Here is an 82050-nt window from a genome sequence, read left to right as displayed (position 1 = left end):
AGGGACTGCAAATAATGACCGGGAGCGCTCCCTCAACTAACCGGCCGCGCATGGGGTCGTATCTTGCCGCACCGGACCCATTTTGAGAGACGAATCGCCGTTACGAGAATACACTTGCGCGTCACTCACTATGATGACCGCCCCGAGGGTGTATTCTCTAAATAAAGCGAACGACTGGCAAACAGGAAATATGGTCGATATAGTCCGAGAATGTCGTTCTCGCGGCCGCGTTTGAACACACCCATCCAAAGTACTATATTACACCCCAAATGGGGGCGTAGACATTTTCTTCGTTAGAGATGCGACACGCATTCCTTCGGCGCATCTGTCACGTACGGAGTGATCCATCAACCGCCAGATGGTGCAGCTGTATGAATGGAACAACGGCGGCACCTGATCCGGAATGGTACTCGTTTCCCGATCCACCGGCCGCGATCGATGTCAGTTCCTGACGCGCTGATCGATCGGCCTCCCCGTTAGGAACGCCAGGAGTCATTCACATCGAACCGCGGCGCGCGTGCCTCAGCGGCTGCCGCGCTGGGCCAGCACCGCCGGGACGGTGCGCAGCATGATCGCCAGGTCCCGGCGCAGGCTCCAGCGGCTGGCGTAGTCCAGGTCGAGCGCAACGCGCTCGGCGTAGCTCGTGTCCGAACGCCCCGACACCTGCCACAGCCCGGTCACCCCGGGCGGGACGGCAAAGCAGGTCGGAAACGCCCGGCCGTAGCGGGCGACCTCGGCCGGCACGATCGGGCGCGGACCGACAAGGCTCATCTCGCCGCGGAGCACGTTCCACAGCTGCGGCAGCTCGTCCAGAGAGGTCTTGCGCAGCACCTGGCCGATCGGCGTGATCCGCGGATCGTTGGTGAGCTTGTGGGTCTCGGCCCACTCGGCTCGCGCCTGCGGGTCGGTCGCCAGATGCGCGGCCAGCACCGCCTCGCCGTCGGTAACCATCGAGCGGAACTTCAGGCAGCCGAAGCCGCGCCCGTCCCGGCCCAGGCGCATGTGGCGGAAGATCGGCGCGCGCCCGTCCCCGGCCCAGACAAGGCCGGCGATGAGCAGGAGAAGCGGCAGCAGCAGGAACAGCGCGGTGGCGGCCACGCCCACGTCCAGCGCGCGCTTGGCCGCCCAGTTCAGGCGCAGGCCACGGGCCACGAACGGCGTCGCCGGAAGCACCGTGACGCCCACGGCCTCGGCAGCCCCGCTCACCTGCCCGACCAGATGGCCGGTCACGTGCTCGGCGACCTCCGTCATCTCAACCAGACCGTGCGCCGCAACAAAGTCGGCGGACGCGGCAGGCTCGGCACGAGTCAGCATGGTCTCAGCTCCTTTGGCGAGCCCAATGGCGAACGTTAATGATTGGTTATTGCGCCGCTCATAATCTGATATTTCCGGGTCGGCAACCCCGATTTTGGGAAAAATCATAGATTAGAGCAGGTTTCGCTAGGGCGGCGGGCATCCATTAGGCTTGATTCGGACACGCTGATGCCACCGATACGGAAACCCGCCCGGTAGTTTCTACTGATACGTATTAGTTATCCGGCTGTCTGATCAGCGCAGCCGGGATTTGACGACTCGGCGAAGCCTCGCGTCGCGCAGGGTCCTGAACGCATCACATGGGTGGCCAAAGCCGGCCGGGTGCGTACGATGCGATCGCTATTGCACCGCGACAAACCCCAAACGGTCGAAGGGCCAAAACCGTTGCAACGCCGCGCGACCGTGCAACACGGTCTGCGAAACGGCACGCCATCGGCGCGCGCGGCGTGAAAACCGGTCGGCACGGGGCGAGACGTCAGATCCCCCGGCTCAGCTTGCCTGGACATACGACGGGAAGGGCGCGGAGAACGCCGTTGGTGCGACCTTCGGGATGCTCGACCCGCTTCGGCAAGCCGACACCCTCGTTATCGGCTGGGATCGCGAGCCGGTCCGTTTTCTCAGGCATTCTGCGTCGTATCGGGCCGGACGACTGCCAAAACGGCCACTTCAGAAATCGCTGTTGCGAAGGGTGCACCTGGACGATCCCGGGTCCTTGTCGGACCACAGCATCGTGCCGGATACCGGAACCGGCACGATGCTGTAGGTTTTTAATTGTGCATCGTTTTTTCCGAAAGCCGGGGACCGCCTTTCGGGACGAAGCTCCAGTTCGGGGCCCGCGCTCCGAAACCCGGGTCTGCCTTCGGTCATGCGAACGCCGCTTCGTCGGCTGGGATGCAGGGAGGTCGGAGACGCGCTCGCGCTGGATTGGAGCCTGCGTCAGTCGCAGGCCTGATCCACGTTTTAACCCAGCCTGATACCGAACCTGGAAGAGCCCGACTGATCCGGGGGAGTGCGCCCGACGGCAGGACGACGGCCGTCCTCCAAACCTCCGAGATCTAGGAGACATGGCATGACGCCGTGGAAGGTAACGTCGAACGTCCCGGGAGCGAGGGTCAGGATGAATGCATCTCGCTCTCCGCGTCGGTGCGGTCACGATGATCTATGGCAATGCCGGCGCCCATCTGCTCGCATCGGCGGAGCCAGGCCGATCCCGTGCGCGCGTCCGGATTTGAAATGTGGCTGTCTGCGACATCCTAGAGAGCGCTCGGAATGCGCCCTCAGCGGCCTTTGGCCGACCTTCCTATAATTCGGGCCGTAGGTATCGGCACCGGCTCTGAACGGCGCCCGTAACACCGCAGGACGAATGCGACGCGCCGCCTCTGGAGCCGTTTTCGAGCGCGTTGCAATCGCAAACCGCTCTAAACCTTTGTTGTGACGCGCGCTCTTGCGCCGAAACGGTGCCCACGTCCGTGGAGAGCGCTCTAGCCGGTGAGCCGTTGGAACAGCAACACCAGGATCCAACCTAGGAAGCCTGTCCAGGTCACGACCACGAGCAGCACGGTGATCAAGATCGCGACGGTGCCGTAGCGCGCGAACAATCGCTGGCCCAGACTGCGTCGACGACCCGACAGCTTCAAACTGTCCTTACCGTTTTGAGACGAATCCATGGCCCCAACCCTCGCACACAGGTTGAGACGCAATGACCTGTCCTGACAGCTCGCGAAAGCCGGACCGCCTTCGAGATCGGTGAATGTGATGAGCGAGCCCGGTGGGATTCATGTTTCGCCGCGCATGGGTCTCATGAGGGCGCCGAGCAGGAAGCCGAGCTGACCGCAAACGAGCAGGGTTAGGCCGCGGCGCATGCCACCACCGGCGCTGACCGATGATGGACGTACACACCGTAGGCCAGTTCGGTGGCCACCCAAGAAGCATCTATCCCGACCCCAGAGCTCTTGGGGCATGGGGATTTGATTATTTTTTAGAAAATACAGTCCGATTTTAATTCACGATCGATGGCTAGCTGGATGAACGTCATCTTACACCAGCATCGAGAACGACGCCGACGCTATGATGTCGTTGCGCCGTGGGATCGTGTGAGCAGATGCGAGATAGCCCGTCTACAGGAGCTGCTGCGGCTGTGGCGGGTTGATAAGTATCTGCGCAGACGCCACAAAGTCCGGAGGCGAGAGATGCACGTATATGAATGCTAGAAGCGCGAAAAGAATGGCGCTTCCGCCAATAACGCGCGCCCATTTCAGCAGAAAATCAAATAAATCCTCCAGGCCAGTATGCCGTCGATCGCGGCTTCTGCTCTCCTGTAGTGGATCGGATTTGAAGATTTGTGTCTTGTCTAGCATCCGACTCGGTCCAGTGAGCGATTAAAGCAAATTGTGCGAGCACTCATATCTCTAGTATCGGATCTTCGCGATTTATCGGCCACAGATCATCCTGAAGGCACATGTTTCCGGAACAGCAAGGTCACCAGCGGATCGGATTTTTGGATTAATATTGACACATTACTATAAAGATTGTGTTGTAAAAGCCAGTATAGCCAATTTTATGGTGCATAGCAACCAGGGCGGTCTTTGGGGGCGGTTCGCGCTGTCGGTCACAGATATCGGCGGTTGCGGAGGTGGCGTGGTCCGCCCGGTTCGCGATGCTATTGAATAAGCCGACGCTGTATCGGTCCCCGCGCCGCAGTGCCTGACCAGGTGCGTCCGCTTTTGGGGTTGTGCTCGGCCGTGAGTCATCGGTGGCGATTGGTATGCGATGCATCGAGTCCATGGGTCTCGGAGGCGACGCGGTGGCGTCAACTCGGCAAATCGCGCCGCCTTGTGACGGGCTATCTCGCATCTGCTCACACGTCCACGGCGCAACGACATCATAGCGTCGGCGTCGTTCTCGATGCTGGTGTAAGATGACGTTCATCCAGCTAGCCATCGATCGTGAATTAAAATCGGACTGTATTTTCTAAAAAATAATCAAATCCCCATGCCCCAAGAGCTCTGGGGTCGGGATAGATGCTTCTTGCGATAGTAATTTTTCCAATGTGTCCGACGTATGCGAATAAAACCGATCCATCTACGTAGTTTCTGCCGCGCCGTGTATTTGACTTGCCGGTCCTGTGTCCGCGATTGTCTTGGGCCGATGGCCTCACTTTTGGCCCTTCTTGACCTCAATTCTAAGGTCAAAAGCTTTGACGACCTGCTTGTCAAAACAAGTTTTGGTCGCTACAAACCGCCTTAATAACCAATCATTAACGTTCGCCATTGGGCTCGCCAAAGGAGCTGAGACCATGCTGACTCGTGCCGAGCCTGCCGCGTCCGCCGACTTTGTTGCGGCGCACGGACTGGTTGAGATGACGGAGGTCGCCGAGCACGTGACCGGCCATCTGGTCGGGCAGGTGAGCGGGGCCGCCGAGGCCGTGGGCGTCACGGTGCTTCCGGCGACGCCGTTCGTGGCCCGTGGCCTGCGCCTGAACTGGGCGGCCAAGCGCGCGCTGGACGTGGGCGTGGCCGCCACCGCCCTGTTCCTGCTGCTGCCGCTTCTCCTGCTCATCGCCGGCCTTGTCTGGGCCGGGGACGGGCGCGCGCCGATCTTCCGTCACATGCGCCTGGGCCGGGACGGGCGCGGCTTCGGCTGCCTGAAGTTCCGCTCGATGGTCACCGACGGCGAGGCGGTGCTGGCCGCCCATCTGGCGACCGACCCGCAGGCGCGGGCCGAGTGGGCCGAGACCCACAAGCTCACCAACGATCCGCGGATCACGCCGATCGGCCAGGTGCTGCGCAAGACCTCTCTGGACGAGCTGCCGCAGCTGTGGAACGTGCTCCGCGGCGAGATGAGCCTTGTCGGTCCGCGCCCGATCGTGCCGGCCGAGGTCGCCCGCTACGGCCGGGCGTTTCCGACCTGCTTTGCCGTCCCGCCCGGGGTGACCGGGCTGTGGCAGGTGTCGGGGCGCTCGGACACGAGCTACGCTGAGCGCGTTGCGCTCGACCTGGACTACGCCAGCCGTTGGAGCCTGCGCCGGGATCTGGCGATCATGCTGCGCACCGTCCCGGCGGTGCTGGCCCAGCGCGGCAGCCGCTGAGACACGCGCGTCGCGGAATCAGCCGCAATGGCGCGGGGGGCGGGATCGGTTTACCACCTGACCCGGGCTTGGACGGGGACGGGCTGCGATGAAGGGTCTGCTGCTGAACGCGCTGCTCGGGCTGGGTCTGGGGCGGTTCGGCTCGGTGTGGTGGCTCCTTGCGTTTCTGCCGGTGGTGGCCACCGAACTGGCCTACGGTGTGTACGTCCATCATCTCAGCGCCGGTGGTGGCATGCGCCGCGGCCTAACCCTGCTCGTTTGCGGTCAGCTCGGCTTCCTGCTCGGCGCCCTCATGAGACCCATGCGCGGCGAAACATGAATCCCACCGGGCTCGCTCATCACATTCACCGATCTCGAAGGCGGTCCGGCTTTCGCGAGCTGTCAGGACAGGTCATTGCGTCTCAACCTGTGTGCGAGGGTTGGGGCCATGGATTCGTCTCAAAACGGTAAGGACAGTTTGAAGCTGTCGGGTCGTCGACGCAGTCTGGGCCAGCGATTGTTCGCGCGCTACGGCACCGTCGCGATCTTGATCACCGTGCTGCTCGTGGTCGTGACCTGGACAGGCTTCCTAGGTTGGATCCTGGTGTTGCTGTTCCAACGGCTCACCGGCTAGAGCGCTCTCCACGGACGTGGGCACCGTTTCGGCGCAAGAGCGCGCGTCACAACAAAGGTTTAGAGCGGTTTGCGATTGCAACGCGCTCGAAAACGGCTCCAGAGGCGGCGCGTCGCATTCGTCCTGCGGTGTTACGGGCGCCGTTCAGAGCCGGTGCCGATACCTACGGCCCGAATTATAGGAAGGTCGGCCAAAGGCCGCTGAGGGCGCATTCCGAGCGCTCTCTAGGATGTCGCAGACAGCCACATTTCAAATCCGGACGCGCGCACGGGATCGGCCTGGCTCCGCCGATGCGAGCAGATGGGCGCCGGCATTGCCATAGATCATCGTGACCGCACCGACGCGGAGAGCGAGATGCATTCATCCTGACCCTCGCTCCCGGGACGTTCGACGTTACCTTCCACGGCGTCATGCCATGTCTCCTAGATCTCGGAGGTTTGGAGGACGGCCGTCGTCCTGCCGTCGGGCGCACTCCCCCGGATCAGTCGGGCTCTTCCAGGTTCGGTATCAGGCTGGGTTAAAACGTGGATCAGGCCTGCGACTGACGCAGGCTCCAATCCAGCGCGAGCGCGTCTCCGACCTCCCTGCATCCCAGCCGACGAAGCGGCGTTCGCATGACCGAAGGCAGACCCGGGTTTCGGAGCGCGGGCCCCGAACTGGAGCTTCGTCCCGAAAGGCGGTCCCCGGCTTTCGGAAAAAACGATGCACAATTAAAAACCTACAGCATCGTGCCGGTTCCGGTATCCGGCACGATGCTGTGGTCCGACAAGGACCCGGGATCGTCCAGGTGCACCCTTCGCAACAGCGATTTCTGAAGTGGCCGTTTTGGCAGTCGTCCGGCCCGATACGACGCAGAATGCCTGAGAAAACGGACCGGCTCGCGATCCCAGCCGATAACGAGGGTGTCGGCTTGCCGAAGCGGGTCGAGCATCCCGAAGGTCGCACCAACGGCGTTCTCCGCGCCCTTCCCGTCGTATGTCCAGGCAAGCTGAGCCGGGGGATCTGACGTCTCGCCCCGTGCCGACCGGTTTTCACGCCGCGCGCGCCGATGGCGTGCCGTTTCGCAGACCGTGTTGCACGGTCGCGCGGCGTTGCAACGGTTTTGGCCCTTCGACCGTTTGGGGTTTGTCGCGGTGCAATAGCGATCGCATCGTACGCACCCGGCCGGCTTTGGCCACCCATGTGATGCGTTCAGGACCCTGCGCGACGCGAGGCTTCGCCGAGTCGTCAAATCCCGGCTGCGCTGATCAGACAGCCGGATAACTAATACGTATCAGTAGAAACTACCGGGCGGGTTTCCGTATCGGTGGCATCAGCGTGTCCGAATCAAGCCTAATGGATGCCCGCCGCCCTAGCGAAACCTGCTCTAATCTATGATTTTTCCCAAAATCGGGGTTGCCGACCCGGAAATATCAGATTATGAGCGGCGCAATAACCAATCATTAACGTTCGCCATTGGGCTCGCCAAAGGAGCTGAGACCATGCTGACTCGTGCCGAGCCTGCCGCGTCCGCCGACTTTGTTGCGGCGCACGGTCTGGTTGAGATGACGGAGGTCGCCGAGCACGTGACCGGCCATCTGGTCGGGCAGGTGAGCGGGGCTGCCGAGGCCGTGGGCGTCACGGTGCTTCCGGCGACGCCGTTCGTGGCCCGTGGCCTGCGCCTGAACTGGGCGGCCAAGCGCGCGCTGGACGTGGGCGTGGCCGCCACCGCGCTGTTCCTGCTGCTGCCGCTTCTCCTGCTCATCGCCGGCCTTGTCTGGGCCGGGGACGGGCGCGCGCCGATCTTCCGCCACATGCGCCTGGGCCGGGACGGGCGCGGCTTCGGCTGCCTGAAGTTCCGCTCGATGGTTACCGACGGCGAGGCGGTGCTGGCCGCGCATCTGGCGACCGACCCGCAGGCGCGAGCCGAGTGGGCCGAGACCCACAAGCTCACCAACGATCCGCGGATCACGCCGATCGGCCAGGTGCTGCGCAAGACCTCTCTGGACGAGCTGCCGCAGCTGTGGAACGTGCTCCGCGGCGAGATGAGCCTTGTCGGTCCGCGCCCGATCGTGCCGGCCGAGGTCGCCCGCTACGGCCGGGCGTTTCCGACCTGCTTTGCCGTCCCGCCCGGGGTGACCGGGCTGTGGCAGGTGTCGGGGCGTTCGGACACGAGCTACGCCGAGCGCGTTGCGCTCGACCTGGACTACGCCAGCCGCTGGAGCCTGCGCCGGGACCTGGCGATCATGCTGCGCACCGTCCCGGCGGTGCTGGCCCAGCGCGGCAGCCGCTGAGGCACGCGCGCCGCGGTTCGATGTGAATGACTCCTGGCGTTCCTAACGGGGAGGCCGATCGATCAGCGCGTCAGGAACTGACATCGATCGCGGCCGGTGGATCGGGAAACGAGTACCATTCCGGATCAGGTGCCGCCGTTGTTCCATTCATACAGCTGCACCATCTGGCGGTTGATGGATCACTCCGTACGTGACAGATGCGCCGAAGGAATGCGTGTCGCATCTCTAACGAAGAAAATGTCTACGCCCCCATTTGGGGTGTAATATAGTACTTTGGATGGGTGTGTTCAAACGCGGCCGCGAGAACGACATTCTCGGACTATATCGACCATATTTCCTGTTTGCCAGTCGTTCGCTTTATTTAGAGAATACACCCTCGGGGCGGTCATCATAGTGAGTGACGCGCAAGTGTATTCTCGTAACGGCGATTCGTCTCTCAAAATGGGTCCGGTGCGGCAAGATACGACCCCATGCGCGGCCGGTTAGTTGAGGGAGCGCTCCCGGTCATTATTTGCAGTCCCTGGCAGCACACAGCTCCTGCATCGTCGAGAAGCACCTTCTTCCGAACAGTGTAGATAAATCGGCCGGGCCCTTAGCGCCGACTGATCGAGCGCGTCGAAATCTTAACCTTTCCTTTGCTTATGATCGAAGCATTGGCCGACTTTTATCTTGCTCCTGCTGATTCGGAGGGATCTTCCCTTGAGCCATCGACGTCCGAAGCAGAACTGATTATTGTAGAGCGGCAAATGGTACGAACCTTGCTAAAAGCCGTAGTGTAAAACCGTCCCCAACATAACCTCAAGTGATCGGCATTGAGTGTTCACATCAAGGGCTTCGCGCTCATCAACCGAAGCGCCCACATGTGAACGCAGGCAGAAGGATCAGAGACTTGCCAGCCCGGAAGATCCATAAATGACGATTAAACGATTGGCCATGAGGCCATCGAATTTACAGATCTGGCTGCAAGATGACAGCCAAGAGCGGCCTGTTCGGCTTATCACTGTACAGAATGGCTTAATATTCTTCCTTATTGTAAGTCTGACGATATGGGCCGCTTGGCAGCGCGGCCCATGGCTGGATGAATTCTGGACGCTATGGCTTTCAAAACACGATCTACCCTTGGCGGAAACGGTGAGAGATCGCTGGCTGATTGACGTTCACCCACCCCTTTTTGTCGCCTTGAATTGGCTCGCCCAGCCGCTGATTGGTGACTCGGTATTAACCCGTCGCCTCGTGAATTTAATTCCATTATTTATAACCGTTCTGTTCGTCATTGCAATTTGCAGAAAATACCCTCGGAGCAAAAATTTTACGACCGTTTTCACGGTTATGGCGATTACATCACCGGTCGTTGCATACAACATAACTGAGATCAGATCGTATTTTGCCCAAATATGCTGTGTAATAAGTTTGATCGCCTGTTTGCATTCTATTTTGATGATGGAGAAAGCGGGGCGGATACGGGATCACAGTGTTCTTGCTGTTTCGGTATGCATTCTAATACTCCTCTGCCTAAATATACATTATGTTACGACGGTCGTGGTAACGAGCATTGTGGCGACGGCTGGCGTCGGTATGTTGGTCCGGCGGCAAAAGAATTGGTTTCAACTCCTATTGACGGCAGGTGTTTTCGCGTCTGCGCCACTCCTCGCTTGGTTTATCGCCCAGAATTCTTTTCTCGAACGGATATCAGGAACATTCTGGCTGATCGTTAGTCTTCCTACCGCTGTTAAAATATTGATTGGGTTAATCGGCAAAAGTTTTTGCTTCAATCTTGTCGTGGTCGTAATTTTAATCATGTCTACATCGAAGTATTTTGGTATTAGCGGACATAAGAGATCCTTATCTAACCAAAATGAAATCGAATTTGATCATCCCAGCGCGCACGCTGATCGTAAAATATTTATTATTACGATGACATCCGGTCTTGCCCTCGCTTCACTGATCTTGTTGCTCATAAATGTCTATCGCCCTCAGATATTTGTTGCGCGTTATCTATCGTCCATTGCCGTTACGACTGTCGCGATCGTCGCCGCCGTTATTGCGGATACCGTTTGCCGCCACCGCCGAATATTTAATATTTTTTTGCTGAACGGAGCGCTGGTTTATAGTGTCACTGTAATTTCACACGGTCTCGACCAAGGTTGGGATGGTGCCGCATCCTTCATTCGATCGCAGTTCAATGAATGTGGCTCGTCCGAGATCTTAGCCGTCGAATACAAGGCTTCTTATTTTGTACCGAACTTAGACCGAGTCATTGACTGGGCCTACCATAAAGAAGCTCAACGCTTCGGTTTCCCGCTAAAAGTATTGACGAGCGGATCGAAACTGGATCTATCAGGCAGCGGACGCTGCGAATCTATGTTGTGGATTGATCACGTCATTTGGAGTGAATTGCCGGAGCCTGTGACTGCGGGGGATATTGCCAAAAAAATCGATATTACAATTCCGCCGAGCTTCCTACGTCAGGCACGTCTCGTTTTCTCGGGTTCGGGTGTTGTTATTGTTATGGGCCCGTCCCCCGCCGATATGTAGATCGCTCTTGTGCGTGCTGATCAGACGCCGTTAGCAGCACAGACGCGACGGTCACACCCTACTCCAGTCGAACCGGCTGCAATAGTAGCTCGCCCCCGATGTTTCGAACCATTTAACGCCGATCGCGTCCGCAGCGAGCATCGCTCGCTCAGTCCCTCAGGGTCTTGATCCGATGGGATATCCGGGGCGCACGAACAGAACGATCAAGGATGCGCCCATCGAGAACGTCAGCCTCCCCAGATCTGATGATCCGAAGTCGCATATCCTCATCGCCGTCATGGTCTACAGCCCCGCCGCACATCTCAAGGCCACGTGTGGCAAAACTCCGAATTGACGCCTGGACCGGGGGCCTAGCCCAAAGACCTGCGCCGAGGATCTGGACCAGTCCGGGATCGATCCCACCGTTCACCCCGAGGCATGCACCGGATGCCCTCTGCCGGCGGAACACTGGGCGTAAGAATGTCTTGATGCAAGAACACACAGCTTCGATCGCGCTTCTTCTCAAAGCCGTCTAAGCAGTGCGCGATCCGGTTATCATCCGCGATGTTTTCTTGCATGGTTGCGAAGCGTCGCCAAATCAACTAATCGATCTGGAAATCTTTAGCAGCTCTTCGGTTTAATTTGATGAACCACGTTAATTGTAGCGCCGACCTCCCGCTTGTATCGATCGTCATACCAACTTGGAAGCGCGTGCCGTTCCTTAAATTAACAGTCGAGGCGATCCGGGCACAAACGTACCAAAATTTTGAACTCATTGTCGTTGCTGACGGCCATCAACAAGATGCCCAAGATTGCATCCAGGCGCTGCAAGATCCTCGCGTCACATATGTGCCTTGCGAGTTTGCCGGGCGACCATCGGTCGTGCGAAACTTTGGCATGCGGCGTGCGAGAGGTGAATTTATAGCGTTATGCGACGATGATGATCTATGGCTGCCGGAAAAATTGATGACCCAGGTCGAGTTTATGGAACGACGCGGGATAGACTTTTGCTTCACGGCGGCGGGGGTGATCGACGCGGAGGGCAACAAGATTGAACAACCGTCGATTGGGTATCGCAAAAAGATATCGCTGTTTTGGTTTTTGATGTCGTTGGGCAACAATATCTACCCGTCGACAATTATGATCAGGCGCAAGCGGCTGGATGATATGAAATTATTTAACGAGTCGCCCAAACTGCGCGAAGGCGAAGATTACGAATTTTTTGCGCGCTTTTTAAAAGTCGTTCCTGGCTATGGCATCGAAAAGGAGTTGGTGCTGTATCGCGGGCATAGCGGCAGCATCCAAGAGCGAAGTGTAATCCGTTGGTTCAGGAATCAATGCAATCTTCAGAAGGCTCTGTATCAAACGAAAAGCTTTCCGCGTTCCGTGCTGCTGATCCGATTTCTGCGGGTTTATTATTGGACACTGCGTATCGGTAGCATAGCTTTGTTTTCAAAGATCAAGAACAAGGTCCGGGCGGTATAAAATAAATTCCGTCGCAAAGATTTTTAATTCATCTTACTGGGGCATCTACAAATTTCTCTTCTGATATAATTACGTGCATGTCTGCCCTGACTTGGATGCAAGAGCGGAAGTAAGGCAGGTATTGAATAGAAGTTGCTTGGTTATCCCTGAAGGACGTTAAATGTTCTGCCGTCCTACGTAATATTTTCGGTCTTAAATATCGGCGTCAACACAATTATGTAATACAAAACGACTTTCAATTATGCTGAAGATCGTGCAAATGATCCCTTGATCTGTCAAGCGGGCGACTACAAGAGTGACGACAAGGCATGTCAAAAAGAAATACTTTTGAATTCAGCTTTCGGCGGCCCCTCATCTTGGTGCGGACCTGCGACGCTGCCGGTGAACGGTCTCCGGTGCGCCTCTAATGGCGGTGGTCGACAACCTGTTCGCCCATGATCGACCGTGGGTACCAGCACTGATATTCGCCTCAAATAAAACATTTATCTAACGATAAGATGTCGAGCCAAATTTGAGCTGGGATATGGGAAGTGGTCCTCGTATTGCGTGTCGTCATGGAATCGGTTTCGATTTGAGCACGAGATGAATGATGTTTATGGTTTTCGACAGGGCGATACGAATGGGGACGGGTAATGCGCGAGCGTAAGCTTTTTACTGACGGTGCGCTTCTCTATTTTGCTCATATATCTCGGTATGTGTTTCCGCTAATCATTATTCCCCTGCTCGCGCGGCAGCTCGGGGCGGAACGCTACGGCATCGTGCTCGTGGGACTGTCAATGGCGACGCTCGTCAGTTTGATTGTCGAATTCGGTTTTAACGTGTCCGGGACCCGCGATCTTGCCGCGCACGATGTGTCTAAGATTGACGAAGTCGTATCGTCAATCTTGACGGCCAAGCTGATCCTCATGGTTCCGGCGATCGCCTTTGGTTTATTTACGATATTCAGCTCGCCGGTGCTGCGCAATGCACCAATGGTCGGTGGATTATCGATCGTCTATGGCCTCCTCCAGGGAACGAACCTGCTGTGGTATTTTCGGGCCCTTGGGCGAATGGCGCTGGTGGTCAAAATCGAGTTGGTGGCGCAAATATTGAATATTATACTCATAGTAAGTTTCGTTAATAGTGAGGACGCTTATATCTATGTCATTCTGTTCTACGTCTTAGCGTCGCTGTTAACTCTGTGTATCACGGGTGTTATGTTGGCTCGTGATGTTAAGGTAAGAATCGCGTCCTGGGCGTCTGCGATAGGCGCACTTCGCGGCGGCGGCGCCATCTTCGTTCTCACCGGTGCGGTCGCAGCCTATACGGCCGCGTCAGGTCTGGTGCTCGGGTGGCTGTCGACCCCCGATCAGGTCGGCTTCTTCGGGCCGGCCGACAAGCTGATCAATGCGGGTTTGCAACTCCTGAATCCCCTCTCGACCTTGCTGTTGCCGCATATGACGCGAGAACTCCGGAGCAACCCGGACCAAGCTTACGCTTTGCTCAAGCGCACGACATTTCTGCTCACGGTCGGTTCGTTTCTGGCATCCATCGTGGTCCTGTTTCTAGGACCATTCATCATGAATATTTTTTTGGGACATAGCTATGGCGAAGCGGGGCGCATATTTTCCGTGCTCGGATTGACGCTTCCGCTCGGGACCATCAGTTATTGCTTGAGCATGCTCCTGCTTCTGCCGGCGAGGAAGGATTTCTCCGTAACGTCGATCGCGATCATTGGCGGTGCCGTCAATCTGGTCTGTGCGTTGGTTTTGACGCCGGGCAATGGTGCGATGGGTATGGCCATAAGCCGCGTGATCGCCGAATTCGCGATCGCTGTGATGACGGTGATTGTGACCATAAGGAGTGGATTGTGGCGTGATATCTGGAGCGCTCGCCCCTCCGGCGCGACCGAAATTTGGCGCTTTGGGCGCTTTCAGGATCTAAAGAGAAAGCTTTTACAGTTCCCGATAACATTCCGATCGGGGCTATAAGTCCGCTCGTTCAAAAGCGTGGATGCGACGGCGGCTGATCGTGCGGTGAACCAGATCAACTGTTATTTCGGGTCAGATGGTGGGTGAGGTCGGCTGGCCGCCTGACGAGGCGGCCGGCGAAATCTTCAGGTGACGTCTTCCGAAGTGTTGGCTGAGCCATCTCCTCCTCCATGTGTCTTATGACGGCTGGACGCGCGGCAGCGGAACGACTCGCCTATCCGGGACCGGTCCGCATCGATGCCCGGCGGTCGATCGGGTGAGGCCGGTATTTATCCGCGCCGTCGACGACTGGCGGCGCCGCCGGCGATCGCCAGCGCGGTGACCGCGCTGAGGCCCAGGAGCCCCGCCGCCGCGGCCATCGGGTGCAGGCTTGCCCGCGTGTACGCGCTGGTCCGCATGACGGGGACCGGCGGGTCGCCGCGTGTGATCCCGGCCGGCACCGGCGCATGCAGGGCGCCGTCCGAATTGCGCGGTGGGATGCCGCGCTTCTGCAGGGCGACGATCGCGGCGGAGATGTGATCGTATGCGCCGGGGGCGAGCGCCTTGCCCGCCGTGAAGGCCTTGCCGGCGCCCCCCACGACGATGTCGCGCTTCGGGCGCACGGCCGCATGCAGGATGGCGTTCGCGACCTCCTCGGGCGGGTAGATCGGCGGCGGCAGGCTCGGCTCCCGATCCATGTAGTTGCGCGCCCGCTGGGGCAGGGGCGTATCGATCGAGGCCGGCTTGATCAGCGTGACCGAGACCGGCGCGTTCTCGTAGATCAGCTCCATGCGCAGGGCGTCGGTGAAGCCCTTCACGGCGTGCTTCGAGGCCGCGTACATGCCTTGGTACGGGAAGGCCAAATCCGATGCGATGCTGCCGACGTTGATGAGCGCGCCGCCATGCTGACGCAGATGCTCCGTCGCCACCAGGGATCCGAACACCGTTCCCCAGAAGTTGGTCCGGATCAGGCGCTCGTGGTCCGCATCGCTGATCTCGCGCAGCCGGCCGTAGATCGAGGCGCCGGCCACGTTCACCCAGGTGTCGAAACCGCCGAAGGTCGCCTCGGCCCGGTCGGCGACCGCCTGCACGTCCGCGCGGGTGCCGACATCGGCAACGACGTGGATCGCCTTGCCGCCGACGCCTTCGATCTCGACCTGGATGCGCGCCAGGGCGTCGCCGCTGCGCGCCGCTAGGACGACCCGGGCCCCGCGTTCGGCGGCCATGCGGGCGGTGGCTAGGCCGATGCCCGACGACGCGCCGGTGATTACGACGACCTGCTCGCGGAGCGGCTTGTGCTTCATGGGTCTTCCCCGATGCCTCGATGCGCGTCCGCCGCCGGCGGCGGTCATGCATTCGGCTATCGATCGGGGGCGCGGCATGTTCCGGGCACGCCCGGGGGGATCGCGTCGCAGGGGCGGCCCCGCCCCGGCGCTGAGCGCCGGTGTCCACTCCGGCGGAGGGCGCCCTAGCGCCCGTAGATATCCTCGACGCGGATGATGTCGTCCTCGCCGGTGTAGGAGCCGACCTGGACCTCGATCAGCTCCAGGGGGATCTTGCCCGGGTTGGCCAGCCGGTGCATCGAGCCGATCGGCAGGTAGATCGCCTCGTTCTCGTGGACCAGAACCACCCGATCGTCGATCGTCACCTCGGCGGTGCCGCGCACCACCACCCAGTGCTCGGCCCGGTGGAAGTGCTTCTGCAGCGACAGACGCCCCCCCGGCACCACCTGGATCCGCTTCACTTGGAAGCGCTCGCCGATGTCGATCCGCTGGTACCAGCCCCAGGGCCGGTACATCCGCAGATGCGCGTCCGCCTCCGGTTCGCCGGCCGCCCGCAGCGCGTTGACCAGCTCCTTGACCTGGCCCGAATGCGCCTTGGACGCCACCAGCACCGCGTCGGGGGTGGACACCACCACCACGTCCTCCAGGCCGACCACCGCGGTCAGCCCGCCGCCCTCGCTGTGCACGAGGCTGTTCCGCGTCCCGATCAGCGAGACCCGGCCGCGCACGGCGTTGCCGGCATCGTCATGCTCCAGCACCTGCCAGACCGCGTCCCAGGTGCCGACATCCGACCACGGGAACGACACCGGCAGCACCCCGGCCCGGGCGGTCCGCTCCATCACCGCGTAGTCGATCGAGATCTTGGGCGCCTTCGCGAAGGCCTCGTCATCGAGCCGCACGAAGTCGAGGTCGGTCACCGCCGCCTCCAGGGCCGCGCGCGCGGCCGCCAGCACCTCGGGGGCGAACGCCTCGAGCTCGGCCAGCATCAGGTCGGCGCGGAACAGGAAGTAGCCGGAGTTCCACAGGGCGCCCTCCGTGATCAGCGCCTCGGCACCGGACCGGTCGGGCTTCTCGACGAAGCGGGCGACCCGGGCGGCGCCCGGGGCCTCGGGGATCGGCTCGCCGCGGCGGATGTAGCCGTAATCGGTGGCCGGCCGGTCGGGCTCGATGCCGAGCGTCATGGTGTAGCCGGCCCGGGCCCCGGCGGCGGCACGGGCGACCGCCTCGACGAAGGCGGCGGTGTCGGGCACGACGTGGTCGGCGGCCATGATCAGGACCACGGCCTGCGGGTCGCGCGCCCCGGCGTGGAGCGCGGCCACCGCCACGGCGGCGGCGCTGTCGCGCCCCTGCGGCTCGAGCAGGATGTCGGCGGAAAGCCCGAGCTGGTCGCGCTGCTCGGCGACGATGAACCGGGCCTCGGCCGAGGCGATCACCGTCGGCCGGGCGAACACCGCCGCGTCCGACACCCGCGCCAGGGTCGCCTGGAAGGTCGAGGCTTGCGCATCCACCAGCCGGGCGAACTGCTTGGGCATGCTCTCCCGCGAGGCCGGCCACAGCCGCGTCCCCGTCCCGCCGCACAGGATCATCGGGTGGATCGGGGCAGAAGATCGGGACATGGCGGCGTCTCCCGCTGGAGGTGTGCAAGACGGCGTGATTGCCCGGTCCGGGCCACCCCGCAAGCGTGCTGAATGCGGTCGCCCGCCGTTTTCTGGATCTGCCCTTAACGTCGGCCCGGGAATGGAACAACCTGCGCGTATTATCCGCGGCGTATCGGGCTGGCCTGAAGCAGGCGGATCGTTATCTCTGGTCGCACGATGCCGTCATCCGCCAAAAGCTCCCCCCCCAGATCCGTCCGGCCACCGCCGACGCGACGCAGAACCCGCGCCGGATCCCGGCGGTCGAACGTCTCCTCGGGGGCGCCGCGCCGGAGGATCTCGCGGTCTACGGGCGCACAGCCCTCACCGAGGCGATCCGCGCCGTGCTCGCCCGCATCCGGACCGAAGGTGGCCCCGTGCCGGACGAGGCGGCGATCCGGGCGGAAGCGACCGGGCGGCTCGCCGCCGAGCGCCGCCCCTCCCTGCGGCCGGTCTTCAACCTGACCGGCACGGTTTTGCACACCAACCTGGGGCGCGCGCTGCTGCCGCGCTCGGCCGCAGAGGCGGTGGCCGCCGTGATGGTGCAGGCGAGCAACCTCGAATTCGATCTCGGGACCGGCGCCCGGGGCGAGCGGGACGACCATGTCGAGGGTCTGATCTGCCGCCTGACCGGCGCCGAGGCCGCGGTTGTCGTCAACAACAACGCGGCGGCGGTTTTGCTGGTGCTGAACGCCCTCGCCATGCGCAAGGAAGTCGTGGTCTCCCGCGGCGAGCTCGTGGAGATCGGCGGCTCGTTCCGGGTCCCGGATGTGATGGTGCGGGCCGGCTGCCGCCTGCGCGAGGTCGGGACCACCAACCGCACCCATCTACGCGATTACGCCGAGGCGATCGGCCCGCGCACCGGCCTCGTGATGAAGGTGCATCCGAGCAACTACGCCATCGCGGGCTTCACCGCTGCCGCCGACCCGGCCGACCTGCACGGCCTCTGCCGCGCGCGCGGCGTGCCGCTGGCCGAAGATCTGGGCAGCGGCAGCCTCGTCGATCTCGCCGCCTATGGCCTGCCGCCTGAGCCCACCGTCCGGGGAGCCCTCGAGCGGGCCGACCTCGTGACCTTCAGCGGCGACAAGCTCCTGGGCGCGGTCCAGTGCGGCATCGTGGCTGGCCGGAAGGACCTGATCGCCCGCGTGCGCAAGAATCCGCTGAAGCGGGCATTGCGGGTCGACAAGATGACCTACGCGGCCCTCGAAGCCGTGCTGCGCCTCTATCTCCACCCCGAGCGGCTGGCCGAGGAATTGCCGACCCTGCGGCTGCTCACCCGGGATCGCGCGGGGATCACCGCGCAGGCCGAGCGCCTCGCCCCCGCGGTGGCCGAGCGCGTTGCCGGCTGGGCGCGTGTCTCGGTCACGGACTGCATCAGCCAGATCGGGTCCGGGGCGCTGCCGGTGGAGACCCTGCCCAGCGCCGCCCTGGTCCTGACCCCGGCTGATGGGGCCGCGCGCCGGGGCGCCGGGGGGCGGTGCAAGCGCCTCGCGGAGCGCCTGCGCGCCTTGCCCGTACCGGTGATCGGCCGCATCAGCGACGACGCGATCCTCCTCGACCTGCGCACGCTGGAGGACGAGGCCGGTCTCCTCGCCAGCTTGGCGTCGGTCGTGCCGCCCACGGCGGGGTCACGAACCGCAGAGGATTAGTCGGGAAATGAATTGCGCGATTGAAGCTCGTGCGCCGGCTTCATGGGTTGTGGTATAACGGGATGCCCGCGGTCGCGGTCGAGAATGGCGGTGCCTGGACCGCGATAGGCGAACGACATGGTGTACACTGCCGACACGGCGGAGGTTGAGCGCGAGACGGACCCGCTCCTCCTCGACAATCAGCTATGCTACGCGCTCTACGCGGCCGCGCACCGAATGACAAAATCCTACCGGCCGCTCCTGGAGCGGCTCGGTCTCACCTATCCACAATATCTCGTGCTGCTGGTGCTCTGGGAGCAGGACGGCGTCACCGTCTCGGAGATCGGCCGGCGGTTGCGCCTCGATTCCGGCACGCTCACGCCCGTGCTGAAGCGCCTGGAGAGCGCGGGCTTCCTGCTGCGCACCCGCCGCCAGTCGGACGAGCGCGAGGTCGAGATCGCGCTGACGCCGACGGGCGCCGCGCTGCGCGCCGAGGCCGTCTCGGTCCGCCAGAGCGTCATGTGCCAGCTCGAACTCAGCGAGCCCGAGATCCGGGCCCTGCGCAAGGATCTCAGCCTCGTGATCGAGCGGCTCAGCGACAACGAGTGAGGGCCGGCCCTCACCGGCGCAGGCGGTTGCCCAGGACGAACCCGTAGAGCCCCATCAGGATGATGCCGACCGCGCCTTCGAGGCCGACCAGCAGGTTGGTGACGCGGCCGGTGGGCTTGAGGCCGATCTCCGGCGGGTTCGCGGTCATCATGTTGAGGGCGCTGTAGCTCAGGAGATCGAGGGGATTGTAGGTCGGCCCCGCCTCCGGCCCCTCCAGGATGATCAGGCCGCCGGTCAGCCCGTAGAGGCCGCCGAACACCACGATCAGCAGCGCGAAGGCCCGGGCGATGCGCGAGAGGCTCTCACCGTAATCGCACAGCCACTCGACGAACCGGTCGGCGCTCCAGCGGTAGCCGTGCCGCAGGACCGCGGCCCAGTCGCGCCCGTTCCAGGCGTCGCGGGCCTGCCGGCCGGCGTGGAACCGGCCCATCCGGCGGCCGCGCTTGTAGGCCCAGCTCGCCGCGTCGTGGCTGCCGATGCTCTTCCAGTTCTGCTCAAGGGCGAGGTAGCTCGTCTGCGCGGCCTCGTAGGCGCCCACGACCTCCTCGCCCACGGCACCGCCGAGCTGCTCGACGCTCATCCGCGTTCCATTGAGCCACGCGCCGGAGAAGCGGGCATGCCGCAGGCTGCATGTGGCGAGGTTCAGCCGCACGAGGTCGGTGTCCGACAGGTCGGCGCCGGAGAGATCCGCCCCATCGAGCTTCGCCCCGGTGAAGTTCGCCCCGCGCAGGCGCGAGCCCGCCAGCGTCGCCTTCGCGAGGCTGGCGCCGGCGAAATCCGCGTGGGTCAGGTTCGCGTCGGCGAGCTTGGCCTCGTCGAGGCGCGCGTCCCGGAACACGGTGTCGTCGGCATCTGCCCCGGTGAAATCCGCCCCCCAGAGGTCGGCTTCCGCGAAGTCCGTCCCGTCGAGGAGCGCCCCGGACAGGTTGGCGAAGCGCATCGCGGCCTTCCCGAAGCGGGCATCCTCCAGCATGGCGCCGGCGAACTTCACCTGTCCGGCGACGATGCCGGTGAAATCCGCCCCCGACAGATCGGCGTCCGACAGGTCCGCCGCCTCCAGGATCGCCCCCGCGAACCGAGTCGAGCGGCCCACGACGCCCGTGAGGTTGGCCCCGCGCAGGTTCGCCCCCGAGAGATCCGCCTCCTCCATGCGGGCCTTGGACAGATCCGCATCAGCGAGGGGGAGACCGCCGGATTCCGGATCCCCCGCGTGTGGCGCGAGGGTCCCGGCGCGCAGATGCGAGAGGTCGAGGCCCGGCTCACGGACGGGCGCGCCCGCCGCGATCCGGTCCATAAGGTTGCACAGCCGCTTGTCTGCCTGCGCGTCCGGTGGTGTCGGCTGATCCATCGCCGTTCCTTGCCGGAGCGCAGGGCATCACGCCAGAGCATTAGCCCAGCTATCGCAGGTGTCGCCCCGGTGTCTGCCCCGGGACGACGCTTCGGATGGCCCGTTCAGGCCGTTCGGGCCGCGGCGTTCACCCGAACGGTGATCGCCTTGGCGGCCGGCGTCTTGGACTGCTCGTCGTAGTGCCAGAGCGGCAGCAGGACGTTCAACTCCGGATAGTAGCCGCCGCAATTCCCCTCGGGGATGTCGTAGGCGATCACCCGCAGCCCGCCCACGCGGCGCGTCACCTGATCGCCGGCCTCCGTCTCGACATCGACGCCGCCGCCATCGGTGAGGCCGAGCCGGGCGATGTCCCGGCGGTTCATGAACAGCACCGAACGGGTGCCCTTCACTCCGCGGAAACGGTCGTCGTAGCCGTAGACCGTGGTGTTGAACTGGTCGTTGGACCGGAGGGTGATGAGGTCGAGCACGTTCGGCCCCCGGGCCGGCAGGTCCGGATCGGCCTCGAGGCCGGCGGGCACCGCGAAATTCGCCTTGCCCGTTTCGGTCTCCCATTTGCGGTCGCGGGCGCCGAGGGGCTTGGTCAGGCCGCCGGGCCGGAACATCTGCCCGTTCAGGTCGTGGAACACCTTCGGGTAGGTCGCCTCGATGGCCTCGCGCACGCGGCCGTAATCGGCGACCCAGGACGTCCAGTCGATCCGCGGGTTCGCGGGCAGGGTCGCCTTGGCGATCTCCGCCACGATCCAGGGCTCGGAGCGCACCTCCGGGCCGACCGGTTCGGCCACGCCCCGGGATCCGTGGAAGCGCGCGGTGGAATCCTCCATCGAGACCGCCTGGGGGCCGCTGGCCTGCTGATCGATCTCGATCCGGCCGAGGCAGGGCAGGATGTAGGCCACGGCGCCGTTCACGAGATGCGAGCGGTTGAGCTTGGTCGAGATCTGCACGGTCAGGCGCTGCCGCCGCCAGGCCGGCTCCATCCGTCCGGTATCGGGGATCGCGCGCAGGAAATTGCCGCCGAGGCTGACGAAGGCCTTCACGCTGCCGTCGAGCACGCCCTCGCAGGTCTCGACCGTATTGAGCCCCTTCTCCCGCGGCGGCTCGAAATCGTAGAGTTCCTTCAGCTTGTCGAGGGGAGCCAGTTCCGGCTTCTCGGTGATGCCGACGGTGCGCTGGCCCTGGACGTTCGAATGGCCCCGCACCGGGCAGATCCCGGCGCCGGGCTTGCCGATATTGCCGCGCAGCAGCAGCAGGTTGACCAGCATCCGCACGGTCTCGGTGCCCTTGCGGTGCTGGGTCAGCCCCATCCCGTAGATGCCGATCACGGCCTTGGCACGGGCATAGGCCGCCGCCGCGGCTTCGAGGGCGGTGCGGGTGAGGCCGGAGCGCCGCTCGATCGCCGTCCAGTCCTGCCCGTCGCAGAAGGCCACGAAATCGTCGAAGCCGTGGGTGTGCTCAGTGATGAAGGCGTGGTCGAGGATGGCCGGGCGGCCGGCCGCGGCGGCCTCCCGGTCCAGGGTCAGCAGGGTCTTGCACAGGCCGGTGAGCGCCGCGAGATCGCCGCCCGCCTTCACCTGGTGATACTGCGTGGAGATCTTGGTGGCGGAGCGCGTCACCATCTCAACCGGCGATTGCGGGTTGGTGAAGCGTTCCAGCCCGCGTTCGCGCAGCGGGTTGAAGGTGATGACCTGCGCGCCCCGGCGCCGGGCCTCCTGCAGCGGATGGAGCATCCGCGGCGCATTGGAGCCGACATTCTGACCGAAGAAGAAGATCAGGTCGGTGGTCTCGAAATCCTCCAGCAGGACCGTGCCCACCGGCGCGCCGATCGATTGCGGCAGCGCCACCGAGGTCGGCTCGTGGCACATGTTCGAGGAATCCGGCAGGTTGTTGTTGCCGTAGAGGCGCGCCATCAGCGCCCACATGTAGCTAGTCTCCAGGGAGGCCCGGCCGGAGGCGTAGAACACCACCGACTTCGGATCCTCCTGGCGCAGGGCCTTCAGCTCCCGGCCGATCTCGCCGAGGGCCTCCGACCACGGGACGGGCCGGTAGCGATCGGTCTCCGGATCGTAGCGCATGGGATGGGTCAGGCGGCCCTGCTCCTCCAGGGCGTAGTCGCTCCAGCCGAGCAGTTCGGTGACGGTATGTTCGGCGAAGAAGTCCGGGGTGGCCCGCCGCCGGGTCTGCTCCCAGGCGGTCGCCTTGGCGCCGTTCTCGCAATACTCGAAGGCGAGCGGCTTGGCGGGCTTCGCCCAGGCGCAGGACGTGCACATGAACCCGTCCGGCTTGTTCTGCTTCAGCAGCATCGCCGAGCCGGTGACCGGCACGCCCTCGCGGGTGAGGATCTCGACCAGGGAACGGGCGGAACCCCAGCCGCCGGCCGGGCCGTCATAGGGTTCGATCCGCACGTCGCCGGTTTCCTGATCGCTCATGCCGTTCTCCTGCCGGCACGTCTATGACCGGATAAGGGGAACGCGCGAGGCGCGGATCAGATCGGGGGTGCGTCGCCGCGGCGGCCGGTGCCCCGTCCGGCCGGGCCTCGCGTCGATGCCGGCCGGGTGAAACGCGGCGGCCGCGTCAGGAGACGGCCGCGAGCTTGTCGGCCATGGATTGGTCCTTGTCCCGGCGGGACGAGAAGATCAGCGTGAAGAAGGTGCGCTGGACGCCCATCGCGGCGAGTTTCGCCTCGCAGCGCTCCGCCAGCGCGCAGATCTCGGCAAGCTCGCCCTCGATGTTGGTGCCGTTGGGGTGCATCGTGGCGACGAGGCCGCTCGCCTCGATGATCGCCTTGATCTCACGCACGTAGGGCGAGACCGACGGGCCCACGCCCATCGGCACGATGCACAGGTCGGCGGATACCTTCATGGCGGTGCGTCCCGAGAGGATGCCGGGCGGTTCGGCCGTCAGGGAAAGGGGATGGAGCGGGTACCGGGAATCGAACCCGGGTATTCAGCTTGGAAGGCTGCTGCTCTACCATTGAGCTACACCCGCGCGGGCGGTTCGTTAGCACGCCGGCCGGCCCGTGAGAAGGTGGCCTCAGGCGAGTCCGAGGGCGGCCCGGGCCTCGGCGGGCGTCGCCACCCGGCGGCCATGGCGGGCGACGGCCTCGGACGCCAGGCCCACCAGCTCGGCGTTGCTCGCCGCCAGCCGGTCCTTCGTCACCCGGATGTTGTCCTCCAGCCCGGTGCGCACCGCGTCCGCGCCGCGGGCCAGAGCCCAGTCCATCACCACGGCCTGGTTGCGGCCGATCCCGGCGGCCGTCCAGGTCGCCTCCGGCAGGATCCGGCGCGTTTCGGCGAGCAGGATGTCGAGGAGATGCGCCTCGGCCGGCATCGCGTTCTGGACGCCCAGGACGAACTGCACGTGCGGGCGCGCATCGATCAGGCCGGCCTCGACCAGCCGCTTTGCCCCGTGCAGGTGCGAGAGGTCGAAGATCTCGATCTCGGGGCGGACGCCGTACCGCTTCATCTGCCCGGCGAGGTCGGCGACGAGGCTCGCGGAATTCTCGTACACGATGGTCGGGAAGTTCACCGAGCCGGTCGACAGGGAGGCCATGTCGGGCCGATGCGCGAGCGAGAGGCCGCGCGAAGCCGGATCGCGCCCGCGCCCGCCGGTGGAGAACTGGACGATCATGTCCGGGCAGTGCCTGCGCAGCCCCTCCTGCACGGCGGCGAATTTCTCCGGGTCGGAGGAGGGGGATTCGTCGTCGTTGCGCACGTGGATGTGGCAGAGCGTGGCGCCGGCCTCGAACGCCTGATGGGTCGATTCGATCTGTTCCGCGACGGTGACCGGCACGGCCGGGTTGTCCGTCTTGCGCGGCACCGAGCCGGTGATCGCCACCGCGATCACCACGGGCGCCTCGCTCCGGGATCCTGTCATCCGCGTGTCCTCCCTGGTCTCTCGTCTCGTTCGGGCTTGGGATAGCGCCGGGCGCCGCGGATCTGAACCGCCCGGAGCGGGCGTCGGGGCCGGGCGCGGGACAACTTCGGCCGGATGACAGGCCGGACTTGTGTCTTGCCGGCGCTTGCCGCACCTCTCGGAACGCGAGGCCCCCGATGAACGACACGATCCTGGTCCTGAACGGGCCGAACCTGAACCTGCTCGGCCAGCGTCAGCCGGAGATCTACGGGCGCGCGACGCTGGCCGACGTCGAGACCCTGTGCCGCGAGGCCGCCGCCGCCCACGGCCTCAGCGCGGAATGCCGGCAGAGCAACGCCGAGCACGTGCTGATCGACGCGATCCACGAATTCCGCACCGGGTCGGCCGGGATCGTCATCAACGCGGGCGCCTACACCCACACCTCCGTGGCGATCCTCGACGCGCTCAATGCCTGCGAGGTGCCGGTGATCGAGTGCCACATCTCCAACGTCCACCGGCGCGAGGCCTTCCGCCACCACTCCTATGTCTCGCTCGCCGCGACAGCCGTGCTGGCCGGCTTCGGGACGCATGGCTACGCGCTCGCCATCCGGCACCTCGCGCATCTGCGGGCCGACAGGACCGCGTGAAGCGCGGATAGCGCGCCGCGCAGGGTTGACGCTGGCGGAGACAGGGCGGAGGAGGGCGGTCAGGCCCTTATCGAACGCGTTCTCCCCGGCCGGACTGGTCTTCCAGCCCCGGGGAGCGCCCAAGCGGAGCGCGCACGCCGCATGACCAGCCCCTTCCTGCCCCTCGACCGGGCCGTCATCGCCCGCGAGGCGGCCAAGATGTTCCTCGAGATCGGTGCGGTGCTCTTCTACAAGGACGAGCCGTTCAAGTTCACCTCCGGCTGGGCGAGCCCGGTCTACACCGACAGCCGGAAGATCATCTCGTATCCGCGGCTGCGCGCGACGCTGATGGATTTCGCCACCGCCACGATCGTGCGCGAGATCGGCTACGAGCAGCTCACCCACATCGCGGGCGGCGAGACCGCCGGCATCCCCTTCGCCGCCTGGATCGCCGACCGGATGATGCTGCCGATGCAGTACATCCGCAAGAAGCCCAAGGGCTTCGGCCGCAACGCCCAGATCGAGGGCGCGGTCGTCGAGGGCGCGCGGACGCTGCTGGTCGAGGACCTCGCCACGGACGGCCGCAGCAAGGTCAATTTCGTCAAGGCCCTGCGCGATGCGGGCGCCCAGGTCGATCACTGCTTCGTGCTGTTCTACTACGACATCTTCCCCGACAGCGCGGCGCTGATGCAGGAGATCGGCATCAAGCTCCACGCCCTCACCACGTGGCGGGACGTGCTGGCGGTCGCCAAGGAGATGGGCACCTTCGACCCGAAGACGCTCGCCGAGGTCGAAAGTTTTCTCAATGCGCCGGCGGAATGGTCGGCGGCCCACGGCGGCATTTCTTCGTTCGGCCAGGCCTGAGGGGTTTTCGCGATGGGCGTCGCCGACCTGTTCCCCGCCGAGCGCCAGGAGTCGAAGCCGGTCGACCGGATCACGATCCGCCGGCCGGACGATTGGCACATCCACCTGCGCGACGGCGCGATGCTGAGGGCGGTGCTGCCCTACACGGCGGCACAGTTCGCCCGGGGCATCATCATGCCGAACCTCGTGCCGCCGGTGACCACGGTGGCGGCGGCGCGGGCCTATCGCGAGCGCATCTTGGCGGCGCTGCCCGCGGGCATGGATTTCACCCCGCTGATGACCTGCTACCTCCGGGACGACACCGACCCGGACGAGATCGAGCGCGGCTTCACGGACAAGGTCTGGGTCGCCGCCAAGCTGTACCCGGCCGGCGCGACCACCAACTCGCATGCGGGCGTCACCGACCTGATCGGGATCGCCCCCGTGCTCGAGCGGATGGAGCGGATCGGCATGCCGCTGCTGATCCACGGCGAGGCCACTGACCCGGAGATCGACATCTTTGACCGAGAGGCCGCCTTCATGGAGGGCAGCCTGATCCCGCTGCTCGCCCGCCATCAGGGTCTCAAGGTGACGGTGGAGCACGCCACCACGGCGGAGATCCTCGACGTGGTCCGGGAGAACCGGAGCCGGTGCGCCGCCACGATCACGCCGCACCACCTCGTGATCAACCGGACGCACATCTTCCAGGGGGGGCTGCGCCCGCACCTGTATTGCCTGCCGGTGGCCAAGCGCGAGCGGCACCGCGTGGCCCTGCGCAGGGCCGCGACCTCGGGCGAGGCCTGCTTCTTCCTGGGCACCGACACCGCCCCGCATGTCCGCGGCGCCAAGGAGGCGGCCTGCGGCTGCGCCGGCGTGTTCTGCGGGCCGTCTGCGCTCCAGACCTACGTGCAGGTGTTCGACGAGGAGGGGGCGCTCGATCGGTTCGAGGCCTTCGCGTCGCTCAACGGCGCGCGCTTCCACGGGCTGGAGCCGAATGCCGGAACCGTGACTCTCGAACGGCGGCTGGGCCGCGTCGCCGAGGCGGTCACGGTGGAGGATACGGCGGTGGTGGTGTTCCGGGGGGAGGAGACGCTGCCCTGGTCGGTGGCGTAGCGGGAGCGACCGACTTCGGCAGATCCGCTCCGTCGTAAAGGGCCGTCTGCGCTCGCAATGACGATGGTGCTGCCTCAGGCGGTATTCCAAACGGACACGGCATCGATGAAAGCCTGATCCTCCGTTGCGCCCCCGCACTCAGCGACGGCGCGGGATTGGCGATGCGCCTCGGCCTCGAATGCGGGTGCCTGCACGGCAGGCATCAAGAGCTGAACGGGTTGCAATCCCTGAGCGCGGAGCCGCGCACGGTCATTGCGTAACTTCGCGCGTGCAGATCGGGCGTTGGACACGGGCGGCATGTCGTGCGCGCTCCTCAGCGGCGATCCGTAACCTAAGTGGCGGCAGGGGGCTTGCGAACGCCTTTGACGCGGCCACCGCTCGCACTGATTTGGAGACGGCGTACGATGCAGGATAGGCGACCGGACGGCATCACCGCTATGGGTGCCGTGGACCTCTCCGCCGCCATCCGCGGCCGGGTCGTCTCCTGCGCCGAGGTGATGCGCGCCTATCTGGAGCGGTTCCACCGGCTCAACCCGCAGGTGAACGCCATCGTGGCCCTGCGGGACGACGCGGCGCTCCTGAAGGAGGCCGAGGCCGCGGACGCCACCCTGGCCCGCGGCGAGGCCGTCGGCCCGCTGCACGGCTTTCCGCTGGCCGTGAAGGATCTTGACCCGGTGCGCGGCCTGCGCTTCACGCAGGGCTCGCCGATCTTCGCCGACCGGATCGCGGAGACGGATTCGATCATGGTGGCCCGCCTGCGTGCCGCCGGGGCGCTCTTCATCGGCAAGACCAACGTGCCCGAATTCGGCCTCGGCTCGCACAGCTTCAACCCGGTCTACGGCACCACCGCCAATCCCTACGATCCGACCAAGAGCGCCGGCGGGTCGAGCGGCGGCGCCGCGGTGGCGGTGGCCCTGCGGATGCAGCCGGTCGCCGACGGCAGCGACCATGCCGGGTCACTGCGCAACCCGCCGGCCTTCAACAATTGCTACGGCCTGCGCCCGAGCTGGGGCCGCATCCCCGCCGAGGCCAAGGATGTGTTCAGCCCGGCTCTCGGCGTGCTCGGAGCGATCGGCCGCACGCCCGCCGATATCGGCCTGATGCTCTCGGTCCAGGCGGGCTACGATCCGCGCGGCCCGAATTCCATCCGCCAGGACCCGTCCGCCTTCGCGAACCCGCTCGCCCGCGACTTCCGCGGCACCCGGATCGCGTGGCTCGGCGATTGCGGCGGCCAGATCCCGTTCGATCCCGGCGTCTTGGAGCTCGGGCGCTCCGCGCTGACCACCTTCGTGGAGATCGGCTGCACCGTCGAGGAGGCGGTGCCGCGCTTCGACATGGAGCAGCTCTGGCAGGACTGGCTGGTGCTGCGGGCGCTGACCGTCGCGGCGGCGCTCCGCCCGTTCTACGACGAGCCCCGGCATCGGGCGCTGCTCAAGCCGGAGGCCGCCTGGGAGGTGGAACGGGGTCTCGCCCTCGGGGCCGACCGGATCATCGCGGCCCTGGAGGGGCGCACGCGCTGGTACGAGACACTGCGTCGGTTCATGGAGGCCTACGACTACCTCGTGATGCCGACGACGCAGGTCTTCCCCTTCGACAAGACCCTGCGCTGGCCCGAGACCGTCGGCGGGCGGGTGATGGACACTTACCATCGCTGGATGCAGACGGTGATCCCCGTGACCATGGCGGGCCTGCCGGCGCTGGACGTCCCGGCCGGGTTCGGCGCGGCCGGATTGCCCACCGGCATCCAGATCGTCGGCCGCAACCACGGCGAGCTGGCCTGCCTGCAGCTCGGCGCCGCCTACGATGCCGCGAGCAACTGGGTCCGCCGATACCCGCCACCGCTGAACTGAAGGCGCAGCCCCACCCCCAAACCAGCGCAAACGCACGCACGGATGCGTTGACCGGCTCCGCGCACTCGGCTAAGAGGCCCGACACTCCGCGCGCCAACCATGACCCGTTCCGGATCATGCGGCCGTCGCGGAGCAGGTTCGGATATCCGATGTCCACGGTCCTTATTGTAGCGCCAGCGTCACCGACGGGGCGGCCCTAAACGAGGGTCGCAATCCGGACGGTGGCGCATGCAGGGTCCCTCGGGGCCCTTTTTTGTTGCCTGCGTCAGGGCCGGCGGGACGGGACGGATATTCGAGGCGATCGGCACTTTCGGGCGAGGCGGAGACCGCCCCGCGGGACGAGGGTGCGACGAGAGAGGACGGGGCAGGGCGGCGGTCCGGAGGATCGCCGTGGCCCCGGAAAGCGCGAGGAGACGAGCATGGGCGGCGAGGTCATGACCGGGGCCGAGATGGTCATCCGGGCCTTCCAGGATCAGGGTGTCGATACGCTGTTCGGGTATCCGGGCGGCGCCGTACTGCCGATCTACGACGCGCTGTTCCACCAGAACGCCGTCAAGCACATCCTCGTCCGCCACGAGCAGGGTGCGGTCCACGCCGCGGAGGGCTATGCCCGCTCCTCCGGCAAGGTCGGCTGCGTCCTCGTCACCTCGGGTCCCGGCGCCACCAACATCGTCACCGGCCTGACCGACGCCATGCTGGATTCGATCCCGCTGGTCTGCATCACCGGCCAGGTCCCGACGCACCTGATCGGCACCGACGCGTTCCAGGAATGCGACACGGTCGGCATCACGCGCCACTGCACGAAGCACAATTACCTGGTCAAATCGATCGACGACCTGCCGCGCATCCTGCACGAGGCGTTCTACGTCGCGGCGAACGGCCGGCCCGGCCCGGTCGTGGTCGACCTGCCCAAGGACATCCAGTTCGCCTCCGGCCTCTACGAGCGCCCCGAGATCGCGAGCCACAAGACCTACCGCCCGGCCGTGAAGGGCGATGCCGACCGGATCCGCGCGGCCGTCGAGCTGATGGCGACGGCCCGCCGGCCGGTCTTCTACACCGGCGGCGGCGTGATCAATTCCGGCCCGGAGGCCTCGCGCCTGCTACGCGAGCTCGTCCGCGAGACCGGCTTCCCGATCACCTCGACCCTGATGGGGCTCGGCGCCTATCCGGGCACGGACGAGAAGTTCCTGGGCATGCTCGGCATGCACGGGACCTACGAGGCCAACCTCGCGATGCACGAGTGCGACGTGATGATCTGCGTCGGCGCCCGGTTCGACGACCGGATCACCGGCCGGCTCGACGCGTTCTCGCCGTTCTCGAAGAAGATCCACATCGACGTCGACGCCTCCTCGATCAACAAGGTCGTGAAGGTCGATATCGGGATCATCGGCGATTGCGGCTCGGTGCTCGCCGACATGCTGGAGGCGTGGCGCGCCCTGCCGTCGCGGCCCGAGCGGTCGAACCTCGACCCATGGTTCCAGAAGATCGGCGCCTGGAAGGCGCGCGACTGCCTCGCCTACTGGCCGTCGGGCACGATCATCAAGCCGCAATACGCGGTCCAGCGCCTCTACGAGGCCTGCAAGAGCCGCGAGACCTACATCACCACCGAGGTCGGCCAGCACCAGATGTGGGCCGCCCAGTACTTCAAGTACGACGAGCCGAACCGCTGGATGACCTCCGGCGGCCTCGGCACCATGGGCTACGGCCTGCCAGCGGCGATCGGCACGCAGCTCGCCCATCCGGACGGGCTGGTGATCGACATCGCCGGCGAAGCCTCGATCCTGATGAACATGCAGGAGATGTCGACGGCGGTTCAGTACCGTCTGCCGGTCAAGGTGTTCATACTGAACAACGAGTACATGGGCATGGTCCGGCAGTGGCAGGAGCTGCTGCACGGCTCGCGCTACTCGCAGAGCTACTCGGAGAGCCTGCCGGACTTCGTGAAGCTCGCGGAGGCCTACGGCGCCAAGGGCATGCGCTGCGAGAAGCCGGGCGACCTCGACGGCGCCATCGCCGAGATGCTCGCCCATGACGGCCCGGTGATCTTCGACTGCATCGTCGACAAGACCGAGAACTGCTTCCCGATGATCCCGTCGGGCAAGGCGCACAACGAGATGCTCCTGTCCGACTACCTCGGCGAGACCGGCGTCGAACTCGGCGACGTGATCTCCGAGGAAGGCAAGATGCTGGTGTAACGGGCCGAGATCCCAGGACTAATCTCGAATATCCTGGTTTCAAAAGGTCGAGACCTTTTGCGGGTGCAGGGCTTAAGCCCCGCTGTCGGGCTCCGCCCCGACACCCCGCGGAAGGGCAAGCCCTTCGGAAACCCCGACGAGGACGAAGCCGGCCATGAACGCGATGAACACCCACTATCCCGACGCCGGCCGCGTCGAGCCGGTGAACCGGCACACGCTGGCCGTGATCGTCGACAACGAGCCCGGTGTGCTGGCCCGCATCTCCGGCCTGTTCTCCGGCCGGGGCTACAACATCGAGAGCCTGACGGTCTCGGAGACCGAGGAGGCGCGCCACATCTCGCGCATCACCATCGTCACCACGGGCACCAACGCGGTGATTGACCAGATCAAGGCCCAGCTCGACCGGCTGGTGCCGGTGCATCGGGTGGTGGACCTGACGCTCCAGGGCAACGCCCTCGAGCGCGAGATCTGCCTCGTGAAGGTGAAGGGCGAGGGCGAGCACCGCAGCGAGGCCCTGCGGCTGGCGGCGGCCTTCGGCGCCAAGACGCTCGACGCGACGCTGAACTCCTTCGTGTTCGAACTCACCGGCGCCACCGAGGAGATCGACCGGTTCGTGCGGCTGATGAGCGTGATCGGGCTGGTGGAGATCTGCCGGACCGGTATCTCCGCGATGGGGCGCGGGGCGGAGCCGCTGTAGGAACCGGCGGCTCGAATCTGCTAGGATGCGCCGTCCCCGCAGGAGGCGGAGCGATGGAAGCCAAGGTGATTCGCTGGGGTGACGATTTCGCGGTCCGGCTGAGCAGCGCGGAGGCCGAGGAACTCGGCATCCGCGAGGGCGAGACCGTGGAGATCGTTTCGAAACGCCCGGTTGCGCCAGAGCCGCAACAATGGGCCGGCCGTCGCTATGTCGATGGCTTGCCGGTCTACACGCTCGAGGAGATGGTCGCCGAGATGCGCCGTCTGGGCCCGGATTTCGAGCCGCCGACGGTCGATTGGGGGCCGGATGTCGGCTCCGAGATCATCGATGACGACGATCCCCGCTAGCCTGTCGTTCCGGGCCGGAGATTTGATCCTCGTCGAGTTCGGTCCCGTCCGTGGTACGGAACAGGACGGCCGCCGGCCGGGATTGGTCGTCTCGGAAGCTTTGATGAACGACGCGACGCGCCGGGTCATCGTCTGTCCGATCACAAGCAACATCGAACCCTGGCCGACGAAAGTCATGCTTCCAGCCGGCCTGGCTGTGCGCGGCGCGGTGTTGACGGATCAGGTCCGCTCCATCGACCAGCGGGCGCGCATCCTGAGACGGCTCGGAGTCGCACCGGCCGCAGTTCTTGCCGAAGTTCGTCATCAGATCGCGAAATTGCTCGGGTTTTGAGGCAGGGTCGGCGTATGGAAGTCCTATGACCGCCCGCACCCTCTACTACGCCCCCGGCGCCTGCTCGCTGGCCGCCCACATCGTCCTGGAGGAATCCGGGCTGCCCTACGAGGGCATCAAGCTCGACCTTGCTGCGGGCGACCAGCGCCGGCCGGAATACCTCGCCATCAACGATCGCGGCCGCGTGCCGGCGCTCAGCGAGGACGGCTGGGTGCTCACCGAATGCGCCGCGATCCTGCGCCATATCGCCCGCTCCGTGCCGGAGAGGGGGTTGTGGCCCAAGGACCTGCGCGAGCAGGCCGCCGCGGACGAGTGGCTCGGCTGGCTCGCCTGCAACCATCACGTGACCTACGCCCATGTCCGCCGCCCGGAGCGCTACACGGACGACGAGGCCGCGTTCGACGGCATCAAGAGCAAGGCGGCCAACACCTACGCCGATCTCGCCACCATGACCGAGGTGCGCCTGTCGCACGGCGGCTGGGCGGTGAGCGGCCGTTTCAGCGTCGTCGACGCCTACCTGATGGTGTTCTGGTTCTGGGCCAACGGTCCGACCCTCCGCTTCGACATGGCCGGCCGCTTCCCGGCCTGGACCGCCCATGCCCGCCGGGTCGCCGAGCGTCCCGCCGTCCAGGCCGTGTTCGCCCGCGAAGGGCTGCCGCTTCCGCGCTGAAGTCGCCCGGTTGCGGCCCCCTTGCCGCGACAGCCGAATCGGCTTACTGAGCGTACCGTACGGTACGGTACGCTATTCCGGGACGATGCAGACCAGCGCCACAGCAGAGCAGGAAGCGCCCTCGGCACGCCAGCAGGCGGTGCTGGATGCCGTGCTCGGCTTGATGGTCGCGGATGGCGATCAATTGACCATGGATGCGGTCGCGCGCCGGGCGAGCTGCTCGAAGGAGACGCTCTACAAGTGGTTCGGCGACCGCGACGGCTTGCTCACCGCGACGGTGCGCTGGCAGGCCTCCCGGGTCCATGCCGGCTATGACGCCGCGCAGGTGCTCGACGGGGCGACCCTGCGCGAGCGCCTGCAGGATTTCGCCGTGACGTGGCTGGAGGTCATCTCCGGTCCGACGTCGGTCGCGCTGAACCGGATCGCCATCGCGCATGCCGGCTCGCACAAGAGCAACCTCGGCGGCATCGTCCTGGCGAACGGTCGCTTCGCCATCGGCGAGCGGGTCAAGCCCGTGCTGGAGGCGGGCCGGGCCGCCGGCCTGCTGACCTTCGCCGACAGCGAGGCGGCGTTCCGGACCTTCTTCGGCCTCGTCGGCCGGGATATCCAGATCCGACTCCTGCTCGGCGAGGCCCTCGACCTCGATGCAGATGAAATCCGGCGCGATGCGGGGCGCGCCGTGGAACAGTTCCTGGCCCTGTACGGCCAGGCGAAACCCTAACCTGAAGAGGAAACCGACATGCGGGTTTATTACGATCGCGACGCCGACCTGAACCTGATCAAGGGCAAGAAGGTCGCCATCGTCGGCTACGGCAGCCAGGGCCACGCCCACGCGCTCAACCTGCGCGATTCCGGCGTGAAGGACATCGTCATCGCGCTCCGCGAGGGCTCCGCCACCGCCAAGAAGGCGGAGCACGAGGGCTTCAAGGTCCTCTCGGTCGCCGAGGCCGCCAAGTGGGCCGACGTGGTGATGATGCTCACCCCCGACGAGCTCCAGGGCGACATCTACCGGGAGTCCCTCGAAGGCAACATGAAGCAGGGCGCCGCCCTCCTGTTCGCCCACGGCCTCAACGTCCACTTCAACCTGATCGAGCCGCGCAAGGATCTCGACGTCCTGATGGTCGCCCCGAAGGGCCCCGGCCACACGGTGCGCTCCGAGTACCTGCGCGGCGGCGGCGTGCCGACCCTGATCGCCATCGCGCAGGACGCGAGCGGCAACGCCCACGATCTCGGCCTGTCCTACGCCTCGGCCAATGGCGGCGGCCGCGCCGGCATCATCGAAACCACCTTCAAGGAAGAGTGCGAGACCGACCTGTTCGGTGAGCAGGCCGTTCTGTGCGGCGGCCTGGTCGAGCTGATCAAGGCCGGCTTCGAGACCCTGGTCGAGGCGGGCTACGCCCCCGAGATGGCCTATTTCGAGTGCCTGCACGAGGTGAAGCTGATCGTCGACCTCATCTACGAGGGCGGCATCGCCAACATGAACTACTCGATCTCCAACACGGCCGAGTACGGCGAGTACGTCACCGGCCCGCGCATCGTCACGCCCGAGACCAAGGCCGAGATGAAGCGCGTGCTCACCGACATCCAGTCGGGCACCTTCACCCGCAACTGGATGCTGGAGAACAAGGTCAACCAGACCTCGTTCAAGGCGACCCGCGCCAAGCTCGCCGCTCACCCGATCGAGGAGGTCGGCGCCAAGCTGCGCGGCATGATGCCGTGGATCTCCGAGAAGGCGCTGGTCGACAAGACCCGCAATTAATTTTTTCCGAATCCGCGGCCGGGCTTTGCTCTGCCGCACCACAGGGGCCGGTCACGCGAAAGCGAGGCCGGCCCTTTCTTGTCCCGGTTGCCGACCTTGGGCATTTCCGGCGATACAGGCCGCAGCGGTTCCGCACGTATGAGGACCGGAGACGGCGGGGGAGGATACGCCATGGCATCGCTCTATTCGGACGCCCATCGGGCGCTGCAGACCGAGTTCGGCACGACCAAGCTCGCGGTGCGCCTGGACGAGGACTGGGTCCACGAGCGCATTCAGCCGGAGGAGAGCGCCTTCATCGGCTCCCGGGACATGTTCTTCCTGTCCACGGTCGATCCCGACGGGATGCCGACCGTCTCGTACAAGGGCGGCCCGCAGGGCTTCGTGAAGGTGCTCGACGAGAACACCCTCGTGTTCCCGGGCTTCGACGGCAACGGCATGTTCTACTCGATGGGCAACATCGAGGGGCAAGCCAAGGTCGGCCTGCTGTTCATCGATTTCGAGACCCCGCACCGGATCCGCGTCCAGGGCCACGCGACGCTGCTGCGCGACGACGCCCTGATGGCCGACTACACCGAGGCCAAGTACCTGGTGAAGGTCGCGGTGACGAAGATCTGGGTCAACTGCCCGCGCTACATCCACAAGTACCAGAAGCTCGCGCAGAACAAGTACGTCCCGACCCCCGGCCGCGAGACCCCGCTCGCCGCCTGGAAGCGCCTCGACCTCGCCGGCGACGTGATCAGCGACGCCGACAAGGCCCGGGTCGCCAAGGAAGGCAAGCTGGAGGTTGCCGAATACGAGGCCCTGGTCGCCCGCGGCGAGGCCTGAGCCGCTCGCCTACGGGGCCTTCGCCACGATGAACACCCGCGGGAAGGCGAGCAGGCGCCGCCCGTCGCTGCGGGGCGGGTAGCCGGCGTCGATCGCAGCCACGTAGGCGGCCAGGAACCCGGCCGTCTGGTCCGGGTCCAGCGGGTCGAGGAACGGGCGCAGCCCGGTGGCGCTCACCCAGTCCACGATGGCGGCGGCATCCGCCATCGGGTGGTGATAGGCGGTGCGCCAAACATCCACCGCGGCGGCCAGCGGCGCCAACAGATCGTAATAGCCGGCCGGCTCCAGCATCCGGCCGAGCCGCCCGGCGACCGCCGGATCGCCGATCGCCGCGGCCCAGGGGCCGGCCAACGCGGTCTCGCGCATCAGGCGGTGCGACGGTTCAGCGAGGTTGTCGGGCATCTGCACGGCCAGCACGCCACCTGGGGCCAAGAGGCCGAACAGCCGGGGCAGCAGCGCCGGATGGTCGGGCAGCCATTGCAGCACCGCGTTGGCGTAGATCAGATCCGGCGCGCGCTCGGGCGCCCAGGTCGCGGCGTCGGCCAGCGCGAAGGCGAGGCCGGGCAGGCGGATCCGGGCGCTCTCCAGCATGGCGGGTGAGGTGTCGAGGCCGATCACCTCGGCCTCGGGGAAGCGCGCCGCGATCAGCGCCGTGGAATTGCCCGGCCCGCAGCCGAGGTCGTAGGCGAGGCGCGGGGCAGTGAGCGGGATCCGGGCCAGGAGTTCGGCCGCCGGGCGGGTGCGCTCGTCCTCGAAGCGGGTGTAGAGGGCGGGGTTCCAATCAGCCATCGCGATCACCCATTCCCGGTTCTCAGCAGCCGAGCTGGTCGGCCAGATCCGCCAGGTCCCGGGCCGCGTAGGTGACCGGGACTGCAGGCGCCGCCTCGCCGCCGCCCGGCCCGTGCTCGTGCGGCCGGGCGATATGGGCGGTGGACAGGCCATGGCTCGCCGCCGCCGTGAGGTCGTTCGAGTGGGCGGCGACCATCACGGTCTCCCTCGGGGCGAAGCCGAACGCCGCCACCGCATCGCGGTAGAGCGCGGGCTTGGGCTTATAGTCGCGGGAATAGCCGGCGCCCAGGATCGCGTCGAAGATCAGGCCGTTGCGCCGGGCGAGATCGGCCATCAGCCGGACGTGGCCGTTCGAGTTCGGCGCCAGGAGGTGTTTTTCGCGCAGCCGGCGCATGGCCTCCGGCACCTCGGGCCAGGCGTCGAGCCGGTGCCAGGCCTGGACCAGCTCCCGCCGCAGGTCCTCCGGGACGCCCGCGATACCGAATTGGGCCAGCACGTCGGGCAGCGATTCCGCCTGGAGCGTGTCGAGATCGACGAAGGGCCGCACGCCGGAACGCACGGTCTCCATCGAGGGGTTGTAGCGGGCCCGCCAGGCATCCGCGAAGGCCCCGGCATCGAGGCTCGGTGCGAAGGGCGCCAGCAGCCGCGCGGCCTCGCGGGCGACGCCGGAGCGCCAGTCGACCAGCGTCCCGAAGACGTCGAAGACCAGCGCCCGGGCGGTCATCGCACCGTCTGAAGGCTGGGACCCCGGCGCACGAAGCCGACGATGTCCTTGACCGCATCCAGCGTCTGGGCCGCGATCGTCTCGGCCCGCCCCGCCCCGTCGGCCAGCACGGCGTCGATATGGCCCGGATCGGCGGTGAGCCGGCGCATCTCCCCGGCGATCGGCGCAAGGCTCGTCACCGCGAGGTCGGCGAGCGCCGGCTTGAAGGCCGAGAACTGCGCCCCGCCGAAGTCGCGCAGCACGTCCTCGCGGGTGATCCCGGCCAAAGCCGCGTAGATCCCCACAAGGTTGTCGGCCTCCGGCCGGTCCTTCAGCCCGGCGATCTCGGAGGGCAGCGGCTCAGGGTCGGTCTTCGCCCGGCGGATCTTCTGGGCGATGGTATCGGCGTCGTCGGTGAGGTTGATCCGGGAATTGTCGGACGGGTCCGACTTCGACATTTTCTTCGACCCGTCCCGCAGCGACATGACTCGCGCCGCCGGGCCGCCGATCAGCGGTTCGGTCACGGGGAAGAACGCCTCGCCGTGGCCGTGCGCCGCGATCGAGCTCCCGAAGTCGGTGTTGAACTTCTGGGCGATGTCCCGGGTCAGTTCCAGGTGCTGTTTCTGGTCCTCGCCCACGGGGACATGGGTCGCCCGGTAGGCCAAGATATCGGCCGCCATCAACACCGGATAATCGTAGAGGCCGATGGAGGCGTTCTCCCGGTCCTTGCCGGCCTTCTCCTTGAACTGGGTCATCCGGTTCAGCCAGCCGAGGCGGGCGACGCAGTTGAACACCCAGGCGAGTTCGGCGTGCTGCGGCACCTGGCTCTGGTTGAAGACGATGGATTGCGCGGGATCGATGCCGGCAGCCAGGAAGGCGGCCGTCACCTCGCGGATCTGGCCGCGCAGGGCCTCCGGGTCCTGCCAGACGGTGATCGCGTGCAGGTCGACCACGCAGTACAGGCACTGCGCGTCGCGGGCCTGCATCTCCACGAAGCGCTTCACCGCCCCGAGATAGTTGCCGAGGTGCAGGTTGCCCGTGGGCTGGACGCCCGAGAAGACCAATTCGGTGAACGCGGCCATCGGCGCCGATCCTGAACAGCAGACATGCCGGGGCTCCGCGCCGGCCGGGCGCGCGGTTACTCGCACCGCTGATGCGGACGGGTCAAGGAGTGTCGCGTGACCGGCTCTCGCGCCGGGGGGCGGGCGCCGACCCACGGCCCCGCGGTTCCGGAACGGCCGCCGCGCCCCATCGGAATGCGCTGTGCGGCATCCGAGTACATGATATGAATTAATTGGTTGAATTGATTCGCTGTCGAATTCTATCTGAATACAATATCTGGGGGACGCGATGCCATTCGCGCGCAGATTTCGCGGGGCCGCCGTGGCGTTCCTGACGATGCTGGCCGTTCCGGGGGCTCGGGCGCAGGCCACGCCCCCGGTCCAGGTCGATCAGGGCTCCCGCTGGGGCGACCGGGAGCGCCGGGCCTTCTACGTTCAGGATCAGGGCTCCGAACTGATACCGCTCGCGTGGCTGAAAGCCCTGAAGCAGCGCGACGGGACGCCGTTCCTGGCCGGGAGCCTGTCGCGCTACGGCTATCTGCCCAACCCCGACAGCCGCGACGATCTGCCGATCGGCTTCACCTTCGCCGGACCCGCCGGGGGCGAGATCGCGGGGATGAGCTGCGCCGCGTGTCACACCCGCCAGATCACCGTCGCCGGCAGGGCCTACCGGATCGACGGCGGCCCCGCGATCGTCGACTTCCAGACGCTCCTGAGCGATCTCGACGAATCCGTGGGCGCGGTCGTGGCCAGCGAGGCCGCGTTCCAGCCCTTCGCGCAGGCGGTGCTCGGCGCCGGGGCCGGTGAGCCCAGCGCGGTCCAGAACCTCCTCGTCGTCGCGCGGTCCTGGTACGACCGCTACCATACGCTGATGGCGCGGGCGCTGCCGACGACGCCCTGGGGGCCGTCGCGCCTCGATGCGGTCGGGATGATCTTCAACCGCGTCACGGGGCTCGACATCGGCCTGCCGCCCGGCACCATGATCCCGGACAACATCCGGGCGGCGGACGCCCCGGCACGCTATCCCTTCCTCTGGAACGCGCCGCTCCAGGATCGGACCCAGTGGCCGGGCTTTGCCGCGAACGGCAACGACACCCTCGCCCTCTCCCGCAACCTCGGCGAGGTGCTCGGCGTGTTCGGTCGGTTCCATCCCCGTCCGGACGCGTTCAAGATCCTGACCGGATACGACTACCTCAGCGACAATTCGGCGAATTTCAACGGTCTGCGGCTGCTCGAGGACTCGGTCAAGGCGATCGGGCCGCCGCGCTGGCCCTGGAGCCTGCAGGTGACCCTGGTCCGGCAGGGCGCGGCGATCTTCGCGCGGCCGGAAGCCCAGGGCGGCTGCAAGAACTGCCACGGGCCGGAGCCGGGCACCCATTGGCCCCTGGAAGCGGAGACCTGGAAGACCCCCGTTCAGGATGTCGGCACCGATTCCCGCGAGCACGGGGTCATGCAATGGCGGGCCAAGAGCGGCATCCTGACCGGCGCCCAGATCCCCGTCGTCCAGTCGACACCGCTGCGGGCCGAGAACGAATGCAGCTTCAGCATCCTGGCCAATGCGGTGACCGGTTCGATCATCCAGAGCTTCCCGCCGTTCCTGATCGCCTGGCCGCCCCCGATGCCCGGGATGGCCGCCCTACGCCTCGACATCCTGGCCTTGCCGCCGAAGCTGCGGCCCCTCGCCGAGGCGTTCCCCCAGGCCGCGACGGGGGACGGGAGCTGTGTCCCCGGTGTTCCGGCCGGGACCTACCCCTACGAGGCGCGGGTGCTCGAAGGGATCTGGGCGGCCGCGCCCTACCTGCACAACGGCTCGGTGGCGACGCTCGCGGATCTCCTGAAGAAGCCCGATCAGCGCCGACAGGCCTTCAAGGTCGGGCCGAACTACGACATCGACGCCGTCGGCCTCGCGGAGGACCAGACGCTGTTCGACTACACGCTGAAGACGACGGATTGCACCGACCGGAATTCCGGCAACAGCCGATGCGGGCATGAGTACGGCACGGACCTCTCGGCCGACGAGAAGAAGGCGCTCCTCGAATACCTGAAGTCGCTCTGACGGCGCGCGGGCCCGCTCACGGCTCCCGCATCGCCGGCGCGCTCGGGCACAGGTCGACCAGGACGCAGCGCCCGCAGGCCGGCCGGCGGTGGTGGCAGACCTGCTGGCCGTGCAGCATCAGGATCTCGTGATTGTCGTAGAGATCCTGCGCGCTCCAGTCTGCCGGCAGCTGCGCCCGCAGGATCGCGTGTGCCGGGCCGACATCGACCCGCGGGCCGATCAGCCCGAGGCGCTGCGCGACCCGATGGTGGTGGCTGTCAACCGGCAGGGCCGGCATCCGCAGGGTCGAGAACGACAGCACGGCCGCGCTGGTCTTCGGCCCGACCCCCGGGATCGCCTGCAGCCACGCCCGCGCGGCTTCCACCTCCATGCCGGCCAGGAAGGCGAGATCGAGGGTGCCGCACCGGTCGCGCAGGGCGCGGAGTACGTCGCGGAGGCGCGGGGCCTTCAGTTCCGGCCAGGTCACGCCCGCGATGGCCGCCTCGATCTCCGGCACGTCGGCGTCGATGAGCGCCGCCCAGTCCGGAAACCGTGCGCGCAGGGCCTTGAAGGCACGCCCGGACTCGGCGTTGCGGGTCCGGTGCGACAGGAGCGAGGAGACGAGTTCGCTCACCGGATCGAGGCTATGGAAGTACGGGATCGGGCAGCCATAGACCGGGGAGAGCCGCGCGTGGACGACGAGCGCCTTCTCGGCCAGAGCGGGATCCGCGACAGTGGAGGCCGCCTTGCGGCGCGGACGCGGGACGGTCTCGGTTCTAAGGTCGGCGGTTGGCATGCAGGGCGAATCCGCGAGCGGACGCCGCTGTTCCTGCCGGGGCGCAGCAGCGGCGATCTGTCCGATCAAGCCGCTCCGGTTCCAGCATCGGGCGATCGTGAGCCGTGCATCTCCCTCCCCCTCCGCCCACGGCTACGATCAAAACCGGTGCAGTCCGCAGCTTTGCCGGGGAGGGAGGGCGCGCGGCCGCTCTGAACCGGAGCGCCCGTCGACGGGATAGCTCCATCACGCCGGAAGATCTGCCGAGACCTACTTCACCAGGGCGTAGATGTTCACGTCGAGGTTGTCGTCGGTGCTGTCGTTGAGGTCGGTGGCGTATTCCTCGACGAACCGGTCCTGCACCACGATGTCCTTGGCATCGAGATAGGCGGTCAGGGTCTCGTAGGTGCCGTCGATCGACTCGTAGGACCCCTTGTGGGCAAAGCGCAGGGCCTTGCCCGACGGGGTCGTGCCGAAGCGCAGCCCGTCGGAATCGGCAGGCGCCGGGTTCGGCGCCGCCGCTACCGGGATCATCGCCTCGAACTCGAAGCCGTCATCGTCCGTACGGGTGAAGACCGCGAGCGGCCGGCCCGCCGGCGCGACGCCGAGCTTGGCGAGATCCGCCTCGATCCGCGCGAAGGCCTGCTTCAGGCTCGGCACCGCCTCCTCCCACTTGGTCTTGCCCGAGAGGATCGCGGCCGGCTTGGCGGGCAGCGTGACCTCGTCGACGTCGCCGGGATCGCCGGGCTTGTCGACCAGGGTCGGCCGGGCGGGCGTCCCCGCGGCGGTCTGGCCGGCGGGCGGGGGGGCGACCGATTGTTCCGGCGCGGGGGCCGCGCTCTTCCCCGGATCGGGCACCGGATTCGGTGCGGTCGTCGTGGGCAGCGGATTGGTCTGGGCCGGTGCCGGCGCGGTGGAGGGGGGCGGAGCGGCCTGCTGTGCGGCGAGCGGGCCGGCGGCGAGCATCAGGGCGGCCGAGAGGGCGACGAGCGGACGAAGGCGGATCACGGGGGCGCTCCGGTCGAGGCCCGGCGGAGGATCGCGCGAGCTCCCGCCGGCTAACCTAGTGGCGAAAGGGAAAACCGCGAGGGCGCCGCGGACGAGAGCCGCGGGTGCGGCGCATCTGCCACGCCGCCGGACCCCTCGCGCCGGAGCGGTGCTTTTGCGATATAGCGGCCCCTCCCTCGCCCCGCGGGACCGCATGAGCGCACTCGCCCACAGACGCTTCCTGAAGATGCACGGCGCCGGCAACGCGATCGTGGTGCTGGACCTGCGTGGCTCCACCGCGTCGGTCCGTCCCGGGGAGGCGCGGGCGATCGCCCGGGATCCGGGCTCCAGCTTCGATCAGCTCATGGTGCTGCACGATCCCGTGAGCCCGGGCACGGACGCCTTCGTGCGGATCTACAACACCGACGGCTCGGAATCGGGGGCCTGTGGCAACGGCACCCGCTGCGTCGCCTACGCGATGCTCGACGATCCGGCCATGGCCCGCCCCGCCGAGGGCGGCCGGCTGACCCTTGAGACCGCCGCGGGTCTGCTCGGCGTGCGCCGCATCTCCGAGCGCGCCTTCACGGTCGATATGGGCCGGCCGCGGCTCGCTTGGGACGAGATCCCCCTGTCCGAGCCGTTCCCCGATACCCGGCGGATCGAACTTCAGGTCGGCCCGATCGACGATCCAATCCTGCACTCGCCGGGCGTCGTCAACATGGGCAATCCGCACGCGGTGTTCTTCGTGGAGGCCGACCCGGATTCCTACGACCTCGCCCGCATCGGCCCGATGCTGGAGAACCACCCGCGCTTCCCCGAGCGCGCCAACATCTCGATCGCGCAGGTCACCGGATACGAGGCGATCAAGCTCCGCGTCTGGGAGCGCGGGGCCGGGCTGACGCTGGCCTGCGGCACCGCCGCCTGCGCCGCCGTCGTGGCGGCCTCGCGGCTCAGGATGATCGGCCGGCAGGCGAGCGTCGCGCTCCCCGGCGGCGACCTGTTCGTGGAATGGCGCGCCGACGACCACGTCCTGATGACCGGCCCGGTCGCGCTCGTCGCCGAGGGGACCCTGGCGCCGGAGCTGTTCGCCGGCGCGGCCTGATGGCGGTCGAGACCCTCACCTTCGGGTGCCGCCTCAACACGGTCGAGTCCGAGGCTTTGAAGGTCCACGCGGCGGCGGACGGCCGCGACCGGGTGGTGGTGAACACCTGCGCGGTCACGGCCGAGGCCGGCCGGCAGGCCCGCAAGGCGATCCGCCGGATCGCCCGGGAGCGGCCGGGCACCGAGATCGTGGTCACAGGCTGCGGCGCCGAGGTCGAGACGGCGGCCTACGCGGCCATGCCCGAGGTCGCGCGCCTCGTCGGCAATGCCGAGAAGCTCCGGCCGGAGGGCTGGTCGACGGACGCCACCGGGCCGGGCGCCGTGATGGCGGCGCGTGCGGCCGAGCCGACGCGGATCTCGGCGATGGCCGGGCATACCCGGGCCTTCGTGCCCGTGCAGAACGGCTGCGACCATCGCTGCACCTTCTGTGTGATTCCCTTCGGGCGCGGCCCGTCGCGCTCGGTGCCGGTGGCCGATGTGGTTACCCAGGTCGAGACGATCGTGGCGCAGGGCGGCCGCGAAATCGTCCTCACCGGCGTCGATCTCACCGCCTACGGCCGCGACCTTCCCGGGGCGCCGCTGTCCCTCGGTGGCCTCGCGCGGCAGATCCTGCGGGCCGTGCCGGACCTCCCGCGCCTACGCCTCTCCTCCATCGACTCCGTGGAGGCGGACGACGCCCTGCTCGGCGCGATCGCCGAGGAGGCGCGGCTGATGCCGCACCTGCACCTGTCCCTCCAGGCCGGCGACGACCTGATCCTCAAACGCATGAAACGCCGGCACAGCCGCGCCGACGCGATCCGGTTCTGCGAGACCGTGCGGCGGCTGCGCCCGGACATCGTGCTCGGTGCCGACCTGATCGCAGGTTTTCCGACGGAGACCGAGGCGCAGTTCGCCCGCTCCCTCGACCTCGTGGCGGAATGCGGCCTGACCCATCTGCACGTCTTCCCTTACTCGCCCCGCCCCGGAACGCCGGCGGCGCGCATGCCGCCGGTGGCGCCGGACGCGATCCGGGATCGCGCGAGCCGCCTGCGCGCGGCCGGCGCCGACGCCCTACGCCGGCACCTCGATGGGCAGGTCGGGCGCCGGGTGACGGTCCTGGCGGAACGCGGCGGCATCGGCCGCAGCGCGGATTTCACGCCGGTGCGCCTCGCGGTCGAGACGCCCCCCGGGACGTTTCACGATGTCGGTATCGCTTCTCACGACGGCGCGCGGTTGATCGCGGCCTGAGGCTCCATCGCCGTCAGGGCGGCGGCGATGTGCGGCGGCGGCGGCGCGGTGACCGTGATCGCGTCCCGCTTCGGGTAGAGCGGGATCGTCAAGGTGTGCGCGTGGAGGTGAAGGCTGCCGCCGCGCGGGCCGCTTCCGTAGATCGGATCCCCGACGATCGGCCAGCCCGAGGCGGCGCAGTGGACCCGGAGCTGGTGCGTGCGGCCGGTAACTGGCTTCAGCTCCAGCCATGTCCGTCCCCCGGCGCGCCCGAGGACGCGCCAGTGGGTCAGCGCCGGGTCGCCCGCCGGGTCGGCCTTCATCCACCAGGAGCGCGGGTCGTCCGAGCGGCGCGCCAGCGGCAGATCGATGTGGCCGCTCGCTTCCGCCGGGCCGCCCTCGACGAGCGCCCAGTAGGTCTTGTCGACGGCGCTGCCGGAAAAGAGCTTGCCGAGCCGGGCCAGCGCCTTGGCGTGGCGGCCGAGCGCAAGGCAGCCGGAGGTGTCCCGGTCGAGCCTGTGCGCGGCCTCGGGGCGGCGCGGCAGGCCGAACCGCAGGGCGTCGAGATGGTCGGTCAGCGTCTCGCCGCCGCGGGGGCCGGGATGGACCGGCAGGCCCGCCGGCTTGTCGATGACGAGCAGCAGGGCATCGCGGTAGAGGAGGCGGGCGCCTATGTCGAAGGCGTTGGGCATCCGGATCGGCTAGAGGGTCGGCGCCGGGTCGGCAAGGTGGGGCGAGGACGAGGTTTCATGGCGAGCGAGGACAAGCCCGGCTGGTTCGGACGCCTGTTCGGGCGCAAGGGCCCGGACGCGGCCGAGGAGAAGCCCGAGGCGGACCTGCCCGCGGAGGCGGCCTCGCCCTCCGAGGGCCAGCCCGACTTCGCCACCGGCGCGGAGGATGTCGCGCATCTCCCGATGCCGCACGAGGAGAACGCGGCCCCGCTCCCGGACGTGGTCGAGGGTGCAGATCTGCTGCCGATCGCGGGCGAACCCGAGCATCCACCCGCCGGCACGGCCGGCGACGCCCCCGAGCACGGGGCCGACCCGGTCGACACCGGCGACGCGGCCCGGGAGCCGGCTGTGGAGCCCGCCCCCGACATCCAGCCCGTCGACAGCGCCGCGGCGCTTGCCCACGATGCCGGCGCGGGGCCCGACCGCGATCCGGAGGCCAAGGGCTGGTGGAGCCGGCTCACCTCCGGGATGAAGCGGACCTCCTCGGCGCTGTCCGAGCGGGTGACGGGCCTGTTCACCAAGCGCAAGCTCGACGCCACGACCCTCGAGGATCTGGAGGATGCCCTGATCCAGGCCGATTTCGGCCTGGAGACCGCGATGCGGATCTCGGAGGCGGTGGGCAAGGGCCGCTACGAGAAGGGCATCTCCCCCGACGAGGTGCGGGCGATCCTGGCGACGGAGGTCGAGCGGGCGCTGAAGCCGGTGGCGGTGCCCCTCACCGTCGACACGGCGAGAAAACCGTTCGTGATCCTCACGGTCGGGGTGAACGGGGCCGGCAAGACCACGACGCTCGGCAAGCTCGCCTCGAAGCTGCGGGCGGAGGGGCGGACCGTGATGCTGGCGGCCGGCGACACGTTCCGGGCGGCGGCGGTCGAGCAGCTCAAGGTCTGGGGGGCGCGTACCGGCACGCCGGTGGTGAGCGGCGCTCAGGGCGCAGACGCCGCCGGGCTTGCCTTCGACGCCCTCAAGCAGGCGGGCGCCGCCGGGACCGACGTGCTCCTGATCGACACCGCCGGCCGGCTCCAGAACAAGGCCGGGCTGATGGCGGAGCTGGAGAAGATCGTGCGCGTGCTGCGCAAGCAGGATCCCGACGCCCCGCACGCGACGCTCCTCGTCCTCGACGCCACGGTCGGCCAGAACGCCCTCTCGCAGGTGGAGCTGTTCTCGCAGGCCGCGCCGGTGTCAGGGCTGGTGATGACCAAGCTCGACGGCACCGCCCGGGGCGGGATCCTGGTGGCGCTGGCGGCCAAGTTCGGCCTGCCGGTGCATTTCATCGGCGTCGGCGAGGGTGTGGAGGACCTGGAACCGTTCGCGGCCCGGGACTTCGCCCGGGCGATCGCCGGGCTGGAGAAGGATTAGGCGACCGCCCGCAGCACGTCCGTCCGGGCGAAGTCCTCGCCCTTAAACAGGAGCGGCGCGTTGAGCGACCGGGCGAGCGCGTAGGCGAAACAATCGCCGAAGTTGAGGCCGGCCGGATGCCGGCCCTTGCCGTAACGGGCAAAGGCGTCGGCGGCGATTTGGGCCAGGGTGTGGTCGACCGAGACGACAATGACCGCTTCTCGAAGGAGCCAGTCGTCGAGGTCTGCTCGGCCGGTCGTCTTTTTACTGCTGACAATCGCGCATTCGAGATATGTCGCAGCCGCCATGACGCGTTTCTGATAAAGCCGGATCGCCTGACTCCAGAGATTCGCGTCAGGCTCGTCGAGCAGGATCGCGATAAAGATCGACGTATCGATAACCGCCTGAGCCTTCATATCGGCAAGCCGTTTTCGTCATAAGCGAGGATCTCGTCGATCGGACGGGGATCGATTTCCGCCGCCGCCTTCCAACGTTCACGCAACAGACGACCCGACGCAATCGCGGCCGCCGCTTCGCGTTCCTGATCCGCAGCCAGCCGCTGCCGCTCCCGCCGCAGGACATCGAGCAGCAGGTCCGGCGCCGGCTGTCGGGTCTCTGCCGCGAGGTCGGTGAGCAGCGCCTCGACCTCGGCGTTCTCGATGATGATGGACATCGCGCGCCCCGCGTTACACACACACCGACGAATCCAGTCCGGTGCCGCAGCCTAGCGCGGGCGCCGCATCCGAGCCAACCAGAGCGCATGCAGATCGAATCCGTCCCCCCGCGCCGCCATCTGGCGCCCCTCGTGAAGCTGGCGCTGGAGCTCGGGCCCCTGGTGCTGTTCTTCCTGGGCAACGCCTACTCGGAAAAATTCGGCGTGGCCCCGGACCAGAAGCTGTTCGTGGCCACCGGCGTGTTCATCGCGGCGACGGTGGTGGCGCTGGCGATCCATTACGTCCTGATGCGGCGCCTGCCGATCATGCCGCTCGTGTCCGGCGCCGTGGTGGTGGTGTTCGGCGGTCTGACCGTGGCGCTGCAGGACAAGACCTTCATCATGGTCAAGCCGACCATCGTGAACGCCCTGTTCGGGGCCGTGCTGCTCGGCGGCCTCGCCTTCGGACGGCCGCTTCTGTCGGTGGTGCTCGATTCGATGTTCAGCCTCACCGAGGAGGGCTGGCGGAAACTCACCCTCCGCTGGGGCCTGTTCTTCTTCGTCCTGGCGGCCCTGAACGAGGTCGTGTGGCGTACCCAGACCGAGGATTTCTGGGTCAATTTCAAGGTGTTCGGCATCATGCCGCTCACCGTGCTGTTCGCCCTCGCGCAGACGCCGCTCCTCACCCGCTACGAGCGCAAGGATCCGCAGCCGGGCGCTTAGAGCCGGTTCCGATCGCTCTGCAATCGCAGCCGGTTCTCAGCCTTCGTTGTGACGCGTTCTCGTGCGCCGAACCCGTGCCTAGTCCTGCGGAGAGCGCTCAAGGCGCTACTGCGCCGCCGCGACCTTGCCGGCGGCCCGGATCCGCGTGAGCACGCTGGCGAAATTCTCGGGCGTGAGGATCCCGACCAGTTTGTCGCGGATCACGCCGTCCGGCCCGATGATGAAGGTCTCGGGCACGCCGTAGACGCCGAAATCGATCGCCGCGCGCCCGCTGGCATCGGCTCCCACCGCGCTGAACGGCACGCCGTGCCGGGCGAGGAAGCGCTGTCCGGCCTCCGGGCTCGGCTCCTTGTAGTCGATGCCGACGAGGCGGATGCCGGGCTCGCGGGCGAGCCGCATCAGCATCGGGTGCTCCACCTGGCAGGGGGCGCACCACGAGGCGAAGACGTTCACCACTGTGATCTGTCCCTTCAGGTCCGCGCTCGACAGGCCCGGTACCGCCGCGCCCGAAGCGGCGAGCCCTGGCACGGCGGGCAGGTCGAAGCGCGGCACCGGCCTGCCGATCATCGCGGAGGGCAGGGCGGCCGGGTCGACCCCGGAGCGCAGGCGCAGGAACAGCACGGCCGCCAGCGCCGCGAAGGCGAGCGCCGGCAGGATCAGCAGCAGGGACCGGCGGACCGGCGGCGGCCGCTCCGCCGTCTCGTCGAGCGGCGCGGTCATCGCCGGTCCTCGCCGAAGCCCTTCAGGGCCCGGACTTGCGCCCGCCGGTCGCGGATCGCGTTCCCGATAAGGGCGACCATCACCAGGGCCGTGAAGGCATAGGCGCCGAGGATGAAGCCGCCGTGAGACCCGAGATCCATCGCGGCGCTCCTAGACCGGTTGTCCGACCGGCAGCCCGGCCGGCTGCGGCGCGATGCGGGGCTGGGTGCGGTCCAGGCGCTCGGCCTCGCGGATCGTCAGCGTCCGCACCCGGCGGCGCATGATCTCGGTGCGCATCGCGTAGAGGTGGAGGGTCGTGCCGCCGAGGGTCGCGGCGGCGATCATGATCAGCAGGGGGTACAGCATCGAGGGATCGATGGTCGAACCGCCCATGCGCAGGATCGAGGCCGGCTGGTGCAGGGTCGACCACCAGTTCACCGAGAACTTGATGATCGGCAGGTTCACGGCGCCGACCAGCGTCAGGATCGCCACCGCCCGCGCGGCCCGGTTCGGGTCTTCCAGGGTCCGCCAGAGGGCGATGATCCCGCAATAAATCAGCAGCAGGACCAGCATCGAGGTCAGCCGCGCGTCCCAGACCCAGTAGGTGCCCCACATGGGCTTGCCCCAGAGGGAACCGGTCACGAGGCAGATCAGCGTGAAGGCCGCGCCGATCGGCGCCGCCGCGCGCTGGGCGACGTCGGCCAGCGGGTGGCGCCAGACCAGGGTTCCGATCGCCGACAGGCTCATGGCCCCGTAGAAGAACACGCCGAGCCACGCCGCCGGGACGTGGATGTACATGATCCGCACGGTCTCGCCCTGCTGGTAGTCCGGCGGGACCACGAAGAAGGTCTGGTACAGGCCCACGGCCAGCACGGCGAGCGACAGGGCCGTGAGCCACGGCACCAGGGCGCCCGACCAGCGCATGAAGTGGCCGGGATTCGACAGGCGGGTCCAGAGGGAAGGCGTCATCGCGGCTGCGGTCTCGGACATCGTGACCGCCGGTCTACCCTAGGGTGCGGTGCAGCAACAATGCGGCCTTTCCCACACCTGTTCACAGTGCCGCGCGGCCGGCGACAGACCGGCGGCGCGGGTACGCCGCGCCGGCCAGCCCTTGCGCGCGTCGGGAGGATTGCGCATATAGACGTGAACAAAAAGAGAACGGAAGACCGTCGCCGCACAAAGCTGTGGATGACGCGGCATCCTCTCGCCGGAGCGAGCCCCATGCGAACCGCCGACAAGCAGATCGCCGACATCCTCGTCCGCTACGGCGAGCCCTTCGGGGGTAATGTCTGGCGCGTCCAGGGAACGGCCGTGATCTACCACAAGACCCTGGAGCGCATCGCCGCCCAGGCCGGGATCGTGTTCGAGCCGCCGACCGTCATCCGCGCCGAGCGCGACGAGGCGGTGCTTCTGGTGACCGGACGCCTGCCCGGCGCCAAGCCCGGCCCCGCGCGCGTCGAATGGTCGATGGGCGAGGCGCTGGTCAACGTGAACTACCGCGTCTCGGGCAAGCAGGCGGCCTACGTCTACGCCATGGCCGAGAAGCGCGGGAAGGACCGCGTCATCCTCAAGCTGATCGAGCTCCACGGGCTCGTCTACTCCGAGGAGGAGGCCGACGAGTTCCGCGCCCACCAGATCCCCGTCCGGGCCGTGGACGAGGATTTCGAGGAGACCCCGGCCTTCGATGCGATCACCGAGGCGGAAGGCGATCTGAAGCGCCGCATCGACGAGGCCGGCACGATCAACGAGGTCACCGACCTGATGCTGGACGGGGCCACGCAGGCCGTCCTCGCCACGATGCCCGCCGGCACCCGCGACGAGGTCCGCGACTACGCCAAGGCGCGCCTCGTGGCGCTCGGCTGGCCGAAGCGCTCCGGCCGCCGCAGCGCCGCCTGACCCCCATTCCCAACCGCAGGAGACCGCCATGCATCGCGCGACGCGCCACCGCACCCTGAAGGCCCGCCGGGACGCCCACCGGGGCTGGAGCATCGAGATCCTGTCGTACAGTCCGACGCGGATCGTCCGGCTGGGGACCGAGAAGGTCGCGATCCTGTTCCCCCCGGCGGAGCCGGGCGCCGGCTGGCAGCTCTACCCGCATCCCGACACGTTCCCCGGGCTCAACTTCGAGGGTCTGCCGGCACCCTTGCGGCCGGAATTCCTGGCCTTCCCGGACCTCGCGGAGGTCGAGCGCTTCCTCGGTATCGCCGATGCCGCGCCGACCGCCCTCGCGGCATGAGGATACCGGTCAAGGCGTGGGCCAGGGCGCACCCCGGTGGAGCGCCTCGGCCTCGGGGGTGAACGCCCCGTCCGGCCCGTGCAGCACGAGTGGCGGTAGCAGGCTCAGGCCGGCGCGGCTCCCCTTGATGGCGGCGATCAACACGCGGATCGCCGGGGCCTCGGCCCGGGCGTGGACGGGGCGGATCGTCAGGGCGCCGTAGCGCCCCCGGAGGGCGTCCAGGCAGGTGGGGAGCGCGTCGGCCCGGTGGATCAGCCCGAGCCGCCCCCCCGGCCGGAGGATCGCCGTGCAGGCGCGGATCCAGGCATCCAGGCTCCCCGCCGGGAAGGTGTGGGCCGCGGCGCGCTCGGGATGCGGCGAGGTGCGATGCGTGCCGGACTCGAAGAAGGGCGGGTTGGTCAGGACCACGTCGAACCGGTCCGGCAGCAGACCGGCGGCGCGGCGTTCGGCCGCGGGCAGGAGGACGTCGGCCTCGATGACGTCGGCGTCGATCCCGTTGAGCGCCGCATTCGCCCGGGCCGTCTCGGCGAGGCCGGGATCGCGCTCGACCAAAGTCGGCCGGAGCCCCGGCGCCAAAGCCGCGCAGCCGAGCCCCACCGCCCCGGTTCCGGCACCGACATCGCAGAGCCGGCAGCCGGCGGCCGGCACCAGCAGCCGGGCGAGCAGCACCGCGTCGGTCCCGGCCCGGTGCGCCCCCCGGGGCGGCTGGTGGAGCCGCAGGATCCCGCCCAGGACGGCGTCCGGCGGTTCCGTCACGGCTGGCGCAACTCGTGGGCGAGGCCGGCATCGCCGAGCAGGCGCCGGGCCTGGGCCTCGTGGTCGCGCGGGACCAGGAGGCGCTGGCCGAACACGCCGATCGAGCCCTCCATCAGGCTCATATGGCTGTCGGCCACGAGGACCGGGATCTCGGCCGCTTCGAGGATCGTGCGGGCGAACCCGATCAGAACGACATCGTTGGCCCGGATCAGCTCGATCATGATGATCCCCCGATGGGCCGTGGGTTTTCGGCCGGCGATTTCGCCGCGCCGGTTCCGCGTCCGCGCCGCCCCATATCCGATGGGACCCGATGTTGCGGCGCCGCGGGGCCCGTGCGAAGGGATCGCCCGCCGCCCGGGGCGGAACCGGACTGGAGGTTGCGGATCTTGGGTATTGCCCTCTCCATCGAGAATCCGAAGCCCGAGGCGGAGGCGGGGCTGAACGACCTCGTCGCGCTGGTGGCGGACGGCATGGCGCGGGTCAACACCACGATCCTGTCGCGGACCGGCTCGGACGTGGCGATGATCCCCGAGGTCGCTAACCACCTGATCGCCTCCGGCGGCAAGCGCCTGCGTCCGATCCTGACGCTCGCCTGCGCCCGGCTCTGCGGCTACGCGGGGGACGCGGACGGGGACGTGAAGCTCGCCGCCAGCGTCGAGTTCATGCACACCGCGACGCTCCTGCACGACGACGTGGTCGACGAGAGCGACATGCGCCGCGGCCGGGTCGCCGCCCGGATCAAGTGGGGCAACGAGGCCTCGGTGCTGGTCGGCGACTTCCTGCTCGGCCAGGCCTTCCGGATGATGGTCGAGGTCGGCTCCCTGCGGGCGCTCGACATCCTCTCGGCCGCCGCCACGGTGATCGCCGAGGGCGAGGTCATGCAGCTCACCAACGCCAAGAATCTGGAGACCGACGAGGCCGCCTATCTGGCGGTGATCCGCGGCAAGACCGCCGAATTGTTCGCCGCCGCCTGCGAGGTCGGGCCGGTGCTCGCGGCCCGGCCGGAGGCGGACCAGGCGGCCGCCCGCGCCTACGGGATGAATCTCGGCATCGCGTTCCAATTGATCGACGACGTGCTCGATTACGGCGGCACCTCGGCGGAACTCGGCAAGAACGTCGGCGACGACTTTCGCGAGGGCAAGATCACCCTGCCGATCGTGCTCGCCTACCGCCGGGGCAGCGAGGGCGAGCGCGGCTTCTGGCGGCGTACCCTGCAGCAGGGCGAGATCCGGGACGGCGATCTCGAGACCGCCCTCGACCTGCTCCAGCGGCACGGCGCGCTCCAGGAGACCGTGGCCCGCGCCCATGATTACGGCGCCCAGGCCCGGGCGGCCCTCGACGTCTTCCCGGAGGGCCCGGTGAAGGCCGCCCTCGTCGGCGCCGTGGAGTTCTGCGTGGCGCGGGCGCGCTGAGACGGCGCCTCACGGCTTCCGCGTCGACGGCCCACCAATCGCCGCCCTTGTACCGGCAGCCGTCATCCGGCGCCGTATGGAGGTGGAGCGACCGCACCGACGGCAGCCACTGTCCAGCGCTAGCCGCGCAGTCTCCGCCTCCGGCCGATCTGGGAGTCTGATGAAGACCGGGGGGTCCACGAAGCGCGCAGGCCATACGCATTGACCGCAAACTGTCACGGGTCCCGCGGGACGGCGGCGAAGGCCGCGGTGATGTCGGTGTCGGCGGAGGGCCCCGCGACCCGAGCCGCATTGAAGCACCGAAGCTTGGCGCTGCGCGCGTTCGAGGCGTGCGGGTTCATCATCGAAAGGCCCCTGACGGTCGAACCATCCGGCGTTCGATGCGTCAACGCGCCGCGGGACCGGACAGCGCTTCGGCCAGCGCCGGCGCCAGCCCGCGCAGCTCTTCGAGGTGCGCCGCGGTCAGCGAGCCCAGCAGCGCCTCGGCGCGGGGCGTGAGCGCCAGGACGCTCCGGCGCCGATCCTCGGCGTCCCGGGTCTTGGTCAGCAATCCGCCCTCGACCATCCGGGCGACCAGCTCGGCGGCGGTGTGGGGCGCGATGAGCAGTTGCTCGGCCAGCAGCCCGACCGTGGCGGGGGCGCGGCCGGCCTGGCCGGCCAGGGTCAGCAGCGCCTGATGCTGCTGCGGCGGCAGCCCCGCCCGGGCGGCCGCGGCCTCGCTGAAGGCCAGGAAGCGCCGGAGGCGGAAGCGGAAATCCGCCAGCGCCGCGTATTGCTCCGCCGACAGCGTCTCGGTTCCCGGTGCATCCGCAGCCATCGCAGCCCTCAAACGTCTCGGGCAGGCCTACCCGCCGATCGGGCCCTGGAATATATCGTATCACGATATAAATGGGGGATCTGCAGGAAGGAGATCCGGATGAGCGGCGGGACCGAGTTCGAGCGTGGCGGCGACAGGCCGGCCCGCCGGGCGCTGGGGGATTTCAGTGCCGATCGGCGGGTGGTGACCCTGGCCGGAATGGCGGCCATCACCGGCACCGCGGCGAGCGGCACGGCTTGGCTCTTGCTCACGCTCATCGGCCTGGTCACCAATTTCGCGTGGTACGGCCGTCTCGACACGTCGCTCACGTCCCTGGCCGGCGTCGCGCCGGGCCCTTGGACGGTGGCGATCCCGGTGATCGGCGCGCTGATCGTCGGTGCCATGGCGCGCTACGGCTCCGAGAAGATCCGTGGCCACGGCATCCCGGAGGCCATGGAGGCGATCCTGATCGGCGGCAGCCGGATGTCGCCGCGGGTGGCGGTGCTCAAGCCGCTCTCGTCGGCCGTGGCGATCGGGACCGGCGGGCCGTTCGGCGCGGAGGGCCCGATCATCGTCACGGGCGGGGCGGTCGGCTCCCTGTTCGCCCAGTTCTTCCATCTCAGCGCCGCCGAGCGGAAGACCCTGCTGGTGGCAGGCGCCGCCGCCGGCATGACGGCGATCTTCGGCACCCCGGTGGCGGCGGTGCTCCTCGCCGTCGAGGTGCTGCTGTTCGAATGGCGCCCGCGCAGCCTCGTCCCGGTGGCGGTCGGGGCGGTGACGGCGGCCTGCTGGCGACCGGCTTTGTTCGGCGCTGGCCCGCTCTTCCCCTTCGCCGACAATCCGGCGCTGCCCTGGTGGGGCCTGCCGGCCTGCGCGGCGCTCGGCATCGCCTGCGGGCTGATCTCGGGCCTCCTGACCCGGGCCCTCTACGCCCTGGAGGACGGGTTCGGCCGGCTTCCCCTGCACTGGATGTGGTGGCCGGCCCTCGGGGCCGTCGTGGTCGGGCTGGGCGGCCTCGTAGAGCCCCGGGCCCTCGGCGTCGGCTACGACGTCATCCACGATCTGCTGTCCGGGCATATGCTGGCGGGCGCGGTCGTGACGATCCTGGTGGTGAAGGCGGTGATCTGGCTCGCCGCCCTGTCGTCCGGCACGTCCGGGGGTGTGCTCGCGCCCCTGCTGATCCTCGGCGGCGCGGTAGGCTGGCTCATCGGCCTGCTCCTGCCGGGCGCGCATGGGTTCTGGGCCTTGATCGGCATGGCGGCGATGCTCGGCGGCACGCTGCCCGCCCCGCTCACCGGCATCGTCTTCGCCGTGGAGGTGACGGGCGACGTCGCCGCCCTGGCGCCGCTGCTGGCCGCCACCATGGCGGCCTATGTGGTGACCGTGCTGCTCCTGAAGCGCTCGATCCTCACCGAGAAGATCGCCCGGCGCGGCCAGCACGTGACCCGGGAATACGGGATCGACCCCTACGATCTGGCCCGGGTCGAGGCGGTGATGACCCGCTCGGTCGAGACCCTGGACGCGGACCTGCCCCTCGCCGCGGCGCGCGCCGAGATCGAGGCCGGGGCCCGTCACGCCTACCCGGTGGTCGATGCGCTGGGCCGTCCCATCGGCCTCGTCTCGCGCGACGACGCCCTGCGCTGGAGCCTGGAGGCGCGGGACGGCGACCCGGCGGACGGCACGCTCGGCGCGCGTGTCTCGGATGCCGGCCTCTCTGTGGTCCATCCGGGCGACGTGGTCTCGCACGCCCTCGACGTGATGCTCGCCGCCGGCCAGGGCCGCCTGCCGGTCACCGATCCGCGGAGCGGTCGCCTGGTCGGGCTCCTGACCCGCAAGGACCTGCTCCAGGTACGCGCCACGGTGGTGCGCGCCGAGGCCGAGCGCCACGCGTTCTTCCGGAGGAATCGGGCTATCCGCCGGGCCGGGCCCGGAGCGTGACGGGGCTCAGCCGCAATCCGGGCCGACCGCCGGTCCCCGGTACGGGCGTACGTCTCAGCGCAGATAGGTCGGCGCCACCCACCAATCCGCGTGCGCGGCGCGCAGGGCCGAGGCGGCCCGCACGGCGCCGCGCCGGTCGTCGAACAGGGCGAACACCGTCGCGCCGGAGCCCGACATCCGCGCGAGCCGGCAGCCCCGCGCGCGCAGGGCCGCCAGGACGGTGCCGATCACCGGCGCCACCGTCAGGGCCGGCGCCTCCAGGTCGTTGCGGGCGGGGGCGATGGCCGCCGCGAGGGCTTGGCCGCCGAGGTCCTCGGTGATCTCGGGATGGGCCGCCCCGTCGCGGCTCTGCCCGACCGCGAGGCCGAGGGCCTTGAACACCGGCGCGGTCGGCACCGGAACGCCGGGATTGACCAGCACCGCCGGCAGCGGCGCCAGGCCGAGCGGGGGGCCGATCACCTCGCCGACGCCGCGCATCATCCGGGCCCGCGGGTCCAGGCAGACCGGCACGTCGGCCCCGGTCTGCCGCGCCGCCGCGACGACGGCGGCGTGATCGCCCGGCAGCCCGTTGAGGCGGGCGAGCAGGCGCAGGGCGGCGGCGGCGTCGGAGGACCCCCCGCCGATCCCGGCCGCGACCGGCAGGCGCTTGATCAGGTGGAAGGCGCCCAGGCGCAGGTCCGGCACCCGCGCCGCGAGGTGGCGCGCCGCGCGGAGCACGAGGTTGTCGTCCGTGGGACCGGCCGGGCCGGCGGTGGGGCCGGTGACGGTGAGGCCGAGCGGAGCGCCGGGGTCGAGGGTCAGCCGGTCGGCCGTCCCCGCGAAGGCCACCAGGCTCTCCAGCGCGTGATAGCCGTCGCCGGCCCGCCGCCCGAGGATGTGGAGCGTCAGGTTGACCTTGGCGGGGGCGCGGTCTGCGAGCAGGGGCACGGGATCTCTGGTCGGTGATGCTGTCAAACGAGCGGACGCTGTACAGGCTCGCGCCCGCGAAGTCCCGCCGGCACGAGAGCCAATTCGTGCCGGGCGTCACGCGCGGGACGGTAACCCCGTGATCAGGCGGACGACCCGGCCATCATCCCGTCGGCCCAGTTCTCGACCTTGAGGCCCGGTTTCAGCCGGTCGAATTCGCGCGTGTTGTTGGTGACCAATATTACATCCAGAGCCGCAGCATGCGCTGCGATCCAAAGGTCATTGTTCCCGATCAACGAGCCGGTTTTCTGAAGCTTCGCACGAAACAACGCATATTGCGCAGCCGTCGTCTCACCGAGCCAGGCCACCGGAATGAGCTGAGCCAGATCGGCGAAGGCGCGCCTCGCGGCGTCGAAGCCCGGGGTATCCCGGATCTTCTCCAGACCGAAGAGGAGTTCGCCCTGGGTGATCGGTGACATGACGACCTCGTGCGGCCGAAGCGCGCGGAAGCGCTGGAGTACCTGTGGCGGCCGCGCACGGCGGATGTAGATGCAGATGGTGGTGTCGAGCATGTAGCGGGCGGTCACAGAGTCTCGCGATCCTGTGCCGGTTCATCGTCCCGCGCGAGATCGTCGAGCGGCAGTTCCGTGATCAGCGCGAAGGCCGCGGACAGATCGCGGTCCCGAACCTCGCGCAGCACGATTTCCTCGCCCCTTCGAGAGATCTCGACCTCGGGGCCTTGCAGCCGGAACTCACTTGGGATCCGAACGGCTTGGCTGTTGCCCGATTGGAAAACCCGCGTCCGCGTCATGTCCGACTCCGCCCCTACACGGTGAGGATATAGGCACGGTGCGCGGTGTCGATGTCCATGTGCGCCGGCCGGTACCCGCACGGGCGATCTTCTGCGGATGCCGTCAGCCGAACTCCCCATGCGGCCGGTACGGGAGCGCGTCGCCGACGCGGATCGCGGTCAGATCCTCGGCGAGTTCGACCAGCCCGTCGCTCGCCGCCAGCCCCGCCAGGGCGCCGCCCGGCGCCGGGACGGCCGCGAACGTCCCGGTGTCGTCCGGGCGGAGGCACACCCGCAGGTACTCGCGCCGGCCGGGGCGCTTCTGCATCGCGAAGCCGCTGCGCACCGTCAGGGCCGGCACCGGGTCGTCCGCTCCCGAGAGATGCAGGACCAGGGGCTTGAGCACGGCGAGCGCGGTCACGTAGGCGGCGCCCGGGTTGCCCGGCAGCCCGATGAACGGCGTGCCGGCCACGGTCCCAAGGGCGACGGGACGGCCCGGCTTGATCGCCAGGCGCCAGAGGGTGAGCGCCCCCGACGCCTCGACGGCGGCGCGGACGTGATCTTCCTCCCCCACCGACACGCCCCCCGAGGTGACGATCAGGTCGTGGGACGCGGCCGCCGCGGCGATCCGGTCGCGCACCTCTCCGGGGGCGTCGCGCAGGATGCCGAGCTCGACGGGCTCAGCGCCGAGCCGCCGCAGGAGCGCGGCGAGCATCGGCCGGTTGGCGTCGTGGATCCCGGCCGGCCCCAGCGGCTCGCCCGGCGGGGTCAGCTCGTCACCGGTGGAGAACAACGCCACCGTCAGGGGGACGCGCAGGCGCAGGGCAGCGAGCCCGAGGGACGCCGCGAGCGCCAGATGCCGGGGCCCGAGCCGGGTTCCGGCCAGGAGCGCGCGGTGACCGCGGGCCACGTCCTCGCCGGCCCGGCGGCGGTTGGCGCCCGGAACGAGGCCCTCCGGCAGCAGCACGGCCTCGCCAACGAGCCGCACGTCCTCCTGCATGGCTACGGTATCGGTGCCCGGGGGCATCGGTGCCCCGGTGAAGATCCGCACCGCGACGCCCGGTCCGGCCTCGACGGTGGCATGCCCCGCCGGCACGCGTCCGCCGAGGGCCAGACGGGTCTCGCCCGCCGGCGCGAGATCCGCGGCCCGCAGGGCGTAGCCGTCCACCGCGGCGTTGTCGAAGGGCGGCAGGTCGAGGGGCGCGATCAGATCCTCCGCGAGGATCCGGCCGTCCGCGCGGCCGAGCGGCACCGTCTCGACGCCGGAGAGCACCGGCAGGCGGTCCCGGATCAGCGCCACCGCGTCGGCGACCCGCAGCGGCGCCGGCGCCGCGTCGAAGCAGTCGGGATTCAGGCGACCCATGGCGGCACGGAATCGGGCGGGGGCAGGCGGGTCGACACGGGCGGCCTCGCGGGCTGTGGTGTGCCGGCTTGCGGCATCGAACTCGCGCGATCAAGCCCCGAACCGTGGCCCTGCCGGACCCGATCCTCTAGGATCCCGCCCGCCATGTTCCCGCCCGCCATGCCGACCGCCGACGAACTCCCGTGCCAGCGCCACCTGTTCGAGGTGCCGGCGGATGTCAGCTACCTCGATGCGGCGGCGTGGTCGCCGCTGCCGCGGGTCGTCCGCGCCGCCGGGGAGGCCGGGCTCCTGGCCAAGAGCCGCCCCTGGGACCATCCGCGCGAGGCGATTCCCGCCTGGGTCGAGCGGGCCCGCGCCGCGGCGGCCGGGCTGATCGGTGCCGGACCGGACGACGTCGCCATCGTCGGCGCGGTCAGCCACGCCATGGCTTTGGCCGCGCACAACCTCGCGCCGGTCCGGGCCGGGCGCCTGCTGCGGGTGGCCGACGAGTTCCCCTCCCTGCGCTTCGCCTTCGACCGCCTGGCTGCCGCGCAGGGTCTCACCGTGGAGGAGGTCGCGCGTCCCCCGGACGGGGACTGGACCGCCGCGCTCCTGGCGGCGATCGAACGCCCGGGGGCAAAGCCGCTCGCCCTCGCCACCCTGACCCCGCTGCATTGGACCGACGGCAGCCTGATCGACCTCGACCGCCTCGCTCCGGCGGTCCACGCGACCGGCGCCGCCCTGGTGATCGACGCGACGCAGGCGGTGGGCGCCATGCCGGTGGACGTGGCCCGCTGGCGGCCCGACTTCCTGGCCTTCCCGACCTACAAATGGGCGCTCGGACCCTACGGCCTCGCCTTCCTCTACGCCGCGCCCCACCGTCAGGATGGCGCGGCGCTCGACGAGCATGTCGGCAACCGCCCGCCGGTTGTCGGGGCCCGCCGCTACGACCGGGGCGAACTGAACGATCCCGTGGCGCTGCCCATGGCGGCGGCCGGGCTGGAATTGATCGCCGGCTGGGGCGTGCCGGCGGTCACCGGCCGCCTGCGCGGGCTGACGGACCGGCTCGCGGACGCGATGACCGCCCTCGGCCTCCCGGTCGTGCCCCGGCACCTGCGCGCCCCCCACATCCTCGGGGTGCGGCCGACCGGAGGGCTTCCCGCCGGGCTCACGGAAGGTCTGCGCCGGAGCGCCGTCTTCGCCAGCGCGCGCTCCGGGGCGCTGCGGCTCAGCCCGCATGTCTGGGTGGACGGCGCGGATCTTGCGCGCTGCGTCGCGGCCCTGCGGACCCTCGTGCCCGGCCGGGGCCAGGACGGCGCGGACGATCATGGGCGCTCGAGCATCATCCCGAACGGTGGCCGCCGACGTTCGGAATAAGACGGTGTGGACTGAAAGAGCGACCGCATCGCGCCGGGTCCGATGCCCGTCACGATCCCGTCGGCCGATCTCCCCGGGGCGGCACCGGACTGGCGGAACCGATGCCGCGTCCCGGTGACCTCCTCCGGCTGGCCCGGGCGCTGCTCTCGGGACGCTATGCCGTGATCCTCTCCGGCGAGCTGGCCCAGAGCCTGTTCCACTTCGTCCTCAACATCCTGCTCGTGCGCGAACTCGGCGCGCACGATTACGGGCTGTTCGCCATCGTGTTCACCGTGGGCGCCGTCGGGATCACCTACATCCGCGCGCTGGTCGCGGTCCCGGCGACGCTCCACCTCGCCCGGAGCCTCGGCCGCCCGGCGGCGCGGGGCTACGACGTGATGTTCGGGTCCGGCGCCATCCTGGTCTCCGGCCTGCTGGCGGTGGGCGTCGGCGTCGCGCTGGTGCCGGTGATCGGCTTCGGCGCCCTGGCGGCCGGGGCCTTCGTGGGCCTCTACGCCTACCGCAGCTACCTGCGGATCGTGCTCCTGGCCCGCGGCCGTCCGCGGATCGCCGGCCTCAGCGACCTCGTCTACGCCGTCTGCGGAGGCCTGCTCGTGGCGCGCGGGCTCGATGGTGCCGGCGCGGCGCTCCTCGACCGCGCCTTCGCGGCGATCGCCCTGGCGCACGCCCTCGCCATCGCGGTGGCCTACGGGGCCCTGCGCGAGCGCCTGCGGATCGCGCTCCACGCCCGGGCCCGGGCGCGGTATCGGTCGATCTGGAAGACCCTGGCCTGGTCGCTCGCCGGGGTCACCGGCCTCACCGTGCAGGGCCCAGGGCCTGACCCTGCTGTTCGCCCTGCTCGCCGGCCCGGCCGCCTATGCGCCGATCGCCGCGACGCTCGTCCTCTACGCGCCCCTGCGCATCCCGACGATGGCGCTGATGAACATGGTGCTGCCGGAGATCACCCGGCTGCTCGCCTCCGGGCAGGTCGAGGCCGCCCGGCGCATCGTCGTGCGCCGGGCGGCTTTGCTCGGCGGCGCCTGCGTCATCTACGGTGCGGCGATGGCGGCGCTCCTGCCGGCCGTCGAGGGGGTCCTGTTCAAGGGCCGCTTCGCCGGCGAGCCGATGGGCTGGATCGGGCTCGGCGTCTGGGCGGTGGTGACGGTCTCGCTGCTCTACGCGATCCCGCGCGCCTATCTGGAGGCGTCGGCGGCCTTCCGCAGCATCACCGCCGGAGCGGTGGCGAGCGCCGCCCTGGGTTTCGCCATCATGGTCCCGGCCCTGCTCTTCCTGCCGGCCGCGACCGCGCTCGTCGGCCTGCTCGCCTCCGAGGTCGCCACGCTGGCGTGGTCGCTCGGCGCGTTCCGCAACCTCGCGCGGGAGCCGCGCTTCTCCGCCTCCGCCGCCGGCGCAACCTGAAGGCGCGTCCGCGCGCCCGTCAGGCCGCAGCCTCCGCGACGGGATTCCCGCTGTCCGGCCGCCCGACCCGGCCGAACCGGCGCCGGAGGGCGTGCCGCGTCCAATCCACCAGCTGCGCCGCGGCGCCCTGGGGCGTGCGCGCGCCCATCATCGAGGCCAGGGTCAGGGTCTGCGTGCCGAAGCGGCCCTTGAAGCCCTCGTCGCCGCACAGGAAATCGACCGTGTGCAGGCCGCGGTCGATCGACCACATGATGTAGTCCATCATCAGCACCATGCCGGGCGAGGCGCGCTCGGCCGCCGGATCGTAGGTGGTGACGAAGGCCATCATCGTGCCGCGCTGGACGAAGTTGATCGAGACCGCCACGACGCCGCCGCCGCATTCCAGCACGAAGGCGTGCAGGAGCCCCGCCTCGGCCAGCACCTGCACCATGGCGGGGAGGGCCCGGGAGCCCGCGTCGTAGAAGGCCGTCGAGGCCAGGCCGTGGGTCTCGAGCCAGGCTCTTTTGAAGGTGGTCAGCCGGTCGAGCACCGGGGCGAGGGGTTCGTCGGGTCCGAGCAGGCGGAAGGCGAGCGGCCCGCGCTCGCCGAGGAATTTCTGGCCGCGGCGGTAGTTCTGCCGGGTCTTCTTCGATTGCGCGTCGAACCAGGCCCGGCCGGTCGTCCAGGGGCCGCGCACCCGCCAGTTCGCCTCGTCACGGTGGTTCAGGTGCAGCCGCACCCCGCCGCCGCCCGGTTCGAGCAGCGTCCGCGCCGCGGCGTCCGGCAGGAGCCGGTTCAGGTAGGCGAGGTCGAAGCCGCCGGCCCGGCCGGCCGCACGCCACATCCGCCGGACCAGGTCGTGCCCCGTCCCGGGGGCGAGCAGCGCGTCGCCGAAATCCGAACAGTCCTTGGCGGCCCATTCGAGGACCCGGAACCCCTTCCGGCGGATCGTGGCCAGCGGCAGCACCCCGACGAGGTCGCCGCCGCGCCAGGCCAGGACGATATGGAGCGTCCGGCGCTCCCGGTCGGGCAGGCTCGCCCACCAGGCGGCGATCCAGGCGTGGCTCTGGAACACCAGGGCGCCGCTGCGGGCCCACAGCTCCGTCCAGGCGGCCCCGACCTCGGCGAGCCGCCCGGCCGTGCGGACCGTCTCGAGGCGCTCCGTCGCCATGGTCACGCCCCCGGCCGGGCGGGCGCGCCGCGCAGGCGCCGCACCTGCCGGGCGATCCGCCGGCCCATCTTCCGCAACGGCAGCAGGTAGAGCCCGGACAGGGATTGATAATCGGCCACGTCCCGGTCGACCAGCCCGAACTTGAAGTCCTCGTCGGGGTGCGGGACGTACAGGGTCCCGAACAGGCGGTCCCAGAAGGAGAACAGCAGGCCGAAGTTCTTGTCGTAGTGCTGCGGCGCGGTGGAGTGATGGAGCTGATGCCAGTGCGGGCACAGGATCACGGAATTGAGACGCCCGAACGAGATCTTGAAATGCGTATGCCGGACGAAGTCCATCATCAGGATGTTGCGCATGATGTAGACGTTGATCCCGAACACGGTCAGCTCGACCGGGTCGAGGGCGACGAGGCTCCAGATCCCGAAGCAGATGCCGGGGATCACGCCGTCCCAGGCGCGGTTCATCAGCTCGTCGAGGGGATGGACCCGGTCCTTGGTGATTCCGACCATCACCTCGGCCGAGTGGTGGACCTTATGCAGCTCCCACAGGAACGGGTAGCGGTGCTGGGCCGTGTGGTAGAGGTAGTAGGACAGGTCGTAGGCGAGCAGCATCGTGGCGGTGAACACCACCACGGTCACCGGCCCGGGCTCCCCGAGGACCGGCTGATCGACCCCGAAGATCCCGCCCAGCACCCGGTTGGTGGCGTAGCCGACCGCCACCACGAAGGTCACCCCGGCGGGGATCAGCAGGAACGGCATGATCGCCTTGCGGGTGACGTAGAACAGCAGGTCCGCCCGTGCGGACGGGTGCGTCATCACCTCCCGCGGGAGCGCGAATTCGAAGAACTCCGCCAGGGAGTATCGCTCCGCCGTGCGCAGATAGGCGATCAGGGCGCAGCCCAGCGCAGTCGCGAACAGCAGGCCGGCGGCGAGCAGGTTCTCGCCGGAGACCTTCGCGACGATCCGCTGAATGAAGTCGGCCACATCCATGTCTACGCGTTCCCTTCGCCCGACCGGGCTCGATCCCCACCGGGCCGATTCCCGGGCCGCCGAACCCGGGGGCAGTCTCGGAAGACGGCGAGAGATGCGATCCGCGGCGGGCGGACTATTTTGTCGCTGTAATCGTCTGCCGGATATTGGTTTCGATTGCGGATCAATCGGTCGGGCACCATACGATATAGTGCGATCCTGTTCGATGCCGGAGACGATGCCATCGCGCGAATCCCCTCACTCCAGCGAGGATGTCGGCGGGTGAGCCGTTCGAGACCGTCGCAGGGTCGCCCGGACCACGGCGTCGATGCCCTCCGCCGCGGAGGCTTCGGAGAACACAGCCTCGTAGCGCGCCCGCGCGGCTGGGCCGAAACTCCGCCACGCCGCTGGATCGGCGATCAGGGCCGCCAGGGTGTCGGTGATCGCCTCCGGCCCGCCGGGCGGTACGACCCAGCCGGTCCGCCCATGCTCCACGACCTCCGGAAGCCCGCCGAGTGCCGTCACCAGCGGCGGCACGCCATACGCCATGGCCTCGATCGCCACCCGGCCGAGGGATTCGGGCCGCTGCGACGGCATGGTCACCACGTCGGCCCAGCGATAGAGCGCCGACGGATCGGCGACGAAGGGCTCAAGGCTCACGTGGTCCGACAGGCCGGCCCCGGCGATCCGTTCCGCGAGGGCGCGTTCCCGCGCCGTGTCCTCGAAGGCGCTGCCGACGATGCGCAGCTCGATCCGCCGCCGCACCGCCTCCGGCAGCGCGGCCACCGCCTCGATCAGCACGTCCTGACCCTTGATCCGGCTGATGCGCCCGAGCATCAGCACTCGGAGCGGACGGCTGCCGTCGTAGCCGCCCCGGTTCGCCGCCGCCGGCCCGGCGATGCCGTTATAGACCACCCGGGCGGCGGTACGCGGCGGCAGCGCGTAGGCCGCGGCGGTGGCGTGCGAATTGAACACCACGTCGGCGCCGCTCCAGCGGATCAGCCCGCGCAGGACCGTCAGGACGGCCCCCTCGGGGATCTCGTGGACGTGGACGATGCTGCGCCCAGGCCGCAGACGCGCGGCGAGCAGGTAGTCGGCCACCACGGTGGTGTTGACGTAGACGAGGTCGCTCGCGCGGATGCGCCGGAGCGCCCGCAGGACCGCGACCGGCAGGGCCATCAGATCGACGGTGAGGCGCCGCGCCAGATCCTTCCGCCGGAGGATCCACAGGGGCTCGATCACGACGCGGCTGGCGACGGGTTCCAGCGCCGCCACGATCGGGCCGTGCCGGGGCAGGACCACGTCGATCCGCGCGGTCGGATAGGCGGCGCGGAGGGTGCGGACGGTCTCGATGAAGCAGCGGTCGGATCCGTAGAGCTCGAACCCCTGATGCACGCACGCGATGCGCAGCGCCGGAATCGCCCCCGGTCGGGACGCGGCTGGAGCGACGCCGCTGCGGTCGGGCGCTGCGCAAGTCGAGCGCAATAACGGATCGTCTATCATAGGATTAAAAATCGCATACTCAGCAAACCAGGGGTTGAAATTCGCGGTGCCCGCTTGGACGGGGCGACAATTTACAATATGGGCGGTAAATTGGGAAGGAGAGACAATGCCTGACCCTGTACCCGCAGTGCTTATTCTAGGAACACGCGGGATCCCGGCCGCGCATGGCGGGTTCGAGACTTTCGCGGAACGGTTAGCCCGCTATCTGGTCGGCCGCGGCTGGCGCGTCGGCGTGTATTGTCAGCGGGAGGTCGACCGGGTGCACGCCCGGGTCTCGTCGCGGATCTGGGACGGCATCGAGCTGATCACCGTCGAGGTCGGCCTGAACGGACCGGCCGCGACGCTCGCCTTCGACGCGATCTGCGCGCACGATGCCGCGGCGCGGGGCGGCGTCTGCCTCGTGCTCGGCTATAACGGCGCGGTGTTCCTGCCCTACCTGCGCGCCCGCGGCGGCCGGATCCTGACCAACATGGACGGCATCGAGTGGCGCCGTCCGAAATGGTCGCTGCCCGTCCGGGCGTTCTTCTACGTCAGCGAGTGGATCGCCGCCTGGTCCTCGCAGCGGCTCGTCGCCGATCACCCTGCCATCGCCGACCACCTCGCCGGCCGGCGTCCGCGCCGCGCCATCGCGACGATTCCCTACGGGGGCGACCCGCCGCCCACGGATACGGGACCACCGCCGCTGGGGCTGGAGACCGGCCGCTATCTGGTCTCGATCGCCCGCATCGAGCCGGACAACAACATCCTGACGATGGTCGCGGCGTTCTCGCGCCGGCCCCGGGGCGTCCGGCTCGTGGTGCTCGGCACCATGCGGGTCGGCAACCCGTATCACCGCGCCGTCGAGGATTCCGCCTCCCCCGAGGTGCTGTTCCCCGGGGCCATCTACGAGCCCGATCAGGTCCAGGCCCTGCGGCTGCATGCGCTGGCCTATCTCCACGGCCATACGGTGGGGGGCACCAACCCGTCGCTGGTGGAGGCCCTGTGGGCCGGCAACGCGGTGATCGCCCACGACAATCCGTTCAACCGGGGGACCGCCGGCGACGGGCCGTTCTATTTCACGGACGGCGAATCCTGCGCCGCCGCGATCGAGCGGGTGCTGTCCGACGCGGAGGCCGTCGACCGCGCCCGCGCGGCCGCGCGCCGGCGCGCCGAGCGGTTTCGCTGGGACGACGTGCTGATGGCCTATGAGGACCAGGTGCGCCGGGTCGGCGGGTATCCCCCGCTGGCGCAGGCCGCGACGCCGGGGGTCGAGGTTGGCGCCGCGGCGGGGTCGGGGTGGTGAGGGCGAGCCGCCGGGCGATGCTCGCCGGCGGCCTCGCCACCGCGGGGGCGGGGATGCTCCCGGCCACCGCCGCGGAGCCGATCCCGCTGCGCCGGGGCATCGCGCTCTGGCCCTGGTTCTCGCTCACCACCGAGTTCCCGGCGCCGCGGATCGACTACGCCTGGCCGCCGTTCCAGGCGGACCGCCCCGTGCCGAGCCGGGCCGACCTGCACCGCCTCGCGGCCCTCGGCTTCGATTTCGCCCGCCTGCCCCTCGATCCCGGTCCGTTCGTGGCGTTCACGGGGGCCCGTCGGGCCGAACTGTTCGGCAGCCTGTCGGCGGCGATCGACGCGGTGCTGGCGGCCGGACTGCGCGTCCTGGTCAACGTCCAGGCCAATGCCGCGACCCACCACTACACGCCGGAGGCCTTCTACGGCACCGACCGGGCGCCGCTGTTCCCCGCCTACCGGGACCTCGTCGTCGAACTGGCCCGCCTGTGTGCCCGGAAGGGCGCCGACCGGGTGGCGCTGGAGCCGGTCAACGAGCCGCCGCAGGCCTGCGGTGCGGTCGCGTGGATCCGGGTTCAGGACGGGCTGCTGGCCGCGGCCCGGGCGGCGGCGCCGCCGCTGACGCTGGTGGCGACGGGGTCCTGCGGCAGCCTCGTCGCCGGCCTGACGGCCCTCGACCCGGCGCCGCTCAGGCGGTTCGCGCCTTTGGTCTACACCTTCCATTTCTATGAGCCCTACCTGTTCTCCCACCAGGGGGCGACGTGGCTCACCGAGGAGCCGTTCTATCGCTGGCTCAACGCCGTGCCCTGGCCGGGCACCCGGGACCGCCTTCCGGAGACGCTCGCGGCGGTGCGGGCGCGCATGGATGCCGACCGGTCGGTCCCCCGGGCCGAGAAGGCCCGCGACCTGGCGGTGATCGAGGCCAAGCTGAACGAGTATGGCGAGGCCGCGCCCGGACCCGCCTTCCTCGCCGCCGCCCTGGATCCGGTCTCGACCTGGGCCGAGCTCTACGGGATCCCGCCCCGGGCGGTGCTGATGGGCGAGTTCGGGGCCCTGCGCACCGATGCGCGCTACACGGCCGCCCGGGCCGCCGACCGGGCCGCCTATATCCGCGACGTGCGGCTGGCGGCGGACCGGGCGGGCTTCGGCTGGTCGTTCTGGAACCTGTTCGACGGCCTGGGCCTCATGGACGACGCCCATGTCGCCGAGCCCGCCCTGATGGCCGCGCTCGGGCTCCGGACGCCGCCCTAGGGCATCGTTGCGGAGGGTCGAGGCCGACCATCGGGACAGGACGCGGCGTCCGGCTCAGGCCGGCTGCCGGACCCGGCCCGGCGGGTACAGGACGATCAGCATCAGGGCGAACTTGGCCAGCAGCGTGGTCTTGCCGGCCAGCCCCTCGAAGGTGTTGACCAGGATCACGAAGCTGAGGATCGGCAGCCAGACCCCGCGCCGGCAGGCGCGCGCGATCTCCGCGAGGTAGAGGCCCACCGCCACCACGAGGAGCGTGGTCATCAGGATCCCGTGGTAGAGCACGTCCGAGAGGATCGAGTTCTCGATGCCCCATTCCAGGCCGTAGATCCGCCGCAGGGTGGTGACCTGGGCGAGATCGGGACCCAGCAGCAGGTCCCGGAACGGGATCGCGTCGAACACCGCCAGCATGTCGACCCGGGCCTTCGCGCTGCCCCCATCGGAGACGAAGCGGCTCAGCAGGGTGTCGAAGAAGCCGATGGCGGCCAGCAACGCCAGGGCGACCGGCACCAGCGTCAGTGCGAAGCAGGCGCAGGCCGCGCCGATCAGCGGGACCCGGCCGCCGCGCAGGAGGCCGGCGAGGGCGAACATCCCGACGCCGCCGCCGAGGACGAGGGTGGTCACGGTGGCGGAGCGGCCGCCGAAGGTGACCAGCGCCACGAGCTGCAGGGCGATCATCCCGGCGCGCAGGGCCGGCCCGAGCCGGCCGCCGCCCGTGGCCAGGGCCAGGATGTAGCAGGCGGTGAGGGTCGCGTTGCCGAGCGGGTGGCCCTGGAGCGCCGCCGAGCGGGTATCGGTCTCGAAGGCCATGCCGTCCATGCGGAACGGGAAGAGGCGCTGCCCGCTGGCGAACTCGAACAGGCCAAGGGCCGCGTTGCCCAGCAGGACCAGATGGAAGACGGTCTCCAGCCGGGCCAGGGTCGCGGCGTCCCGGTTTAAGAGCAGGATCGGCACGAGGCCGGCCAAGACGAAGGTGTCGATCGCGCCGGCGAGCCCGGTCCCGCCCCGGGCCGCGATCAGGGCGAGGAGGAGCACGCCGCAGACGGCCACCAGCACGCTGGCGGGCCGGCGGTTCAGGGCCTGCGCCAGCGGGATCACCGGGTTGCCGGCGCGCAGCAGCGTCCACCCGGCCAGGGCGACCGCCAGGTAGGTTGACGGGTGGATCTTGGAGGCGGCCGAGCCGCTGAGCCCGTCGTAATTGAGCCCCAGCGCCCAGAGCAGGCCCCCGGAAACCCCGACCAGGATCACCGCCCAGACGACGAAGACGAGGGACTCCGCCCGCGCGACCACGCCTGCCGGACCGGCCCGTGTCGGTGCGCCGCCGCGCGCCGCGCCGGCCGATTGGCGGGCGGTGCTCACGCCCGGCGCCGGTCCAGGAGCAGGGAACCCGAGATCGGCCGGCCCAGCGCCTCGGAGGTGTCGACGAGGTCGATCAGGTCGCGCTGGCGCGTCGCGCCGTTGCAGGCGACCACCAGGACCCTGTCGGCCGCGGTCGCCAGGGGGCCGAGCCGCAGATTCTCGCTGAGCACGCCGCCGTCCACGATCACCAGTTCGAACCGGGCCTTCACCCCGGCGACGAACCGCTCGATGTTCTCCGGCGTGAGCGCGTCGCGCGCCGGCTTGCGGGTATCGCCGAGGCCGATCCGGCGCGCGCCGGTCTTCGGGTCGGTCTCGGTCACGGCGTTGAGGCTCTGCTCGCCGCGAAGCACGTCGAGGAGGCCGCCCGCGCCCGATCCGTCGGCGCGCAGGTCCGCATCCACCAGCAGGACCCGGTCGCCGCGCCCCACCGCCACCGCGGCGAGCAGCCCGATCACCGCCCGGCGCTGCACCTCGTCCGCCTCGCCCGAGGTCACGAGCAGCACCAGAGAGCGCCCGCGGCTGCCCGCGGTCGCGGCGAGCTGGTCCAGGGTGACGCCCGCCGCCGCCGCGTTGGCGCCCCGGGGCCGCAGGCCCGGCAGCACCGCCACCACCGGCGCGTTCGAGAGCCGTTCGAGCTGGCGCGGCGACAGCACCGTCGGCGCGAGGTATTCCCGGATCAGCGCGAGGCCGGCGCCGAGGCCCAGGCCGCCGAACAGGGCGGCCACGACCAGGATCAGCCGCGGCGGCCAGCTCGGATCCTCCGGCGGCCGGGCCGCCGTGATGATCCGCGCGTTCGAGCTGTCGATGCTGGTCTGTTCCTTGATCTCCCGGGCACGGACCAGGAAGCTGTTGTAGACCGAGCGCGCCGCCTCGACCTCGCGCTCCAGCTCGCGGAGCTGCACCGTCGACTGGGCGGTCACCGCCGCCTGCCGCTGGAGCCGTTCCAGCTCGGTGGCGAGCGTCCGCTCGTTGGCCTGGGCGCGCTGATACTCGGTCTCGGCGGCGCCCGCGATCCGGTTCAGCTCGGCGTCGATCAGCCGGCGGACATCCTGCATCTGGGTGCGCACGGCGGCGATGAACGGGTGGCGCTCGCCGAGATTCGTTCGCAGGTCCGCCTCCCGGGCGGCGAGCTCGGCATACTGGCCGCGCAGGCGGTCGATGGCGGCGGACTGGACCGCCTCCGGCATCGCGCCGGACCCGACCGCATGGCCGCGGGCGTCCCGGATCCCCTGGAGCCGCGCCTTCGCCTCGGCGGCCCGGGCGCGGGCCGCCACCAGCCGGGTGTTCAGGTCCGTGAGTTGCTGCTCGTTCACCAGCCGGCCGCTGGCGGTGATCAGGCCGTTGCGGGCCTTGTAGTCCTCGAGCTTCTTGTCGGCGACGTTCACCGCATCGCGCAATTCGTCGAGCCGGCCCCGCAGATCGCCCGCGCCGCGCCGCGCGGCCGCGGCCCGCGCCTCGGTCTGGTCGGTGAGGTAGGCGTTGGCGATGGCGTTGACGATGCGCGCCGAGAGGTCGGGGTCCACCGTGGTGACGACCACATCGATCACGAACACCTTGTCGGCGCGCTTCACCGCGAGCCTGCGACGGAGCTGGTCGAGGGCGCGGCCCTGCGCGTCGACCGGCCGCTGCGGCTTCGGCCCGGTCACCAGAACCCGCAGGCTCGCTACGGCGCGACCGAGCCAGCTGTCCCGGGGCACGCCGAAGCCGGGTTCGGTCTCGAGGCCGGTCTGGGCCACGGCGCGTGCCAGGACCGCGTCGGACTCGATCACCTTCACCTGGCTCTCGACCTGCGCGATGCCGCCGTCCGGCGACAGCGCACCCGGGTTGACGTCGTTGGAGACGACCTGCCGGTCGCGGGGATCGATCAGGATCTGGGCGGTCGCCGTGTAGAGGGAGGGCGTGGTCGCGGCGTAGGCGAGGGCCAGCGCCGCGAGCAGCAGGGCGGTCCCGAACACGAGCCGCTTGCGCCGCCACAGGATGCGCCACAGGTCGCCGAACTCGGCCGTCGTCTCCGGCCGTCCCGGCCAGGGCCGCTCGGGAAGCGCGGGCTGCACCGGTGCCAGCCAGGTCGCGACGGCCAGATTAGGGTCGATCCGTGTCACGATCGGTCACCGTCGTCTCAATCCAGTCCAAACCCGTGCGGGCCGCATCCCTGATTGCAAGCGTCGTGCAGGCCGGCGGTACGCTCCAGACATTGAGATTGTCCCATCGAGATGTATCGATTACTGGAGTTCTGGTAAACACCGGGCGCAACTCCGAATAAGCGCCGCCGCGTTATCATTCCCGTTACGATTGGGAGTCTGACCTGAAGTCGGTTCGCCGATCAAAGGATCAAGGTGCCGTACGGAGCGCGCCAGTCAATGCACGTGCGGGTTCGTCTCGACGGCGCCAGGCCACTCGGCTGGCATGTGAAGCTGCTCCGGCGGATCGGCGAGATCCCCGGGATCGGTGTGCTCAGCGTCGACGACGCGCCGGGACCCGGGACGTGGCCGCACACGGCGGACCTGCTGTTCCGCCTCGAGGCGCTGGTCCACGGCCTCCGCCGGGTGGGTTCGGAGCCGATCCCGGGCGCAGAACTCGATCCTTGGCGGCGGGCCGCCCCGGCCCCCGATCTGGTCCTCGACCTGTGCGGCGACGTCCCGGCCGGGCCCGGGATATGGCGGCTCGTCTACGACGACCGGCCCGGTGAAGACGCCTTGCTGGCGGCCCTCGTGGCGGATGCGGTGCCGCATCTCGCTCTGGTCGAGGACGGGGCGACCCGCGCCGCCGGGCGCCTCGGGGCCGACCGGCCCGGGATCGTGCTGGCGAGCTTCGAGGACGCGCTGGCCCGGACGGTGACGCTGATCGCCGCGGCCCTGCGCAACCGGATCGCGGGACGGACCGGTGCGGGCGCCACCGGCCCCGGATCGGTCGGCCATCGGGGGGGCCTGACGGTGCCGCGACTCGGCTCACGCGCCGGACGCATGCTCGCCGGTGCCCTCGTCCACCGGCTGTACCGCCTGTGCTATCACGCGCCGCATTGGCGCTGCGGCTGGCGCGCCCTCTCCGGGCCGGACCTGATCGAACTGAAGCGCCATCCCGGGACGGGCTGGACCGTGCTGCCGGATGACGGCCGGCGCTTCTATGCCGATCCCTTCCCGATCGCGGTGGCCGGGGCCACGCACCTCTTCGTCGAGGATTTCCCGCACGCGACTGGCAAGGCGATCATCTCGGCGGTCCGCTTCGGCCCGAACGGTCCGGACGGGGCCCCGGTGCCGGTCCTCGAAGAGGCGCATCACCTCTCCTATCCCTTCGTCTTCGAGCGGCAGGGCTGCGTCTGGATGGTGCCGGAGAGCTCCGCCGCCGGGACGGTCGACCTGTACCGCGCCACGCGCTTCCCCGGCGGCTGGGTCAAGGAGGCCACGCTCCTCTCCGGCGTCGTGGCGAGCGACGCGACCCTGGTCGAGCACGCCGGTCGCTGGTGGATCTTCGCCGCCGTTCGCGATGCCGAAATCGACGCCCCCGCCGGGTCGGGCTCCTTCCACGACGCGCTCCATCTCTGGTCCGCGCCGGATTTCCGCGGGCCCTACACGCCGCATCCGGCCAATCCCGTGCTGGTGGATCCCGCCCTGGCGCGCCCGGCCGGGCGGATCGTCGCCCGCGGCGGACACCTGATCCGCCCGATCCAGGATTGCGCCGACGGTTACGGCCGCGCCCTCACGCTGGCGCGGATCGACCGCCTGGATTCGGACGGGTTCGCCCAGACCGTGATCGGCCGGATCGCGCCCGGCCCGGCCTGGCCGGGCAATCGGTTGCACACGCTGAACGCGGGCGGCGGCATCGAATGCATCGACGGATCCGGGCGCGCGTCACGTGCCCGGGCGATCGCGGGCGCCTGACGCTGCGGCCACGCCATTTTCCCGCGCGGACAGCCCTGGCGGGAACGCCTCCGGACAGCTACATATCGTCGGCGGGGCTGCAGAGTTCGTCAGGAGCACTATCCCCGGGGCCTTATCGACTCCCTCGGGAGCTGTCCCTGGCCTCGTCCCTGGACTTGGCCAACACGGCGCCCACCTACGCTGTAGGTTTCCCGGGATCGATCCTCCAACGGCTCACGTGGCTCCGCACTCGACCCTTCCTGAGACCCGGACGCAAACCGCGGATGCGGCGCGCAAGACCGAACTCCGGCGCGCGGCCCTGGCGGCGCGCGACGCCCTCGATCCGGCCGCCCGACAGACCGCCTCGGCGCTGATCGCGCGCACGCTCCTCGCCCTGCCCGAACTGGCCGACGCCCGGCTCGTCGGGGCGTTCTGGCCGATCCGCACCGAGGTCGATCCGCGCCCCGCCGCCGAGGCCCTGCTCGCCCGCGGCCAGGGTGTGGCGCTCCCGCAGGTCACGCCGGACGGCCTCGTCTTCCGGGACTGGCGCGCCGGGGACGCGCTGGTCGCCGGCCGCTTCGGCCTGAGCGAGCCGGACCCCGCGCGGCCGCCCGTAGAGCCCGACGCGCTGATCGTGCCGCTGGCCGCCTTCGATCGGACCGGCCAGCGGATCGGCTACGGCCGCGGCTATTACGACGGCGCGATCACGCGCCTGTCCCGCACCCGCCCGCTCTTCACCGTCGGCATCGGCTTCGCCGTCCAGGAGGTGGAGCGCGTGCCCGCCGAGCCGCACGACCGGCCCCTCCACTGCGTAATCACCGAAGCGGGCCTGGTCCGCTTCGACGGGACGTTCTGACCGATGCGGCTGCTCTTCCTCGGCGACGTCGTCGGCCGCTCAGGCCGTCTTGCGGTCTGCGAGCACCTGCCCCGGCTGCGGGAGCGGTGGCGGCTCGACTGCGTGGTGGTCAACGGCGAGAACGCGGCCGGCGGCTTCGGCATCTCCGAGGCGATCTGCGACGAACTGATCCAGGCCGGCGCCGACGCGGTGACGCTCGGCAACCACAGCTTCGACCAGCGGGAGGCGCTGGTGTTCATCGCCCGCCAGCCCCGGCTGGTGCGCCCGGCCAATTACCCGCCCGGCACCCCCGGCCGCGGCGCCACGGTGGTGGAGACCCAAGGGGGCGCCCGCGTCCTCGTGGTCAACATCATGGGCCGCGTCTTCCTCGACCCGTTGGACGACCCCTTCACCGCCGTGGAGCGCGAGATCACGGCCTGCCCCCTCGGGGCGGCGGCCGACGCCGTGGTGGTCGACGTGCACGCGGAGGCGACCAGCGAGAAGCAGGCCTTCGGCCACTATCTCGACGGCCGGGCGAGCCTCGTCGTCGGGACGCACACCCACACCCCCACCGCCGATCACCGGATCCTGCCCGGCGGCACCGCCTACATGTCGGATGCCGGGATGTGCGGCGATTACGATTCGGTCATCGGCATGCAGAAGGACGAGCCGATCCGCCGGATGATCCAGAAGACGCCCGGCTCCCGCTGGGAGGTCGCCACCGGCGACGGCACGCTCAGCGGCATCGCCGTGGAAACCGATGCGCGGGGGCTCGCCACCCGGGTCGCGGCGCTCCGCCTGGGCCCGCATCTCGAAGAGAGCCGGCCGCACTTCTGGGATTAGTACGCGTCAGCGGGATGGAGACGTGTTCGGCGCGGGAGAGTGCCGCCCGCACGACTTGATCGCGTGCGAGCGTGCCTCCACAGTGACTTCGACGGACGCCGCCGGCGGCCGCATCCCTGAGATCAGGCTAGAGCGACTGATGGCCGCCCGCGAGACCGGCGAAATCAACGGGGAACCGCTGGCCCGGCCCGGGATCTATCTCGGGCGGATGGTTGTCTTTCTGATCCTCGTCGGCTTCCTGGCCTTCATTCTGTTCAAGCAGATCACGCCGGCCTTCCTGGCCAATCCGGGGCTCAACGGCCTCATCCTGGGCGTGCTGCTCATCGCCATCCTGATCGCCTTCGGGCAGGTCGTCCGGCTGTTCCGGGAGGTCGCCGCCGTCAACGCCGCGGCGCGGGGCACCCAGGCGAGGCGTCCGCCCGCCCTGCTGGCCCCGATGGCGCCGATGATCGCGGCCCGGGTCGCCGGGACGACGCTGCCGGGCACGTCCGGCTATCTCGACACCATCGCGGCCCGCCTCGACGAGGGGCGCGAGATCCTGCGCTACATCGCCGGGATCCTGATCCTGCTCGGCCTGCTCGGCACCTTCTGGGGCCTGATCGACACGCTCTCGGCGGTGGGCGGCGTGATCAAGGGCATGCGCGGCGGCGGCGATGCCGGGGTGATGTTCGACGAGCTGAAATCGGGCCTGGCGGTGCCGCTGTCGGGGATCGGCCTCGCCTTCTCGGCCTCGCTGTTCGGCCTCGCCTCCTCGCTGATCACCGGGTTCCTGGAGCTCCAGGCGGGCCAGGCCCATGCCCGCTTCCACAACGAATTGCAGGATTGGCTGATGTCCGGCGAGGCCGTGGCCGGCGCGGCCGCGCCGGTCCGGTCGGCGGCCGGCACGCAGGACCTGAAGGAGGCGATCGAGCGGCTGACGGCGCTGGTGGCCGAGGGCGGGGGCAGCCGCGCCGCGACGCTCGCCATGACCAACCTCGCCGAGGGCATCCAGGGCCTCGTGCAGCACATGCGCGCCGAGCAGCAGATGATCCGCGACTGGGTCGAGGCGCAGGCGAGCCGGGAGCGCGAGCTGAAGCAGGTGCTCGACCGGCTCGGCCGGGAGCGGGTCTGATGGCGTCCACGGCGGCGCGGTCCCGGCGCACCCTCAACGTCTGGCCGGGCTACGTCGACGCGCTGGCGACGCTGCTGCTGGCGGTGGTGTTCCTGCTCACGGTGTTCGTGGTCGGGCAGTTCTTCCTGTCGCAGGAGCTGACCGGGCGGGACGAGACCCTGGCCAAGCTCAACCGGCAGATCTCCGACCTCACCGACCTCCTCGCCCTGGAGCGTTCGAGCCGCCGCACCCAGGAGGACGAGGTCCGCAACCTGCGCACGACGCTGGCGGGCGTCGAGGCCGAGCGCGATCAGGCGAAGTCACAGGCCGAGGCCGCCACCGTCAGCCAGGGCGCGGCGGGCGCCCTCGACAAGCAGCTCGACGCCGAGCGCGGCGCGACCAAGCGGGCCCTGTCCCAGATCGATCTGCTGAACGAGCAGATCAGCGCCATGCGCCGCCAGCTCGCCGCCCTCGAAGATGCGCTCGCGGCCTCCGAGAGCCGGGACCGGGAATCCCAGGTCCGCATCGCCGAACTCGGCAGCCGGCTGAACGTCGCGCTGGCGCAGAAGGTCCAGGAGCTGGCCCGCTACCGCTCGGACTTCTTCGGACGGCTACGCCAGATCCTCGGCAACCGGCCGGACATCCGGGTGGTCGGAGACCGCTTCGTGCTGCAATCGGAGGTGCTGTTCCCGGCGGGCTCGGCGACCCTCAAGCCCGAGGCGGGTCCCGAGATCGACCGGATCGCCGGGGCGATCTCGGACCTCGCCCGGCAGATCCCGGCGGACCTGCCCTGGGTGCTGCGGGTCGACGGTCACACCGATGCCCGGCCGATCAGCACGCCGCAATTCCCGTCGAACTGGGCGCTCTCGGCGGCCCGCGCCATCGCGGTGGTGCAGTACCTCGCCAGCAAGGGGATCGCCCCGCAGCACCTCCTGGCCGGGGCCTTCGGCGAGTTCCAGCCGCTCGATTCCGGCACCACCGAAGACGCCTATGCCCGGAACCGCCGCATTGAGATGAAGCTCACCGAGCGGTAGCGGCCGCGTCCCGGTCCGCCTGAGCGCCCCGCTCAGCCCGCCAACACGTCCTTGTAGGCGAAGATCCCAGGCGTGCCGCCGGTCATCAGGAACAGCACCGCCGATCCCGCCGGGTACAGCCCGCCCCGGACATCGTGCAGCAGACCCGCGAAGGCCTTGCCGCTGTAGACCGGATCGAGGAGCTTGCCCTCGGTCCGCGCCATCAGCCGGACGGCCTCCAGCATCCCGGCGGTGGGGATCCCGTAGCCGGGGCCGCGATGGCGCCCGTCGAGATCGATCTCCGGCGCCGTGACGCGCCGCGCCGCGCCGATCAGCGCCAGCGTGGCGTTGGCCTTCTCCAGCACCTCCGCCCGGGCGCGCTCTTCCTCGGCGAGCACCGCGTAGGATTTCGCCAGGCACGGATCGATATCCATCGCGGCGAGCCCCGCCACGAGACCCGCATGGGTGCCGGCGCTGCCGTTGGCGGTGACGATCTGCGCGAAGCTCAGGCCGAGATCCTCCGCCTGCGCCAGGATCTCGGCGGCGCAATTGGCGTAGCCGAGGCAGCCGGTCGGGCTCGAGCCGCCGGAGGGAAAGGTGTAGACGGCGCGGCCTTCGGCCCGAAGCTCCGTCGCCCGCGCCTCGGCGGCCGCCAGGGAATCGGCCTCGCCCGGCAATTCGTGAACGGTGGCGCCGAACACGTCGTCGAGCAGGCGATTGCCGTTGCCGGTGTAATCCGGATCCTGGCGCGGCACGCTGCGGGTGAGGAACAGCTCGCAGGCGAGGCCCGCCCGCGCCGTGGCGGCCGCCGTCAGCCGCGCGTGGTTCGACTGGATGGCGCCCACCGTGATCGCCGTGTCAGCGCCCGCGGCCTTGGCGGCGCCGAGCAGGTATTCGAGCTTGCGCAGCTTGTTGCCGCCGAGCCCGATCCCCGCCACGTCGTCGCGCTTCACGAAGATCCGGACGCCGTTGAGGGCATCCCCGAGATGGGCCGCCAGCCCGTCCAGGGGCTCGATCGGCGTCGGGAGCGCCAGCAGCGGCAGGCGCGGGAAGCGGGCGAGGTCGAGCGTCGGCATGACGGCCTGTCTATACCGGGACGCGATCCCTGTCCCGGGGTCGCGGACTCATTCGGCCGCCGGCAGCCGCTCCCCGCGGGTGCGGGGCTCCTTGCCCCGGGCGGTCTCGTCGAGGGCGTCGGTGAATTGCAGGTTGGCGAGCTGCGCGTAGAGCGCACCCTGGGCCAGCAGGCTCTCGTGGGTCCCGGTCTCGACGATGCGCCCGTCGTCGAGGACGAGGATCCGGTCCGCGGCGCGGATCGTGGCGAGCCGGTGGGCGATGACCAGGGTGGTGCGCCCGCGCATCAGGGTGTCCAGGGCGGCCTGGACGGCCCGCTCGGATTCCGCGTCGAGCGCCGAGGTCGCCTCGTCGAGGAGCAGGATCGGCGCGTCCTTGAGGATCGCCCGGGCGATGGCGATGCGCTGCCGCTGGCCGCCCGACAGGGTCACGCCGCGCTCGCCGACCTGGGTGGCGTAGCCCTGCGGCAGGGCCGTGATGAAGCCGTGCGCGTTGGCGAGTTCGGCCGCGTGCCGGATCTCCGCCTCGCCGGCCTCCGGGCGGCCGTAGCGGATGTTCTCCGTGACGGTGCCGGAAAACACCACCGGGTCCTGCGGCACCAGGGCGATGCGGGCGCGCAGCGCCTCGGGATCGACCTGCGCGATGTCGGCGCCGTCGACCAGGATCCGGCCCCCCTGCGGGTCGTAGAAGCGCAGGAGCAGCTGCAGCACCGTCGACTTGCCGGCTCCGGACGGTCCCACGATGGCGATCCGCTCGCCGGGGGCCGCCGCGAAGGTCAGGCCGTCCAAAGCGGTGTGGCCGGGACGGGTCGGATAGGCGAAGCGCACGGCCTCGAAGGTCACGGCCCCGCGTGCGGGCTCGGGCAGCGGCAGCGCGGGGACCGGCGCGCGGATCGCGGGTTCCGTGGCCAGGATCTCGGTGAGGCGCTCGGCCGCCCCGGCCGACATGGCGAGGTCGCCGTAGACCTCGGAGAGCTGGCCCAGGGCCCCGGCGCCGAACACCGCGTAGAGGACGAACTGCGAGAGTTCGCCCCCGGTCATGGTGTGGGCGAGGACGCCCTGCGCGCCGTACCACATCACCCCCACCACCGAGGCGGAGATCAGGAAGATCGCCACGCCGGTGAGCAGCGCCCTCGCCTGGATCGAGGCGCGGGCGGCCCCGTAGGCCTCCTCGGAGGCGGTGGCGAACCGGGCCGCCGTGGTGCCCGACCGTCCGAAGGCCTGCATGGTCCGCACCGCCCCGACCGCCTCGGCGGCGTAGGCCGAGGCCTCGGCGAGCCGATCCTGGGCGGCCCGGGAGCGCCGGCGCACGCCCCGGCCCGACAGGATCAGCGGGAAGACGATCACCGGAATGGCGGCGAGCACCATCACGGACAGGCGCGGGCTCGTGATCACCATCATGGCGGTGGCGCCGACGAACAGGAACAGGTTGCGCAGCAGGATCGACACCGAGACCCCGAAGGCGGACTTGATCTGCGTCGCGTCGGCGGTGAGCCGCGAGACGATCTCGCCCGATTGCGCCCGGTCGAAGAAGGCGGGATCGAGGATCGTGAGCCGGGCGAAGACGGCGCTGCGCAGATCCGCCACCACGCGCTCGCCCAGTGTCACCACCGTGTAGACCCGCGCGGCGCTCGACAGGGCGAAGGCCGCCACGACGCCGAGCAGCGCCAGGAAATAGGCGTCGATGACGCCCGAGCCGTCCGCCGTGAAGCCGTGGTCGATCACCCTGCGCATGGCCACGGGCACGACCAGCGTCGAGGCCGACGCGCAGACCAGGGCAACGAGACCTGCGACGATGCGGCCGCGGTAGCGCAGCGCGAACGGGACCAGCGGCCTGAGCGCGCTCAGCGGGGCTTTGGGACGGCTCTCGGCGGCCGCCTTGGTCTTACGGGCCATCACGCCTCTTGTGTCCGATCTCCGGTCCGCGGCGCTTGTGACCGGGGAGAGCCTGCGGTATACGCCGCCGCTCATCCGATTGCGTGTGTTCAATGGCCGCGGGCCGCCACCACGGTCGGCTTGGACGTGCCGTTGCCACGAACCTACGGTTCGGTGCAACCGGTGACATCTTCCGCATTCCGGGCCGGGCGGCGCCTCCTGCGCTTCCCGCCGGCGTGCCAGATCAGGGACCACAGGTCATGGCGAAGGACGCGGCCGCAAAGGCCAAGGGGACCGAACACCCCGACTACCACTTCATCAAGGTCGTGATGACGGACGGGACCGAGTACAGGACCCGTTCGACCTACGGCAAGGAGGGCGACACCCTCAACCTCGACATCGATCCGCTCACCCACCCGGCCTGGACCGGCGGTGAGCAGAAGATGCTCGACCGCGGCGGCCGTGTCTCGCGCTTCAACTCGCGGTTCGGCAACCTCGGCAAGCGCTGATCCCGGATCCGCCGCCCCTCGGGCGCGGCGTTTTCAAAGCGGGCGGTCACCGAAAGGGGCCGCCCGTTTTTTTGCGTATCCCGGCGCCGGTTCAGCCCTCGCGCATGCGGAACGCCATCCGCAGCAGGCCATGCTGCTGGGCCACCGGGCTCTCCACGGGGGCCGGGGTCGGGCGATCCTCCGTGATCAGCACGTCGAGGTGCAGGATGCGGCTGTGCAGGCGGCGCGCCCGCACGATCAGGTGCTGAAGGCGCATCGGCAGGAGATTGAAATCCTGGGGCCTCGGCGGCTCGCTGCTGCCGAGCTTGACCCGGTGCTTTTCCTGGAGGGCCTCGGCCGGCGTCATCTCGCCCTCGGCGACCGCGCGCTGCACCAGGAGCCAGGACGCGATCTGCATGAGCAGCGTCGTGAGCCGCATGCTCTCGGCGGCGTAGCTCAGCGTCGCGTCGCGCGAGACCAGGCGCGATTCGTCCCGCCCCTCGCCATCGAGATAGGCCGCCGTCTCCTCAACCAGCTTCATCCCCTCGCGGAAGAGGGCCTTGAACGCTTCCGAGTTGACGTAGGACTTGCCGAAATCGACCCAGTCCTGATCGTCCCGGAACGTGACATCGAAGCCGTTCATCCTGCCTCTCCTGTGCCGTCCGACGGCCCTGTCCGTCCGGATGTGGGACGCCTCGTCCCGTGCTGTCCGACGACGCTGCAATCGTAGCGCCGATCGACGGTGGCATCAGGGTTCATCCTTTCTTAACCTTAACGGATTGCCGAACCGTCAGATATGTTCTTCTTGATCGCATACCAGCGCTCAGAACGCCGCGCGTAGGCCGCCGAATACACTCCGGCCACTGCCCGGATAGAATGCCGCCAGCCCGCTCACGCCCCCGGCGGTCCTGGCATTGGCCACGACCGCGATGTCCGAAACATAGCGCGCGTCCGTGAGATTGCGCGCGTCGACGAACAGGGCGACGCCGTTGGCGAAGTCGATCCCGGCCTCGACGCCGAGGAGCGCGTAGCCCGGCACCCGCAGGGTGTTGGCATGGTCCGCGAAGGCACCCTGGGGCACCCAGTCGACGGCCGGGGCGATGTGCAGGCCGCTCGGGTGGCGATAGGTCAGGACGGTGCGCAGCACGTCCGTGGGGATGCCGGCGATCCGGTCGTTGCCGAAGACCGGGTCGCGGACGAACCGGAAGTCGTTGTGGGTCCAGATCTGCGTCAGGCTCATGCCGTCGCCCGCTCCGACGAGGTCGCGGGCGAGGTCGAGGGTCACGGCCGACTCGACGCCCTGGTGGATCGAGCGCGGCGTGTTGAAGGTCGCGGCCGGGATGTTGAGGCCGGGATTGGTCGAGAAGTTGATCAGCTCGTCGCGCAGGTCGGATCGATAGAGCGTCACGTCGAAGGCAAGGCGGTCGATCCGGCCGCGGGCGCCGGCCTCGTAGGTCCAGGCGCGCTGCGCCCGCAGCGGCACGAAGGTGGTGTTCAACAGGTTCTGCTGAACGAGGTCGCCGAAATCCGGCACGTCCCGGGACCGGGTCACGTCGCCGAAGACCTGGACTTCGGCAAGCGGCTGCCAGAGCAGGCCGATCTTCGGGTTGATGCCCGCATAGGTCGCGTCGGCGAAGCGCGGGGTCACGTCCCCGGGGAGGCCACCCTTGTCGCTGTAGGTGCGGTTCGACGAGAATGCCTTGGCGCCGGTCATCAGCGCCACGTCCGGCAGGAACCAGAACCGGTTCTCCCCGTAGGCCTCGTAGCTCGAGGCGCTCTGAAGCGAATTCAGCGTCTGCGTGCCCCGCTGGCCGCGGATGTTGACGAATTGCAGCGCCGAGTTCTGGCCGGCGAGGGCGCGCAGGCCCAGCACCACGTCATCGCGAAAA

79 protein-coding genes, 1 tRNA gene and 1 other RNA gene (1 of these 81 cut by a window edge) are annotated in these 82050 nt (G+C 68.9%); 41 read left to right on the top strand and 40 right to left on the bottom strand.

Features of this window, described 5'->3' with window-relative positions; translation table 11 throughout:
• Window positions 1-522: 522 nt before the first annotated feature.
• The 3 genes from AC3IF1_RS28555 to AC3IF1_RS28545 form a co-directional block, all read right to left on the bottom strand.
• Complete coding sequence (locus AC3IF1_RS28555) at window positions 523-1314, bottom strand: sugar transferase (protein ID WP_489214878.1); 792 nt, start codon at window positions 1312-1314, stop codon at window positions 523-525.
• 1481 nt (window positions 1315-2795) lie between these two features.
• Window positions 2796-2981: a hypothetical protein gene (locus tag AC3IF1_RS28550; protein ID WP_489214880.1), complete on the bottom strand. Its 186-nt coding sequence runs from the start codon at window positions 2979-2981 to the stop codon at window positions 2796-2798.
• Window positions 2982-3431: 450 nt separating this feature from the next.
• Window positions 3432-3671 (bottom strand): Wzz/FepE/Etk N-terminal domain-containing protein, encoded by a 240-nt coding sequence (locus AC3IF1_RS28545; RefSeq protein WP_489220287.1) that lies wholly within the window; start codon window positions 3669-3671, stop codon window positions 3432-3434.
• Window positions 3672-4672: 1001 nt separating this feature from the next.
• On the opposite strand from AC3IF1_RS28545, the gene AC3IF1_RS28540 reads away from it, so the two are divergent.
• From AC3IF1_RS28540 to AC3IF1_RS28510, 7 genes are all read left to right on the top strand, one after another.
• Window positions 4673-5401: a sugar transferase gene (locus AC3IF1_RS28540; RefSeq protein WP_489214882.1), complete on the top strand. Its 729-nt coding sequence runs from the start codon at window positions 4673-4675 to the stop codon at window positions 5399-5401.
• Between the two features lie 88 nt (window positions 5402-5489).
• On the top strand, window positions 5490-5720 hold the full coding sequence (locus tag AC3IF1_RS28535) for a hypothetical protein (RefSeq protein WP_243965135.1): 231 nt from the start codon (window positions 5490-5492) through the stop codon (window positions 5718-5720).
• Between the two features lie 108 nt (window positions 5721-5828).
• Window positions 5829-6014, top strand: coding sequence for a hypothetical protein (locus AC3IF1_RS28530; RefSeq protein WP_489214880.1), 186 nt, complete (start codon window positions 5829-5831; stop codon window positions 6012-6014).
• A 1481-nt stretch (window positions 6015-7495) separates the two neighbouring features.
• On the top strand, window positions 7496-8287 hold the full coding sequence (locus AC3IF1_RS28525) for a sugar transferase (RefSeq protein WP_489214878.1): 792 nt from the start codon (window positions 7496-7498) through the stop codon (window positions 8285-8287).
• 912 nt (window positions 8288-9199) lie between these two features.
• Window positions 9200-10822, top strand: coding sequence for a hypothetical protein (locus AC3IF1_RS28520; protein WP_489220286.1), 1623 nt, complete (start codon window positions 9200-9202; stop codon window positions 10820-10822).
• Window positions 10823-11446: 624 nt separating this feature from the next.
• Window positions 11447-12286 carry a glycosyltransferase family 2 protein gene (locus AC3IF1_RS28515; protein ID WP_489220285.1) on the top strand — a complete coding sequence of 280 codons (840 nt, stop codon included), beginning with the start codon at window positions 11447-11449 and terminating at the stop codon, window positions 12284-12286.
• Window positions 12287-12918: 632 nt separating this feature from the next.
• Window positions 12919-14256 carry an oligosaccharide flippase family protein gene (locus AC3IF1_RS28510; RefSeq protein WP_489220284.1) on the top strand — a complete coding sequence of 446 codons (1338 nt, stop codon included), beginning with the start codon at window positions 12919-12921 and terminating at the stop codon, window positions 14254-14256.
• 269 nt (window positions 14257-14525) lie between these two features.
• Here the strand turns inward: AC3IF1_RS28510 and AC3IF1_RS28505 are convergent, their stop codons facing one another.
• Both AC3IF1_RS28505 and AC3IF1_RS28500 read right to left on the bottom strand, forming a co-directional pair.
• Complete coding sequence (locus AC3IF1_RS28505; protein ID WP_489220283.1) at window positions 14526-15539, bottom strand: SDR family oxidoreductase; 1014 nt, start codon at window positions 15537-15539, stop codon at window positions 14526-14528.
• 164 nt (window positions 15540-15703) lie between these two features.
• Window positions 15704-17134, bottom strand: coding sequence for a mannose-1-phosphate guanylyltransferase/mannose-6-phosphate isomerase (locus AC3IF1_RS28500; RefSeq protein WP_489220282.1), 1431 nt, complete (start codon window positions 17132-17134; stop codon window positions 15704-15706).
• Between the two features lie 230 nt (window positions 17135-17364).
• Here AC3IF1_RS28500 and selA point away from each other — a divergent pair, with 230 nt between their 5' ends.
• Window positions 17365-18801 (top strand): L-seryl-tRNA(Sec) selenium transferase, encoded by a 1437-nt coding sequence (selA, locus tag AC3IF1_RS28495; RefSeq protein ID WP_489220497.1) that lies wholly within the window; start codon window positions 17365-17367, stop codon window positions 18799-18801.
• Window positions 18802-18918: 117 nt separating this feature from the next.
• Window positions 18919-19389, top strand: a complete 471-nt coding sequence (locus AC3IF1_RS28490; protein WP_243973206.1) for a MarR family winged helix-turn-helix transcriptional regulator — start codon at window positions 18919-18921, stop codon at window positions 19387-19389.
• Window positions 19390-19399: 10 nt separating this feature from the next.
• Here the strand turns inward: AC3IF1_RS28490 and AC3IF1_RS28485 are convergent, their stop codons facing one another.
• The 5 genes from AC3IF1_RS28485 to AC3IF1_RS28465 form a co-directional block, all read right to left on the bottom strand.
• Window positions 19400-20737, bottom strand: coding sequence for a pentapeptide repeat-containing protein (locus AC3IF1_RS28485; protein WP_243973204.1), 1338 nt, complete (start codon window positions 20735-20737; stop codon window positions 19400-19402).
• Between the two features lie 104 nt (window positions 20738-20841).
• Entirely contained in the window at window positions 20842-23160 is a 2319-nt protein-coding gene (locus AC3IF1_RS28480; RefSeq protein WP_489220281.1) for an FdhF/YdeP family oxidoreductase, read from the bottom strand.
• Window positions 23161-23305: 145 nt separating this feature from the next.
• Window positions 23306-23593: an MTH1187 family thiamine-binding protein gene (locus tag AC3IF1_RS28475; protein ID WP_243973194.1), complete on the bottom strand. Its 288-nt coding sequence runs from the start codon at window positions 23591-23593 to the stop codon at window positions 23306-23308.
• A 52-nt stretch (window positions 23594-23645) separates the two neighbouring features.
• Window positions 23646-23719 (bottom strand) — tRNA-Gly (locus AC3IF1_RS28470).
• 45 nt (window positions 23720-23764) lie between these two features.
• Entirely contained in the window at window positions 23765-24607 is an 843-nt protein-coding gene (locus tag AC3IF1_RS28465) for a 3-oxoadipate:acetyl-CoA acetyltransferase (protein WP_489220280.1), read from the bottom strand.
• Window positions 24608-24783: 176 nt separating this feature from the next.
• Here AC3IF1_RS28465 and aroQ point away from each other — a divergent pair, with 176 nt between their 5' ends.
• From aroQ to pyrC, 3 genes are all read left to right on the top strand, one after another.
• Window positions 24784-25233, top strand: coding sequence for a type II 3-dehydroquinate dehydratase (gene aroQ, locus AC3IF1_RS28460; RefSeq protein WP_489220279.1), 450 nt, complete (start codon window positions 24784-24786; stop codon window positions 25231-25233).
• A 141-nt stretch (window positions 25234-25374) separates the two neighbouring features.
• Entirely contained in the window at window positions 25375-26076 is a 702-nt protein-coding gene (locus AC3IF1_RS28455; protein ID WP_243973187.1) for an orotate phosphoribosyltransferase, read from the top strand.
• A gap of 12 nt (window positions 26077-26088) precedes the next feature.
• On the top strand, window positions 26089-27168 hold the full coding sequence (gene pyrC, locus AC3IF1_RS28450; protein ID WP_489220278.1) for a dihydroorotase: 1080 nt from the start codon (window positions 26089-26091) through the stop codon (window positions 27166-27168).
• A 74-nt stretch (window positions 27169-27242) separates the two neighbouring features.
• Here the strand turns inward: pyrC and AC3IF1_RS28445 are convergent, their stop codons facing one another.
• Window positions 27243-27467, bottom strand: coding sequence for an antitoxin MazE family protein (locus AC3IF1_RS28445; protein WP_243973183.1), 225 nt, complete (start codon window positions 27465-27467; stop codon window positions 27243-27245).
• Window positions 27468-27572: 105 nt separating this feature from the next.
• Here AC3IF1_RS28445 and AC3IF1_RS28440 point away from each other — a divergent pair, with 105 nt between their 5' ends.
• The 9 genes from AC3IF1_RS28440 to AC3IF1_RS28400 all read left to right on the top strand — a co-directional run bounded on the left by AC3IF1_RS28440 (window position 27573) and on the right by AC3IF1_RS28400 (window position 35842).
• The gene (locus AC3IF1_RS28440; RefSeq protein WP_489220277.1) at window positions 27573-29018 is read left to right on the top strand and encodes an amidase; all 1446 of its coding nucleotides are present in this window, start codon (window positions 27573-27575) and stop codon (window positions 29016-29018) included.
• 419 nt (window positions 29019-29437) lie between these two features.
• Window positions 29438-31213, top strand: coding sequence for an acetolactate synthase 3 large subunit (locus AC3IF1_RS28435; RefSeq protein WP_489220276.1), 1776 nt, complete (start codon window positions 29438-29440; stop codon window positions 31211-31213).
• Between the two features lie 154 nt (window positions 31214-31367).
• Window positions 31368-31910 (top strand): acetolactate synthase small subunit, encoded by a 543-nt coding sequence (ilvN, locus tag AC3IF1_RS28430; protein ID WP_243973177.1) that lies wholly within the window; start codon window positions 31368-31370, stop codon window positions 31908-31910.
• Window positions 31911-31963: 53 nt separating this feature from the next.
• Window positions 31964-32257: an AbrB/MazE/SpoVT family DNA-binding domain-containing protein gene (locus AC3IF1_RS28425; protein WP_489220275.1), complete on the top strand. Its 294-nt coding sequence runs from the start codon at window positions 31964-31966 to the stop codon at window positions 32255-32257.
• Window positions 32238-32588, top strand: a complete 351-nt coding sequence (locus tag AC3IF1_RS28420; RefSeq protein WP_489220274.1) for a type II toxin-antitoxin system PemK/MazF family toxin — start codon at window positions 32238-32240, stop codon at window positions 32586-32588. Before AC3IF1_RS28425 ends, AC3IF1_RS28420 begins: the two co-directional genes overlap by 20 nt.
• A gap of 25 nt (window positions 32589-32613) precedes the next feature.
• On the top strand, window positions 32614-33258 hold the full coding sequence (locus AC3IF1_RS28415; RefSeq protein ID WP_489220273.1) for a glutathione S-transferase family protein: 645 nt from the start codon (window positions 32614-32616) through the stop codon (window positions 33256-33258).
• An 85-nt stretch (window positions 33259-33343) separates the two neighbouring features.
• The gene (locus tag AC3IF1_RS28410; protein ID WP_489220272.1) at window positions 33344-33979 is read left to right on the top strand and encodes a TetR/AcrR family transcriptional regulator C-terminal domain-containing protein; all 636 of its coding nucleotides are present in this window, start codon (window positions 33344-33346) and stop codon (window positions 33977-33979) included.
• 18 nt (window positions 33980-33997) lie between these two features.
• Window positions 33998-35017: a ketol-acid reductoisomerase gene (ilvC, locus tag AC3IF1_RS28405; RefSeq protein ID WP_243973168.1), complete on the top strand. Its 1020-nt coding sequence runs from the start codon at window positions 33998-34000 to the stop codon at window positions 35015-35017.
• Between the two features lie 171 nt (window positions 35018-35188).
• Window positions 35189-35842 (top strand): pyridoxamine 5'-phosphate oxidase family protein, encoded by a 654-nt coding sequence (locus tag AC3IF1_RS28400; protein WP_489220271.1) that lies wholly within the window; start codon window positions 35189-35191, stop codon window positions 35840-35842.
• A gap of 9 nt (window positions 35843-35851) precedes the next feature.
• On the opposite strand, the gene tam is transcribed toward AC3IF1_RS28400, so the two are convergent.
• The 3 genes from tam to trpS are packed head-to-tail and all read right to left on the bottom strand — an operon-like array spanning window position 35852 to window position 38416.
• Window positions 35852-36631, bottom strand: a complete 780-nt coding sequence (tam, locus tag AC3IF1_RS28395; protein WP_489220270.1) for a trans-aconitate 2-methyltransferase — start codon at window positions 36629-36631, stop codon at window positions 35852-35854.
• A gap of 22 nt (window positions 36632-36653) precedes the next feature.
• On the bottom strand, window positions 36654-37355 hold the full coding sequence (locus tag AC3IF1_RS28390) for a haloacid dehalogenase type II (RefSeq protein ID WP_489220269.1): 702 nt from the start codon (window positions 37353-37355) through the stop codon (window positions 36654-36656).
• Window positions 37352-38416 carry a tryptophan--tRNA ligase gene (trpS, locus tag AC3IF1_RS28385; RefSeq protein ID WP_489220268.1) on the bottom strand — a complete coding sequence of 355 codons (1065 nt, stop codon included), beginning with the start codon at window positions 38414-38416 and terminating at the stop codon, window positions 37352-37354. Before trpS ends, AC3IF1_RS28390 begins: the two co-directional genes overlap by 4 nt.
• Window positions 38417-38684: 268 nt before the next feature.
• On the opposite strand from trpS, the gene AC3IF1_RS28380 reads away from it, so the two are divergent.
• Entirely contained in the window at window positions 38685-40451 is a 1767-nt protein-coding gene (locus AC3IF1_RS28380; protein ID WP_489220267.1) for a di-heme-cytochrome C peroxidase, read from the top strand.
• A gap of 16 nt (window positions 40452-40467) precedes the next feature.
• On the opposite strand, the gene AC3IF1_RS28375 is transcribed toward AC3IF1_RS28380, so the two are convergent.
• Both AC3IF1_RS28375 and AC3IF1_RS28370 read right to left on the bottom strand, forming a co-directional pair.
• Window positions 40468-41226: an endonuclease III domain-containing protein gene (locus tag AC3IF1_RS28375; protein ID WP_489220266.1), complete on the bottom strand. Its 759-nt coding sequence runs from the start codon at window positions 41224-41226 to the stop codon at window positions 40468-40470.
• 249 nt (window positions 41227-41475) lie between these two features.
• The gene (locus AC3IF1_RS28370) at window positions 41476-42213 is read right to left on the bottom strand and encodes a GyrI-like domain-containing protein (RefSeq protein ID WP_489220265.1); all 738 of its coding nucleotides are present in this window, start codon (window positions 42211-42213) and stop codon (window positions 41476-41478) included.
• 193 nt (window positions 42214-42406) lie between these two features.
• On the opposite strand from AC3IF1_RS28370, the gene dapF reads away from it, so the two are divergent.
• Together dapF and mtaB are read left to right on the top strand one after the other, a co-directional pair.
• Complete coding sequence (dapF, locus tag AC3IF1_RS28365) at window positions 42407-43294, top strand: diaminopimelate epimerase (RefSeq protein ID WP_489220264.1); 888 nt, start codon at window positions 42407-42409, stop codon at window positions 43292-43294.
• Entirely contained in the window at window positions 43294-44520 is a 1227-nt protein-coding gene (mtaB, locus tag AC3IF1_RS28360) for a tRNA (N(6)-L-threonylcarbamoyladenosine(37)-C(2))-methylthiotransferase MtaB (RefSeq protein WP_489220263.1), read from the top strand. Before dapF ends, mtaB begins: the two co-directional genes overlap by 1 nt.
• Here the strand turns inward: mtaB and AC3IF1_RS28355 are convergent.
• Window positions 44490-45191, bottom strand: coding sequence for an RluA family pseudouridine synthase (locus AC3IF1_RS28355; RefSeq protein ID WP_489220262.1), 702 nt, complete (start codon window positions 45189-45191; stop codon window positions 44490-44492). The genes mtaB and AC3IF1_RS28355 overlap by 31 nt on opposite strands.
• 57 nt (window positions 45192-45248) lie before the next feature.
• Here AC3IF1_RS28355 and ftsY point away from each other — a divergent pair, with 57 nt between their 5' ends.
• Window positions 45249-46589, top strand: a complete 1341-nt coding sequence (gene ftsY / locus AC3IF1_RS28350; protein ID WP_489220261.1) for a signal recognition particle-docking protein FtsY — start codon at window positions 45249-45251, stop codon at window positions 46587-46589.
• Here the strand turns inward: ftsY and AC3IF1_RS28345 are convergent.
• Both AC3IF1_RS28345 and AC3IF1_RS28340 read right to left on the bottom strand, forming a co-directional pair.
• Window positions 46586-46984, bottom strand: coding sequence for a type II toxin-antitoxin system VapC family toxin (locus AC3IF1_RS28345; protein ID WP_489220260.1), 399 nt, complete (start codon window positions 46982-46984; stop codon window positions 46586-46588). The two genes, ftsY and AC3IF1_RS28345, sit on opposite strands and share 4 nt — an antisense overlap.
• Entirely contained in the window at window positions 46981-47241 is a 261-nt protein-coding gene (locus AC3IF1_RS28340) for a type II toxin-antitoxin system VapB family antitoxin (RefSeq protein ID WP_489220259.1), read from the bottom strand. Before AC3IF1_RS28340 ends, AC3IF1_RS28345 begins: the two co-directional genes overlap by 4 nt.
• A gap of 87 nt (window positions 47242-47328) precedes the next feature.
• On the opposite strand from AC3IF1_RS28340, the gene AC3IF1_RS28335 reads away from it, so the two are divergent.
• The gene (locus AC3IF1_RS28335) at window positions 47329-47943 is read left to right on the top strand and encodes a septation protein A (RefSeq protein WP_243973133.1); all 615 of its coding nucleotides are present in this window, start codon (window positions 47329-47331) and stop codon (window positions 47941-47943) included.
• A 105-nt stretch (window positions 47944-48048) separates the two neighbouring features.
• On the opposite strand, the gene AC3IF1_RS28330 is transcribed toward AC3IF1_RS28335, so the two are convergent.
• The 3 genes from AC3IF1_RS28330 to AC3IF1_RS28320 are packed head-to-tail and all read right to left on the bottom strand — an operon-like array spanning window position 48049 to window position 49611.
• On the bottom strand, window positions 48049-48663 hold the full coding sequence (locus AC3IF1_RS28330) for a DsbE family thiol:disulfide interchange protein (RefSeq protein ID WP_489220258.1): 615 nt from the start codon (window positions 48661-48663) through the stop codon (window positions 48049-48051).
• A complete protein-coding gene (ccmD, locus tag AC3IF1_RS28325) occupies window positions 48660-48803 on the bottom strand; it encodes a heme exporter protein CcmD (RefSeq protein WP_243967903.1) in 144 nt (47 codons plus the stop codon). Before ccmD ends, AC3IF1_RS28330 begins: the two co-directional genes overlap by 4 nt.
• A gap of 10 nt (window positions 48804-48813) precedes the next feature.
• The gene (locus AC3IF1_RS28320; RefSeq protein WP_489220496.1) at window positions 48814-49611 is read right to left on the bottom strand and encodes a heme ABC transporter permease; all 798 of its coding nucleotides are present in this window, start codon (window positions 49609-49611) and stop codon (window positions 48814-48816) included.
• Between the two features lie 252 nt (window positions 49612-49863).
• Between AC3IF1_RS28320 and AC3IF1_RS28315 the strand changes: the two genes are divergently transcribed.
• Window positions 49864-50538 (top strand): diacylglycerol kinase catalytic domain-containing protein, encoded by a 675-nt coding sequence (locus AC3IF1_RS28315; RefSeq protein ID WP_489220257.1) that lies wholly within the window; start codon window positions 49864-49866, stop codon window positions 50536-50538.
• A gap of 28 nt (window positions 50539-50566) precedes the next feature.
• On the top strand, window positions 50567-50878 hold the full coding sequence (locus AC3IF1_RS28310) for a hypothetical protein (protein ID WP_489220256.1): 312 nt from the start codon (window positions 50567-50569) through the stop codon (window positions 50876-50878).
• A gap of 9 nt (window positions 50879-50887) precedes the next feature.
• Here the strand turns inward: AC3IF1_RS28310 and AC3IF1_RS28305 are convergent, their stop codons facing one another.
• The gene (locus tag AC3IF1_RS28305) at window positions 50888-51634 is read right to left on the bottom strand and encodes a tRNA1(Val) (adenine(37)-N6)-methyltransferase (RefSeq protein WP_489220255.1); all 747 of its coding nucleotides are present in this window, start codon (window positions 51632-51634) and stop codon (window positions 50888-50890) included.
• A complete protein-coding gene (locus AC3IF1_RS28300) occupies window positions 51631-51855 on the bottom strand; it encodes a putative signal transducing protein (RefSeq protein ID WP_243967898.1) in 225 nt (74 codons plus the stop codon). The genes AC3IF1_RS28305 and AC3IF1_RS28300 overlap by 4 nt, the downstream gene beginning before the upstream one ends.
• A gap of 171 nt (window positions 51856-52026) precedes the next feature.
• On the opposite strand from AC3IF1_RS28300, the gene AC3IF1_RS28295 reads away from it, so the two are divergent.
• The gene (locus AC3IF1_RS28295) at window positions 52027-53046 is read left to right on the top strand and encodes a polyprenyl synthetase family protein (protein ID WP_489220495.1); all 1020 of its coding nucleotides are present in this window, start codon (window positions 52027-52029) and stop codon (window positions 53044-53046) included.
• A gap of 215 nt (window positions 53047-53261) precedes the next feature.
• Here the strand turns inward: AC3IF1_RS28295 and AC3IF1_RS28290 are convergent, their stop codons facing one another.
• Together AC3IF1_RS28290 and AC3IF1_RS28285 are read right to left on the bottom strand one after the other, a co-directional pair.
• A complete protein-coding gene (locus AC3IF1_RS28290; RefSeq protein ID WP_489220254.1) occupies window positions 53262-53390 on the bottom strand; it encodes a hypothetical protein in 129 nt (42 codons plus the stop codon).
• A gap of 41 nt (window positions 53391-53431) precedes the next feature.
• Window positions 53432-53863, bottom strand: a complete 432-nt coding sequence (locus tag AC3IF1_RS28285) for a MarR family winged helix-turn-helix transcriptional regulator (RefSeq protein WP_243967896.1) — start codon at window positions 53861-53863, stop codon at window positions 53432-53434.
• Window positions 53864-53962: 99 nt separating this feature from the next.
• Between AC3IF1_RS28285 and AC3IF1_RS28280 the strand changes: the two genes are divergently transcribed.
• Window positions 53963-55780 (top strand): chloride channel protein, encoded by a 1818-nt coding sequence (locus AC3IF1_RS28280; protein WP_489220253.1) that lies wholly within the window; start codon window positions 53963-53965, stop codon window positions 55778-55780.
• A gap of 54 nt (window positions 55781-55834) precedes the next feature.
• Here the strand turns inward: AC3IF1_RS28280 and AC3IF1_RS28275 are convergent, their stop codons facing one another.
• The 4 genes from AC3IF1_RS28275 to AC3IF1_RS28260 form a co-directional block, all read right to left on the bottom strand.
• Complete coding sequence (locus tag AC3IF1_RS28275) at window positions 55835-56707, bottom strand: 4-(cytidine 5'-diphospho)-2-C-methyl-D-erythritol kinase (protein WP_489220252.1); 873 nt, start codon at window positions 56705-56707, stop codon at window positions 55835-55837.
• Window positions 56708-56829: 122 nt separating this feature from the next.
• Window positions 56830-57273, bottom strand: coding sequence for a type II toxin-antitoxin system VapC family toxin (locus AC3IF1_RS28270; protein ID WP_489220251.1), 444 nt, complete (start codon window positions 57271-57273; stop codon window positions 56830-56832).
• Window positions 57270-57497 (bottom strand): antitoxin, encoded by a 228-nt coding sequence (locus tag AC3IF1_RS28265; RefSeq protein ID WP_489220250.1) that lies wholly within the window; start codon window positions 57495-57497, stop codon window positions 57270-57272. Before AC3IF1_RS28265 ends, AC3IF1_RS28270 begins: the two co-directional genes overlap by 4 nt.
• Before the next feature lie 103 nt (window positions 57498-57600).
• Window positions 57601-58839: a molybdopterin molybdotransferase MoeA gene (locus AC3IF1_RS28260; RefSeq protein WP_489220249.1), complete on the bottom strand. Its 1239-nt coding sequence runs from the start codon at window positions 58837-58839 to the stop codon at window positions 57601-57603.
• A gap of 144 nt (window positions 58840-58983) precedes the next feature.
• Between AC3IF1_RS28260 and AC3IF1_RS28255 the strand changes: the two genes are divergently transcribed.
• Window positions 58984-60195, top strand: a complete 1212-nt coding sequence (locus tag AC3IF1_RS28255) for an aminotransferase class V-fold PLP-dependent enzyme (RefSeq protein WP_489220248.1) — start codon at window positions 58984-58986, stop codon at window positions 60193-60195.
• Here AC3IF1_RS28255 and AC3IF1_RS28250 read toward each other — a convergent pair.
• Window positions 60144-60920, bottom strand: a complete 777-nt coding sequence (locus tag AC3IF1_RS28250; protein WP_489220247.1) for a hypothetical protein — start codon at window positions 60918-60920, stop codon at window positions 60144-60146. The two genes, AC3IF1_RS28255 and AC3IF1_RS28250, sit on opposite strands and share 52 nt — an antisense overlap.
• Before the next feature lie 184 nt (window positions 60921-61104).
• Between AC3IF1_RS28250 and AC3IF1_RS28245 the strand changes: the two genes are divergently transcribed.
• Window positions 61105-61593: a hypothetical protein gene (locus AC3IF1_RS28245; protein ID WP_489220246.1), complete on the top strand. Its 489-nt coding sequence runs from the start codon at window positions 61105-61107 to the stop codon at window positions 61591-61593.
• 19 nt (window positions 61594-61612) lie between these two features.
• On the opposite strand, the gene AC3IF1_RS28240 is transcribed toward AC3IF1_RS28245, so the two are convergent.
• The 3 genes from AC3IF1_RS28240 to AC3IF1_RS28230 form a co-directional block, all read right to left on the bottom strand.
• A complete protein-coding gene (locus tag AC3IF1_RS28240; RefSeq protein WP_489220245.1) occupies window positions 61613-62743 on the bottom strand; it encodes a GNAT family N-acetyltransferase in 1131 nt (376 codons plus the stop codon).
• 2 nt (window positions 62744-62745) lie between these two features.
• Window positions 62746-63729, bottom strand: coding sequence for a sterol desaturase family protein (locus tag AC3IF1_RS28235; RefSeq protein WP_243967886.1), 984 nt, complete (start codon window positions 63727-63729; stop codon window positions 62746-62748).
• A 237-nt stretch (window positions 63730-63966) separates the two neighbouring features.
• Complete coding sequence (locus AC3IF1_RS28230) at window positions 63967-65118, bottom strand: glycosyltransferase family 4 protein (protein WP_489220494.1); 1152 nt, start codon at window positions 65116-65118, stop codon at window positions 63967-63969.
• A 199-nt stretch (window positions 65119-65317) separates the two neighbouring features.
• On the opposite strand from AC3IF1_RS28230, the gene AC3IF1_RS28225 reads away from it, so the two are divergent.
• Together AC3IF1_RS28225 and AC3IF1_RS28220 are read left to right on the top strand one after the other, a co-directional pair.
• Entirely contained in the window at window positions 65318-66493 is a 1176-nt protein-coding gene (locus AC3IF1_RS28225; protein WP_489220244.1) for a DUF1972 domain-containing protein, read from the top strand.
• Window positions 66490-67731, top strand: coding sequence for a glycoside hydrolase family 5 protein (locus tag AC3IF1_RS28220; protein WP_489220243.1), 1242 nt, complete (start codon window positions 66490-66492; stop codon window positions 67729-67731). Before AC3IF1_RS28225 ends, AC3IF1_RS28220 begins: the two co-directional genes overlap by 4 nt.
• Before the next feature lie 54 nt (window positions 67732-67785).
• On the opposite strand, the gene AC3IF1_RS28215 is transcribed toward AC3IF1_RS28220, so the two are convergent.
• Window positions 67786-69087 carry a VpsF family polysaccharide biosynthesis protein gene (locus AC3IF1_RS28215; protein WP_489220242.1) on the bottom strand — a complete coding sequence of 434 codons (1302 nt, stop codon included), beginning with the start codon at window positions 69085-69087 and terminating at the stop codon, window positions 67786-67788.
• Window positions 69084-71189 carry a GumC family protein gene (locus AC3IF1_RS28210; RefSeq protein WP_489220241.1) on the bottom strand — a complete coding sequence of 702 codons (2106 nt, stop codon included), beginning with the start codon at window positions 71187-71189 and terminating at the stop codon, window positions 69084-69086. The genes AC3IF1_RS28215 and AC3IF1_RS28210 overlap by 4 nt, the downstream gene beginning before the upstream one ends.
• 258 nt (window positions 71190-71447) lie before the next feature.
• On the opposite strand from AC3IF1_RS28210, the gene AC3IF1_RS28205 reads away from it, so the two are divergent.
• The 6 genes from AC3IF1_RS28205 (at window position 71448) to AC3IF1_RS28180 (ending at window position 76746) form a co-directional block, all read left to right on the top strand.
• Window positions 71448-72965, top strand: a complete 1518-nt coding sequence (locus AC3IF1_RS28205) for a glucosamine inositolphosphorylceramide transferase family protein (protein WP_243967881.1) — start codon at window positions 71448-71450, stop codon at window positions 72963-72965.
• A gap of 71 nt (window positions 72966-73036) precedes the next feature.
• Window positions 73037-73193: non-coding RNA, 6S RNA (gene ssrS, locus AC3IF1_RS28200), on the top strand.
• The gene (locus tag AC3IF1_RS28195; RefSeq protein WP_243967880.1) at window positions 73183-73800 is read left to right on the top strand and encodes a 5-formyltetrahydrofolate cyclo-ligase; all 618 of its coding nucleotides are present in this window, start codon (window positions 73183-73185) and stop codon (window positions 73798-73800) included. Before ssrS ends, AC3IF1_RS28195 begins: the two co-directional genes overlap by 11 nt.
• Before the next feature lie 3 nt (window positions 73801-73803).
• Window positions 73804-74622 carry a TIGR00282 family metallophosphoesterase gene (locus AC3IF1_RS28190; protein WP_243967878.1) on the top strand — a complete coding sequence of 273 codons (819 nt, stop codon included), beginning with the start codon at window positions 73804-73806 and terminating at the stop codon, window positions 74620-74622.
• A 139-nt stretch (window positions 74623-74761) separates the two neighbouring features.
• Window positions 74762-75733: a MotA/TolQ/ExbB proton channel family protein gene (locus tag AC3IF1_RS28185; protein ID WP_243967876.1), complete on the top strand. Its 972-nt coding sequence runs from the start codon at window positions 74762-74764 to the stop codon at window positions 75731-75733.
• The gene (locus AC3IF1_RS28180; protein ID WP_489220240.1) at window positions 75733-76746 is read left to right on the top strand and encodes a peptidoglycan -binding protein; all 1014 of its coding nucleotides are present in this window, start codon (window positions 75733-75735) and stop codon (window positions 76744-76746) included. The genes AC3IF1_RS28185 and AC3IF1_RS28180 overlap by 1 nt, the downstream gene beginning before the upstream one ends.
• Before the next feature lie 32 nt (window positions 76747-76778).
• Here AC3IF1_RS28180 and AC3IF1_RS28175 read toward each other — a convergent pair whose 3' ends face one another.
• Window positions 76779-77801: a D-cysteine desulfhydrase family protein gene (locus AC3IF1_RS28175; RefSeq protein WP_489220239.1), complete on the bottom strand. Its 1023-nt coding sequence runs from the start codon at window positions 77799-77801 to the stop codon at window positions 76779-76781.
• A 48-nt stretch (window positions 77802-77849) separates the two neighbouring features.
• Complete coding sequence (locus AC3IF1_RS28170) at window positions 77850-79694, bottom strand: ABC transporter transmembrane domain-containing protein (protein ID WP_243967870.1); 1845 nt, start codon at window positions 79692-79694, stop codon at window positions 77850-77852.
• 239 nt (window positions 79695-79933) lie between these two features.
• On the opposite strand from AC3IF1_RS28170, the gene rpmE reads away from it, so the two are divergent.
• Complete coding sequence (gene rpmE / locus AC3IF1_RS28165; protein WP_010682778.1) at window positions 79934-80182, top strand: 50S ribosomal protein L31; 249 nt, start codon at window positions 79934-79936, stop codon at window positions 80180-80182.
• Window positions 80183-80273: 91 nt separating this feature from the next.
• Here rpmE and rcdA read toward each other — a convergent pair whose 3' ends face one another.
• Together rcdA and AC3IF1_RS28155 are read right to left on the bottom strand one after the other, a co-directional pair.
• Window positions 80274-80804, bottom strand: a complete 531-nt coding sequence (gene rcdA, locus AC3IF1_RS28160) for a protease adaptor protein RcdA (protein ID WP_243967869.1) — start codon at window positions 80802-80804, stop codon at window positions 80274-80276.
• A gap of 180 nt (window positions 80805-80984) precedes the next feature.
• Window positions 80985-82050, bottom strand: partial view of a TonB-dependent receptor family protein gene (locus AC3IF1_RS28155; RefSeq protein ID WP_489220238.1) — the 3' portion only. It continues 1067 nt past the right edge of the window; the window shows 1066 of its 2133 coding nt (coding positions 1068-2133); its start codon lies off the right edge, out of view; its stop codon occupies window positions 80985-80987.

It is taken from the genome of Methylobacterium sp. E-012, from assembly GCF_057836545.1.
Note: the sequence above shows the minus strand (reverse complement) of the source record. Positions and strands in the feature narration are given on the sequence as shown.

Bases quoted from the DNA above. Each gene is read 5' to 3' on its own strand.
- AC3IF1_RS28555 (WP_489214878.1), bottom strand. From the start codon at position 1,314: ATGCTGACTCGTGCCGAGCCTGCCGCGTCCGCCGACTTTGTTGCGGCG.
- AC3IF1_RS28550 (WP_489214880.1), bottom strand. From the start codon at position 2,981: ATGGATTCGTCTCAAAACGGTAAGGACAGTTTGAAGCTGTCGGGTCGT.
- AC3IF1_RS28545 (WP_489220287.1), bottom strand. From the start codon at position 3,671: ATGCTAGACAAGACACAAATCTTCAAATCCGATCCACTACAGGAGAGC.
- AC3IF1_RS28540 (WP_489214882.1), top strand. From the start codon at position 4,673: ATGACGGAGGTCGCCGAGCACGTGACCGGCCATCTGGTCGGGCAGGTG.
- AC3IF1_RS28535 (WP_243965135.1), top strand. From the start codon at position 5,490: ATGAAGGGTCTGCTGCTGAACGCGCTGCTCGGGCTGGGTCTGGGGCGG.
- AC3IF1_RS28530 (WP_489214880.1), top strand. From the start codon at position 5,829: ATGGATTCGTCTCAAAACGGTAAGGACAGTTTGAAGCTGTCGGGTCGT.
- AC3IF1_RS28525 (WP_489214878.1), top strand. From the start codon at position 7,496: ATGCTGACTCGTGCCGAGCCTGCCGCGTCCGCCGACTTTGTTGCGGCG.
- AC3IF1_RS28520 (WP_489220286.1), top strand. From the start codon at position 9,200: ATGACGATTAAACGATTGGCCATGAGGCCATCGAATTTACAGATCTGG.
- AC3IF1_RS28515 (WP_489220285.1), top strand. From the start codon at position 11,447: ATGAACCACGTTAATTGTAGCGCCGACCTCCCGCTTGTATCGATCGTC.
- AC3IF1_RS28510 (WP_489220284.1), top strand. From the start codon at position 12,919: ATGCGCGAGCGTAAGCTTTTTACTGACGGTGCGCTTCTCTATTTTGCT.
- AC3IF1_RS28505 (WP_489220283.1), bottom strand. From the start codon at position 15,539: ATGAAGCACAAGCCGCTCCGCGAGCAGGTCGTCGTAATCACCGGCGCG.
- AC3IF1_RS28500 (WP_489220282.1), bottom strand. From the start codon at position 17,134: ATGTCCCGATCTTCTGCCCCGATCCACCCGATGATCCTGTGCGGCGGG.
- AC3IF1_RS28490 (WP_243973206.1), top strand. From the start codon at position 18,919: ATGGTGTACACTGCCGACACGGCGGAGGTTGAGCGCGAGACGGACCCG.
- AC3IF1_RS28485 (WP_243973204.1), bottom strand. From the start codon at position 20,737: ATGGATCAGCCGACACCACCGGACGCGCAGGCAGACAAGCGGCTGTGC.
- AC3IF1_RS28480 (WP_489220281.1), bottom strand. From the start codon at position 23,160: ATGAGCGATCAGGAAACCGGCGACGTGCGGATCGAACCCTATGACGGC.
- AC3IF1_RS28475 (WP_243973194.1), bottom strand. From the start codon at position 23,593: ATGAAGGTATCCGCCGACCTGTGCATCGTGCCGATGGGCGTGGGCCCG.
- AC3IF1_RS28465 (WP_489220280.1), bottom strand. From the start codon at position 24,607: ATGACAGGATCCCGGAGCGAGGCGCCCGTGGTGATCGCGGTGGCGATC.
- aroQ (WP_489220279.1), top strand. From the start codon at position 24,784: ATGAACGACACGATCCTGGTCCTGAACGGGCCGAACCTGAACCTGCTC.
- AC3IF1_RS28455 (WP_243973187.1), top strand. From the start codon at position 25,375: ATGACCAGCCCCTTCCTGCCCCTCGACCGGGCCGTCATCGCCCGCGAG.
- pyrC (WP_489220278.1), top strand. From the start codon at position 26,089: ATGGGCGTCGCCGACCTGTTCCCCGCCGAGCGCCAGGAGTCGAAGCCG.
- AC3IF1_RS28445 (WP_243973183.1), bottom strand. From the start codon at position 27,467: ATGCCGCCCGTGTCCAACGCCCGATCTGCACGCGCGAAGTTACGCAAT.
- AC3IF1_RS28440 (WP_489220277.1), top strand. From the start codon at position 27,573: ATGCAGGATAGGCGACCGGACGGCATCACCGCTATGGGTGCCGTGGAC.
- AC3IF1_RS28435 (WP_489220276.1), top strand. From the start codon at position 29,438: ATGGGCGGCGAGGTCATGACCGGGGCCGAGATGGTCATCCGGGCCTTC.
- ilvN (WP_243973177.1), top strand. From the start codon at position 31,368: ATGAACGCGATGAACACCCACTATCCCGACGCCGGCCGCGTCGAGCCG.
- AC3IF1_RS28425 (WP_489220275.1), top strand. From the start codon at position 31,964: ATGGAAGCCAAGGTGATTCGCTGGGGTGACGATTTCGCGGTCCGGCTG.
- AC3IF1_RS28420 (WP_489220274.1), top strand. From the start codon at position 32,238: ATGACGACGATCCCCGCTAGCCTGTCGTTCCGGGCCGGAGATTTGATC.
- AC3IF1_RS28415 (WP_489220273.1), top strand. From the start codon at position 32,614: ATGACCGCCCGCACCCTCTACTACGCCCCCGGCGCCTGCTCGCTGGCC.
- AC3IF1_RS28410 (WP_489220272.1), top strand. From the start codon at position 33,344: ATGCAGACCAGCGCCACAGCAGAGCAGGAAGCGCCCTCGGCACGCCAG.
- ilvC (WP_243973168.1), top strand. From the start codon at position 33,998: ATGCGGGTTTATTACGATCGCGACGCCGACCTGAACCTGATCAAGGGC.
- AC3IF1_RS28400 (WP_489220271.1), top strand. From the start codon at position 35,189: ATGGCATCGCTCTATTCGGACGCCCATCGGGCGCTGCAGACCGAGTTC.
- tam (WP_489220270.1), bottom strand. From the start codon at position 36,631: ATGGCTGATTGGAACCCCGCCCTCTACACCCGCTTCGAGGACGAGCGC.
- AC3IF1_RS28390 (WP_489220269.1), bottom strand. From the start codon at position 37,355: ATGACCGCCCGGGCGCTGGTCTTCGACGTCTTCGGGACGCTGGTCGAC.
- trpS (WP_489220268.1), bottom strand. From the start codon at position 38,416: ATGGCCGCGTTCACCGAATTGGTCTTCTCGGGCGTCCAGCCCACGGGC.
- AC3IF1_RS28380 (WP_489220267.1), top strand. From the start codon at position 38,685: ATGCCATTCGCGCGCAGATTTCGCGGGGCCGCCGTGGCGTTCCTGACG.
- AC3IF1_RS28375 (WP_489220266.1), bottom strand. From the start codon at position 41,226: ATGCCAACCGCCGACCTTAGAACCGAGACCGTCCCGCGTCCGCGCCGC.
- dapF (WP_489220264.1), top strand. From the start codon at position 42,407: ATGAGCGCACTCGCCCACAGACGCTTCCTGAAGATGCACGGCGCCGGC.
- mtaB (WP_489220263.1), top strand. From the start codon at position 43,294: ATGGCGGTCGAGACCCTCACCTTCGGGTGCCGCCTCAACACGGTCGAG.
- AC3IF1_RS28355 (WP_489220262.1), bottom strand. From the start codon at position 45,191: ATGCCCAACGCCTTCGACATAGGCGCCCGCCTCCTCTACCGCGATGCC.
- ftsY (WP_489220261.1), top strand. From the start codon at position 45,249: ATGGCGAGCGAGGACAAGCCCGGCTGGTTCGGACGCCTGTTCGGGCGC.
- AC3IF1_RS28345 (WP_489220260.1), bottom strand. From the start codon at position 46,984: ATGAAGGCTCAGGCGGTTATCGATACGTCGATCTTTATCGCGATCCTG.
- AC3IF1_RS28340 (WP_489220259.1), bottom strand. From the start codon at position 47,241: ATGTCCATCATCATCGAGAACGCCGAGGTCGAGGCGCTGCTCACCGAC.
- AC3IF1_RS28335 (WP_243973133.1), top strand. From the start codon at position 47,329: ATGCAGATCGAATCCGTCCCCCCGCGCCGCCATCTGGCGCCCCTCGTG.
- AC3IF1_RS28330 (WP_489220258.1), bottom strand. From the start codon at position 48,663: ATGACCGCGCCGCTCGACGAGACGGCGGAGCGGCCGCCGCCGGTCCGC.
- ccmD (WP_243967903.1), bottom strand. From the start codon at position 48,803: ATGGATCTCGGGTCTCACGGCGGCTTCATCCTCGGCGCCTATGCCTTC.
- AC3IF1_RS28320 (WP_489220496.1), bottom strand. From the start codon at position 49,611: ATGACGCCTTCCCTCTGGACCCGCCTGTCGAATCCCGGCCACTTCATG.
- AC3IF1_RS28315 (WP_489220257.1), top strand. From the start codon at position 49,864: ATGCGAACCGCCGACAAGCAGATCGCCGACATCCTCGTCCGCTACGGC.
- AC3IF1_RS28310 (WP_489220256.1), top strand. From the start codon at position 50,567: ATGCATCGCGCGACGCGCCACCGCACCCTGAAGGCCCGCCGGGACGCC.
- AC3IF1_RS28300 (WP_243967898.1), bottom strand. From the start codon at position 51,855: ATGATCGAGCTGATCCGGGCCAACGATGTCGTTCTGATCGGGTTCGCC.
- AC3IF1_RS28290 (WP_489220254.1), bottom strand. From the start codon at position 53,390: ATGATGAACCCGCACGCCTCGAACGCGCGCAGCGCCAAGCTTCGGTGC.
- AC3IF1_RS28285 (WP_243967896.1), bottom strand. From the start codon at position 53,863: ATGGCTGCGGATGCACCGGGAACCGAGACGCTGTCGGCGGAGCAATAC.
- AC3IF1_RS28280 (WP_489220253.1), top strand. From the start codon at position 53,963: ATGAGCGGCGGGACCGAGTTCGAGCGTGGCGGCGACAGGCCGGCCCGC.
- AC3IF1_RS28265 (WP_489220250.1), bottom strand. From the start codon at position 57,497: ATGACGCGGACGCGGGTTTTCCAATCGGGCAACAGCCAAGCCGTTCGG.
- AC3IF1_RS28260 (WP_489220249.1), bottom strand. From the start codon at position 58,839: ATGGGTCGCCTGAATCCCGACTGCTTCGACGCGGCGCCGGCGCCGCTG.
- AC3IF1_RS28255 (WP_489220248.1), top strand. From the start codon at position 58,984: ATGTTCCCGCCCGCCATGCCGACCGCCGACGAACTCCCGTGCCAGCGC.
- AC3IF1_RS28245 (WP_489220246.1), top strand. From the start codon at position 61,105: ATGGCGCTGATGAACATGGTGCTGCCGGAGATCACCCGGCTGCTCGCC.
- AC3IF1_RS28240 (WP_489220245.1), bottom strand. From the start codon at position 62,743: ATGGCGACGGAGCGCCTCGAGACGGTCCGCACGGCCGGGCGGCTCGCC.
- AC3IF1_RS28235 (WP_243967886.1), bottom strand. From the start codon at position 63,729: ATGGATGTGGCCGACTTCATTCAGCGGATCGTCGCGAAGGTCTCCGGC.
- AC3IF1_RS28225 (WP_489220244.1), top strand. From the start codon at position 65,318: ATGCCTGACCCTGTACCCGCAGTGCTTATTCTAGGAACACGCGGGATC.
- AC3IF1_RS28205 (WP_243967881.1), top strand. From the start codon at position 71,448: ATGCACGTGCGGGTTCGTCTCGACGGCGCCAGGCCACTCGGCTGGCAT.
- AC3IF1_RS28190 (WP_243967878.1), top strand. From the start codon at position 73,804: ATGCGGCTGCTCTTCCTCGGCGACGTCGTCGGCCGCTCAGGCCGTCTT.
- AC3IF1_RS28185 (WP_243967876.1), top strand. From the start codon at position 74,762: ATGGCCGCCCGCGAGACCGGCGAAATCAACGGGGAACCGCTGGCCCGG.
- AC3IF1_RS28180 (WP_489220240.1), top strand. From the start codon at position 75,733: ATGGCGTCCACGGCGGCGCGGTCCCGGCGCACCCTCAACGTCTGGCCG.
- AC3IF1_RS28175 (WP_489220239.1), bottom strand. From the start codon at position 77,801: ATGCCGACGCTCGACCTCGCCCGCTTCCCGCGCCTGCCGCTGCTGGCG.
- AC3IF1_RS28170 (WP_243967870.1), bottom strand. From the start codon at position 79,694: ATGGCCCGTAAGACCAAGGCGGCCGCCGAGAGCCGTCCCAAAGCCCCG.
- rpmE (WP_010682778.1), top strand. From the start codon at position 79,934: ATGGCGAAGGACGCGGCCGCAAAGGCCAAGGGGACCGAACACCCCGAC.
- rcdA (WP_243967869.1), bottom strand. From the start codon at position 80,804: ATGAACGGCTTCGATGTCACGTTCCGGGACGATCAGGACTGGGTCGAT.